The 115,343-nt window shown below is 44.5% G+C and carries 100 protein-coding genes, 3 tRNA genes and 1 pseudogene; 22 read left to right on the top strand and 82 right to left on the bottom strand.

Annotated features, from left to right (window positions below; genetic code table 11):
* Positions 1 to 13: 13 nt before the first annotated feature.
* The gene (locus T357_RS0101930) at positions 14 to 1,363 is read left to right on the top strand and encodes an ABC transporter substrate-binding protein (protein WP_049962211.1); all 1,350 of its coding nucleotides are present in this window, start codon (positions 14 to 16) and stop codon (positions 1,361 to 1,363) included.
* Positions 1,364 to 1,451: 88 nt separating this feature from the next.
* On the opposite strand, the gene T357_RS0101925 is transcribed toward T357_RS0101930, so the two are convergent.
* The 5 genes from T357_RS0101925 to T357_RS0101905 form a co-directional block, all read right to left on the bottom strand.
* Positions 1,452 to 2,114, bottom strand: a complete 663-nt coding sequence (locus T357_RS0101925; RefSeq protein ID WP_031548092.1) for an outer membrane protein assembly factor BamD — start codon at positions 2,112 to 2,114, stop codon at positions 1,452 to 1,454.
* Positions 2,115 to 2,371: 257 nt separating this feature from the next.
* Entirely contained in the window at positions 2,372 to 2,983 is a 612-nt protein-coding gene (locus tag T357_RS0101920) for a helix-turn-helix domain-containing protein (protein WP_031548091.1), read from the bottom strand.
* 185 nt (positions 2,984 to 3,168) lie between these two features.
* Entirely contained in the window at positions 3,169 to 3,525 is a 357-nt protein-coding gene (locus tag T357_RS0101915) for an iron-containing alcohol dehydrogenase (RefSeq protein WP_031548089.1), read from the bottom strand.
* Positions 3,526 to 3,589: 64 nt separating this feature from the next.
* Positions 3,590 to 4,075 (bottom strand): flavodoxin, encoded by a 486-nt coding sequence (locus T357_RS0101910; RefSeq protein ID WP_049962210.1) that lies wholly within the window; start codon positions 4,073 to 4,075, stop codon positions 3,590 to 3,592.
* A 30-nt stretch (positions 4,076 to 4,105) separates the two neighbouring features.
* On the bottom strand, positions 4,106 to 4,966 hold the full coding sequence (locus tag T357_RS0101905; RefSeq protein WP_031548084.1) for an aldo/keto reductase: 861 nt from the start codon (positions 4,964 to 4,966) through the stop codon (positions 4,106 to 4,108).
* Positions 4,967 to 5,137: 171 nt separating this feature from the next.
* On the opposite strand from T357_RS0101905, the gene T357_RS0101900 reads away from it, so the two are divergent.
* Complete coding sequence (locus tag T357_RS0101900) at positions 5,138 to 6,010, top strand: LysR family transcriptional regulator (RefSeq protein ID WP_049962209.1); 873 nt, start codon at positions 5,138 to 5,140, stop codon at positions 6,008 to 6,010.
* A gap of 184 nt (positions 6,011 to 6,194) precedes the next feature.
* Here T357_RS0101900 and T357_RS0101890 read toward each other — a convergent pair whose 3' ends face one another.
* Together T357_RS0101890 and T357_RS0101885 are read right to left on the bottom strand one after the other, a co-directional pair.
* Positions 6,195 to 6,548 carry a relaxase family protein gene (locus T357_RS0101890; protein ID WP_031548080.1) on the bottom strand — a complete coding sequence of 118 codons (354 nt, stop codon included), beginning with the start codon at positions 6,546 to 6,548 and terminating at the stop codon, positions 6,195 to 6,197.
* Between the two features lie 40 nt (positions 6,549 to 6,588).
* Entirely contained in the window at positions 6,589 to 6,744 is a 156-nt protein-coding gene (locus T357_RS0101885; RefSeq protein WP_155991191.1) for a hypothetical protein, read from the bottom strand.
* Between the two features lie 364 nt (positions 6,745 to 7,108).
* Here T357_RS0101885 and T357_RS0101880 point away from each other — a divergent pair, with 364 nt between their 5' ends.
* Complete coding sequence (locus T357_RS0101880; RefSeq protein WP_031548077.1) at positions 7,109 to 7,780, top strand: bZIP transcription factor; 672 nt, start codon at positions 7,109 to 7,111, stop codon at positions 7,778 to 7,780.
* Between the two features lie 201 nt (positions 7,781 to 7,981).
* Here T357_RS0101880 and T357_RS0101875 read toward each other — a convergent pair whose 3' ends face one another.
* The 12 genes and pseudogenes from T357_RS0101875 to T357_RS0101820 form a co-directional block, all read right to left on the bottom strand.
* The gene (locus T357_RS0101875) at positions 7,982 to 8,275 is read right to left on the bottom strand and encodes a hypothetical protein (protein ID WP_031548075.1); all 294 of its coding nucleotides are present in this window, start codon (positions 8,273 to 8,275) and stop codon (positions 7,982 to 7,984) included.
* A 182-nt stretch (positions 8,276 to 8,457) separates the two neighbouring features.
* Positions 8,458 to 8,964, bottom strand: coding sequence for a GNAT family N-acetyltransferase (locus T357_RS0101870; protein ID WP_330373073.1), 507 nt, complete (start codon positions 8,962 to 8,964; stop codon positions 8,458 to 8,460).
* A gap of 2 nt (positions 8,965 to 8,966) precedes the next feature.
* The gene (locus T357_RS0101865) at positions 8,967 to 9,473 is read right to left on the bottom strand and encodes a cysteine hydrolase family protein (protein WP_031548071.1); all 507 of its coding nucleotides are present in this window, start codon (positions 9,471 to 9,473) and stop codon (positions 8,967 to 8,969) included.
* A pseudogene (locus T357_RS20750) lies at positions 9,470 to 9,628 on the bottom strand (DNA-binding transcriptional regulator); the annotation flags it as partial. The pseudogene T357_RS20750 and the gene T357_RS0101865, both read right to left, overlap by 4 nt.
* A gap of 152 nt (positions 9,629 to 9,780) precedes the next feature.
* Positions 9,781 to 10,539 carry an N-acetyltransferase gene (locus T357_RS0101855; protein WP_031548069.1) on the bottom strand — a complete coding sequence of 253 codons (759 nt, stop codon included), beginning with the start codon at positions 10,537 to 10,539 and terminating at the stop codon, positions 9,781 to 9,783.
* A 12-nt stretch (positions 10,540 to 10,551) separates the two neighbouring features.
* Positions 10,552 to 10,965, bottom strand: a complete 414-nt coding sequence (locus T357_RS0101850) for a TIGR04076 family protein (protein ID WP_044915874.1) — start codon at positions 10,963 to 10,965, stop codon at positions 10,552 to 10,554.
* A gap of 254 nt (positions 10,966 to 11,219) precedes the next feature.
* A complete protein-coding gene (locus tag T357_RS19855; protein WP_049962208.1) occupies positions 11,220 to 11,459 on the bottom strand; it encodes a CDP-alcohol phosphatidyltransferase family protein in 240 nt (79 codons plus the stop codon).
* Positions 11,456 to 12,127, bottom strand: a complete 672-nt coding sequence (locus tag T357_RS0101840) for a CatA-like O-acetyltransferase, family 3 (RefSeq protein WP_031548065.1) — start codon at positions 12,125 to 12,127, stop codon at positions 11,456 to 11,458. The genes T357_RS19855 and T357_RS0101840 overlap by 4 nt, the downstream gene beginning before the upstream one ends.
* Positions 12,128 to 12,131: 4 nt before the next feature.
* Positions 12,132 to 12,365, bottom strand: a complete 234-nt coding sequence (locus tag T357_RS22295) for a GNAT family N-acetyltransferase (RefSeq protein ID WP_442944857.1) — start codon at positions 12,363 to 12,365, stop codon at positions 12,132 to 12,134.
* Positions 12,366 to 12,384: 19 nt separating this feature from the next.
* Positions 12,385 to 12,951 (bottom strand): TetR/AcrR family transcriptional regulator, encoded by a 567-nt coding sequence (locus T357_RS0101830; RefSeq protein ID WP_031548061.1) that lies wholly within the window; start codon positions 12,949 to 12,951, stop codon positions 12,385 to 12,387.
* 353 nt (positions 12,952 to 13,304) lie between these two features.
* Positions 13,305 to 13,667 (bottom strand): hypothetical protein, encoded by a 363-nt coding sequence (locus T357_RS0101825; protein ID WP_049962205.1) that lies wholly within the window; start codon positions 13,665 to 13,667, stop codon positions 13,305 to 13,307.
* A 276-nt stretch (positions 13,668 to 13,943) separates the two neighbouring features.
* Positions 13,944 to 14,675, bottom strand: coding sequence for a GntR family transcriptional regulator (locus T357_RS0101820; protein ID WP_031548057.1), 732 nt, complete (start codon positions 14,673 to 14,675; stop codon positions 13,944 to 13,946).
* 327 nt (positions 14,676 to 15,002) lie between these two features.
* Here T357_RS0101820 and T357_RS0101815 point away from each other — a divergent pair, with 327 nt between their 5' ends.
* The 5 genes from T357_RS0101815 to T357_RS0101795 are packed head-to-tail and all read left to right on the top strand — an operon-like array spanning position 15,003 to position 18,796.
* Positions 15,003 to 15,470 (top strand): PTS sugar transporter subunit IIA, encoded by a 468-nt coding sequence (locus T357_RS0101815; protein WP_031548055.1) that lies wholly within the window; start codon positions 15,003 to 15,005, stop codon positions 15,468 to 15,470.
* Between the two features lie 56 nt (positions 15,471 to 15,526).
* Positions 15,527 to 16,015, top strand: coding sequence for a PTS sugar transporter subunit IIB (locus T357_RS0101810; protein WP_031548053.1), 489 nt, complete (start codon positions 15,527 to 15,529; stop codon positions 16,013 to 16,015).
* Between the two features lie 24 nt (positions 16,016 to 16,039).
* Positions 16,040 to 16,840 carry a PTS mannose/fructose/sorbose/N-acetylgalactosamine transporter subunit IIC gene (locus T357_RS0101805; RefSeq protein ID WP_031548051.1) on the top strand — a complete coding sequence of 267 codons (801 nt, stop codon included), beginning with the start codon at positions 16,040 to 16,042 and terminating at the stop codon, positions 16,838 to 16,840.
* Position 16,841: 1 nt separating this feature from the next.
* Positions 16,842 to 17,678: a PTS system mannose/fructose/sorbose family transporter subunit IID gene (locus T357_RS0101800; protein ID WP_081828006.1), complete on the top strand. Its 837-nt coding sequence runs from the start codon at positions 16,842 to 16,844 to the stop codon at positions 17,676 to 17,678.
* Positions 17,678 to 18,796, top strand: coding sequence for an SIS domain-containing protein (locus tag T357_RS0101795; RefSeq protein ID WP_242840046.1), 1,119 nt, complete (start codon positions 17,678 to 17,680; stop codon positions 18,794 to 18,796). Before T357_RS0101800 ends, T357_RS0101795 begins: the two co-directional genes overlap by 1 nt.
* A 409-nt stretch (positions 18,797 to 19,205) precedes the next feature.
* Here the strand turns inward: T357_RS0101795 and rlmD are convergent, their stop codons facing one another.
* The 4 genes from rlmD to T357_RS0101775 form a co-directional block, all read right to left on the bottom strand.
* Entirely contained in the window at positions 19,206 to 20,585 is a 1,380-nt protein-coding gene (gene rlmD / locus T357_RS0101790; protein WP_031548045.1) for a 23S rRNA (uracil(1939)-C(5))-methyltransferase RlmD, read from the bottom strand.
* Between the two features lie 74 nt (positions 20,586 to 20,659).
* A complete protein-coding gene (locus tag T357_RS0101785; protein ID WP_031548043.1) occupies positions 20,660 to 22,309 on the bottom strand; it encodes a GGDEF domain-containing protein in 1,650 nt (549 codons plus the stop codon).
* Positions 22,310 to 22,553: 244 nt separating this feature from the next.
* Positions 22,554 to 23,522, bottom strand: coding sequence for a 3'-5' exoribonuclease YhaM family protein (locus T357_RS0101780; protein WP_031548040.1), 969 nt, complete (start codon positions 23,520 to 23,522; stop codon positions 22,554 to 22,556).
* 183 nt (positions 23,523 to 23,705) lie between these two features.
* Entirely contained in the window at positions 23,706 to 25,064 is a 1,359-nt protein-coding gene (locus T357_RS0101775) for a S1C family serine protease (protein ID WP_197027291.1), read from the bottom strand.
* A gap of 290 nt (positions 25,065 to 25,354) precedes the next feature.
* Here T357_RS0101775 and T357_RS0101770 point away from each other — a divergent pair, with 290 nt between their 5' ends.
* Positions 25,355 to 27,847, top strand: a complete 2,493-nt coding sequence (locus tag T357_RS0101770) for an endonuclease MutS2 (protein ID WP_242840045.1) — start codon at positions 25,355 to 25,357, stop codon at positions 27,845 to 27,847.
* A 9-nt stretch (positions 27,848 to 27,856) separates the two neighbouring features.
* The gene (locus T357_RS0101765; RefSeq protein ID WP_031548034.1) at positions 27,857 to 28,609 is read left to right on the top strand and encodes a response regulator transcription factor; all 753 of its coding nucleotides are present in this window, start codon (positions 27,857 to 27,859) and stop codon (positions 28,607 to 28,609) included.
* A 290-nt stretch (positions 28,610 to 28,899) separates the two neighbouring features.
* On the opposite strand, the gene T357_RS0101760 is transcribed toward T357_RS0101765, so the two are convergent.
* From T357_RS0101760 to T357_RS0101730, 7 genes are all read right to left on the bottom strand, one after another.
* On the bottom strand, positions 28,900 to 30,303 hold the full coding sequence (locus T357_RS0101760; RefSeq protein ID WP_031548033.1) for a HAMP domain-containing sensor histidine kinase: 1,404 nt from the start codon (positions 30,301 to 30,303) through the stop codon (positions 28,900 to 28,902).
* Between the two features lie 176 nt (positions 30,304 to 30,479).
* A complete protein-coding gene (locus T357_RS0101755; RefSeq protein WP_031548031.1) occupies positions 30,480 to 31,433 on the bottom strand; it encodes an ROK family glucokinase in 954 nt (317 codons plus the stop codon).
* 146 nt (positions 31,434 to 31,579) lie between these two features.
* Positions 31,580 to 32,857, bottom strand: a complete 1,278-nt coding sequence (locus T357_RS0101750) for a DUF5711 family protein (RefSeq protein WP_031548029.1) — start codon at positions 32,855 to 32,857, stop codon at positions 31,580 to 31,582.
* A 112-nt stretch (positions 32,858 to 32,969) separates the two neighbouring features.
* Positions 32,970 to 33,890: a nucleotidyltransferase family protein gene (locus T357_RS0101745; RefSeq protein ID WP_031548027.1), complete on the bottom strand. Its 921-nt coding sequence runs from the start codon at positions 33,888 to 33,890 to the stop codon at positions 32,970 to 32,972.
* Between the two features lie 27 nt (positions 33,891 to 33,917).
* Complete coding sequence (locus T357_RS0101740) at positions 33,918 to 35,072, bottom strand: hypothetical protein (protein ID WP_031548026.1); 1,155 nt, start codon at positions 35,070 to 35,072, stop codon at positions 33,918 to 33,920.
* 144 nt (positions 35,073 to 35,216) lie between these two features.
* Positions 35,217 to 36,467 carry a GH25 family lysozyme gene (locus tag T357_RS19850; RefSeq protein WP_049962204.1) on the bottom strand — a complete coding sequence of 417 codons (1,251 nt, stop codon included), beginning with the start codon at positions 36,465 to 36,467 and terminating at the stop codon, positions 35,217 to 35,219.
* 421 nt (positions 36,468 to 36,888) lie between these two features.
* Positions 36,889 to 38,262 carry a sodium-dependent transporter gene (locus tag T357_RS0101730; protein ID WP_031548022.1) on the bottom strand — a complete coding sequence of 458 codons (1,374 nt, stop codon included), beginning with the start codon at positions 38,260 to 38,262 and terminating at the stop codon, positions 36,889 to 36,891.
* A gap of 485 nt (positions 38,263 to 38,747) precedes the next feature.
* Here T357_RS0101730 and T357_RS0101725 point away from each other — a divergent pair, with 485 nt between their 5' ends.
* The gene (locus T357_RS0101725) at positions 38,748 to 39,047 is read left to right on the top strand and encodes an ArsR/SmtB family transcription factor (RefSeq protein ID WP_031548020.1); all 300 of its coding nucleotides are present in this window, start codon (positions 38,748 to 38,750) and stop codon (positions 39,045 to 39,047) included.
* A gap of 251 nt (positions 39,048 to 39,298) precedes the next feature.
* Here the strand turns inward: T357_RS0101725 and T357_RS20745 are convergent, their stop codons facing one another.
* From T357_RS20745 to T357_RS0101710, 3 genes are all read right to left on the bottom strand, one after another.
* Positions 39,299 to 40,096, bottom strand: a complete 798-nt coding sequence (locus T357_RS20745; protein ID WP_242840044.1) for a C40 family peptidase — start codon at positions 40,094 to 40,096, stop codon at positions 39,299 to 39,301.
* A gap of 203 nt (positions 40,097 to 40,299) precedes the next feature.
* Entirely contained in the window at positions 40,300 to 41,340 is a 1,041-nt protein-coding gene (locus T357_RS0101715) for a L,D-transpeptidase (protein ID WP_197027290.1), read from the bottom strand.
* An 81-nt stretch (positions 41,341 to 41,421) separates the two neighbouring features.
* A complete protein-coding gene (locus tag T357_RS0101710; RefSeq protein ID WP_031548014.1) occupies positions 41,422 to 41,628 on the bottom strand; it encodes a hypothetical protein in 207 nt (68 codons plus the stop codon).
* Between the two features lie 203 nt (positions 41,629 to 41,831).
* Between T357_RS0101710 and T357_RS0101705 the strand changes: the two genes are divergently transcribed.
* From T357_RS0101705 to T357_RS21655, 3 genes are all read left to right on the top strand, one after another.
* A complete protein-coding gene (locus T357_RS0101705) occupies positions 41,832 to 42,434 on the top strand; it encodes a hypothetical protein (RefSeq protein ID WP_031548012.1) in 603 nt (200 codons plus the stop codon).
* Positions 42,435 to 42,659: 225 nt separating this feature from the next.
* Complete coding sequence (locus T357_RS0101700; protein ID WP_031548010.1) at positions 42,660 to 43,436, top strand: energy-coupling factor transporter transmembrane component T family protein; 777 nt, start codon at positions 42,660 to 42,662, stop codon at positions 43,434 to 43,436.
* A gap of 141 nt (positions 43,437 to 43,577) precedes the next feature.
* Positions 43,578 to 45,392, top strand: a complete 1,815-nt coding sequence (locus tag T357_RS21655) for an ABC transporter ATP-binding protein (RefSeq protein ID WP_031548008.1) — start codon at positions 43,578 to 43,580, stop codon at positions 45,390 to 45,392.
* Between the two features lie 26 nt (positions 45,393 to 45,418).
* Here the strand turns inward: T357_RS21655 and T357_RS0101690 are convergent, their stop codons facing one another.
* From T357_RS0101690 to T357_RS0101615, 15 genes are all read right to left on the bottom strand, one after another.
* Complete coding sequence (locus T357_RS0101690) at positions 45,419 to 46,033, bottom strand: cytidylate kinase family protein (RefSeq protein ID WP_031548006.1); 615 nt, start codon at positions 46,031 to 46,033, stop codon at positions 45,419 to 45,421.
* Positions 46,034 to 46,126: 93 nt separating this feature from the next.
* A complete protein-coding gene (locus T357_RS0101685; protein ID WP_031548004.1) occupies positions 46,127 to 46,768 on the bottom strand; it encodes a trimeric intracellular cation channel family protein in 642 nt (213 codons plus the stop codon).
* A 103-nt stretch (positions 46,769 to 46,871) separates the two neighbouring features.
* Positions 46,872 to 48,434, bottom strand: coding sequence for an ATP-binding protein (locus tag T357_RS0101680; protein WP_031548003.1), 1,563 nt, complete (start codon positions 48,432 to 48,434; stop codon positions 46,872 to 46,874).
* A 170-nt stretch (positions 48,435 to 48,604) separates the two neighbouring features.
* The gene (locus tag T357_RS0101675) at positions 48,605 to 50,242 is read right to left on the bottom strand and encodes a vWA domain-containing protein (RefSeq protein WP_031548001.1); all 1,638 of its coding nucleotides are present in this window, start codon (positions 50,240 to 50,242) and stop codon (positions 48,605 to 48,607) included.
* A 187-nt stretch (positions 50,243 to 50,429) separates the two neighbouring features.
* Positions 50,430 to 51,512, bottom strand: a complete 1,083-nt coding sequence (locus T357_RS0101670) for a leucine-rich repeat protein (protein WP_031547999.1) — start codon at positions 51,510 to 51,512, stop codon at positions 50,430 to 50,432.
* A gap of 110 nt (positions 51,513 to 51,622) precedes the next feature.
* Positions 51,623 to 52,180 (bottom strand): helix-turn-helix domain-containing protein, encoded by a 558-nt coding sequence (locus T357_RS0101665; RefSeq protein WP_242840043.1) that lies wholly within the window; start codon positions 52,178 to 52,180, stop codon positions 51,623 to 51,625.
* A gap of 165 nt (positions 52,181 to 52,345) precedes the next feature.
* Complete coding sequence (locus T357_RS0101660) at positions 52,346 to 53,161, bottom strand: hypothetical protein (protein WP_031547995.1); 816 nt, start codon at positions 53,159 to 53,161, stop codon at positions 52,346 to 52,348.
* Between the two features lie 265 nt (positions 53,162 to 53,426).
* Positions 53,427 to 54,287, bottom strand: coding sequence for a GDSL-type esterase/lipase family protein (locus T357_RS0101655; protein WP_031547993.1), 861 nt, complete (start codon positions 54,285 to 54,287; stop codon positions 53,427 to 53,429).
* 235 nt (positions 54,288 to 54,522) lie between these two features.
* Positions 54,523 to 56,847, bottom strand: a complete 2,325-nt coding sequence (gene lon / locus T357_RS0101650) for an endopeptidase La (protein WP_031547991.1) — start codon at positions 56,845 to 56,847, stop codon at positions 54,523 to 54,525.
* 167 nt (positions 56,848 to 57,014) lie between these two features.
* Complete coding sequence (locus tag T357_RS0101645; RefSeq protein ID WP_031547989.1) at positions 57,015 to 58,070, bottom strand: NAD(P)H-dependent flavin oxidoreductase; 1,056 nt, start codon at positions 58,068 to 58,070, stop codon at positions 57,015 to 57,017.
* Positions 58,071 to 58,217: 147 nt separating this feature from the next.
* Entirely contained in the window at positions 58,218 to 59,291 is a 1,074-nt protein-coding gene (locus T357_RS0101640) for a hypothetical protein (protein WP_031547987.1), read from the bottom strand.
* Positions 59,292 to 59,617: 326 nt separating this feature from the next.
* Positions 59,618 to 60,571, bottom strand: a complete 954-nt coding sequence (locus tag T357_RS0101630) for a ketopantoate reductase family protein (protein WP_031547985.1) — start codon at positions 60,569 to 60,571, stop codon at positions 59,618 to 59,620.
* A 154-nt stretch (positions 60,572 to 60,725) separates the two neighbouring features.
* Positions 60,726 to 61,571 carry an SDR family oxidoreductase gene (locus T357_RS0101625; protein WP_031547983.1) on the bottom strand — a complete coding sequence of 282 codons (846 nt, stop codon included), beginning with the start codon at positions 61,569 to 61,571 and terminating at the stop codon, positions 60,726 to 60,728.
* A gap of 98 nt (positions 61,572 to 61,669) precedes the next feature.
* The gene (locus tag T357_RS0101620) at positions 61,670 to 62,854 is read right to left on the bottom strand and encodes an SPL family radical SAM protein (protein ID WP_242840042.1); all 1,185 of its coding nucleotides are present in this window, start codon (positions 62,852 to 62,854) and stop codon (positions 61,670 to 61,672) included.
* Positions 62,855 to 62,923: 69 nt separating this feature from the next.
* Positions 62,924 to 63,883, bottom strand: coding sequence for a hypothetical protein (locus tag T357_RS0101615; protein WP_031547980.1), 960 nt, complete (start codon positions 63,881 to 63,883; stop codon positions 62,924 to 62,926).
* A 283-nt stretch (positions 63,884 to 64,166) separates the two neighbouring features.
* Here T357_RS0101615 and T357_RS0101610 point away from each other — a divergent pair, with 283 nt between their 5' ends.
* Entirely contained in the window at positions 64,167 to 65,564 is a 1,398-nt protein-coding gene (locus tag T357_RS0101610) for an MATE family efflux transporter (protein ID WP_031547978.1), read from the top strand.
* A 905-nt stretch (positions 65,565 to 66,469) separates the two neighbouring features.
* Here the strand turns inward: T357_RS0101610 and T357_RS0101605 are convergent.
* The gene (locus tag T357_RS0101605; protein WP_031547976.1) at positions 66,470 to 67,060 is read right to left on the bottom strand and encodes a hypothetical protein; all 591 of its coding nucleotides are present in this window, start codon (positions 67,058 to 67,060) and stop codon (positions 66,470 to 66,472) included.
* Positions 67,061 to 67,638: 578 nt separating this feature from the next.
* On the bottom strand, positions 67,639 to 69,090 hold the full coding sequence (locus T357_RS19840) for an SH3 domain-containing protein (RefSeq protein ID WP_197027289.1): 1,452 nt from the start codon (positions 69,088 to 69,090) through the stop codon (positions 67,639 to 67,641).
* Between the two features lie 243 nt (positions 69,091 to 69,333).
* Here T357_RS19840 and T357_RS0101595 point away from each other — a divergent pair, with 243 nt between their 5' ends.
* Complete coding sequence (locus T357_RS0101595; protein ID WP_031547972.1) at positions 69,334 to 70,569, top strand: 6-phosphofructokinase; 1,236 nt, start codon at positions 69,334 to 69,336, stop codon at positions 70,567 to 70,569.
* 167 nt (positions 70,570 to 70,736) lie between these two features.
* On the opposite strand, the gene T357_RS0101590 is transcribed toward T357_RS0101595, so the two are convergent.
* From T357_RS0101590 to T357_RS0101500, 17 genes are all read right to left on the bottom strand, one after another.
* Positions 70,737 to 71,267 (bottom strand): hypothetical protein, encoded by a 531-nt coding sequence (locus tag T357_RS0101590; RefSeq protein WP_090816138.1) that lies wholly within the window; start codon positions 71,265 to 71,267, stop codon positions 70,737 to 70,739.
* Positions 71,268 to 71,524: 257 nt separating this feature from the next.
* Entirely contained in the window at positions 71,525 to 74,242 is a 2,718-nt protein-coding gene (locus T357_RS18900; RefSeq protein WP_044915865.1) for a clostripain-related cysteine peptidase, read from the bottom strand.
* 230 nt (positions 74,243 to 74,472) lie between these two features.
* Positions 74,473 to 74,829, bottom strand: coding sequence for a nucleotidyltransferase domain-containing protein (locus tag T357_RS0101575; RefSeq protein WP_242840041.1), 357 nt, complete (start codon positions 74,827 to 74,829; stop codon positions 74,473 to 74,475).
* Positions 74,830 to 74,963: 134 nt separating this feature from the next.
* A tRNA-Gly gene (locus T357_RS0101570) sits at positions 74,964 to 75,035 on the bottom strand.
* A 16-nt stretch (positions 75,036 to 75,051) separates the two neighbouring features.
* A tRNA-Phe gene (locus tag T357_RS0101565) sits at positions 75,052 to 75,124 on the bottom strand.
* Positions 75,125 to 75,129: 5 nt separating this feature from the next.
* Positions 75,130 to 75,200: transfer RNA gene (locus T357_RS0101560), tRNA-Gly, on the bottom strand.
* A gap of 120 nt (positions 75,201 to 75,320) precedes the next feature.
* A complete protein-coding gene (locus tag T357_RS0101555; RefSeq protein WP_031547964.1) occupies positions 75,321 to 77,405 on the bottom strand; it encodes a glycoside hydrolase family 13 protein in 2,085 nt (694 codons plus the stop codon).
* 79 nt (positions 77,406 to 77,484) lie between these two features.
* Positions 77,485 to 78,012 (bottom strand): hypoxanthine phosphoribosyltransferase, encoded by a 528-nt coding sequence (gene hpt, locus T357_RS0101550; protein WP_031547962.1) that lies wholly within the window; start codon positions 78,010 to 78,012, stop codon positions 77,485 to 77,487.
* Positions 78,005 to 79,345 (bottom strand): tRNA lysidine(34) synthetase, encoded by a 1,341-nt coding sequence (locus tag T357_RS18895; protein WP_197027288.1) that lies wholly within the window; start codon positions 79,343 to 79,345, stop codon positions 78,005 to 78,007. Before T357_RS18895 ends, hpt begins: the two co-directional genes overlap by 8 nt.
* Before the next feature lie 845 nt (positions 79,346 to 80,190).
* A complete protein-coding gene (locus tag T357_RS0101540; RefSeq protein WP_031547958.1) occupies positions 80,191 to 80,499 on the bottom strand; it encodes a septum formation initiator family protein in 309 nt (102 codons plus the stop codon).
* A gap of 61 nt (positions 80,500 to 80,560) precedes the next feature.
* Positions 80,561 to 80,800 (bottom strand): RNA-binding S4 domain-containing protein, encoded by a 240-nt coding sequence (locus T357_RS0101535; protein WP_031547956.1) that lies wholly within the window; start codon positions 80,798 to 80,800, stop codon positions 80,561 to 80,563.
* Positions 80,801 to 80,970: 170 nt separating this feature from the next.
* A complete protein-coding gene (locus T357_RS0101525) occupies positions 80,971 to 81,261 on the bottom strand; it encodes an HU family DNA-binding protein (RefSeq protein ID WP_255342790.1) in 291 nt (96 codons plus the stop codon).
* A 145-nt stretch (positions 81,262 to 81,406) separates the two neighbouring features.
* The gene (gene mfd, locus T357_RS0101520; RefSeq protein WP_044915861.1) at positions 81,407 to 84,988 is read right to left on the bottom strand and encodes a transcription-repair coupling factor; all 3,582 of its coding nucleotides are present in this window, start codon (positions 84,986 to 84,988) and stop codon (positions 81,407 to 81,409) included.
* A gap of 132 nt (positions 84,989 to 85,120) precedes the next feature.
* The gene (pth, locus tag T357_RS0101515; RefSeq protein WP_031547950.1) at positions 85,121 to 85,705 is read right to left on the bottom strand and encodes an aminoacyl-tRNA hydrolase; all 585 of its coding nucleotides are present in this window, start codon (positions 85,703 to 85,705) and stop codon (positions 85,121 to 85,123) included.
* A 186-nt stretch (positions 85,706 to 85,891) separates the two neighbouring features.
* Positions 85,892 to 86,167, bottom strand: coding sequence for a septation regulator SpoVG (spoVG, locus tag T357_RS0101510; protein ID WP_029201741.1), 276 nt, complete (start codon positions 86,165 to 86,167; stop codon positions 85,892 to 85,894).
* 34 nt (positions 86,168 to 86,201) lie between these two features.
* Positions 86,202 to 87,323, bottom strand: a complete 1,122-nt coding sequence (gene glgD, locus T357_RS0101505) for a glucose-1-phosphate adenylyltransferase subunit GlgD (RefSeq protein ID WP_031547946.1) — start codon at positions 87,321 to 87,323, stop codon at positions 86,202 to 86,204.
* Positions 87,320 to 88,594: a glucose-1-phosphate adenylyltransferase gene (locus tag T357_RS0101500; protein WP_031547944.1), complete on the bottom strand. Its 1,275-nt coding sequence runs from the start codon at positions 88,592 to 88,594 to the stop codon at positions 87,320 to 87,322. Before T357_RS0101500 ends, glgD begins: the two co-directional genes overlap by 4 nt.
* Positions 88,595 to 88,998: 404 nt before the next feature.
* On the opposite strand from T357_RS0101500, the gene asnS reads away from it, so the two are divergent.
* The 3 genes from asnS (at position 88,999) to T357_RS0101480 (ending at position 93,686) form a co-directional block, all read left to right on the top strand.
* The gene (asnS, locus tag T357_RS0101490) at positions 88,999 to 90,387 is read left to right on the top strand and encodes an asparagine--tRNA ligase (RefSeq protein ID WP_031547940.1); all 1,389 of its coding nucleotides are present in this window, start codon (positions 88,999 to 89,001) and stop codon (positions 90,385 to 90,387) included.
* Positions 90,388 to 90,660: 273 nt separating this feature from the next.
* Positions 90,661 to 91,740: a metallophosphoesterase family protein gene (locus T357_RS0101485; RefSeq protein ID WP_031547937.1), complete on the top strand. Its 1,080-nt coding sequence runs from the start codon at positions 90,661 to 90,663 to the stop codon at positions 91,738 to 91,740.
* A 2-nt stretch (positions 91,741 to 91,742) separates the two neighbouring features.
* Positions 91,743 to 93,686, top strand: a complete 1,944-nt coding sequence (locus T357_RS0101480) for an ATP-binding protein (RefSeq protein ID WP_031547936.1) — start codon at positions 91,743 to 91,745, stop codon at positions 93,684 to 93,686.
* A gap of 46 nt (positions 93,687 to 93,732) precedes the next feature.
* On the opposite strand, the gene T357_RS0101475 is transcribed toward T357_RS0101480, so the two are convergent.
* Positions 93,733 to 95,415 carry a sensor domain-containing phosphodiesterase gene (locus tag T357_RS0101475; protein WP_031547934.1) on the bottom strand — a complete coding sequence of 561 codons (1,683 nt, stop codon included), beginning with the start codon at positions 95,413 to 95,415 and terminating at the stop codon, positions 93,733 to 93,735.
* Between the two features lie 269 nt (positions 95,416 to 95,684).
* Positions 95,685 to 96,779, bottom strand: a complete 1,095-nt coding sequence (locus T357_RS0101470; protein ID WP_031547932.1) for a hypothetical protein — start codon at positions 96,777 to 96,779, stop codon at positions 95,685 to 95,687.
* 218 nt (positions 96,780 to 96,997) lie between these two features.
* On the opposite strand from T357_RS0101470, the gene T357_RS0101465 reads away from it, so the two are divergent.
* Positions 96,998 to 97,264 (top strand): hypothetical protein, encoded by a 267-nt coding sequence (locus tag T357_RS0101465; RefSeq protein WP_031547930.1) that lies wholly within the window; start codon positions 96,998 to 97,000, stop codon positions 97,262 to 97,264.
* A gap of 3 nt (positions 97,265 to 97,267) precedes the next feature.
* Here T357_RS0101465 and T357_RS0101460 read toward each other — a convergent pair whose 3' ends face one another.
* The 3 genes from T357_RS0101460 to T357_RS0101450 form a co-directional block, all read right to left on the bottom strand.
* A complete protein-coding gene (locus T357_RS0101460; protein ID WP_031547928.1) occupies positions 97,268 to 97,960 on the bottom strand; it encodes a 5'-methylthioadenosine/adenosylhomocysteine nucleosidase in 693 nt (230 codons plus the stop codon).
* A gap of 144 nt (positions 97,961 to 98,104) precedes the next feature.
* Complete coding sequence (locus T357_RS0101455) at positions 98,105 to 99,196, bottom strand: undecaprenyldiphospho-muramoylpentapeptide beta-N-acetylglucosaminyltransferase (RefSeq protein ID WP_031547926.1); 1,092 nt, start codon at positions 99,194 to 99,196, stop codon at positions 98,105 to 98,107.
* A gap of 140 nt (positions 99,197 to 99,336) precedes the next feature.
* Positions 99,337 to 99,753 carry an HIT family protein gene (locus T357_RS0101450; protein ID WP_031547924.1) on the bottom strand — a complete coding sequence of 139 codons (417 nt, stop codon included), beginning with the start codon at positions 99,751 to 99,753 and terminating at the stop codon, positions 99,337 to 99,339.
* A gap of 292 nt (positions 99,754 to 100,045) precedes the next feature.
* Here T357_RS0101450 and T357_RS0101445 point away from each other — a divergent pair, with 292 nt between their 5' ends.
* Positions 100,046 to 100,222: a DUF4250 domain-containing protein gene (locus T357_RS0101445; RefSeq protein ID WP_031547922.1), complete on the top strand. Its 177-nt coding sequence runs from the start codon at positions 100,046 to 100,048 to the stop codon at positions 100,220 to 100,222.
* Between the two features lie 122 nt (positions 100,223 to 100,344).
* On the opposite strand, the gene dtd is transcribed toward T357_RS0101445, so the two are convergent.
* From dtd to T357_RS21365, 5 genes are all read right to left on the bottom strand, one after another.
* A complete protein-coding gene (dtd, locus tag T357_RS0101440) occupies positions 100,345 to 100,797 on the bottom strand; it encodes a D-aminoacyl-tRNA deacylase (RefSeq protein ID WP_031547920.1) in 453 nt (150 codons plus the stop codon).
* 33 nt (positions 100,798 to 100,830) lie between these two features.
* Positions 100,831 to 104,466 carry an SNF2-related protein gene (locus tag T357_RS0101435; protein WP_049962202.1) on the bottom strand — a complete coding sequence of 1,212 codons (3,636 nt, stop codon included), beginning with the start codon at positions 104,464 to 104,466 and terminating at the stop codon, positions 100,831 to 100,833.
* 260 nt (positions 104,467 to 104,726) lie between these two features.
* A complete protein-coding gene (locus tag T357_RS0101430; RefSeq protein WP_031547916.1) occupies positions 104,727 to 106,397 on the bottom strand; it encodes an AAA family ATPase in 1,671 nt (556 codons plus the stop codon).
* 97 nt (positions 106,398 to 106,494) lie between these two features.
* Positions 106,495 to 106,716 (bottom strand): hypothetical protein, encoded by a 222-nt coding sequence (locus tag T357_RS0101425; RefSeq protein ID WP_031547914.1) that lies wholly within the window; start codon positions 106,714 to 106,716, stop codon positions 106,495 to 106,497.
* 362 nt (positions 106,717 to 107,078) lie between these two features.
* Entirely contained in the window at positions 107,079 to 107,306 is a 228-nt protein-coding gene (locus tag T357_RS21365; RefSeq protein ID WP_255342789.1) for a DUF5640 domain-containing protein, read from the bottom strand.
* A gap of 142 nt (positions 107,307 to 107,448) precedes the next feature.
* Between T357_RS21365 and T357_RS0101415 the strand changes: the two genes are divergently transcribed.
* The gene (locus T357_RS0101415; RefSeq protein WP_031547913.1) at positions 107,449 to 108,576 is read left to right on the top strand and encodes a cation diffusion facilitator family transporter; all 1,128 of its coding nucleotides are present in this window, start codon (positions 107,449 to 107,451) and stop codon (positions 108,574 to 108,576) included.
* A gap of 84 nt (positions 108,577 to 108,660) precedes the next feature.
* Here the strand turns inward: T357_RS0101415 and T357_RS0101410 are convergent, their stop codons facing one another.
* The 5 genes from T357_RS0101410 to T357_RS0101390 form a co-directional block, all read right to left on the bottom strand.
* Positions 108,661 to 109,557: a hypothetical protein gene (locus T357_RS0101410; protein ID WP_049962201.1), complete on the bottom strand. Its 897-nt coding sequence runs from the start codon at positions 109,555 to 109,557 to the stop codon at positions 108,661 to 108,663.
* Positions 109,558 to 109,794: 237 nt separating this feature from the next.
* Complete coding sequence (locus T357_RS0101405) at positions 109,795 to 111,075, bottom strand: replication-associated recombination protein A (RefSeq protein ID WP_044915858.1); 1,281 nt, start codon at positions 111,073 to 111,075, stop codon at positions 109,795 to 109,797.
* A gap of 189 nt (positions 111,076 to 111,264) precedes the next feature.
* Positions 111,265 to 112,566, bottom strand: coding sequence for an alginate O-acetyltransferase AlgX-related protein (locus T357_RS0101400; protein WP_031547907.1), 1,302 nt, complete (start codon positions 112,564 to 112,566; stop codon positions 111,265 to 111,267).
* A gap of 91 nt (positions 112,567 to 112,657) precedes the next feature.
* Positions 112,658 to 114,466 (bottom strand): MBOAT family O-acyltransferase, encoded by a 1,809-nt coding sequence (locus T357_RS21360; protein ID WP_044915856.1) that lies wholly within the window; start codon positions 114,464 to 114,466, stop codon positions 112,658 to 112,660.
* 172 nt (positions 114,467 to 114,638) lie between these two features.
* The gene (locus tag T357_RS0101390; protein ID WP_031547903.1) at positions 114,639 to 115,034 is read right to left on the bottom strand and encodes an FMN-binding protein; all 396 of its coding nucleotides are present in this window, start codon (positions 115,032 to 115,034) and stop codon (positions 114,639 to 114,641) included.
* Between the last annotated feature and the right edge of the window lie 309 nt (positions 115,035 to 115,343).

Below are 115,343 nucleotides of genomic sequence, written 5' to 3'. Positions count from 1 at the left end.
AAAGGAGAAAGCTATGATGAAGAAACTTGTGGCAGGCTTTGCTGCAGCATCTATGATAATCACGATGTATGCAGGCTTTGGGTATAGTTCAGATAAAGGATCAATGGCAGCTGAGCCGGTAGTTATGAAAAAGTCAGCATTAGGTACGCTGCTGCCAAAGGATGCAAAAAAGAATAGTGATACCGTTACGGAACTGGATGTGATCATATGCGAGTACGGGCAGGATACAAAGGACTGGTTCCTGGGCTCCGGTATGAAGGGTTCGAATTTTGTGAAGAAATTCGAAGAGGAAAATCCGAACATCAAATTGAACCTGGAGGTGGTCTCATGGAGTGATGTCTATGATGAAGTGGACAAGCGCATCAAAAACGGTAATGCTCCGGATATTCTGAATATTGATGTCTATAGCGATTATGCTGAGGATGGACTGCTACTTCCGGTAAAGGATTATTGTCCGACGAAGCTTTACAATGATTTCTTCAGTCCATTCCTTGATGAGTCTTCTATTGACGGTAAGGTTTGGGCGCTTCCGGACCTTGCTTCCTCCCGTGCGCTATACTGTAATGTGGATATCTTTGAGGAAGTGGGGATAGACTACCCGACTACCTGGGATGAACTTGAAGATGCCTGTGAGAAAATAAAGAAACACTACAAAGGGAAAGTTTATCCCTGGGGAATCGATATGACAACCGACGAAGGTCAGGCCGCATTCTCCTATTATACCTGGGGAAACGGCGGCGGATTTGTGGATGATAAAGGAAAGTGGGCAGTTAACTCTTCCGAAAATGTTGAGGCCCTTGAGTTCGCCATCGGACTTGTAGATAAGGGCTACACCAATCCCAAGCCTGCCACACAAACCCGTTATGATCTTCAGGACATGTTTGCGGAAGGTAAGGTTGCAATGCTGATCGGACCCAACCAGCTTCCGGCTTATGTTAAGAAAAAGGGCGGAAACATTAACATGGTTCCTGTTGCTATACCGGCCGCAAAGGGTAAGACCTCATCCTCCATCGGTGTTATGGACAGAATCCTGGTGTTTAAGGATGACAATGCTTCCGATCAGGATGCAAGAAATGAAGCTATCGGAGAATTCATGACATTCTTCTTTGCGCCCGAGAACTATACAGGATGGGTTGAAACGGAGGGTTTCCTTCCAGTAGTAAAATCCGGTGTGAAGCAAATGGCAAAGAATGATACTTCCTTTGAAGCATGGCTCGATATCCTAGATAACTGCAAGTTCTACCCCACCGAAAAAGCTGAGTGGGCGCAGGCTAAAAAGGACATAATCGCCGCAGAACAGAATGCCCTGAACGGAAACGATGTGAAAAAGGAACTGGATAAGGTTCAGAAGAAACTGAACTAAGGATTACATAACAAATAATGCACCGGGGATAGTTCTCGCTAGAGAGAACCATCCCCGGTGCATTTGTTATAAGTAAGATCTTAAATAATCATTCATTCCAGCTATCCCAATCGGTTACTTCTGATTCTACTTCCTTTCCTCCGGAATCTGAACTGTTAATAGTAATCTCACATTGATACCCTTCTTCAAATAAGGAGAGAAAGCGGTCATCCTCGATTTCGTTAAAAACCATAGTCCTGTAAGATCCTTCGGCTCCAAAGAGTTCTTTATCCCCATACCATTTTGTTCCCGTTGCCTCCTTGACATAGTAGTAACCTTCCGGCAACCAGGTTTCGACAGTGTTCTCACCGGCCACAAACAGAGATGCAACCGGTTTTTTATTCTGGTCATATACTTCGTAGTATCTGTAAGTATCAGGATTTTCTTCATTCACAACAATTATCAGATTCGTCTCTTCGCTTTTCTTTTTCTTATCATGCCATAACTCACCGGTTTCAGGGACAGGCTGAACACACTCCTTGGCACGCTTTGCCCAATCCCCGTATTTGCATTCTATAAAAGCCTGCTCAGCACTGTAATATTTGCCTTCATCAAAGAGTTTCACGGCTTTATCATATTCAACCTTGGCAGGAGATTCTTTTGCGGTTTTTTTATCTGATTTCTGGCCTGCAAAGCACACCAGATTTTCAACGACTCCCATCAGTACCAGTATTGAAAGAACCATAACCTTGAACTGTAATTTATTCATCATATAACATCCTCCTATATCTTACTTCGACTCGTAAACGGTTCTTCATAATGTTCGCACTGTAACACTTATATATAATTTTAAAATTCCTCACCATAAGGACTATGAACGTATCCTTATGGTGAGGATTTTATACATCAGCTGACCGTAATAACTGCTTCCGCTCACGCTGTCCAAACTCCGAAGCCCCGCATGACGGCTTTATCGAGCAAAAGACCGCCGACAGATTTAAGAATTCCATCAGCGGTCTCTTATAATTGCTAACGCTTATCCGAATATATGTCCCGGGAGTTTTTGATTGAGAAAAGACCATCGCGATTGCAGTAAAAGAAGATTCTACTGACTCCCCTGAGCTTAAACCGTACCTCTGCATTTCCCTCCGGATATAGCTTCACCATCTGCATATCATCGGATGAGGCTACCGCCACAAAAGAAATATAATGGTCCTTTGTCATGCTGTGGTCGATCCGCACATAATACTCATCCTCAACACGCTCGATGAATATCATATGATGCTCATCTGTCTGTTCCGCCTCTAAAGGCATAAGCTGGATGCCGTGACAATGAATCGACGCTTCGCCCATGCTGTGTATTACATTCCCACAGACCGGGCAGACATAAAACTTTGACCGCAGCATATTTGCCGATACGTTCGCATTATGAATGGTATTGCCTGATATCAGCTCCGACACCGATATGCTGAATGCCTCCGCAATAGACTCCAGCAGGGTAATATCTGGAAGCCCTCTCGAAGTTTCCCATTTTGAAACACTTTTATCGCTTACTCCCAGCTTTTCCGCCAGCTGAAGCTGTGTCATCCTGTTCTTTTCCCGCAGTTCTTTAATCACTGCGCCTGTAACATATTGGTTCATATTCGCTTTCACCTCTTTCCATAGGTATCGCCCCCTCACATTCGTTCGGCGGCACATCGGTCGGTGCATTAAAATCATGCTTCGCATGATGGCACCTCCCTCATGCACAGATTGTAAATCAGTTTTTCTGATAACGGCACCTACGAAAAGTAGAGTCAAACGGAATGTCTTTCGGTTTTTGCTTATCAGATATCTTTGTCCAGCTTTGCCTGAGCGGAGACGATCTTGCAGCAGTCGATAACGGAGCCTCCGCCCACTGCCAGAATGAAGTCGATGTTCTTTTCCTTTGCCAGGGCAGCACCTTCCTGCACCGTGGCATAGGTGGGGTTGGACATGATCCCGGTAAACTCAGTAACGCTTTTCCCGGCTTTTTTCAGGATGTCCAGCAGCTCGTCATAGACACCATTCTTCTTGATAGAGCCGCCACCGTAGGCCAGCAGGACATTCGACCCGACCTTGGCAAGTTCCGCAGGGAGACTACTTGCAGCCGCCTTTTCTCCGAAGTAAACCTTAACAGGATAACTATAGGTAAATATGTTCATAAACCAAAACCTCCTATGCCAATATCCGCCGGAAGATCTGACCTTCGGGCGGATATGTTATTCGCTATACTTGTAAATTTTTCAGCCATCTCTCAACAGCTTTTGCAGGACCGTTTTCCGCATCCCGCATTTCAACAGGAAGCCCAGCAACGACTGTTGCATTCGGTTCCAACTCACGGATCGTATCATAGGTACCGCCGTCCCCGGAACCCATATGCGTATTGAAAGGGATGATGGTCTTCCCGGAAAAATCATACTTATCGAAAAAGGTGTAGATGATCATCGGGAAGGTGTACCACCACATGGGGTAACCGACATAGATCCTGTCATAGCCTTCGATGTCGATCTCGTTCTTGATTGCAGGCCGCTGATCCTCGTCATGTTCTTTCTTTGCGAGTCTTGCCAGCGCGTTGTAGTGATCCCGGTTGCTGTCATAGGGTACGACAGGCTCGATCTCTGCGTTATCCGCGCCGGTCTGTTTTGCGATCTCTTCGGCTACGATCTTTGCCGTGCCATAGACGGAGAAATAAACTACCAGTTCTTTTGCCATATTCTGCTCCTTATTCTCAGTGTACGGTCATCAGGCCTTGTAGCTGAGCAGCCACTTGACAAGCTGGGGATCAAAATGGTTGATGATCTCGCTATGGCCAAGGTCTTTTTCCTTGATCTGCTCCATCTCTTCATTCGTAAGAGAGAAATCCCAGATATCCAGGTTCTGCTCCATGCGCTCCACATGGACGGACTTCGGAAGGATTGAAACACCGCGCTGGGTATTCCAGCGGAGGACGACCTGTGCCGCTGTCTTGCCATACTTAGCACCAATCTCTGTAAGCAGCGGATCCTTGAAGATCCCGTGCTTTCCTTCGGCGAGAGGGCCCCATGCCTGCGGCGCAATGCCGTACTCCTTCATGACAGCCAGCGCATCTTCCTGCTGGAAGAAGGGATGCAGCTCCACCTGATTGACGGCGGGGATAACTTCCACGTTGGCACACAGGTTCACCAGTACGAAAGGATAGAAATTTGAGACACCGATTGCCTTCGTGAGACCTTCCTTATATGCTTTTGTAATGCCTCTGTAAGCTGCGAAGTAATCGCCCATTGCCTGATGAAGCAGGACCAGATCCACGTACGGCATGTCCAGCTTCCGAAGAGAAGTCTTTACTGCCTCATAAGCCGAATCTTCGGTCTTCATGTCGGTGATCCAGACCTTGGTGGTGATGAAAAGCTCTTCCCGGGTCACCAGGCCATCAGCGATGGCATGCTTCACGCCTTTTCCAAGCGCCTCTTCATTGCCATAGGAAGCGGCAGTGTCCAGCAGTCTGTATCCTGTTTTGATTGCATCGTAAACAACCTGTTCGCATTCGGCGGCATCCGGGATCTGGAAAACTCCGAAACCCTCCAGTGGCATCTTTGCTCCGGTATTCAGTGTGACATATTCCATGGTCTTTATCTCCTTTCGATTCTATCGTTGTTCGACAGCTATATGTCGTTTTTCTCTTGATGATGCTATTTTATCGATATATCCCTTGCAAGTACACTGCTTTATATCTATAATTGTATACGTATCACGTATATATTGAGAGGTAAAAGAGACTAGAGAGGAAATGATATCATGCTGATCGAATCCTACCTGCTGGAGCAGTTTGAAGCCGTTGCCCGCTGCAGCACGCTTTTAAAAGCATCTGAAGAACTGCATATATCGCAACCGTCCTTGAGCCGTTCCATGAAGAAGCTGGAGGATGTACTTGGAGTATCCTTGTTTATCAGGGAAAACAGCAAGATCTCGCTGAATGAAACAGGAAAACTGGCGGCAGACTATGCCAGAAGAGCTCTGGAAGCAAATCAGGAGATGATCGAAAGGGTCACGGCGTTTGACCGGAGCCTCCGGACTGTCAGCATCGGTTCCTGTTCACCGTTCCCGATCAATGACCTGATGCCGATCCTGCAGGAACAGCTTCCCGGGAAAACGCTGTCCACTGAGCTTGTGAGCAACGATGATAAGCTGCTTGCCGGTCTTCGAAGCCATCTTTACCAGATGGTCGTTCTGCATCACTGTCCGAAGGATAAGGACCTGTTTTGCCAGAGATATCTGGATGAACAGTTATATATCTCCATTGCAAAGGATCATCCGCTGGCAAAGCAGGAAAGTGTCACTTTTGAAGAATTAAAAGGGCTCCACATCCTGATGACAGCCCATGTGGGATTCTGGATGGACGTCACTCTGGAAAAGCTGAATGCCTCAGATCTGCTGATCCAGAACAGCATGGACGCCCTGGGAGAACTGATTGACGCCTCCAATCTTCCTTTCTTTAATTCGAACCAGATGCTGAAAGCCGGCTATCTGCCGCCGGACAGGGTTGCACTGCCCATCACCGACCCGGAAGCCCATGCCACCTACTGGATCGCCTGTCTGGCTTCTGAACAGCAGAAATATCGTTCTGTTTTCAGTGCAGTCCGTGGGAATCTGTTGAGAAATCAATCCTAAGTCAGATCAAAATAAACGAGGGAGAAGAACAACCTGTCATGCAGGTGATGATCTTCTCCCTCTTTTCTGTTCCATATATTTGCTGACTTGTCCCTCATAATTTTCCCTGCATTTTCTCGTCCCGTTCTTCCTGCTGATGACGCAAAATCACATCCGCATTCTGCTTCAGGTTGAAGCCCTTCGCTCAGCGCTCATAGCCTGCTCCTTTGCCTAAAGCACGGTTCTGGATGTCGATCAGCAGATCAATGCATGGCTGCTGTGTCTGGCGGTAAGAATCCCGTACATTCGCGCGGGATATTTTTTCTTTCAGGGCATCCTCGGTATAATCCTCACCCAAGGATTTGAGACGGACAAATCTTTGCTGTGCACGGCCTTTAATTGCGATATTCTTTCCGCGTCTGATCTCATATCCCTCTTCTGAAAGCAGCCGCAGGAAGTCTTCCCAGTCCTTTGGCTTTCTCCGGATCAGTTTAATTTCTACGAGTTCGACTTTTGTAGCAACACTATAGTCTCGACTGTTGTTTACTTGAGCAACCAAATATCATAATGACATAGAGTGGCTACCTCAGCAATATTCTTTATTCTATTAGAGCATCTTTTGTAACTGTTTTTGAATAAGCAAAATCCATGTCACCATCTATAAGTACTATATCTCTGTACATATTAGTGTTAAGGAGTTTTATCACTTCAGCCTGTGAGATATAAAAACTAATCCCCGGCGCATTGCAACTCATAAGATTTACACCCGCGTCTTCAACATCTTTATGTGTAATTAAATACAAAATATTCTTTCTTCTTTTAATTTCTATTTTTCCCTTGACTTTAAACTATAGCGGCACTATAATATATTTTTACAGAAGCGCCGAAAAGGATGAAAAAATGCTGGGTTTTTCAGCAGAATTGTGTATAATATAGATAGAGGAACATGAGGTCTCTCAACTGAAATGTTCTTTTGCACTTGCAAAAGTGTTTTTTGGCCGACGAGGCCGTATAAGAAAGGATAATTTGACCGACGAGGTCACTCTGGTTAGCCAGAGTAGGGTATGGTTAGCGCCGTACCCTTATTTTTTTCCTATAACACTAAGGAGAATTCCTATATTGAAAGAGTATCTTAAGGCACAAAGCAAAACAAATGAGATTATCGTCGGGAATACGATCAATTCCGATGAGCTTGATCGCTTTTCGAAGTCAGACTTCCGTTGGGCTGACAACAGAAAGAAATCCTTCCGGCAAAGGTCTATAAAAAAGGGAGAAATCTACCAGTTTGAGTTTGGCAAGAATTATATCCCGGAGATGTCATATGAACATCGCGGGCTTGTGATTGGTGTCAAACAAAAACTTCTCTATGTGCTTCCTATCTTTTCCTATGATCCGGCAAAGCATACAGATGTTTATCATCCGGTCGACTTCCCTGCATCCAAAAGCGATATGTTTCTTTTGAAAAGCAGTGAGTTTTCTTTCATTTCACATGATTCAGTGCTGAAACTTAACGATATCAGAACCGTAAGTGTCAATAGAATTCTCTATCAACAAAGCGGAAGGATTGATCCTTCTTCAACTACATACAAAGAAATCGAAACGCTGGTCCTGCGTAAGTACTTTCCAAGTTTCCTGCGCGATTATGAGCAGAAAAATAAAACCATAGAATCTCAAAATGAGCAGATCAATACACTCACAGAAGAAAAAACGGCTTTAGAGACTGAAAATAATCAGCTCAAAGCAGAAATCGAATCCTTACGGAATCAACTTAATGCAAATGCAAATAACTGAAATCAAGGGTACTTCCAATCGCGGGAGTACCCTTTTTTAAATCTTTTTTTCGACCATAATTCAATAAAAGATAATCTGAGTCTAGCACTTATCAGTGTGACCTTTTTCCAGATAATGCAAGAGAGTATGGAAAAACCGCAGCCATCTGACTCAACAGACAACTACGGTTTTATATTATCAGGTTTAATAAACGTATTCTTATTATATCATCTGATCCGCCCTAAGCGCCTCCACAATAGCCTTTTCCTTCTTAGGCGGACACTGTGGTTGCTTTGCATTCTCAGACTTATGTGACCAAACATTCTCTCTAATCTCAATCCCACATTTCTTTTTTACCTGTGTAATATAAAGAGTTGAAACGTGCATTCCATCGTTATGGTCTGCCACATATTTCCTAATCTCCGCATATGTAGCCTTGGTCTCAGCACTTGTCGCATCCAACTCATCCAGATCAATCTCAACCTCCAGATAATCATCCGGTTTCTTTTGGGACAAAAGAACAACCGTCTCGACGTCGTTTCCTGTGGGTAAAAATCTCGTTATTGAATCAGTCAAACATTTTTGATTAAGAATACGGGATGTGAATGAATTATGCAAGTTATCGCAACATTTTTTTAGTTTTTTAAATCATTTGTACTGTTAACCTTCAAATTGCTCTTCTTATGCAATGAGTTTTCCTACCTGTAAAATACCGACACGTGCGTTGTTCCATTCGCTTCATCGGGGTACTCACGTTCAAATCTCATCCCTATCGATTCGGCGGTTCTGATGGACGCTTCATTTGTATACTTACAGTAAGAATACAATGCCGGATAATCCGTATTCACAAGCGCCCAGTCCATCACGCCTTTCGCTGCTTCCTTTGCATAGCCCTTATGCTGACAATCGCGGCGAATATGATATCCTATCTCCGGAAGTATTTCGCCGTCTATATTCTGTAATGTAAGTCCGCAGTCGCCTATCATTTCCCCGGTCTTCTTAAGGCAGACAGCCCACATTCCAAAACCGGTCTCATTATACCGGTTCATGTTTCGTTCTATCCATTCCCTGACTTTCTTTTCATCAAAGATGTATGGATAATGCTTCATGATTTCCGTATCTGCAAGGACCAGATACAAGGCGTCAAAATCATCCTCATTCATCTGACGCAAAAACAATCTGTCAGTCTCAACAATCACTTTCATATTTATAGTTCCTTACTGTCCCCGATGCACTTTTCAAGCGGCTGCACCTCACAGCCCTTATCCGCATAGTACTTAAACATCTCGTCCATCTTTTTCAGATCATAACTCGTTACACAATCGGATATCACACATACCTTATATCCGGCTTTTGCCAGATTATAGCTTGTTGATTTAACACAGCCTGTTGCATCGGCTCCGGTAATATAAAACTCTTCTATCCCGTTTTCCTCAATAAATCCGGCAAACGCTTCACTCGTAAGAGCACTGGCCTTGGACTTTTCAAATATATTCTCTGATACGACCTTAAGTTCAGGAACCAATTCAGAGCCTTTGGTATCCGGCTTGAAGGTTCTTGTTTTTTCGGACAAATTGTAGTGCCTGATATAGATAACATGCATATCGCCCGTCACTGCCCAATCGATTGCCTTGTTTACCTGCCCTATGATCTTTTTGTAATTCTTCGTAATGTCATTCTGAAGGTCTATCACGACCAACGCTTTATTTTTCATTCCCGTTCTCCTTCATATCTTTTGGCTATTTCAGAGGTGATCTGATAGAGCTTTTCCCTGATCCGCTCCGGTTCCAGGACAGTCACCTTATCCCTGCATGAAAGCATCCATGAAAGCAATCCCTCATCATCTGCATATTCATGTTCAAACAATAGGCTTCCGTCATCTTGTCACCAATTCAACTTCATCTTTTGTCAATTGAAACATAAAATCATCCGGGGATTGGGGGTTGTTCCCAACGAGCTGCACAGGCTTTGTCTGGACACAGACATTGCTTGCGCGAAAGAACAAACTCTCTCTACTGTCATTAGTTGCAACAAGAATTGTTTACCAACTTTAAGAACTTCTTATCATTCATCTGCTCGTTCGTGATATACTCCCCATCACAGAATAGCGAATACGTCGTGATCGGAGTCGGTGCATTCTGAGCATCTTCTCTGCTTTCAATTTTTACAGCACTTAATGATATACCGTTCTTCTCAGCGGTTTCTTCCAGAACCGGTACATACTTTGCATTAAATGGGCACTGATTCGTATAGTAAAGAACATAACCGCTCTCATCTATGTGGGGATGTCTGGCACATTCCTTGAACACTGGTTTCTCGGTTCCTTTTTCAAACGGCAAATACCATAACTGTATCCCATTATCAGCTTCATCACCGACTTCAAAGCCTTTATATTTCAGGAATTTCGGATCAGCCAGAAACGGCTTTTTCTTTGCTGCAGCAAGAATGCAAAGTCCTTTCTTTCCCTTCTCCTTGCTGTCTTTGATGCATTCGGAAAGCAGGTCGCTTGAATATCCATGACCTTTGAAAGAACCGGAAACCCATAGGCAGTCTATATACATATACCCAGGTGCTTCGATTGGATTCCATGCATGCTCTGCAGGAATATATTCTATGAAGCATTTCCCGCGCTCCACACTTTTTAAGAATACAAGCCCCTCATCAAATCTGTCCGCAAGCCACGCCTTCTTTGAAGATACCTGTACATCTTTATTGTTGGATATGGCACAGCAGATATGCTCCTCTTCCAGATTCTCTTTTGTAACCCTGATATACTCCATAGCCCTCTCCTCCTACTCTCTCCGTTCCACTTCGGTCGGCGCAGAGCAATCGTCCCCCGGACGATTTGCGCCCTCCGGATCTTTCCAATATCCTCCCTTATGGAAGTTCTCATTCCCTAGAGGTTTTGCTGTCAATCGGAACATAACGCAGCCATCCGGGCAAACTACAGTTTTCGTGTACTTGCTGTCTCCACCAAGGTTTTCAAGATCTCCGCCACTTCGAACAGCCTCCATCAACGGATACAGCAGCATCATGGTTTTGGAACAGATTCCGTATCCATCTTTGTTTACCGGGCATCCGTATGTGCAGGTGTATGTATCGCCTATCTCTTCTCCGTTTCGGCAGTACCGCTCTGTGTGATCTCCCCTGAGAAAGCCTGTCACTTCAACCGTAAACTCATACTCTTCATCAAACCACTTCTTCATCGTCAGCTCTCCTGTCTACACTCCGTTTCTGTCCGCGCTAAACGGATGTCACCCGGACATCCAGCGCCCTTGTATGATCAGTATACCTGTTTAGGAAGTTAATATCCTGTCATTTTATGTCCGGATCTGTCCTGATAAAGTGCCCTTCCTGAACTGCCGCAAAAGTCGCAACCGCACATACCGGAATCGCCAAATACTTTAGTGGGACTATGGGAAATGTCAAAGGCAGTATAAAAAGCAATACCCCTGTCACCTTATTCATCACTGAATGAACCGCCACCAACTTTCTTTGTACCAATGTGTCCCGAAATGATGTTTATTATCTTTATCAGCGCAATTATTACGATCCATATACACAACCATGCCGGCATACTTATCACCGGGAGCAGCTTTATCAAGCATACTACTACGAATACAAAATCCGCAGCAGTATCAAATCTCGTTCCAAACTCGGTGACAGTATTCATTTTTCGGGCAATAGTTCCGTCTATCATATCTGTTCATCCTTCACTTTACCATTGCAAAACGCAGCCATCTCTTTTTCAAGCAGGCGGAATACATTCGCAATCAGATACCCATCCGCTATCGCATGATTCATACGAACCGACACCGGCATCAAAAGTCTCCCGTTTTCCTCACGGTATTTCCCCCAGTTGATGATCGGCAGAAAATAGAGGAATCCATCTGGCAGTTCAATATTCAGGGAATCATAGGACAGCCATGAAATGTAGGAAGCATCAAACCAGTTCGGATGCTTTTCCATATCAAGGCCATACTCCCTCGTTTGTTTTGCCTTCTCTATGTCAGAGACAGCATTTTTGTAGAATGCGGCATAATCCGGATCATAACTTGTATATACCGGCGTACAGGTCTCGGTATCCTCATGAAAAATATACTGCGTAGGGTTAATCCTGTCATAACAGATCAGTTCCTCAGTCTGCCAGAGATACCCCATTTTGTAATCATCCCGGGAATTCAATACCATGGAAAGGATATATAGGAAATTGACATAGAACTTCGTGTTACTCTCCTTCGAGCACTTAACAAGCTCCGTCACATCAACCCTTGCCGTCATAGAAGTCGAGCACTTGCAATCCTCCGTAAAATGCCGGAATACCCCCTTCCTGTAATAGGTTTCTTTATCAATAACTCTATAGTTCATATCTTTACCCTCTTCTTTTCATCATCAGATAGCAGTTTATCCCCTTTTTATAAAAATCAGGTAGTTCTCCGACACACTTATACCCCAGATTTTCATATAATTTCCTCGCTCCCGGGTTAAAATCATCTACAGTTAAAAAATATTTTGCCGAAGAAGAATCGGAAGCATTATCCTCAAAAAACTTCATCAGCTGTTTACCGATACCACAACTTCTGTATTCTTCCTTTACTGCAACAATATGGAGATAACAACAATAGTCATCTCCTATACTGCTCCATACCAGATATCAGTACATTCATAGATATCTCGAAGCTTTCATCAATAGAAATCGGATTGCCAAAAGAATTATGGATCTGTAGCATGATAAATCCTTCAAGAAAAGCTCTGTAAGTTCTAAGCAAATGATTTGCCACCTCTCTATCTATACCAAGACTATCTGTTTGTTCAAAGAAGAATGAATACAAGCCCTCTGTAGCTTCAAGTAAAGTTTCATCAGAGTATTTGTTATACCAAAGCATCGCCTCAAATACACCCGGATTCTCCATAGAAAATCTGTAAAATGCTATGCCATAATTTTTGAGTTTTTCTTTTGGACTGGTTGAATCAATTCCTGCAACTATCTCATCCGAAACCTTCTTCCAACCATAGATCATAAGCCTATAGTGTAAGTCATCTATTGATTTTACATGATTATATAAAGAAGGTTTTCTGATTCCTAAATATTCAGAAAGAGTTGTAACGCTCAAATATGACAACCCCTTTTCATTTGCTAATGTAGCAGCTTTTTCTATTATTTCTTCCTTAGATAATCCTGTTCTTGGCATATTTACTCCCATTCCTTATAAACTAACACTGTTAGTCTTATTATACTAACACTGTTAGTTTTGTCAATGATATTTCTATACGAACCACTTTACCAAGCATTTTTTAATAATAGAAAAAGGACAGGTTTTTTATTCCCTGTCCTCAAACTTATATCATCTTAAAAAACTTTAGTGCCTCAGTAATAGCATTCTCCTTTTCTGGTGTTGTTCCCGGCTGCCTGCATGGCCGTAGATACGCGAGTATAAATATAGCATTTAGTCTTCTTCATAATATTCCTTTCAATTTTTCTTGACTGATCAGAAAAATCCCTTTATTATCGTTAATAAGGAAATGGGTTTTCACCGGGTAGGGCTTATGCCTGACAGGACTTGCTCGTTTCTTTTTTTATTTCTAAAACATCATATAGGTATTTCTTCCCACTTGAAGCATGTCTTATAAGCAAACGACCTTTAAATATATTGTATCGAACCACTTCCCCATCCTCATTAAATATCGGAACAGCAAATCTAGTCTCATATCGGTACCAACCATTCTTTGCATCTCTGCCGTGCTTAGCCTTTCGGTTATTCTCAAAAATACCGTTTGTAGCAATCTCAATCATCTCCGGCAAAACCTGAGCGGCATTAGCCTTAGCTTTTGCAACTGCTCCTTTTAGCTTCTTTGTGTAAACAGATCCAGCATATTCCCCGGGTAACTCTGTCCCTATATAAATCATTTCCTTGTCTTCTGCGATACTGTAGAAGTCTCCTACGTATTGCTTAAGGTATTTTTCGACCGCCTCCTGTAACTTTTTCAGTGTCCAAAGTTCCTGAGAATAACCAAGATCCGCAGGTCTTTGGCAGGCAACATCGATGATCCATGCAACTGCATCATCGGTAATCTCAACAGGACGACCTTTACGTTGATCATCAAAAAGAGCGCCAGATCAGGATTTACTGAAACCGAATCATCAATAAAGAGACATATACTTTGTATTTCATAATCAATGTGTTCAGTTTTTATTCTCAAGATTGAAATGATATGTATAACGGCTGCCAACGTAATAAGTCTCGGTATATTCAAACCGTTTTCCCGGTTCTGCCCCACTGACATGACATGAAACCAGAAGTGCACACGGTTCAATCTCCAGTAATTCCTGCTGATGTTTGTCAGACATCACTGCACGGAAAGTGTAATCCGCAGCGACCGGATGGATGCCATATTGTTGATCCAGATATTGATATAGGGAATGCTCCAGACAATTGACATCCAGTGCCGGCAGAAACTTTATCGGAATATAGGTTCTGCTCAATGCAGTCCGGACTCCGTCTATGGTTCGAATCCTGCAGATGAAATGTATCAGCTCCTCATCCCGGAGTCCAAGTTTTTTCTGAGCATCCGCTGCATCTGCAGCCCGTATCACACGATAATCAACCAGAATTGCCCCAGGCTTCTTATGTATACCCTCAATATCGCTGGAAAAACTTGATCGGCCCAGATTCGTCACCTCTTTTAATACATTTGCCTCAGGATCTTCTACAAAAGAACCTTTTCCCGGAATCCTTCGAATATAATGCTGATGAACCAGTTCTCCCAGGGCCTTGTTGACCGTCATCCGGCTCACCCCAAAACGTTCGCAGAGCTGCATTTCCGTGGGAAGCTGATCTCCGGGCAGAAGAGTTCCCGTAGCAATCTGTTCAGAAATATACTCAAAGATCCTTTGGTATTGTGTCTTCTGTTTCATTTGTTGACCCTTCATCCAGTTTTTTCTTTGTTCAAAAGAATATGCGAACATCATATTTGTCTATACATCCACTCAAATAATACTATTTTGCCATTCGAAAGTCAAATAACTTTGTATATACAAAATAGCATGTTAATGTATTGACATTTCAATCGTGTCATCTTATATTATATTCAAATGTATATACATTTAATTGCAATTAAATCAATTTTCGAAAGCAGGTTCCAGAAAATACGCAGTCCTGTTTTCAATTATTCCGCAGTATATTACGGAAACTCAGAAATTTCTGAAACAAGCCCTGTACACACGGCGAAAAAAGGAGGCACTATGAAAAACATCATCATTCTGACACACGGAGAATTCTCCAAGGGCATCACGCAGTCCTGTCGTATGATCATCGGTGAAGCTGCAATTCCCCTCGCACTGAGCATTCAACCGGATTCATCCGCCGACATGGTTAATTCCATGCTTGAAAATGCTCTCTGTCACTATCCAAAGGACGAAACGATAGTTCTCCTCACCGATATCCCCGGCGGAAGCACTACCAGATCGGCTCTTTCCATGCTGAATACGCATACGAATCTTATCATAGTCTCGGGCCTGAATCTTGGGCTTCTCCTCGAAATCGCCGTACTGGAAAGTACCGGTGATCTTATGGAAGATCGCAGTCTGATTGAAGAAATTATCGCGGATTCAAGAACAACAATTCAGATCGTCGGCGATTCCACCATATCATCATCCGATTATTCCACAGGTTCAGACAGTCTTGCTTTTGCTGACAGCGATGAACTGTAAAAAGCATTTTCTGTACTGTCGCATTTCACTCAAACAAACAGAAAGGAACACACACAATGATAACGGTACTTCGAGTTGATGACCGTCTTCTTCATGGCCAGGTTGCCGTTTCCTGGATCAGTTTTCTGAAAGCAGACGTGATTCTGATTGCTAATGACGATGTTATTCGCGATACAACAATGCAAACGGCATTTCGATTGGCTTGTCCTCCCGGTGTCACACTATCCATGAAATCTCTGGACGGTGCTGTCAATGTGATCAATAACCCCAAGCATGCATCACGTCGTATTCTTATACTAACAAAAACCATGAATGACGCGGAATATGTCATTTCAAAGACAGAAAATGCTGTTAAAACCGTTTTGATGGGCGGCCTTAGAAGCGGAGAAGGAAAGAAGCAGATTGACATGAACTCCTACATGAATTCAGATGACATCCGAATTATGAATCAATTGGAATCCCAAGGGTTGGAACTATACATGCAGGCGGTACCGTCATCAAAAAAACTCTCTTCGGAGGAAATACGAAACATTTACAATCGATAAACACAGAAAAGGAAAGGTGAAATTATGAGCTTTATTCAGGCGGCTTTATTGGGCCTTCTCGCCGGCATCGGCATTTGGGATAGCCGTGTTTTCGGAATCATGATGATTGACCGTCCGCTTGTTCTCGGACCGCTGGTTGGACTGATTCTCGGTGATTTTACAACCGGCATAGTAATAGGTGCATCTTTGGAACTTGTCATGATGGGTGTTGCGGGAATCGGATCCGCTACACCACCGGATACCATATCCGGAACAATTCTCGCAACAGCATTTGCCATTATTTCCGGCTTGGACATCAGTGCTGCAGTTGCGCTGGCACTGCCTATAGCAACTCTCGGTCAGCTTGTCGGTATTCTCGACCGTACTCTGAATGCAGCCTTTGTACGTCAGGCTGATAAAGCAGCTGACAGAGGTGATTATAAAGGCGTTGACCGTGCTCTCTGGTGCGGTGCAGGACTGTTTTTTATCAGTTATTTTGTTCTTGTTTTTGCCGGATCGCTTCTCGGATCTTCCGTAATAGGTGCTTTTGTAGACCGGATTCCGCAGAGCGTCATCAAAGGTCTGAGCATCGCCAGCGGTATGCTTCCTGCACTCGGAATTGCCATTCTCATGCAGCTTCTCTTCGATAAAAAGAACGCAGCATTTTTCTTTATAGGCTGGGCCATCACTGCACTGATGGGTGTCAATACCGTCGGAGCCGCTGTCATCGGAACAGCAATCGCATATACCATCTACCACTATACTATGGCTGCAAAGGCAACCACACCGATTGTGTCCTATGCAGAACCATCTGAAATGTCGGATGATTTGGGAGGAGAATTGTAATATGGAAAATCAAACCACGAACAATGAATCGGTTATGACCAAAGATGTCTTCAGAAAAACCTTTTGGAGATCTTTTCCTCTTCAGGGTTCTTTCTGTTACGATCGTATGCAGAACCTGGGTTTTGCCTTCGGTATCGCTCCTGCTCTGAAAAAACTGTATCCGGAAGGAGAAGAAGCCAGAGCTGCACTAAAACGTCATCTTGCAATCTTCAACACCACCCCTGCAGTAGTAACTTTTATCACCGGCGCCGCAATCGCCATGGAAGAACAGTTTAAATCCGCCAAAGAGCGCGGCGAAACACCGGATGAAGAATCCATCAATGCAGTGAAGACAGCGTTGATGGGTCCACTCGCAGGAATCGGTGATTCCTTCTTCTGGGGAACACTCCGCATTATCGGTGCGGGCATAGGATGTTCTATCGCAGCCAAAGGCAGTATTCTCGGCGCGATCCTGTTTCTCCTGATTTACAATATTCCAAATTTTTTCGTTCGATACAAAGGTCTTGAAATCGGTTATAAGAGCGGCATCAGCTTCCTTGAAAGCATGACAAAAGGAGGTGCTGTGGCAGTTCTGACAGAAACAGCAAAAATTCTCGGTCTTACGGTTGTCGGCTCCATGTGTGCTTCCATGATTTCTCTATCCACACCGCTTGTCATCACTGTTGGAGGCGCAGAAGTTGTTCTTCAGGACATTTTCGACGGAATCATCACCGGTTTTCTCCCTCTAAGCCTGACCTTTATCATCTACAAACTTTTACAGAAAGGATTCAAGACGACCACACTTCTCTGGGGTATCATCCTTGTAGGAGTGCTGGGCTCCGTTGTTGGTATATTATAATGAGCACATCAAAAATGTATGATTATATCTGTGAAACACCGGCTGTGCTTCACCGTATTATCGACACCAGAAAAGAAATTGTACGGGAATTTGTGGAATTCTACAAAGATAAAACTATCGATCAAATATATCTTCTCGGCTCAGGAACCAGTTATCACGCTGGTGTGAATGCCAAAAGATACCTTGAAGAAGTCCTGCAAAAAAAGGTATTTCCCATGTATCCCACACAGTTTAACCGGAATGAGATAGTATTCGATAAAAACACACTTGTGATCGGAATCTCTCAGGGAGGGCAGAGTCTTTCTACGGTTGAGGGACTGGATTCAGCTAAGAATCAGGGGCTTTTCACCGCAGCGGTATCCGAAAACCCCAGCGCTCTGATCTTCCGTCATGCAGATACAAAGACAAGAATCTGTGTGGATAATGAGAAGTGCGGAGCAAAAACAAAAGGCTTTGCCGGTTCCACACTTACGATTGAGATCATGCTGACTGAACTTGCCCTTGCAAAAGGAGAGATTTCCGAAACGACCGCACAGACATACTATCAGAGGATGATCCGAGTTATCGATAATCTCGGAAATATTATCCTTGCGGCGGACAAGTGGTATGAATGCATCCGTGAAGATTTCCTTCCTGCAAGGCGTATCATTGTTGTCGGATATGATAACAATTACGGATCGGTTTTGGAAGGTGCCTTGAAAATTCTGGAGACTGTCCGTCAGGGAGTTACCGGATACGATATTGAAGAGTTTTTCCACGGAATCTATAATTCCATTACCGAAGATTCCTACCTTTTCTACCTTGCATCCAAAGGCGATTACAAGGAGCGGACCGAGAAACTGATCGAAATCCTCGGGGAATGGACACCACACAACTACCTCATCGGTTCTCCCGACGGAATCCGGTGTATCTCAGATAGATACTGCCTTGTGGATTTTACTGAGGATCCGCTTTTCTCCTGCTGGGAATACATCATTCCACTTCAGATTGTCTCATGTCGGGCAGCCGCTGATCTCGGCCGGAATCCGGATATTCCGAAGGACCCGAATTTCCACGCAAGGATCGGAAGCAAGGATCTGGACGGTATCAGAGATCACTACGAAGCTGATCCCAGCTGATTTTTTTTCATAAAACTGTTCAAAAATGCTGCTGTCAAATCTCACCGACAGCAGCATTTCTTTCATATCTTACCTGATTAAATCCCTCAATCGATGCCGCAAAATGAATGCAATCATAAATACCTTATACAAAATGACGTTTCATCTCCACGCAGAAAATATCATCTGCCGGCTCAGAAACAGTTATTCCCGATTCTTGTACAGCATAAATTAAGTTTCTGATGCATCCTTGTTGTCATGCAAGGCTAGTATTTCTGCGATAAGGCAATACTTAATGTGTCAGATACTTATTATTCGATGTACTAGTGCCGAAATAATATCATTATCTCTGCGTTGAAGTTCACCAAGTGCATAGGCTGCTTCTCAAACGTGAAATGCTCGAAAAAGTGCGTAAATTCAAGGACTTCGACTACTTCACCTTTTGCAGTCCCACGACAGTCTCCACATGAACCGTTTGCGAAAAATTATCCACCGGTCTTACTCTCCTAAGCTCATACCCATGATTCCTCAGATACTTTACATCCCGGGCTAATGTTGCCGGGTCGCAGCTTACATACACAAGCTTCTCCGGTGACATCTCTACTATGGTTGCCAATGCTCTCTCATCGCAGCCTTTCCGGGGCGGATCTACACACACCACGTCTATGCGCTCTTCCGGATGCTGTTTGTACCACTCGGGAAGCACCTCCTCTGCGGCTCCCACATAGAACTCAGCATTGGCAATGCCGTTAAGCTCCGCGTTCTGCTTTGCATCTCTGATGGCCTCAGGGATTATCTCAACACCGTAAACCTTTTTCGCCTTCTGAGACATGAAAAGAGAAATGGTGCCGATTCCGCAGTAAAGATCCCAGACGTTTTCTGTCCCTTTCAGGTCTGCAAACTCAAGTGCTGCACCGTACATCTGCTCTGTCTGCATAGGATTTACCTGATAGAAACTGAGCGGAGATATGCGGAACTTTATATTTCCGATGGAATCCTCGATGTATCCCGGACCGTAGATATCATCAATCTTGGTGCCCATGATGACGTTGGTTCTTTCAGTGTTGACACTGAAGCTTAGGGAATCAACTCTCGCATCCCCTCCACACAGCACCTCCACAAGCTCTTCCCTGTACGGCAGCGCCCTTCCGTTTATCACCAGGCACACCATCAGTTCCCCTGACTTAAAGCCCTTTCTGATAAGCACATGCCGAACCAGCCCCTTACCTGAAACTTCATCATAAGGGTCAATGTCATAGCGCTCCATCCATGCGATGATCTTATCAAGTATGATCTTGTTTTCCTTTACTCCCAGGAGACAGTCCTCACACTCGATAACGCTGTGGGTCCGGCCGGCATAAAAACCTGCGATGATCTTCCCTTCTTTGTTCCTTGCTATAGGGAACTGGGCTTTGTTACGGTATCTGAAAGGATCAGCCATACCAACTACAGGTTCAAATGTCTCGTCCAGAACCTCCTTCTCCACCTCACCGATGCGAAGCAGATCATTATAAACCTTATCCTGCTTAAACTTCAGCTGAGCCTCATAACTCATCTGCTGCAGCTGGCATCCTCCGCACTTCCCGGCAATGGGGCATGGCGGTTCTGCACGGAATTCACTTTTTTCCAAAACCTTTATAAGTCTTGCGAATCCATAATTCTTTTTTACCTTGGTGGCTGCTGCCAGCACCGTATCCCCGATGACAGTATCCTTTATAAACCACACAAACCCGGCATCGGTTTTACCGATGCCGAGTCCTTCACTTGAAAAATCTTCTATTGTAACTGTAAACTGTTCATTCTTTTTCATCTGAAAATCTCCGGTGGAAGCATTAGCCTCCAGGTCTATCTCCGGATGAAGCCAACCTCTGAACAACTATCCCGTTACCTGCGCTCGATAAATACCTTTCCGGCAACATTAAGGGTGACACTTTTAGCGGTGTTCAGTTCTATGTTGTCATGAACCAGAACCGCCTGGCCTGTACCGGTCAGTCTGGCCTTATCCAGAGCAAGATTTGCGCAGGAGGTATAGTCCCATATCCTGTTGTAATTTTCCGGTTTGTGAATGCATATTCCCTGGGACAGTGTAAACTCCGGGAGCTGCTGCACACGTATAGCCTTCAGGATATCATCATTTATGCTTCTCAGACGGTCTATAACTTCATCATCACTATAGTCTTCAAAAAGTAATACAAACTCCGAGCCATCGTATCTTGCAGCATAAAGATGTTCTGATACATATCTCTTAAGGACATTGGAAAACTCCACCAGGCAACGATCACCGGTTCCATAACCATACATATCGTTTATACGTTTCACATTGTCGATATCAAGCATGGCGATTCCGAAAGTCATATGCTTAGCCGAGCATCTTTCAAAGAACCTGTCTGCCATATCATTAAAAGATTTACGGTTTGGAAGCCCTGTCAGGTCATCTTCTACTGTACGTTTCTCTAAAGCCGCTCTGAAATCATAATCCAAAAAGTCCATAACATCAACTTCAATCAGTAAACTCATGGCACGATTCTGAGCATGCAAAGCCGCATTGGAATACTCGCGGAACTTCTCAAGTTCCTCGAACTTCCTGCTGTTATTCTGGCTGTTCTCATAGAAATTGAGCTTTATATTGCAAAGCTCCTGCTTGAATCCGTAAAGATCCGTATAATTCAGGAAATTCTCCATTTTTATGGAAAGATTCTTGAAATAATCCACATAACTTTCATTTTCCGCCAGAATGTTCAGTATAAAGAAATACTCCGAAACGTAATCCCCCTTAAAATTCTTTGAGGAAAAATAGCTGTTAATCTTACCGATATAAGCATCATCCCACTTATGGTCCCCTGTAAATTCATTCCACACAATATGGGCAACGGAAATATAAGGTTCAAAGGAAATACTCTTATTCTCCTGAACATAATTATCCATTTGTGTGATAATGTCTCCGGCGTTTGTGGTATCACCCAAAAGCACATAACATCTCACCAGAGAGCAAAGATGACGCACATAGTAAAGCGGGTAAAAATTTTCCCTGTTTATCAGGTAGAAAAACCTCTCCGTGGCAAGTTGAAACTTGATACCCTCATTATAGTTGCCTATGTTATAGCAAATATCGGAAAGATCCAGATAAGAACGGATCAGTATATGTGCAAACTCCTTGTGTTTTTCAATGTTTTCTTCGGAAATCCTTATGGCAGTGGACAGACACTGCATTGCATTGGACTTATTGCCCTGTCTTGTGAATGCACTGGCCAAAAGTGTTATGGCACGGCACAGCTCGAGCTTGGAATCAGACTCAGTAGCATCTTTGATGGTTTTTTTCAGATATCTCACACACTCACTGCAGTTGCCCCTATTATAGTAGTATCTTGCAATATAATAATTACACAGACTTGAAAGCGACTTATCGCCTCTTCTTCTGGAAACCTGCAGAAGTTCATTGCACACCCGTAAGGTTGACTCCAACGCCTCTTTCTTGTTCTCTTCCAGGGAATCTACCTTTTTGATTATATCCTGACTGTATCTTGAAAAATCCATACTACCCTCTTTATATAAAATCCCACTATACACGAATCCTTGCGGATTCTTCTGAACCGCTCTAAGCCGCGTGGCTCCCACGATTAAAAAGCAAATCGTGGGCTCTCAATAACCCTATAGGAAACATCGGCACGAAAGGATATATATATTAAGAAATTACATGAAAATAAATATTACAAAAATAGAATAGAATTCTTACACGATTAAAGAATAAATCATAAGGTATAAAAAAACGAGTCCTTTTTCAGGACTCGTTGCTTGTTCTTCTCATATTTGAATCGATAAGACGGTTAAATCCTATCCATCCGTCTCCTTCGGAAGCCTTTCCGTTTTTATCCGCCGCATCAAGAGCCTCTCTCATGGTCTCAAGCTTGGCATCAACATTGTCCGCAAAAGACAGTGCCATAGCCTCCATAAGTGCCGGCTTCTTTGGTGAACCAAACTCAAGCTCCCCATGATGAGCCAGGATACAGTGTCCAAGCTCCGCAGCAAGAGTTGGGGGGAACCCTTCGATACTGCCTGCGACTTCTGTTATCCTCTGGTATCCGATAACTATATGTCCGATAAGCTGACCTTCATCACTGTAATCATTTCTCGGAAATGCTGTAAGTTCCCTTACCTTACCGATATCATGGCAGAGAGCCGCAGTCACTAAAAGGTCTCTGTGAAGATCAGGATAGCGCTTGGCAAAATCATCGCATATACCGGCCACAGATAATGTATGCTCCGCAAGTCCTCCCACGTAACCGTGATGAACCGACTTTGCCGCACTGTGAAGCATAAATTTCTTATGAAAATCTGCATCCTCCATAAATATGATATTTAAAAGCTTATTGAGGTACGGATTCTTAACGGATTTTATAAACTGACTAAGGGATGCTTCCATCTCCGCAGCCGGTCTTGAAGACACCGGAAGGTAGTTCTTCGGATCAAATGATCCTTCCTTTGCAACTCTCAGTCTCTGAATACTTAACTGGTTGCTGCCGTTGTAAACAGTAACATTACCCTCTACATAAACATAATCCAGCACATCAAAATCACTGATTCCGGGAGAATTGGGCTCCCAGACCTTGGCATCTACCTGACCTGTTCTGTCCTGCAGGATCACATTGAGGTACTCTTTACCGTTTTTTGTAAGAGCTGCATTCTTTGTCTTTACGAGATATACGTCCGAAACCCTTGCTCCGTCATAAAAATTCTCGATAAATCTCATCCCCGGCGCACCGGCGGAATCTCCGTTCATTTCTTTAAAAAACTCGTTTATTTCCATACAATCTGTCTTTCTAATAAGTTAGGGTTTTGTTTATGAGTAGTTACCGCACTGAAAACCGATTCATTTTCGGGCGGGTATGCCGCTTACCGAAGCCGTGGCACGCTGCTCATACTATCATGTTTTTTATCTTCCCGCAACGGTCACCGAGAAATCAGCCTCCTGGTACCCCGATCCGTTTTGCCTTATGATAGTGATCACGGCCTGCTCTTCACCGGTCAGCTTCCTGAGTGCAGTTTCATAGTCAGAGATACTTTTGATCTCTTCATCATTTAACTTCACAAGAACGTCCCCATTCTGAATACCTGCATTATAGGCAGGAGAGTTTTTGACGCAGGACTGGATATACAGCCCCTCCTTCGGAAAATCCGCCTCAGTGATTTCATCGGTAATATCGGACGTGAGCTCCTGGGCTCTGATACCGAGATACGGATATCTCGTACCATTGGAGATGGTTTCAATCTCATCGATATAATCCGAAATACCCTTTATTCTGTGATAACCCTCTGCATCACTTTCATCCGAATCAAGCCATCCCACCAGCTCTCCGGCAGTATTTATAACAAAGCTGCCATACTTCGGGTCAATGTCTACATCTGCGATCATATCCTTAAAATAGCCGTCTACCTGGATCTCATCGTAGGAAACTGAAGCTACAGACCCCACGGTGGATGAACCGTAGGCTCCCGCAGGGGCTCCCACCGCAAGGATCATATCTCCCCTCTGAAGCATTGAAGAATCACCGATCTCTATGTTTTTGATAACCTGACTGTCCCTGAATGTAATGGTTGATAAAGGAACTGTGACTACCGCTATTCCATCCGTTTCATCAACAGCCTTAACTGAAGCGCTGTAGGTTCTGCCTCCATAGAATACCACCTCAATATCACCTGCATCCTTTAGAACCGAATCTGTTGTAAGGATAAGTATCTCCCCGGAGGTTCTGGCTATAATCACACCTGAGGCACTGCTTCCTGATTTTACATGCTCTCCAAAAAGGTCCGTATCTGTAACACGACTCCTGACCTCTGTGAGAGCATAATCCGCGCTGAGAGCCACCTTTTTCAATGTGTTGTTCAGGCGTTTGTAATCTTCGATATTGTACTCATAGTTACGTACTTCGTCCCTTACCACTTCTTCTATAGGTACAGTCTCAACGGCAGTATCCGTTTCCGGAGCTTCAGTAACCTCCTCTGTGGTTTCCGGCTCAGGGGATTCAGTAACCTCCTCTGTGGTTTCTGCCTCAGAAGGCTCGGTAACCTCCTCTGTGGTTTCTGACCCGATTTCAGTTTCCGGTTCAGTCTCCTCCGGCATTGATCCTGTCTCAAATTTAACCGTTTCCTGCTCTTCATTATGGAAAAAATCGGAAAACAACGGCCTTGTAGCCGCAAATGTTCCGGCGCTGAGTACACCAAATAAAAGTGCCGAAAAAGCAATCCTGATATAGTGCCTGGTCGTCTTTTTCCAGCCCTCTTTTCGTCCCACAATATTCTCTTTTATAAAGTCGTTTTCTCCCATAGCACTTATTATATACAACCTGTAGGATACACGCAAGAAAGTGCAAACGGAATTCCACCGGGTTATCCATCGGGAAAGGTTCTCGCCGGCGAGAACCTTCCCCGGTGGATAACCCGGCAGCACGAAAACCGACAGCTTTTAGTAAGTGGCAAAAGCCTTCCTCATTTGCTATACTGAATTGCATGAATGATAAAGCTTTAAACACATTGGAATTTAATAAAATAAAGGAACGCCTCGAGGGATATGCAAACTCTCCCATGGGTAAACATCTGGTCAAAGAGCTTTTGCCCTCTGTAGACATTAACGAAATCGAGCAGAATCTTCTGGAAACAGATGCTGCCCTGCTTCGTCTGGGGCTCCATGGCAATATCTCCTTCTCGGGAGTCAGAGATGTAAATGACAGTCTCAAACGACTTGATATCGCTGCATCTCTTTCCATACCGGAGCTCCTTCAGATAAGCGGAGTACTCACTGCCGCAGGCCGTGCAAAGGCCTATGCAAGAGACTCCGAGAAGGCACCTGAGGAAAAGAAACCTGTGCCGAGAGCTGTCCGGCTTAATGCTCACTACACGAAAAACCAGCCGGATCCTGAGAAGCTCAAGGACACTGTAGGCAAAGAAAGAATCCTTACGGATTCTTCTGAACCGCTCAAAGCCGCGCGGCTCCCACAATTAAAAATTGTGGGCAGTGATGACAGCCTTTCAGGCTACTTCAGAGACATTGAACCCCTCTCACCGGTTAATAAAGAAATCACCCGCTGTATCCTTTCCGAGGACACCGTTGCTGACGATGCCAGCGCCGGTCTTTTTTCCGTGCGTAAAAAGAAGCACGTATACGAGGAGCGCATACACACTTCTCTCAACAGCATTCTCAACAGCTCGAGATCAATGCTTCAGGACGCAGTCATCACCATGCGTGACGGACGTTACTGTCTTCCGGTAAAGGCAGAGTATAAATCAAGCTTTCAGGGCATGGTTCACGACCAGAGCTCAACGGGGTCAACATTATTCATAGAGCCCATGAGCATCGTGAAGCTCAACAATGACATTAAGGAACTGGAGGCAGAAGAAAAGAAGGAAATCGAGAAGGTTCTGGAGACCTTATCCGGATCCCTCATGCCTCATACAGAAACCATAAGAAATGATATCGCAATTCTGGCACATCTGGATTTTGTTTTTGCAAAGGCAAAATTTGCAGAGTCCATGCATGCCACCATGCCGAAGCTTAACGATAAGTACTACATTTCCATCCTTAACGGACGGCACCCGCTTATCGATCCAAAGAAGGTTGTACCAACCACCGTTTATCTCGGTAAGGAATTCGACATGCTGGTTATCACGGGTCCCAACACCGGCGGTAAAACCGTTTGCCTCAAGACCATAGGTCTTTTTCAGCTCATGGGACAGTCCGGACTTTTCATCCCGGCTTCCGAGGGCTCCGAGCTTTCAGTTTTTGAAGAAATTTTCGCAGATATCGGTGACGAACAGTCTATCGAACAGAGCCTGTCCACCTTCTCTGCGCACATGACGAATACAGTTAAGATACTTGAAAAAGCAGACAGTCACAGCCTTTGTCTCTTCGACGAGCTTGGTGCCGGAACCGACCCTACGGAAGGTGCCGCCCTTGCCATGGCAATACTTAATTTCCTTCACAACATGAAGACCAGGACTGTTGCCACCACCCATTATGCGGAAATAAAGGTTTACGCTCTCTCAACTCCCGGTGTTGAAAATGCTTCCTGCGAGTTCGATGTGACAACATTGAGCCCCACTTATCGACTGCTCATAGGTATCCCGGGCAAGTCCAATGCCTTCGCCATATCACAGAAGCTGGGACTTCCGGCTTACATCATCGATGATGCAAAGAGCCGCCTCGAGAAAGAGGACGTTAAGTTTGAAGATGTCATCGCGAGTCTTGAAGAAAGCCGCGTAACCATAGAGCGTGAAAAACAGGAGATCGAACGCTATAAGGCCGAGATTGAAGAATACAAGAGACGTGCAAGAGAGAACTCCAAGGGTGTCGAAAAAGGACGTGACAAGATACTCCAGAAGGCCCGTGAGGAAGCCTCCCAGATTCTTCAGGACGCAAAGGAAACCGCAGACAGCATAGTCAAGGAACTGAGACGTCAGGAGCAGAACGGTGCCGCCACCCTTGAAGCTGAGAAGACACGTTCTGCCCTGAACAAAAAGCTGAAGGATACCCAGGCAAGCATGTCAGTATCCCAGAAGATCAAGGGGCCGTCAAAGCCTGTTTCCGCAAAGAGCCTTCGCATCGGCGATACCGTTCATGTTGCATCCATGGATATCAATGCTACAGTATCCACGCTTCCGGATCATAAAGGAGAGCTTTATGTAACCGCCGGAATCATTCGCACCAAGGTATCCGTAAGGGATATAGAACTTGTGGACACCGGCAAGGTAACCGGTCCCGGACTTGAAAATATGGGCAGGAAAAAGAAAGGCAGCACATCCGGCGGAGATATCCGCATGCAGAAGACCATGGGCATATCTCCGGAGATCAATCTCATCGGCATGACCACAGCCGAAGCCATTCCCGAGCTCCAGAAATATCTGGATGATGCTTATCTTTCTCATATTCCGCAGGCCCGTGTGGTCCACGGACGCGGAACCGGCGCCCTCAGGAAGGCAGTTCACCAGCAGCTTAAAAAGCTGAAGTACGTTGAGTCTTTCCGTCTCGGAGAGTTCGGCGAAGGTCAGGATGGTGTTACCATAGTGGTGTTTAAGAAGTGAGGTGGGGAAATGGCTGAAAAACAAAGAATTATGATTGTAGATGATGACTCTAATATTTCAGAGCTCATCTCCTTATATCTCGAAAAGGAAATGTTCGACACCATGTGTGCCGAAGACGGCGAAGAGGCTCTCAGGCTCTTTCCTGAATATAAACCGAATCTTGTGATCCTTGATCTCATGCTTCCCGGCATCGACGGCTATGAAGTGTGCAGAAGACTTCGCGCCGCAAGTCAGGTTCCGGTGATCATGCTTTCCGCAAAGGGCGAAACCTTTGACAAGGTACTTGGACTTGAGCTTGGGGCTGATGATTACATGATAAAGCCCTTTGAATCCAAAGAGCTTGTAGCTCGTGTAAAGGCTGTTCTCAGAAGATATCAGCACGAACAGGAGCTTACTACTTTGACAGCAGCAGATTCATCACGCAGCCATGCCGTCAGCGAAGGTGAAGAAGCACTTCGCAGCGGAAACTACATAGAGTATACGGATCTCATCATCAATAAAACAAATTATTCCGTATTCTATAAAGGACATGCCGTAGAGATGCCGCCAAAAGAACTGGAGCTTCTGTTCTTCCTTGCTTCATCTCCGAATCAGGTTTTCACCCGTGAACAGCTGCTTGACCACATATGGGGCTACGAGTTCGCCGGTGACAGCCGCACCGTGGACGTTCACATAAAGCGCCTCCGCGAAAAGATCTCCGGCAACATGGAATGGGAGATCTCCACTGTCTGGGGCATCGGGTACAAGTTCCGGGTGGGGTGAAACCGGATAGTAGTGAAATGGTACAGAAAATGCAAGGGACGTGTGACGGCCCACGAGATAGCAATGAGAAAATGCCATTAGAATGCGCTACGCGCAGGCATTTTCGTTTGATTTCGGCTTATGCCGAAACAGCCTCGCCGGCTGGGGCATCAGCATTTCTTACGAAACGCTGATAAATACTCGCAAGCCTTGCCACCCATCCCTTGCATTTTCTTCACATTTTCTCTAAATATACTGAAATCCACCGGAGGATAGTTCTCGAAGATGAGAACCGTCTCGGTGGATTATTCTTATTCCGGATAGTAAGCGACAGGCAATGTGAAAACAAATTCCGTACCAACACCCTCGGTGGAGATGCAATCGATGTTTTCGCCATGGGCGTTTATAATTGATTTTACTATGCTGAGGCCCAGACCGGTGCCGTGTTTATCCTTGCCTCTTGACTGGTCAGCTTTATAGAATCTGTCCCAGATTTTCTGTACGTCTTTTTTGGGGATACCGATACCGGTATCTTTTACCGAAATAAATACTTTGCTGCCTCTGGATCCCGTAGTGATCTTTATGGAGGACTTCGGATTGCTGAATTTCAGGGCATTATCGATAAGGTTATAAAGAACCTGCTGGATCTTCGGGTAATCCCCATAGACCATTTCCTTCTTTTCCGCAAAAGTCAGCTCAAAGACTATTTCTTTTTGCTGACAGGTCATTTCAAAGCTGGCACAGACATCTCTTATAACTCTGTTAATGTCAAAGTTTGTCCTACTGAGGAACCCCTTTTTATCAAGAGTACCAAGATTAAGCATTGACCTGGTAAGCTTTGTCAGCCTCTCTGTTTCGGAAATAAGTCTCCTGAGATACTTTTCCTCAAGCTCCTTTGGAACAGTTCCGTCAAGTATAGCCTCAAGATATCCCTTTATGGATGTCAGAGGAGATCTGAAATCGTGGCTGACATTAGCGATAAACTGCTTCTGATAGTCATCAGCTTTTGATATCTCATCCGACATGAAATTAAGAGTCTCCGCAAGATAACCCATTTCATCTCTTGACTTCGTTTCTATCTTATAGCTGTAATCTCCGGCCGCATATTTAGTCGCTCCAATGGTTATCTTATTAAGTGGTCTGTAAACAATGATATAGAACACCACCAGAATGAACAGCGACAAAATAAATATAATGAGTGCAGTTATGTAAACGATATTCAAAATTTCATACTGGGACGAAAGGATATTGTCTATGGAATTATGAATGATCACATAGCCGCTGGTCACATATGCCCTGGTCACGGGTGCCATAACAGTAAGAACTTCCGACTGAAACATGTTATGATAGGTTCCAACCTCATACCTTGCTCCGGTACGGGTAGTATCAAAGGCCTCTATCTGCTGTCCCTTGTATCCTTCCTTGCCCGCATCACTGAGGATCACACCATTACGATCCACAATCCAGATATCTGCATCCAGGAAGGTGGAGACTGCGTTCATCTGTTCGGTAACCACCGCTTCACTGAGACTCGTATCCTTTGTTTCAGAGTAAGTTGTGGCAATGAGGGTTGCCTCACTGTAGAGACTGTTGGCCCTCTCCTGAACCAGATACCGATAAGTAAGCCTGGAGGACAGAATGGCCACAACAGAGAAGCCCAGCACACCAAATATGATATATGCCGCTATGAATTTTAAAAATAACGATTTCTTCACTGTTTCTTCACCTTATATATTCTCTGTCTTCTCCTGCAAACAATGAACCACCCGGGAAGGTTCTCAACCGTGAGAATCCCCCCTCGGTGAAGTTTAAACTAATAACAGGGAAACACTGATGAGATCAGCATTTCCCTGAACATAAACATTCCGTCCCAGTTGAATTACCCGGTGAATTATTCATTACCAAGTACAAGTCTTGCACTTCCGTAAATTCCCGCATCGTTTCCGAGAGTTGCCAAAGTGATATCTGCCTTTTTGTTTAAGAGCGGTGTTAATTCTTCATAATACTTCCTGGTCACATCAACAAGATACTGACCTGCCTTTGAAACTCCTCCGCCTATTACGAAAAGCTCAGGATCGGTTATCATTGATACCTGTGCCATTACAAGAGCAAGGTACTTAAGACTTGTTCCGAGGCTCTTAACTGCGAGAGGATCTCCTGCCTTTGCACAGTCACAAACATCCTTGGCTGTAAGTCCGTCTCCGAAATCTCTCATTGTAGAAGGCTCCTCTGAAGCCGCAAGAGTACGTTTTGCCTCGCGAACGATACCTGTTGCACTTGCAACCTGCTCGAGGCATCCGTGACCACCGCAGTTGCACTGCTCAGGTTCTCCGTCTCTTACATGGATATGACCGATCTCAGCTCCTGCTCCATGAACCCCCGGAATGATGTGTCCGTCAATGATGAGACCGCCGCCTACACCGGTTCCCAAAGTCACCATAAGTAGATTGCTGTGACCTTTTCCGCCGCCCTGCCACATTTCGCCAAGGGCCGCAACATTGGCATCATTTCCTGCCGCACATCTGATATTTCCGCCCATAAGCTCTCTCATTTCCTTTGCAGGATAATGTCCATGCCAGCCAAGGTTCACGCATACATGAACGTAACCATCGGGCTGCACAGGGCCCGGAACTCCGATTCCGATTCCCTCGATATCATCAAGCTCAAGCTTCTTTTCAGCCATATGAGCCTTTATTGAATCCGCTACATCAGGAAGAATATATTTTCCTTCCTCTTCTTTCCTTGTTGGTACTTCCCAATTATCGATAAGTACACCATTGATAGCAAAAATGCCGCACTTAACTGTAGTACCTCCAACATCTACACCAACAACATACTGATTCATACTATCTCCTCCATTTTGAAACACCGATCCATTTTGATTGATTTTCTAATGGACCGGCTAAATCTTTCAACACCCATGCCCCCTTACCGGCATTTTTATGTGTATAAGTACTATACACTAAGACGGTATAGTACTGTAAGACTTATTTATTTTATTTTTACAGATTCCACCAGACTCGAGCTCCCCACAAGAACATCCATTCCTAAAGGGGTTGTGAGTTTTCCGGTTCCTCTGACCTTGGAAACCGTAATATCCAGATTCTCATCGAACTTGATATTTCCACTCATATCGTAGATTCTCAAACTCTTGTCATTGTATAAGAATACTTTATCTCCGTCTATATCAAATCCTGACATATTGAATGAAAAAGCTGTACTGAACACAGTCTGTCCGTTTGATCTGTAAACCGTCAGTTTGTAAGCTTCCTGAACATTTTCGTCTGAGTTCAATGTCACAACGCCGACATAGTCTCTGGAATAGGCTATGGCACGCATGGTCTCGGGTATTGCAACATTATTCACAAGCTCAGGACTTGTGAGCACCTTTGTGCTGAAAAATGCTATACCACCGTCATAAAATGCCTGTGCATAAGTATCATCGGAGAAGTGAACTCTTCCTGTAAGATGTCCCGTAAAATCTTCTGTGAATCCACCTACAACACGATTATTTCCTGCATTCTGACCTATCTCATCGAAATTATAAAAAATAATCTTGTTCTGAATTGTGCCTCCTTCAAGTGAAACAAACGAGACCATAAGCTCTGTTCCATCCGGCGAAACACTTATGTCTACAGGATATCCATCACCCGACAGGATTGATTTGATGCTAATGTCAAGGGCCGCACCATCTCTGGTAAATACAGTTATGTGGCTTGCTGCCGAATCTTCTATAAGTGCATATACAACTCCGGTACCTGAAACCGAAAGCTTGCTTATGGGAAGGTGCGTCTCTGCCTGCCCTGTAGTACCGGAAGAATTCATTATAAAGAGGGTGGTCTTACCCTGATCTCCGATAGCACAGTAGTCACCGTTCACAGTGGCATAGGGATGACTCATTTCATAAGCCTGATTCCACATTGTCTTTCCGGCAGAATTGATATAGGAAGCTCCGTCTCGTGTTACCTTCAGTAAACCATCTGCATAAATGTAATATTCCTCATAATCCGAGTCAATGGCGCCTTCCTGTGCCGTAAAGTCAACTGTCCAGTTCACGCTGAAATCCCGGAATTGCCGGTGAGCAAGGTAAAATCCTCCTGCAGCTATCACCATGACAGTTATCATAATAAGCAAAAACACCAAGAAACGACGGGGCCTTCTGCCCTGTCGCTCTTCGTGTTTCTTATATTCACGCTCCCGGAGAGTCTCTGTATCAACGACTCTCCTCCTGAGCTCATTCTTTCTGTTTTCTCTATATGAATCAGCCATTAAAACCTATGTTCCGTTTCACTTTTTTTAGTGCCTCTGCCGGCACTATATTTAAGACAACAACATTGGTTCAATGTTTCCTGATAACAGAAACACTGATCAATGGGTCTTCTCAGAAAAGACTGGCAGGATAAACTCCCTTGTCCACAAGATCCTTAAGGGATTTCTGAACGGCTTCCTTATCTTCTGCATAAGTAACACCAAACCACTTGTCGCGATCCTTAAGAACTCTTACTGTTGCCTTTCCTTCCTGCATAAGACCGCTTATCTCCTGAGGAAGCAGATACTCTGACTTCATCTCTTTTCCATTCTTATCAAGCCATGCAGGGAAGTTTTCAATGAGTGTATCCAGGAACTTCTCCGGAAGACCGAACATGTTCATGGAAACAATGGCATCACCGTCAACTCTTACTTCATTTCCGTTTGCATCACTTCCTACAAGGCTTCCGTCAGCACGCTTCTCGATATCATAGGTTTCGTTGATCTCCTTAAGATAATCATTCTCACCCATTCTGCATACACCACGGTTAACGGTACCGTTGTCTGAAAGCGTATTTCCAACGATGTAGCCTGCCATACAGATATCAAAGGCAGAAGCATTATCATCCATCTGATTTACAAGATAATCATGGATGAGCTTAAAGCCTTCCTTGCCATAAAAATCGTCGGCATTGATAACCGCAAACGGGCAATCGATGAGATCACGAACCTGGATAAGAGCATGAGCTGTTCCCCAGGGCTTTGTGCGTCCCTCCGGAACCGAATATCCCTCAGGAAGCTTGTCTATCTCCTGGAAAGCATACTCGCACTTTGCCACCTTTTCGATACGGTTTCCGATTATCTCTCTGAAATCCTTCTCGATATCTTTTCTTATAATGAAAACTATCTTATCAAATCCTGCTTCGATGGCATCATGAATCGAATAATCCATGATGATCTCTCCGCTTGGTCCCAGTTTTGCAAGCTGTTTGATCCCGCCGCCAAAACGTGAACCAAGTCCTGCCGCCATAATTACAAGTGCTGTTTTCTTCATTACCTATCCTCACTTACGTTATTAAAATTAGAATCCAAGCCAGGCTCCGTCAGAACCCACATGTTTTCCATCCGGTGTAGTAGTATCTGTCAGCATAGCGCCATAATCATCACCAAACTGATCATTGAAATAATACCACTTATCATTTATCTTCCACCAGCCAACGAGCATTGCGCCCTTTGTTGAACCCTCTTCGGTATTCAGAAGATACCATTTTCCATCTGCTCTCTGCAACCCCGTAAGCATCGCTCCGTTTGGTCCGAGGAGATATCTGTTAACGCCATCCGGGCATATCCATCCGGTAAGGAACACTCCGTCCTTACAATAGTACCAGTCATTCATATACTGCATCCAGGTGCCTTCTGACGAGTTGGTGGTTCCCGGACCATTCTGAAGATTGAATCCCGGTCCGAATACATTCTCCGCACTGTTCTTAACCGTTGCGGTAGAAGATGATGTAGTCAGTGAATTGGATCTTGCCACAGGAATATTAAAAATATACTCCGATTCACTCTTGTCGTCATCTATTCCGCCATCACTTCTTACATATTGAGAACTTGCGATAAATTTTCCACCGTCTCCGCTGGCCTGTGCCTGTACCGAAATATAATTAAGGGAACGGTCATTGGAATTATAACTCGAAATGCTCACTTTATGTTTGGTATTGGTAACCGACGTGTGAGTTTCGTGGTCATCGCCATTGCTGTCTTCCCAGTAAATATAGACGGAATATTTATCTGCATAGTCAACCTTATCCCAGGTTATCTCATTCCCGCTTTCCGAAAAATTAGTCGGATTTTTCAGTACGTAGAAGGGGAATGTTGTCGCCTTGACACGTATACTCTGGCTGTTTCTTGAAAGAATGCTTACAGAGGTCGCAGCACTCACTTCCACAGCACAATTGTCAGAGAAGGTAAACCCCTCTGCAGGATGGATGTCCATGGTATAAGTATAGGCCATTTTCGGTTTGTTGCTGGTTCCGGATATACTGTAATCATAGATAAAATATGTGCTGTCGTATGTACCGGGCTCCTCGCCGCTGGACATCTCACCGGCGCTCATGGTACTTTCATTGTCCGGTGACAGATTCAGTCGTACAGTACTTACCTCACCTGCCAGTGATGATAATGCAAATGCAGTCACAAAAGCCGTTGTGGTTAATAAAATACTACGTAGCTTCATCTATGTTTGCTCCTTTCAAAAAGCATCTTATATTTTAACATATTTTTTCTGTTCTTCAATTTATATCGACCATATAACCGTAGTCATAATGTCAAAAATCACAAAAAGCCCTACGGATTTCTTAATCCATAGAGCTTTTTAATCTTAGCCTTGTGCTGTTTCGACAGCCTCAACTATCTGTAGTGCATAATTTTCATTTGCAACAGGGGTTTCGGTGGAGCCCATCACATTGTTCTCAACTGCTTCTGTACCCCTCACAGGACCGTCAGCGGTTATCTCGGTGCCGTTGAATCCCGTCGTAGTGTCCGTTGCAGATGCAGCTGTTGTCTCACCTGTCGTCGATGTTATTCCACCTGCTGCAGTTGTCATTCCACCTGCTGCAGTTGTCTCACCTGTCGTAGACGCTATTCCACCTGCTGCCAATGTTTCTCCCGTCGACGCTGTCGCTCCTCCTGTCGGCGGTATTGTAACCGAGACACTTGCACCGGTGGATTCGCCTACAACCGGAACCTGAGGTCCCGTTGTCGTACCGGCAGCTTCGGTAACTTCAGGAGTTCCTGCTGCTGTTGCTGAAGTTTCAAAGATATTACCATGAGCCACGCCATTGGAACCTCCGTAAGGTTTTACGGAAAACTCTGTGGTAACGTAACCCTTGATTCCATTGACCGTTCCCTTTTCGCTGGACTGCCAGATTGTGGTAGCGGCACCGTAAACAGGTCTGTAAACCTTATCTGAAGGATAGGAAGCATACCACACATCATAAGGAATCTGTGACAGATTCATATGCTTTGTAAGCCAGGTCTTGTTGGCATAAACGATAGGTATGTATCCCGCCTGAGTCATAGCCTGACAATAATAGTTGATCATGGCTGTCATGTCATCTGCCGTGGCGCCACCCTCAAGCATCTTATTTACCTCTACGTCATAAGCCACAGGATACTGTAAAGTGATTCCCTGAAGCATCTGAAGCGTCAGCTCAGTCTCCGCCTTTGTATCCTCAAGATTCTGCGCGGTTGAACAAAGATAAACTCCCACCTTGATGCCGGCAGCCTGAGCGCCCTGAATATTAACATAAGCATACGGATCCATAGTTGTACCGTAAGCAATACGAATCATAACAAAATCCAGCCCATCGGCTTTGGCCGCCTGCCAGTCAATGTCTCCATCCATATTCTGGAACTTGGAAACCTCGGTACCCTTCTCAATATATGTAAATGTTGAACCGTCTTCATTAACAAAGCCATGCCACCAGTCGGTACTTGTATCCCCCGTAACAGAAGCCGTGACCGTTGTCTCCACCGCAAGCGCGCTAATGCTTCCGCCGAAAGCCCCCATGGCCACCATCGCCGCCGTAAGCGCCGCCGCCACTGTTTTTCTATATCTATATAAACTCATATAACTTCTCCGATCTTTTATGAAGTCCCACTTTTCCATGACAACAGTAAAGCTTCCACCACCTATCGTCGTAGACCTAGGATACCAACAGACTGCAATCTATTCAATAGATGTGAAAGAAGCTTAAATAAATGACAGAATTTTGAAAGCAACCCTTCAACCGTATATAGAAAGGCCGGAGCCGGTGGGCATCCATCTAAAGCCGTGAAGCTGAGTCGTGAAAAATCAAAATCGGACCCCTTAGAACCACTTGGTTCCTTTTTCCTTAGACCCCTCGCCAAGTCAGATGTTGTCATAAAGAGAACTCTGACATTGGCGAGGGCCTAGTGGTTCTTAGGGGTCCGATTTTAGATTTTTCCGACGAAGCGCCTCGGCTTTAGATGGATGCCCACCGGCTCCGGCCGCCCTTCCGGGATAAAACTTACATGCTTATAAGTCCAAATACACTCGCCACTGACGAGAACAGAATGATCACTACAAAGAATGGGCACAGATACTTTATCATAAAGTCAAACACCGGCTTACGACGGAATCTCTGCCCGTTAAGCATTACCTCTTCAGCGATTTTATCAATACCAACAACCCTCACGATAAGGAGGCAGGTACACATAGCCGCGATCGGCATCATTACAGAGTTTGTAAGGAAATCAAAGAAATCCAGGAACTGCATACCTATAACCGTAACCGCAGCAAGCGGTCCATAGCCAAGAGCTGACAATGTACCCAGCACCACCATGATGACACCTGTGAATACTGTTGCTCTTCTGCGGCTCCAGTGAAGCTCATCCTCAAAAGTTGAAACCGCTGACTCGCTGAGTGCGATAGCAGAAGTAAGTGCAGCAAAAAGAACCAGCACGAAGAAAAGAATTCCCATCGGTGTACCGAAGCCCATGCTTGCAAAAATCTTCGGCATGGTGATAAACATAAGTGATGGACCTGCTTTAAGATTCTCTGCTGCAGAGTCACCTGAGAAAGCAAATACTGCAGGAATGATCATTAAACCTGCCATGATCGCAATGCCTGTATCGAATATCTCCACCTGCTCGGTAGCTTCTTCGATAGAAACATCCTTCTTCATATAAGAACCGAAGGTCACAAGAATTCCCATTGCTATTGAAAGAGAATAGAACATCTGTCCCATGGCTGAAACCACTGTCATCCAGGAGAAGTTGTCCGGATTAGGTACCAGGAAATACAGAATACCGCTTACGGCACCGGGTCTGGTCATTGAATAACCTGCAATGATGACTGCAAGCACCACAAGTACGGGCATCATGAACTTCGAAACTCTCTCTATACCGTTCTCAACTCCAAAATAGATAACAAGGAGCGTCATAACAGAGAAGACAATAAAACATATCTCAACCTGCGGTCCGTTTGTGATAAAGTCTGTGAAAAAACCATCCTCCGCAAGCTTTACTGTTCCTCCCGGCATTAAATATTCAACCAGATAGCGGATTACCCAGCCACCGATAACACTGTAATAAGGAACGATAAGAATCGGTATGACAGCATTGATCCAGCCGCTCAGACTGAACTGCCAGCCATGGCCGAATTTGTTAAATGCTCCCACCGGGGATTTTTTCGTCATTCTGCCAAGGGCGGTTTCCGCCATGATCATGGTATAGCCAAAGGTCACCGCCAGAATGATATAAACCAGAAGAAAAATTCCTCCGCCGTATTTTGCTGCCAGATACGGAAATCTCCAGATATTTCCAAGTCCGACCGATGCACCGGCCGCCGAAAGTACATATCCAAGCTTACCGGTAAAACTGCCTCTTTTCTTTTTTTCCATTTTGAACCTCCCATGCCCGTCCCCTTTAACGTAAAGAACCCGGGAGCATTGACTCCCGGGAAACTGATCTTTTGATTCAATACGCAACTACAGGACAACACACTTCAACACTTTAAATTACACAATTAAAAAATATAGACATTTAATCCCTCAGTTGCAATTTCCTATTTTTTATATCTGGAGGGGAGAAATATAATCCACAGTAATATCCACTATTCCCCTTAAAATAATTATAAAATCACTTAAATTTGTCCACAAAATATGGATAAGTCTGTGTATAAGTATAAAATTTTTTAAATATTGCATAAATCATGTTGATAACTTTTTTGAATTCCACAAAATCGGGTAGAAATTTTTTCTCAGCCGACTTTCGCATTGTTGACACATGATATGGGTCAACCTTATGGCGAAATATATTTTTTTGACATTTTATAATGTCAATTTATAATTGAACCATGGGTAAAAAAAGAGATAACACGTTAATAATGCTTAAGGCACTGGCCAACGAAACCCGGCTTGATATTCTGAAATGGCTTACGGATCCGGATAAGTATTTTCCTGACCGCAAAGAACAAAATTTAGAAGACATTGACTTTACAGGAGGGGTCTCAGTCACTGACATTCAGAAAAAGACCGGCAAGGCCCAGTCCACCACATCACATGACCTTGACCTTCTGGTCAAGGCCGGTTTCCTTGAAGTCAAATACGAAGGCAGATACAGCTACTTCCGCCGTAATGATAAAACGCTGAAAAAGCTGGCAAAATATCTAAAAAATGAGGTATGACGTTAAATATGTAGGTCAGAGCCGGAGGGCAGCCCTTTATAAACGTTGAGCGAGGACGAGAAAAATCAACAAAGCCCCCCTTAGAACCACTTGATTCCTTTTTCCTTAGCCCCCTCGCCAAGTCAGATTTTTCATAAAGAAAATATCTGACATTGGCGAGGGTCTAGTGGTTCTTAGGGGGGCTTTGTTAGATTTTTCCGCCGCAAGCGACCCGTTTATAAAGGGCTGCCCTCCGGCTCTGACCTGTCTCATTACACCAGTCGTCTTATAGCCAATATTCTTTTGTATGTTGCGCTGTTAATAGTAATTCCATATCTGCTTCCGAGAGCCGATAAAAGTCTGCCCTCTCCCAGATATATTCCAACGTGTCCTGAATAACAAATGATATCACCGGGCTGAGCCTCATAGAGACTTCCTACCGCCACACCCACAGATCTCATCGCTGATGAGGAGTGAGGAAGGGAAATACCAAAGTTAGCGTAAACACTCATTACAAATCCCGAACAATCAGTTCCTGATGTAAGGCTGCATCCGCCATACCTGTAAGGATTACCTATAAACTGGCTTGCATACTGTGCCACCTTATCTCCAAGCGAATCCTTTTCTGTCACGGATGCCAATGCCTCTGCAGCTACAGATTCAGCATCAGGAATGCTGAGAGCAGCATCATCTGTTTCACCTGTGTTTGCTTCTGTTGATGAAACACCTTCTGCTATGGTTGATGTTTTTTCATTTAATGTACTGTTGCTGCTTGAATCCGTGCTTTCCGAAGAAACTGCTGCTTCCTGGATGGATGAAGCCGCTTCCTCTGTTGCCTTAAGTTTCTTTTCGTACTCTGCGTTTACAGTCTCCTCAAGTGCGGTATTGTCTCTGGTACGGTTTTCCGCAAAAGCCGGCACTGTAAACATTGTCAAAATCGTCATAACTGCGATAGTAGAGATCATGAGCTTTTTTGTATCCATGAAGTTGGATACAGAGATGCTTTCAACCATATTCATCTCTTTAGTCTTTGCTTCGCTACTACCAAATAATCTGTCTTTTAAATTCAAAAATAACCTCCGTTTTCACACAACGGAGGCTATTCTAAATATCAAATATGAACTCAAGGTGAAGATCTAATAAACAATGCTTACTATTTTCGAGCAAATTCTTATGAACGTAGTTACTAAATCATAAAAATTTTATAAAATGTTTCATTTTTGATATCACATTTTCTGTTTTAACAAAAATCATTTTCAGATTAATGGTTTTCTTAATCGCACACAACCACTACGGTTCCCTTACCGATGAGACCGTACAGAGCCTGCGCCCTGTCCCTCGGAAGATTGATACAGCCATGGCTTCCGTTTGAAAGGTAAATGTTTCCGCCGAAGGAGGATCTCCAGCTTGCATCATGAAGTCCGATGCCTCCATTGAAAGGCATCCAGTAATCTACATGTGACTCATAAGTAGGCTTTCCTGTACTGGAACTTATAGGTCCCTTCAAAACTCTGTTCGTTTCCTTGGAATAAACCGAAAATACACCCTTGGGTGTGGCTCTATCAGGATTTGTCTGAGTACCTGAAACTATAGGACTTTCCCAAACACAGTTGCCGCCCTGATAGTAGTAAGCATGCTGGGAGGCAATAGAAACCTCCACAAAGGTATCTCCCCACTGAGGCATCTGTCCACGGGCTGCTACAGAGGAATAAACCGGCTGTCTGACCACGGACTGAAGTGCCTGGATATTGGCAGTAAGGGCTGCCGTCTCTCCTGCAAGGTCAATATAATAACCGTAGCTTGTAGCAAGGGACTTCTGGGTTCCGTCCGCACTAAGCCAGGTCTGTACACCCTTTGTATCATAGGTATCCTTCAGGCCCTGAACATAAGCCGCAACCTGATTCTGATCAACATAAATGGATGAACCGTCATTTCCCGTAACCCAGGATGCAATGGTAAGTCCGTCAAGCACAACGGTTTCTCCCGTTGCCATCTGATATGTAACTGACATGCCATTTACTGAAGCAAGCTTCTGCCCTGTAACCATAGCTTCAAAAGGTGATGAAGCCGAAGCATTGATTGCAGCCATATTTATAGGTGAATTTACACCATTTACGGCATCAACTGCCTGCTGCGACTGAGCCGCCTTCATGGCATTGAGCTCTGCCTCAGAATACATTGGCGAATTGGGTGCCTCCACGCCCGCAGGTACATTCGCAGTAACGAAATTATCATTATCCGCAAAAGCAGAAACACTGAGTAAAGCGCTCAACGAAAGCGCCAGAATCGCAGAACGAAAAATCTGTTTAATCATAACCTTCTCTACCCCTCTGAAATCACGCCGTAATATAGGATAGCGCAACACCACAAGCATACCTCTTTTCTAAATATTTTGCTACGGAGAAATAGTAATATTTTTCATATTTTTAACAGCTCCACCGCTACATATTGTATGCAGGAGCAGGAGGGCATCCATTATAGGTACTCCTCCGTGAACCATAGCCCTGTCAGCCGCCCTCCCCACATTCTCACAGGCCCAGGGATTCCCCTTCATGTAGACCTTCTGCATATCTATAACCAGTACAAGATCTTCCTTTTTCATAATTTGTCTCCCATATTAAACTGTTTATTTCTATGATAATTGATTTTTCTCCAAAATATCTTCTTTTCAGAAAAAAAGGTGTATAATGATGTCAATTTTCAGATTTTCATCCCTATCTGACAGTATTGTCCTGTCAGGATGAGACATCTGCCCTGAGGGCTGAACATTGGCTCTCAAAATCAAAATAAAAGGGGCGTAATACTTTGGGAAAATTATTTAAAACATCTTTTTCAACACCGGTGATCGTTTTGATCCCTGCCTGCATTGGCATCAATTATATCGGAAGACTTTTTGCCCAGGTCCTGAAGCTTCCACTGTGGCTTGATTCCATCGGAACCTGTATCGGAGCCATCATCGGAGGCCCCATCATCGGAGCCATCTGCGGAGCTGCAAACAATCTGATCTATGGTTTCACAACCGGCGACAACATCACCCTTATCTATGCTCTCGCATCAGTGGGCATCGGAATCGCTGTGGGCATCATGGCAAGACTTGGCTTCATGACAACATTTACAAAGGCAATGATGACAGCCTGCGTGGGCGGTATTGCTGCAGTTATAGTTTCAACTCCGCTTAACATCGCATTCTGGGGCGGCACCACCGGTAATGTCTGGGGCGATGCGGTTTTTGCAGCAACTCAGTCTCAGGGCATCCCGGTATTTATCGGTTCACTCCTCGACGAAATTGTTGTTGATATTCCTGACAAACTCATCACCGGACTCATCGTATACCTCATCATAAGCAGGCTTCCGAAAAAGCTCACTGCTCTTTTCGACGAGAACGAAATGCTGGAGTCACTTGATTGATCATCATTTTTTGCTAAAATTAAACAGGACTTTGGAAACTGAGGCGGTCATGGGATTCATGACCGCCTTTCATTGCATAATGCCGCTTCTGTCCACAATTTTTTTTAAGCGGATGACACGTGACATTGAACTACTCTAAAAGAATCAATGATTCTTTCAACATAAAAACTTTTACGAAACCAGGATTTTTCCTTCTCGTGACGCTGTATTTCCTGAGAGGCAAACATGAAATCAATTTCTTTATATACAGACAATCGCTCATGGATGACAAAGCTTCACCCTTTCACCAAGCTGTTTTACCTTGTTTCAGCAGTACTCATACCTGTCATTTCCGGTCATCTTATGGTATATATCATGGCCGCCGCATTAAGCATTATCCTGCTGATGAGTACCCGGGTGTTTCGGAAAGCACTGCCGCTCATAGCATTTTCCTTCAGTATCCTGCTGACTATTTTCATCATTCAGGGACTTTTCTATAAGGATAATGCTTCCGTCCTTTTCACCCTCGGTCCCCTGACGTTTTACAAGGAAGGACTGCTGTACTCTTCCCGCATAGGACTGAATATCCTCAATATGCTACTTAGCTTTTCCATACTTGTCCTCACTACAAAGCCTTCGGAGCTTGTGGAAGAGCTTGAGAAAAAAGGGTTCAGCCCGAAGCTTGGATACGTCATCAATTCAGTATTCCAGATTGTGCCGGAAATGATGGGCACCATGGAAACCATATCCGATGCCCAAAGAAGCCGCGGCATGGAAACAGAAGGAAATCTTCTTACGAGAACAAAGGCATTTCTGCCCCTCATTTCTCCGGTAGTTATGTCTGCCCTCACTTCCACAAGAGAGCGTGCCATAGCACTGGAAGTAAGAGGCTTTGGCAGAGCATCAAAAAAGACATTTCTTTACAGTCACCCCTACAGAACACCGGATCACATCATAAAATGGGCTAGTATACTGAGTCTTGTGGGAGTTATCATCTGGAAGATCATTACTATTTTTAATTGAACCGACCGGACAGGCATCTGTATGACCGATACAAAAAACACAAAATAATCATTTTCAAAGAAATCCACCTGTGACGGTTCCCGCCGGGGAGAACCGTCACAGGTGGATAAATAGAATTATCATTTAATAAAAGAAGCTGACATGTCATATATCGAAATCAAAAATCTGAAATATCGCTATCCGGGAGCAACAGAGCTTGCTCTTAATGATGTAAGTTTAAATATCGAAAAAGGAGAATTCATCGGTATCGCCGGTGAAAACGGTGCCGGAAAGAGCACCCTGTCCCAGGCTCTTCCCGGACTTATACCCCAATTCTATAAAGGTGCATACGGAGGTCAGGTTCTTATCGATGGGCTGAATGCAAAAACAATACCCACAAGTGAACTTTGTCAGAAGGCAGGACTTGTTTTCCAAAATCCCTTCAATCAGCTAAGCGGCGCCAAAGATACAGTTTATGATGAGGTGGGCTTCGGACTTCAGAATCTGGGCATAGATTCGGACCTGATCCGCTCACGCATTGAAAACGTGCTCCGGCGTTTTGGAATATGGGAATTCAGAGACAGAAATCCTTTTGACCTTTCAGGAGGCCAGCTTCAGCGCGTGGCCATCGCTTCAGTACTTGCCATGGAACCGGAGGTACTGATCCTTGACGAGCCCACCTCCCAGCTGGATCCCGCAGGTTCCGAAGAAGTATTCAGAACCGTTGACGAACTGACAAAATCCGGCATTACCATCATCATGATCGAGCAGAAGCTTGAAAAGCTTGCGGAATACTGTGACAGGATCGTCCTTCTTCATGAAGGAAAACTTGTGGCTTTTGATACCCCGGGCAGGATCTTTTCAAGAGAGGATCTTCAAGACTATGGAATGTGTGCTCCCGCCTTTACTGAATTTGCCAGAAAGAATGATCTGAGAAATGCTGACGGAACTTATCCGGTGACAAAGGCGGAGACCCTGGCACTTATAAAGGAAGGTCAACTTGATACAGAGGAGCTTCTGATGTCACTCAGGGAAATGAGCTACGGCAATCCAGGTAATACCACATCATCAAAATCTTCAGCAATAAACAATCAGGAGCTAAACGATCCTGCATCCTCAAATTCCCCGGCAATAAACAATCCGGAACCAAGCGATACTTCTCCGGATGTCAAAAAAGGAAAAGCTGCTTCAGAAGGGCAATCCCTGACCGGAAGAAGTCAGGAAACCTTTACCGTTTCTGACCTTCACTTCTCTTATGTCGCAGGAACTGAAGTTTTTAAAGGCCTGAATCTCGATTTTGACATGAGATCCACTGCCATCATCGGCCAGAACGGCGCAGGAAAGACAACCCTTGTGCGCATACTGAAGGGACTCCTGAAACCCGACAGCGGATCCCTCACCTTCCGGGGACAGAACCTGGGCAGCAAAACAGTAGCAAAACTTGCAAAGCAGGTGGGCTATGTTTTCCAGAATCCCGATGACCAGATCTTCAAGTACACCGTAATTGAAGAGGTAATGTTTGGACCGCTTAACATAGGAATGACAAAGGAAGAAGCCGAGGCTCATGCTCACGACGCTTTAAAAATCGTAGGACTTGATGACTTTTGCCAAAAGAACCCCTACGACCTTGAGCTGTCCGACAGAAAACTGGTTGCCATCGCTTCAGTCCTTGCCATGAACCCGGACGTCCTGATCCTGGATGAACCCACCATCGCCCAGGACCACAGAGGCAAAGAAAAAATAAAAGAAATCATCCGGTCCGAAACCTCAAAAGGCAAACTCGTCATCGCCATCCTCCACGACATGGACTTCGTAGCAGACACCTTCGACCGAGTCATCGCCATGGCCCACGGCGAAGTCCTCCTTGACGGCACCCCCGAAGAAATCTTCACCCGTGGTGATATTCTTGAAAAGGCCTCCCTCGCGCCACCACACCTCATTTCACTGATGAACGAACTATCCTCAAGAAATCAATAAATATTAAGCCGGGGCATATGCCCCGGCTAATCCTTCGAGTACATGATCCTAAGGTCGCACCTCGCCTCTACGCCCATGCGCTCGATGTAGATATCCGTCTTCGGAATCCACTTGTCGATGTAGTCATCAAGCTCGGAAGTGCCCTCCCGGTCGATAACATTCTCAATCTGCTGCTGATGCTCCACATCCATGAAAATCTTCAAGTCATATGGATCTCCAAAGTATGGATTCATACAATACGTACCCTCAACGATATTGACCCTCTTCGGCACCATATCCCTCGCGTACTTTGCGTCAAAATCCATCGTATGATAATTAAAAGGCCTGTAGTGCACCACATCGCGCCTCTCAATCACATCAAGCACCTCACGCTTGAAACGCTCGTAGTCAACATTACCCCCGACCTCCAGCAAACGCTCCTTTGTCCTCTGATGACTCTGGAGATAGAAATCATCCATGTGAAAAAGATTCCCGCCAAACTTTCCGTGAAGGTATTTGGCAATTGTGGTTTTTCCGGCTCCGGTGCGCCCATCTATGGCAATAATGAGACAATCATCTCCACTCCTGATAAGCTTCTCTATCGCAAGAACCGCAGGAAGGAATCTCTCCCTGTCCTTTGTCTGCTTCTGTTTACTATTCATCACATTACCGTCTGTTCGATCTTAAAAATTCTTCCAATCCACTTCCCTGAAGGATCAATGTCGCAGCATTAATATAATACCTCGATACAGATCCTAATGATTAACCCGGGGAAGATTCCACTTAAAAATGATAGCCGCAGATCTGAGTACTACAATAGAGATAAATCCCAGCACCATGGATATACGTATATCACCTGTTACATGATATACCAGAATCAGAATAATGTCTCCTGCTATCGCCGCCAGTGCATATATATGCTTTATGAAAACATATGGCATATTTGCGCACATTATATCTCTAAGTACACCTCCTCCAACTCCGGTAACAAGTCCGAGAAATACCAGAAGAAAACTGTTGTCTCCGAATCCGGCATACATACCGACTCTCAGACCATCTACAGCGAATGCCGCCAACCCCAAAGTATCAAAACAAACCAGTGATATGTTATAAGCTCTTCGAACTTTTTCAGGTTTAGACTTATTCATGCAGGCATTCAGGAATATAACATTGGCAGTAACAATGGACACTATGACATAAAATGGATTCTTGAACATATTGGGAGGAGTATTTCCTATCACGATATCACGGAACAGTCCGCCTCCACAGGCTGTTGTCACTGCAAGAACATTAACACCGAAAATATCCATCTTCTTTTCTATTCCCACAACTGCACCGGAAATCGCAAATGCCACGGTTCCTATAAGGTCAAATATAGCAATAAGTGACAGTTCCATCACAATACCTCCAAAATCCGCGGGAACAATGCCCCGCGGATTCTTTCATTTTATAGTATTTTAAATACTATAACTCTTCATATTCTTTTTAACGATATACTCATCAGATTTCCATCACCTTCATGACTTCATCTCTGAGCTTCGCCCTCTGATCCTTTAAAAGCAGATACTGATTGTACTTGTAGTATGCATCATTTCCACACTCGGAGATGAACTTAAGGGAATAGAATCCTGCGTTGAGATCACTAAGGAAAATGACAAGCTCCTGTCCTTCCCCAAAGGTCTTATTTATAAATTCAAAGGCATTAGTCAGGTGATCCCCTGTGGTCCTGACAGCCCCGGTTCTGGCTGCTTCTCTCTCAGTAAACCACTGCTTTGCCACTGCGAAAAGCTCTGCATCGTCACCACCGGAAAGAGTCAGCTTCTCCTCAAGCTCCTCAAGAGCCGAAAGTACCTTTTTCTGAATCCTTTCCTGATAACGGCTGAGCATATGTGCCTTGATATTTCTTTCCATCTGAAGCTTCAGGAAGTCATGATCGGTTCTTAGGATGTCAAGAAGTCCCGCATTTCCTGATGATGCACCGGCTGCTGCAATACCATTTTCAGACGAACCTGTCGCCGTACTGCCTGCTGCAGCCTCCTTCAGCTTCTTCACCTCCGCGAACACCTCTCTCTGAATGTCGAGGTTCTCCGCATACTTCCGGAACTCACGGTTCAGGGTCTCAATCATAAGACCAAGGAGTGAAAGCTTCTCATCAAAAGGTGCCGTCACGATAGCACGCACATCCTTCGGGAATTCGCCTGCAAGGATCGACGGAACCTGATAGGTAACGCGGTACTTATTGTAAAGCTCATAGTAAGTTGCAAAATCCCTCGCGATCTCCGGGTCGCCAATGTACTCTGCCACCAGATCTCTCGTCACCGGCAGCTCCATATCCTCATAAACCTTGATGATACGGCTCAGATCTTCCCATCCTCTGGCTGTTACGAAATGCTTCCCTTCTACCCCGGCCTTCACCGAATAGAACTTGTCCTTCTTTATCTCAAGGTATGCAAGTATAGCACCGCACACATCCATCTTATAGGCATATTCCTTCCAGACCTTGAAGTCCTCCAGGATGTCGATCCGCTTCACACGGTCAAGGGTCACAATGTCGAAATCCCTCACGGACTTATTGTACTCCGGCGGATTTCCCGCAGTCACGATGACAAAACCCTCCGGCACACGATGGGAACCAAAGGTCTTGTACTGCAAGAACTGTAGCATGGTGGGTGCCAATGTCTCCGACACGCAGTTAATCTCATCCAGGAACAGTATTCCCTCCTTCACACCGGAACGCTCAATCTGGTCATAGATTGACGCAATGATCTCGGACATGGTGTACTCTGTAACCGAATACTCCTCCCCACCGTAATTCTTTTTACTTATATAAGGAAGTCCGATGGCAGACTGTCTGGTATGGTGTGTGATGGTATAGGACACCAGGTTAATGTTAAGCTCCTCCGCAATCTGCTCCATAATGGCAGTTTTTCCTATTCCGGGAGGCCCCATGAGGAGCACCGGTCTCTGCTTTTCCACCGGAATCCTGTAGGCTCCGGTCTCATCCTTCATAAGATAAGCTTTTACTGTATTTACAACTTCCTGTTTCGCTTCTTTGATGTTCATAACAACCTCTGTCAGATTTTTTTACACGCACCTGGTCTTCATTCGCTCTTCTGCGTGTCGTCATTTTCTAAAACAATCAGTTTAGACACGCAAACTACCTTATATCCTTTTTCTGCGTGTCATATACTAATTCCAACTCATTTGAAGACTAATACCAAAAACAAATGGCTTTATTCCTTCAAATAAAGCTTCATCGCCCAGTACGGAACGTCCTTATCATTGATGTCCGCCAACGGGTCAAATACAAATGCCGTATCATAGTCCGGTGCCTTTTCCGGAAACTCCCCGTAACCATCGGTAAAGTAGAGCATTCCTTTCATATCCGGAAGCTCTCTCTTTTTCCGAAGCTCCTCTACGTAATTAAAAGCCGGCCGGAAATCCGTGCCATATCCACCCCGGATCTGAAATCCCTCCGCATACTCCTCAATCTCCTCAGGCTTCTGTAGAGTCACATCCTTTTGAACCTGATCATCGCACTCTACTATATGGACTCTTATCTGCTTGAAAAAACTTGTCCTGTTCCTGAGGAGCGCCGCAGTTTCATTAAGAAATTTCTGGACCTGTTCCTGCTTAGTGGAGGCCGAAGTATCGATAACGATGACCAGATCTGATATCCTTCTGTCCTCGCAAAATTCGTTTTCCTCTATAAGCGGCATGTTTCCGTAGACCTCCATGCCGTAATTGTAATATCCGTAGTCAAAGCTCTCCGGATCGACTCTGGTTTCCTCCCTCACAACCGTGAGCTTTCTGAGGAACTCTCTGAAATCTGTTTCCTTTCGGTACTGCGCAGAAAGCACCCAGGCGAGACTTCCCGTCTCATCCCCTGCTTCGGCACCAAAGGTCTCGAGCTCAGTCTTCAGTCTCTCAGCGGTATCCTTCCAGTTCTCGTCCAGCTCCTCCATCGGAATCTGCTGAAGCGGCGCACCGCCACCGGAATTCTCCGGGCTTCGCTCTTCAATATCCTCTCCGAGAGGAGACCCATCCCCGGAGCCACCATTTCCATCGGGCCCCGAATCACCCGACTGTGACTGACCGCTTTTGTCATCCTGCTTCATCCCACTGCCTGCCTCAGCCTGATCTTCCCCGGAATTGTCATTACCCTCCGGTTTTTCCGAACCGGAGCCATCATCTGACTGATGTGAGCCATCTGCGTCCCCGTCGTCAGCATTATCACCGGCGGCACCTGTGGGCGGCTTCATATCTTCGGGAATCTCAGGAGGCTGCCCGGCCTCAGGGTCCTTGCTGTCATCCTCCAGCCTCTTCCAGAACTGATGGTCGCACCTGTAAAACTCCTGCTGAAGCTTCAGCTTTGTATCTATATCGAGATTGATGCTCTTAAGGTAATGATAAATCCTCTCCGCTGTCAGCACCTTGCACTCTGCCTTAAGCTTCTCGTACCACTCCTCCCGAAACGGATACGCCGGGCGGTTAATGATGTCATAATCCATGGAATCCAGCACCGACTCCACCTGTATATCCGACGCCAGATCCCAAAGCTCCTTGTCCTCATACTGATCCGACGTGAACATATGCCTGAAGATGCAGTGCAGCACGATGTGAAGATACAGCCTGCAAAGCTTCTGGGGGCTCTCTATAAAAAGATGGAACACGAAGCTCGGATTATAATGTATAGTCCTTGCATCCGTCCCCATCCTCTGGGTATTAAGGTCCAATGTATATCCCAGGCTATCCAGCGCCCTCCCCATAAATCTCATGGCGAGATACAGCTCGGTCCTTGATTCCGCAAGTATTCTGTTTCCAAAATCCCGAAGGTCCCGGTGGGACTTCATTAATTTCTGATCTGCCATAAATCCACCTTGAAATCTATTCGCTTGTTAATCTATGAGTTTAAATACACGAAAGCTCGAATACCATATCACAATTACACCAGTGCCCGGCCTATATCCGGCAAAATCAATTACATATCGCAGCCGTACCGGCCTCCGGCTTTTATCTTCCAACACTATCCTATATCATCTTCAGATTCCGGTATTTTTATAATTCAAAGGTCTCCGGTCCCGTCGCCGGCCCGCCTGCTGCACCGCTCCTGAAATGCCGTTTCTGATAATCCATTAGCTGAGCCGAGATGAGCACCGCTCCCTCCCGGGAAGCTGCCTCCAGAGCCGGAACGATTGCCTCCTCTGAGATCAGTTCCTCTTCCACCAGGAACCTGATCCTTTCATCTGTTCTCCTGCTATCCTGAGGTATCCAGATAAGCTCCCCTTCATGTCCGAAGCGGGGCGCCTTCTGCCCCTGAATCAGCCTCGGCAAAATCTCAGGGCTGTGACTCCTCAGATACTCACGATACTGCTCTCTATAATCATCGGAAAGTCTCCATGGATACATAAGTCTTCCGAAGGCAGCATTAACCGCACTGGCAGGCTCGTCATAGGTAAACCTCTGAAACTGCCTGTCATACCCGGAAAAATCAATCTCTGTTCTCGTCACCAGCTGCCTCGTGTTGTACCCGGAACCCTCGATATGCTCATGAAAAGCCCGGCTGAAGGTGTCCTCCTCGTAATTATCCGCATAGGACGGAAACGTAAGCGCCGCCGTTACCATGGTCCTTTTGCTAATGCTCCCGTCCGGATTCTCAATCTCCTCCCGCCTAAGCGTTCTCTTCGGCAGCCTATCCAGAACCTCATCTGCCCTCAGATGCTCCTCATCCACCGGAAAATGAATCAGCACCGGAATCATGGCATCACTGTCGCCAACGATTTCCTTCAAAAGCCTGAAGCTCCCCGTCTGATAAAAGGTAATGTCAATTTCCTGCAGCTCCTGGCACTGACGAAGAGCACCGTCATAATAATCCACCACGCTGTCCGAAAGCTTCACGTAATGAAGATGATGACAGTTGTGAAAAGCATAGGGCCGAAGCCTTTTCACTTTATCAGTGAGAGTCACGGTCTCAATATCATCCCTTGACGCAAAGGCTCTGTTGTTGATTTCTTCAACAGGAATCCCAGCATCGCCATCTATATATTCAGGCACAAAAAGCGCCCGTACAGATCCTTCATAACCTGTAACAGACGCAAAGCTCGTTCCCTTTTCTGTTTTTATCTCATATGTTAATGACATTTGGATTTCCTTCATGTACAGCCAAGGGTCATTACCCTTTCTGCAAAATACCATTTACATTTTCACTGTTTAATGTGATTTTATATATATTTTTTACATTATTTGGTGTCTTATCCATCTTTTCTTCTTATATCCAGCCAGAAAAAATCTTCTGCCATCCTACCCTGTGTCTTTTCAACTATCAGCATGGGATCATAAAACGGAAGATCCAATGCTTCCAACTGGATTTTCATTTTATCCCTGGTTCTTGGAAAACATCTTTCTTCCAAAAAGTCCTGATAGTCCTTATAGGTCGGTTCCGTGATAACTCCAAAAGCTCTGAACTGATTATTATCCGTATAATTTTTAATCTTAACAGTTTCTTCACGGTCGTCCACATCTATAACAGTACAAAGATCATTTTTGTACATATATAGAATACGTAAAGGTGTTGTCTGAGGTGGTACTTCGTATTGCTTCGGAATACCGGTGTCCTCCGTTACCAGCCTGAGCAGTACAACTATAGGACCGGTCACATTGACCTTCCCGCTCTCCCAGTGTTCAACCGTTTTTCGGGATACGTTGCAGAAATCCGCAAATTCCTGCTGAGTCATATTCACCATTTTTCTTACTGTCTTTATCTCATCTCCGGTCATTTCCGGTGCAAATGCATATTGAGTCGCAACCACAGTCAATCACCCTCCTCATCTATTAACGCTATTTTTGAGCCTTAATATCTGACACATAGATGTACATCTGCTTGGCTCTATAAACGCATATTTTTGTCATTTATATCTGACATACAGATGTATATCTAATTGGCTCCAATGTTATCCATCTAAAGCCCCTGAATTTTAGGACTTCTCAAACAGATACGCATATTTTCTCATCTGTTCATAAATAATAGTTTCGATACGCTTTTTTACCACGTCCGGATAAAAAGCTTCCTCTTCCAAAACATTTCTGACATCACTTTTACTGAATGAAAACTTTAGTTTGTCTCCCCAAAGGTTTGATACTGCCTCCATTTGCTCCTCAAAACTTTGAGAAATAGTTTTAGAATGAACGGAATCCATCATCTCATAAATGTCTCCGTCCATGGGATAATCAAGACTTGTATCTGACAGCAAAGCAGCCCCTTGATCAAAAAATGGACATACCCGATACTGTCTGTTTTTGTCCAGAACGACTGCTATGTTATGAAGATGCCGATCTTCATTCAGGAAAAAACCATCAATTGTTAAAAGCTTACAGAGATACTCACCAAATCCTGAAATTCCCGTAAGTTTCTCAACTGTATCCACCAGGAATTTCGCCCTGTCTTCAACTGAAGAAAGATGATATACCTCTTCGTAAAAACTTGATCCATATTGTTTCCTATATAATCGTTCTAGGGTTATCAGCTGTCCGGATTCTCCCAGAAAATCCCGGCTTTTACACCCAAGATAATCTTTGTTTTTGTAGTGTATTTGCTCAGTTTCATACAAAACAAACTCCTCGGTATGGAGATTACTGAGTGTCATCAGCCTGGATACTACATATTCAGAAATCCCCTCATAACCGGTATAATCCGCCTTGTACCAGATACCATCCTGTTTCCATTTCAGCTGATTACCCTTAGAGGATTGACGTTCTTGTATATAAAGATTTTTTGAAAGAAGTTCGATCATTCTACCCTCCTCTATAAACTCATATTTTTCGCCGTTTATTTCCAACACACAGATGCAGATCTAATTGGCTTCATTCCACAGCTTTGATATATCAAATATACCCTAAATTTTAGGGTGTTTCAAATACTTTGACATAACCTCATAAATCATTTATACAAACACGTCATTAGAAGCCTCCATTCTGCAAAGCAAAGATATCTTCTTTTAAACGGTAATGCACTATTGAAAAACGGGAGCGGACTTCTCCGCTCCCGTCTCTCTTTCTTTAATTATAAATTCCTGTGGTTTCGTAGTTCGGATGCTTTGCCAAAAGCTCATCGATATAAGGCTTATATTCTATATCCCTTTGCTCTTTCGCTGCCTTGGCAGTAGCGTAAAGTACGTTGTTTTCCTGCTGAACCTCTGAAGGTATGGTCTCTTCCGGCGCATAGATATATTCGGCACCTTCTATCATCTCACCGGTAACCTCTCCCTTTACAGCTGATGCCACAAGCTGTGCCAGCTTTTCATAGAAAGCTCCTGTCATATGAACCTTATCTTCCATATAGTACTCAGGATGACCAAGAGCAAGATTACAACTGTCGATGACAGTTGCCCCGAATCTTGCGGCAACCTTCTTCACAGGGTCCACAGAATCGCGCTGAATCCCGAAATAATAATCCCTTGTCTCAGGAGGAATGATAAAGAAGATCTTATGCTTCTTGTTGCTCATGAGATAAGTATTTACAACCTTTGCATACTGGTTTTCAAAGTACTTAGCTGTCCAGTCATAGGCACGGATGTCATTGGTGCCAAACATAAATATGAGAATGTCCCCATCATAAGCCACACTGTCACGATACATAGGTGTGTCAATATACTCCAAGGGCCCATCATCAATAACATAAGACGATGAATAACCGAAATTCTTAACCTCATAATCAAATCCTAACATTTTCTGGAGCTGTGAAGGATACGATTCTCCCGGGTTCTCAAGAAGATATCCCCTTGTAAGAGAATCTCCCATACACGCCACCTTCGTTGCGGCAAAAGACGTAACAGAACAGCCCATCACCATCACTGCCGCCAGTGCCAACGCAGGCACCATTACAGCCTTTTTGAGTCCTAAAGTTATATTATTAATCATATCTCTCTTTTAACCTTTCATCTATAAAACTCTGTTTTTTCAGCCGTAATATCTGACACAAATGCACATCTAACCGGCTATTTATCAATCTATAACTTCACCACTATTTTAATTAACCAATGCACTTAAAACAAGTCTGCATATTCTGAAACTGTATTACAAATAAATGAATTTATAAAAGAGATCTTAGTTTTTTTAAATAGGTTGGCAAAGTAAATTTTTCACGCGGTTAGCTTTATTCCATGATTCCCACAGCCCTGAGCACATCCTCAACATACTCCACAGGCACTATCTCCAGCTTGTCCTTTACTTCAGTTGCCACATCCCGGAGGTCTTCAACATTATCCTTAGGGATAAACACCTTTGTGACTCCGGCGCGTTCCGCTGCCATGAGCTTCTCCGGAAGACCGCCGATGGCATTGACTGTACCCTCAAGAGAAATCTCGCCGGTCATACCGATGTGCGGCGAAACCGGATGTCCTGTAACAAGGGATGCTAATGCTGTCGTCATGGTGATACCCGCAGAAGGTCCGTCCTTCGGAGTTGAGCCGTCCGGCACGTGAATGTGCAGGTCATTCTCCTTGAACTTAGAAGCAAGCTCCGGGAATCTCGCCTTAACCACCGACAATGCTATCTGAACCGACTCCTTCATTACATCGCCAAGCTGGCCTGTAACATTGAGCTTTCCTTCACCCTTTGTAAACAGAGTCTCGATATAAAGGATTTCTCCGCCCACCTGGGTCCATGCAAGACCGGTAACAACTCCCGGCTTCGCCTCATCCTTCACCTTGTTGTGAGTCAGGGCGTGCATGTCGAGATATTCTCTCAGCTCATCCTTTGTAACGATGATCTTGGGTTCAGTTTTTTCAGGCGTCTCTTCGTCCGAAACATTAGCCTCCGGAACCCCGTTCTCTCTCACGAACTTCACCGCAGCGATACGGCACAGGGTATCCAGTCTCTTCTTGAGGCCTCTGACACCACCCTCACGGGTATAATCGGAAATGATGGTCTCCATGGCTTCATCGGTAACCTTAACATCGCCGCTCTGAAGTCCCACTGAGCTAAGTGCCTTCGGAAGCAGATGCTTCTCCGCAATCTGGAACTTCTCAAGGGGTGTGTAGCCCTGGAACTGGATAACCTCCATGCGGTTAAGAAGCGGTGCCGGAATGGTGTCCAAAGTGTTGGCTGTACAAATGAAAAGTACATCACTGAGATCGTAAGGCACATTCATGTAGTGATCCGTGAAAGTATTGTTCTGCTCCGGATCAAGAACCTCCAGAAGGGCACTTGCAGGGTCGCCGTTGTAGGAGCTTGAAAGCTTATCGATCTCGTCAAGTACCATGACAGGATTGGAAACTCCCGCCTTGCTGATACCGTCCATGATACGTCCCGGCATGGCACCGATATAAGTACGTCTGTGACCTCTGATGTCAGCCTCATCCTTAACACCGCCGAGAGAAACTCTCACATACTTTCTGTGAAGAGCCTTTGCAATGGACTTACCTATGGAAGTCTTACCTGTACCCGGCGCACCCACAAATACGATGATGGAACCTGACTGCTTTCTCTTAAGGTTCATTACCGCGATCTGCTGAATGATTCTTTCCTTTACCTTCTTCATTCCGAAGTGTTCTTCACTAAGAACCTTCTCCGCTTCATCAAGGTCTATAAGCTCAGGCTGCTCCTTTTTCCATGAAAGTCCGGTAACAAAATCAAGATAATCATAAAGCATACCCGACTCAGAGGAATGTTCACCGTCATTCTTCAATCTGTTGAGCACTTTTGTAGCTTCACGTCTTGCTTCCTCGTTCATCTCGGATTCCTGTATCTTCAGTTCAAACTTACGAACCTCAGTCACCTGCTCCGGATGCATTTCATCCAGCTCCTTCTGGAGATAGTCGATCTGCTTCTTAAGGGCATTCTCCTTGTAAAGCTTCTGATAATCCTGCTGCTGGGCAGTGTGGGCATCCGTGGTAACCTTGGTCACCTCCGCATACTCATAGATGATCTTCTCCAGAGCCTCAAATCTTTCTTTTTCGGAATCCATTTCGAGAACGGCGTAACGCTCCTCATTTGTGATGGAAATCCAGGAACTGAGAACCGAAGCCGCTTCTTCTATAGAAGTATACTGATCGATATAGTTCTCCATGATGGAGCCCCAGCGGAATCTGGACAAAAGCTCCTTAAGATCCGTCTTTATCTCATAAAGCTTTTGTCTTGCTTCGTTAATGTTCAGATCCTTTATATCCTCACGAACCGAAGTTTCTACGAAAATCTCATGATTTTCATTGATGGCGATTTCGTTTACATTGATACGTCTTCCGGTTTTAATGATTACATATCCCTCTCCGCTGATCTCCTCGATCTTTCCCTCAACGCCGATGGGATAAAAGCTGTCCTCAGTTATCTCTTCCCGGGTCTGCTGTTCCTTCATGATAAGGAGTGTGACATCATCCCCCTGATAAACATTGTTGCCGGCAATGGCACGGAAAGCCTGAGTCTGAAAATAAATATTTGAATTCGGTAAAACCAGAACATTATAAAGTGGCAATACTTTCATAAATAACACCTTCCTTTGTTAGCAATCAATTAAATTGAGTGCTAATGATTTAGAAAAGAATAACACCGGCGTAAACCGGTGTCAATCCATCATGCCTTTGTTAACAAAAAGTTTAGAATTCAACCGGGGACGGTTCTCGCGGGCGGGACCTGTCCCAGGTGGATAACTTAGAAACCAAGTTCCTTTACAAGCTCCGGAACAGTGGTCATACCTGTCAACTTACCGACATTGGAACCTGTGAAGAAAAGGCCTTCCTCATAATTCCCCTTAACAGCCTCAATGAGTGCCTTGGTGATACAGTAAGGCACCTGTGCGGGATTACAGGTCTTGATACATCTTGAGCAGTGAGTGGGTGCAATCCTTCCGATGGACTCCAGGCGCTTAATAAGCGGAGTCGCAACTGCTCTTCCGGGCATTCCCACAGGACTGTGGATAATGTGAACCTCTTCGGGGTCAGCATTAATAAGAGTATCCTTATATGCCTGTGAAGCATCGCATTCCTCAGTAGCGATAAATCTTGTAGCCATCTGAACACCTGCTGCCCCAAGATCCTGAACTTCTTCTATATCAGACTTATCCCAAATGCCTCCTGCAGCAAAGATCGGAATCTTTCTGCCTATAGCTTCCTCATAAGGCTTCACTGCCTCAACAAGATTCCTGAGAATCTCCGTAACCGACTGGCAGGTTCCCTCCAAAAGCTCCTTTTCCTTAAATCCGAGATGACCTCCGGCTTTAGGTCCCTCAAGAACTACAAAGTCAGGGAATCTGTGGTAATTCCTTTCCCAGGACTTTGCTATAACCTTGAATGCTCTGTCACTTGAAACGATAGGAGCGATAAGAGCCTTTCCCTCAGGAACAAACTCAGGCAGATCCAAAGGAAGTCCTGCTCCCGAAATAACCGCATCGATGCCGCTCTCAACCGCTGTCTTTACAGCCTCAGCATACTGCTGTGTAGCCACCATGGCATTGATGGCAACCATTCCAATCCCCTGGGATATCTCTTTGGCTTTCTGAATCTCCTTCTTAAGAGCCCAAAGATTTGCCTCCTCAGGATTCTTCATGAAATCATCTTCCCTGTATCCGCAATCCGCAGTACTGATGCAGCCGATGCCTCCGCACTTTGCAACAGCCCCCGCCAGCTTCTCCAGCGAAACACCAACACCCATTCCTCCCTGAATAAGCGGAATCTTCAACTCTTTTCCATGTATAGATAACAATGCCATACCACTCCTTAAAGCCATTCTCTAAATATTTTTAGCTAAAATAATTTAATGATTATCACATAATATTAAATTCATTGCCGAAAGAAGTCAAATTAATTTTACACACAAAAAGCAGGGGAGCTCAGCTCCCCTGCTCATTCATCATTTTTACTTCACGAGATTAAGCCCGTACATCTTGAGCCTGTAATCATTATCTATAAGAAGATACTCATTCTTATCCGTAAGACTGCACAGAATCTCTGCCAGTCTTTCATCAATCATGATCTTCCAGTCCGCGCCAATAACCTCATCCTTTTCAGGATCATCGAGAGAAAAGCAGTCCAGGAGCATTTTGTCCCTTGTGTATTCTCTTCCAACCCAGTACTCACGGGAATCAGTATTTAAATTATCATAAGCCTCGATATAAAAATCCTGACCCATATCGTACTTAACATAATTATGGAAATCCGAAGCCTCCACAACTCTGGTCCTGCAGTAACCGCGAACATCAAGGCATCTCAGCACATCATATATGTAACTGCACACCTCTCTCCGGTCATTTCTTCTTACCTCTACTTCACTGTCTTCCAATGTTTCGCCATCAGATTCCATAATCGGAGTCCTCATCCTTGTCTCACCGGAAACCTTATCCCTTGAAGCCTGTCCAAATCCCGCATTGAAATCTCCTGATGCAGGCTTGTGATAACCACCGGAAAAGAACGAATCCTTACCACCGGAAAAGCCCTCGTTAAATTCCTTTGATTCACGGGAAACGAATGCCTCTTCCCTGTCCGGAGCATCTACATAAAATCTTTCATTATGTATCTTGTTTCCAACAACTCTGTATGTATCATCTTCCTGCTGCTGGAATATTGCGTAGAGCTGAATGCTTCTCTGCTGGAAAATCTGACCTATATCATAATAGTAGAAAACCTTACCGTTAGTTTCGTCATTAGATATATAAGAATAGGTATTGTTCTCTATATCATCATCACCTGTATAGGCGACGCTGACTGCTCCGTTAAAATCTATGAAGCAAACTGCAATTCTTTTGAAAGGATAAACAAACTTCCCGTGTCTTGACTTCCTGACAAGAACTCTGAGAACGTCCTCAATAAAATCAGCAGATGGCTTGCCATTCTTGCTGTGTATCTCGATACCTTCCGCAAATGCAGTCCTTCCACCCAAAACTCCACAATCCTCGAAAGTTATAGGGTGCACATGTAAATATATATCAATCATCCTTGATTTCTCCCATTCTCTGCTGCGATCCTTCGCAGCCAACATAATCATCCTTAATAAGTACCGCTCTTGTCCCTAAGAGCTTTGCAAAGATTACTACCGCCCACATCCCATAGGGCATCCGCAATTTTTCTTCGCTAAATATTGTATCGGCACAAAATCAAAAAACTTTATCTTTTTAACAACAAAACTTTTTTCGTACTTATAAAAAAACAATGAACACCCATCGGAAGACTGTTTCCGACGGGTGTTCTGAGTTTTATTTCCTATTATTTTTCTGATTTACACCGGTTTCAAATATTACCGGCAACCGTAGCTTTTCTCGTTTAAATATTTCCGCCATATGAATTTATGATTTCGGAAAGCTCTTTGTGATATCGTTTCGCATAAGGCACGTCGATGCCAAGTTTGTCTGCTTTTCTGATCACAGCTCCCAGGAAGGCATCGAGCTCTGTTGGTCTTTTGGCGTCCACGTCTCTTCTCATGGAGGAGGTGGCGTCGTATGGCTGTTTCTCCATGCAGTAATCATATTTGGAAGCAGCTGTTCCTTCGGGGATGTTTACACCTTCTGCCCGGCCAACCGCCTCGGCTTCCTTCATAAGCTCCGCAAGATCATTGCACCACTCTTCATTTTCACGAATCAATCCCGAGGTGGTCTGATATCTCGAGGTCATGACATTGAAACCGCAGTTAAGGATAAACTTCTGCCATACTTCCGACATGATATCGTCAGTATATCTTACGTCGAAGCCTACGCTTTTGAAAAGCTCATAAACCTTTTTGGAGGCCTCAACGTGACGCTCGTCTCTCAACTTTGAGCCGATAAAAATGTGAGTATACTTTCCGGACTGCTTTATGGAATAGTCAGGTTCCTTTGCGGTAATTGTATAGATAAGGGAGTCAATGCAGATGGCGTCCGGGAATTTCTCCCTGATCCTGTCTCCCGGTTCAACTCCGTTCATCACAGGCATGACAATGGTGTCAGGTCCGATGCAGGGGCGTACCTGCTCGCAGATCTGATCTATGGAATAGTTCTTGCAGCATATAAAAACGAAGTCCTGCACAGGAAGCTCATCTCCACGTTCCACCACTGCCGCCGGATGCATAATGCTGTCGCCATAAAACTCGCTCTTAAATATCAGGCCTTTTTCCCTGAGGGTCTCAGCATGCTTTCCTCTTGCGATCAATGTTATATTATCTTCATATTTTCTTCCCAGCATGGCTGCGATCTGTCCTCCCACAGCCCCGATACCTGCAACAGTAATCTTGCAATTCTCCATTTTAATGCCTTCCTTCTCACATTTTTCGTTCTCTCTGTATATTTACGAGCTTACACCACAAGGCTCTATATGAAAAGTAATAACCATCTCTTAAAGTATTGAATTTTCGGAATATCAGCTATCAGCTTTTTTGGATATATTCCTTCTCCGGATTTCATTTTTTCCTTTTTATCCTATGAAGTTGTGGTCTCAATACTATCTCCGGAACGCAGGTTCCCTCCCGGACAGAGAGTGCATATTCCACAGCATCTGCCACGTCCTCCGGCTCAAGATGCGCATCCGGCTGTTCATCCGTTCCGAAGTCTGCATTCCTGTAAAGTGCCGTATCCGTCATATCAGGAAGTATGGCAGTAACCCCGACACCGTATTTCCTGGCTTCGTCAAAAAGACTTCTGCTGAAGCTCATAAGCCCGGCCTTTGTGGCACCGTAAGCAACACCGTGGGGATTGCTGGAAATGGCTGTGACAGATGAGATATTGATGACATTACCCTTATTCTCTTTAAGTGCACGGAGGAGCTTCTGCGTCAGGATCATGGGAACCTCGAGATTGACCCTCACCATTTCGCTTATCTTCTCAGGATTCAGTTCCTCATGAAGTCCGTAATAGGCGACTCCGGCGTTGTTCACCAGGAGAGAAAGCTGCCCGTCAGTCTCCTTCATGATATTCCTGACGATCTCCAAAAGCTTGCCAGTTTCTCTTAGATCACACACTATAGGATGAAAACACCCGTAAACACATGATTCAGTGCCAATGTCTTCTCCGCAACATATCTCATCATGGGAATCCGCCCCGGCATCTCCCGTAATACCACACTCTCCAACCAGGTTAACACTGTCCGAAACGCAGTTCACCCCATGGTCTGCCGACACCTGCTCAAAGTTACGTCCGATGCCAAACACCTCATAGCCCATTTTTACAAGTCGCTCTGAAATGGCCTTTCCTATCCCTGAAGACGCACCGGTTACTATTGCTATTTTACTATTAGAAACACCGCTCATAATAAAACACCTTTTTACAATTCTGACTCCGATTCTGAAAGCTCAGAAAAAATGAGATCCAAATACACGTATAGTGCAAATCAAAGCCGGATTCAGACCTATTCATTCACGGAACTCCACCTGAATATCTTTTCCTCCGGAACTTTCTCACAGAGCTTCTCCACCATCCGGTTTTCCATTTCATCTGTAAGCTTCCGGCTGTAATGGTACACCCCATGATCATTCTCATAAGGGTACTGCACCACTGCACTGTCCGGCATGTTGCGCCTCATGTTCTTTAGATACTCCTCCGAAAGCCTGAAGCTCCCCACACTGAAATCATATATCTTTTCCACAGGAATTTCGGCAAACACCTTATCCATCATGCTCCCATATTCACTTCGCCAGTCCGGACAGCTTATCATGGGATCAAAGCAGAGCCTCACAGTAAAGCCAAGCTCCAACGCCTTTTTCACGCTCCTGATCCGCCCCTCCAGGCTCCCCGTCTTATGCTCATAATGCCTCACCACATATTCCGGCGAAAGGGTAAACGCAAATATATTCCGGGAACTCACAGGACTCTCCTGTTTACCATCATCCGATGCGTTAACATTAACCGAAGCTTCCTTAAGCCCATCACAAGATTCCGGCCTGCAGCATATGCCTTTTCCCGGCCCTTCGACCAGACTCTCAAAGTCAATGTTTCCGGCCTTCGTCCTCACTTCAATCGTAAGGTCAGGATGGCGGTTGGTAAAATCTATCCACTCCCTGACATAACCTGTAAGCTTTTCTATAGCCATCAGGTCAGAATCATAGGACACGCACAAATACACCGGATGCTCCTTCAGAAGCGCTTCCACCTCCGAAAAAATGTCCTTCAGGTTCAAAAAGATCACCATATTTCCGGATGGATACATACCCTTAAGATAACAATATTCGCAGTCAAAAAGACAGTTCATCATACATGAGGTGTAGTAAAAATGCTTATTCCCCATGCTCTGACACACCTTTGCTCCGGGATACACCAGTGTCCCCTGCTTCACCGCAAGGATCAGTGCCTGTGCATGATGCTGCTTTACATAATTCTGCTTATGCCGGTTAAACACATCCTTATAATGTCCTATCCGCACAACAACCGCCTCCGGAAAATGCGAAATGATCTCCTCCGCCTTTTTCCGGTATCCTTCATCCAGAAGCACCTTCTCCTCCACATAAATATGTGAAAAAGGCCCGTTCAGTTCCTGCCTCTCTTCACTTTTCCCATATGCCAATGTTTCCGTCACTACGCATTCTCCATCAATCATATTCTTATATCCGGAAAGCCGGTTCCATGCATTTACAAACAGCTGACATTTTTGCCGGAGAGCCAAAACTCATTTCAAAATACAGTTTTTTATCCTGTCCAGTGCCTTCTTACCACCACGCTTATCTATGGTTGGAAGCATCCCCTCATCGTAAATCCCTTGAACTGCTTTCTCCCAGTCAACGCCGCTAAGCACCGCATACTTCACATATTGCCTCAGCTGATCCTGCATCACTTTGGAGAAATGTCCATCCTCTATTATCTTATCCACAAGACCTTCGCTGCTTTTATCGGAAATTCCACCCCGGTACTTCTCTTTTTCAGACAAAGCCAGCAGCTTTTCCACATAATCCGAAATCTCCTCCACATGACTGTTGATAACAGCATTAACTCTTGCAGCTAAGTCAGATACAGCCTGCTCCCGATCTGCAGTCTCAACTCCTTCGTCAGACACAACTCTGATGAAACTCATCTGATGAGGGCCCAGATAAATATTACCCGCCTGATAAACCGCCGCAGACTCCATATCATAGAGGTCATAACCCTCCGCAGCAACCTTCATAAATGCTGCCGCCCTCTGTGACAAAACAGTACTTCCGGTAATCGCGGCAGCTTCCTTAAAATCGGTTTTTATCAGCATATCAGGATAAAAAGTTCTGTCCGAATTCTGATCCAGAAGCTTGTTCAAAAGGAAAATATCCGAAGCATCTCCTGCCGACCGCAGTTTTACCGATGAATGGTTTTCACCAGAAAACGATTCCATCCTTCCGGCTGCTCCGCCTTCACCGTGAAGAGCCGCTGCCGTCCCCACCGACAAAAGCTGATCCTCAGGCCCCGCATCATATTCAGTCAAAACCGCCGACACAGCTGCCGCTGCCGCAACCGGTCCCACACCCGTGATAGTCAGAACGATTCCCGATTCCTCCGAAACAAACTCCTGAAACCTGGTCCTGTCAGTCCTCTTCCTGAGCCCAAGTCTCTTTATCACCGGCTTCGCCTCCGGATACAACGCCATAAAAATAAAAACCATTCAAACCACCCGCATCTTATAATTTTTATCAACAATGGAAATAATTATCAAATGAGTCTTTAGCAATACCGCCTTTACGCATTATATCACAGACACAGGATTACCCGGTTCCGACCATTATATTTTTACAAAAAACACAATAAATCTATTGGAAATCCTTTCGATAGATATTATAATGCTCATTCGTTATTGAAAAAGATACCCGGCAGAATGGAGCCGGTTAGATTTACTTCTGTTTGTCAGGAATAAACGGCGAAAATATGCGTTTATAGAGGAGATTATTATGGAAGTCGATATGACTAAAGGAAATCCTTTTCCTATTATACTTAAATTTATGATCCCGCTTTTTATAGGTAATGTCTTCCAGCAGCTTTACAATATGGCAGACACCATCATCGTAGGTCGTTTCGTGGGTTCAGACGCCCTGGCTGCCGTGGGAGCAACCGGAAATATCATGTTTCTGGTTCTGGGCTTCTCTCAGGGACTGTGCACCGGTTTCACCGTTCTTACAGCCCAGGCCTTCGGTGCTCAGAATTACAGAAGAGTAAAACGAAGCGTGGCCAACGGAATATTACTTGCACTTATAGTCATCATTACAGTGACCCTCCTTTCGTTTTCGCTTATGAATCCGCTGCTGCACCTGATGAACACCCCGACAAACATTTTCCGGGATTCCCTGACCTATATAACCATCATTTGTCTCGGAACTGTGGCAAGCGTTTTTTATAATCTCTTTTCCGCATTTTTGAGAGCCATAGGAAACAGCCGTGTTCCCCTCTACTTCCTCATTTTCAGTGCATGCATCAATGTAGTCCTGGATCTGGTTTTTATCATAAAAGGAAAAATGGGAGTCGCCGGAGCCGCCTGGGCCACGAATATTTCCCAGGGTCTGTCAGCCATGTTGTGCCTCTTATACATTCGCTTTAAGGCCAATGTTCTCTGGCCGGAACTCAGAGACTGGCGCATAAACAGAACTGACACCCAGCATCAGATGGCTGTAGGCATTCCCATGGCACTTCAGTTCGCCATCACAGCCTCCGGAACCATGATAATGCAGTCGGCCATCAACCTTTTCGGTTCCACCGCAGTTGCGGCTTACACCGCAGCCAATAAGCTGCACAGCGTAATGACTCAGGAGATGATAGCCATGGGACAGGCTATGGCTACCTACAGCGGACAGAACTACGGTCACGGAGACAGCGACAGGATAAATAAAGGAATACGTGCCTCTGTTATCATTGAGATCACCTATTCCATAATTGGTGCCATCGGCTGCAATCTTTTGTTGAGACCGGTCATGACCTTGTTCTTTGCAAGCTCAGGTTCTGCTTCCGATATATCTCAGGGCGCAGCCGCTGCCCTTGACACCATAACCCTTATGATGCCATGGGCAACCACCTATATCCGCATAGTAACCATTTTCTACATCCCTCTCAGTTTCATTTTTATTTTCCGAAATGCAATGCAGGGCTGCGGACACGGTTTCCTTCCCATGATGGGTGGGGTAGTTGAGTTTTTCGCACGACTTGTGGTGGCTGTCATAGCCATGTACACCATGAGCTTTCCTCTTGCAGTATTCTGCGACCCGGCAGCCTGGATCACCGCCGGAGCCTTCACTGCTATCGCATATCTAAGCGTCATCAAGAAGGTTCGACGTGAATTGAATAATAAGAATATATAACTAAAAAAGCTGCCGCACCTGCGACAGCTTTTATTTTTATTTATTTTTTACTTGACCCTGGGACTCGGTATTACGTCCCCTTACTTAATTGTACTTCGGTCTGTACCTCGTTTCTTAGATTTCTATTTAAATTCTATAAATATCTTTTCGATAGTAATTTTTATATCTTATGGATATCATCTATAAATAGATTATTTCAATATTCAGTTTTGACTCTATATTCAATTATCAGATCGACTTTTTTATTACTTGAATTTATCTTTCGAATCTTTCTAAGTATTCTTCTTATCAGATTTTCCGGATTTTTATTTATCTGGTCTCCCTTTTAAGACCTTTATTAACTACTCAACTATTTTCTCTACATGAATCTTTCTTTACAGATCCCTGTATACTTCTTATGTCGATCTTCCCTTTGCAATAATATCGTCTGGACTTTAATTAAGAAATAATCCGAAAATTCATTTCTCTATTGGTTTGAACCATCTCCCGGATGTACGGTCCGTAGATCTTCTCACGTTTTTCTTCTTTTTAAGCGGTCCAGAGGATACTAGTGACTAACTGATCTGGTGTCATGTCTTTGTACCTCTTGCTTTCTTTAGTTTAGTTTCGCAGGTTCATCTCCTGCACTTTTGCCAACCGGCCCTTCACCCTTTCTCGTCAGGTGAACTTTTCTGTTGACTTTTCTTTTTCTGTTGTCCTTACTTTAACACCGAAAGTGTCTTTTGTAAAGTTTTATTTTGAGGAAATTATTTTTATTTTTGAACGCAATAAATTTCTTAAATAGAACCGTCCCTGAAAGCTCTGAAATCAGACACAAAAAAGGAGCATCCTGACGGACACTCCTTCATATTTCAAAAGATAAAGTGCGGTTAACGACCGGTTTTATCACCAAAACCATGATTTATTTATCCAACGAGTTTTGCAACCTCTTTTGCCAGAACCACCACAGCGCTTTCGTTCTGCTCGTAGCCGGCAGGGATAGTATCATAGGTTCTTACATATCCCTTGTTACTGTTTTCCTTCTCAAATGTAATAATCTCGGAATCCATCGGAAGAACCATTCCGAAAACCTCTGTTGCCTCACGATAGATAAGATCAGGATTAACGGCACTGTCAATTGATGCCTTTACTGCTTCATTTGCCAATTTCAGTTCGTTTAATTCATTGCGCTTACGATCAATGCTCTCCAGTCTTGTGGCAACTGATGTATCCACCTCTACGCATTGATAGCAGGTGCCAAAAATAAACAAAAGTGAAATGATGAGCGCTGCGTAACAAATCCTGTCAATGATAGCATCCGGAATGCATCTCAATGCGGGTTTGATTATGCTCTTGTCAATGTCATATTCCATCTTTATCTGACCGTTTCTCGTACGATACAGATGAAGTTGGTTTCTTCTTCCCCTCTGCTGGATAACTACAGTACTTCTTGAAGCTTCACGATCTTCTACTTCATAAGAGCGTACTGTGTTGCCCTTAACCACGTATTGTTTCACTTTTCTGCTCCCCTTGCATAATTCTGACTTCCGGAAATATTTTTTATATATCAGAATTATGCGATTCCCATTTCTTTTTCATCCCACGAATTAATTACAATGTAATTATTTAGTAGTAATTATACACAATTATCCATCATATATCATCTTATTTTGCAGAAAAGTGTAATAATTTTTATTTAGCGTTCTTCACAATAAATTAAATAATAAAACCCCTTGAAATTACGTAATTCTGCAAAACGAGAAAATTTCTTCTAAAACTCTTCGTTTTTTAAGGGTTTTTATACGTATTTATATGCTTAAAGTATAAAAATTTAATAAAATTATCTAAAAAAATGATTTTTTCGCCTGTATTTTACTGTCTATATTCTGCCTGTCTGCATAATAAATTTCAAAATTATTACTTTTTGCTATTTCAGGCATTACCCGCATCAAGTCAAAGAATTAAGCCGGGTTTTATCCACTGTGGACTGTTCTCGCCGGTGAGAACAGTCCACGGTGGATAAACCCGGCTGACAAAAAAAGTCCTGCAGCAACACCTTACAGTGCAGCCACAGGACCTTCTAAAGTTGATTCTTTTACATCATATACGGCACCTGAAGCTTATACAGGTTGCTTAGCCATGTAGTTCCGTTAGCTCTCCTGATATCCAGAGTATTTATCATTACAGATCTCGTTCTCATGACTCCCGGACCTGCATAGTAGGCTATGGAGCTTACAGAGCTGACAACATAATACTTGCCGTTTACCGTCCCGAGATACATCATCTCATGTCCCTTAAAGAACAGTACACTTCCTATCGGCATGTTATTCAGTAATTCCATCTTCTGTTCATCTGTGCATTCCGATACATCGTAGCTGAAACTGTTTGAAGCTGCCTGCCAGGTGGTGTTTCTCGGAAGCTTCAGTCCGAAGCAGCGGTAAATATCTCCTACATAACCGGAGCAGTCGTTGGAGGAAAGCATTCCTCCCCAGCCGTAAGCGTCCCCAAGCATCCGGAAGGCAACTGTCAGGATATTTCTTTTGGTGAGAGGAAGATACCCTTCGCTGACTTCTGCATTGCCGTTTATGAGAGCAAGCTCTTTTCTGTAGCTACCATCACCGTTTCTCACAGGAATGTAAACAACGTAGTTTCCGATGGGCGAACGGTTTGTTACTCTCGCGCCGTAGGATCCGGCCGGTGCCTCCTCCAGAACCGTACCCACCGTAAGAAGGAGATTTGAGCTTTCGGGATTGGTATTGGATTCAGCAAGTATTACTTTACTGCCGGTCACCACCAGAACCCTGTCATCCGGAATCACCCAGGCGCTTTCCCACTGAGCCTTGGAGCTGCAGATGGCCACGTCATAAGCATTAACCCAACCATAACAGTTAAGGGATTCCGCATAGTACCACTGCCCGTCGGCTGACACCGATTTGATAACCAGCGGCTCGTTCACTCGCACGCTTGAGAGCACATTGTAATCGAAATTCACGTCTCCAAGCTCGTCGGTGATGATGGTATCTGTCGGGAATGCATTCAGCTTGGTTCTCTTCACCACTATCGCATACATGGGTGCCTGAAGCTGTGAAGCCGACCTGTTCTGTGTGTTTTGGGCGATGCTTTCGATCAGAATGTCACTAAGCTTGTTTCCGTACTGGTCGTAATAGCCTTTATCCTTGTAGCTTTTCAGTTCTTCCCTTGCCTTTGTCAAATTATTTTCATCAAATTCAACCCCGTCGATGCTCTCGTTATAATGCTGAAGATCATTCATATTTGTTTTTTCATTCATGAGGTTGTTAATGTTTATCTGTTCTATCCTGCCTCTGTCCGCCTGAACCATGTCAGCATCATACGGGGAGAAAGAAAGCCAGAATTCCGGAGTATTCATCTCCTTTGTGACATCCGGCATGTAGATTACACCGGCGTAGGATTTTATTGCGGCCACATTCATTGCCGTGAAAATGCAAAGCGCAGCCGCTACGGCCAGAACGCTCTTCCGCCCGGCTTTAATAAGACTTTTATATTTTAGTGCCAATGCTTTCTTCATGAGATAATCCCTTCCATGTAAGTTTTTCTCAGCTTTTTCAGACACACAAAGCTGATCTGACCGACTCCTCAAAACAACTCTGATTGCGCCGTGAAAAAGGTTCCCGACGTTTATTCTCCACATCATTATACACTAGAATTTTTATCTAAATATATGAAAATTAACTGTAGACAAATAAAATGTAAGCGCTATCATAATAACAGAACGTAATACAATCTATGCATTTTTATCAAAAGGAGTAATATGAAGAACGCAATTGTCGGACAATCCGGAGGTCCTACCTCAGTAATCAATTCATCACTGGCAGGTGTTTTTGAGGCAGCAAAGAATCGCGGCGCAGAGCATGTTTATGGCATGTGCAATGGTATCCAGGGTTTCCTGGAAGGCAGATATATTGACATGACAGCAGTTTTCAAAAAGAAAATGGATATCGAGCTTTTGAAGCGCACACCCTCAAGCTATCTCGGAAGCTGCCGTTACAAGCTTCCGGAGCTGGATGCAGAAGGCGCAAAAGCCGTTTATGAAGATATATTCAAAAGACTTAACGACATGAACATTGGCTATTTCTTCTACATCGGCGGAAATGATTCCATGGACACCATAAACAAACTGGCGGCTTACGGTGAAAAGGTTGGAAGCGACATCAGATTTGTGGGTGTTCCAAAGACCATAGACAATGACCTCACCGTAACAGATCACACCCCGGGTTACGGTTCGGCAGCCAAGTATATAGGCGTTGTAATGAAGGAGATCATCCGTGATGCTACTGTTTACGGCACAAAATATGTAACTATCGTGGAAATCATGGGAAGAAATGCAGGCTGGCTCACTGCTGCAGCTGCTCTTGCAAAGGATAATGACTGCGAAGGCGTGGATATGATCTGTCTTCCCGAGGTTCCTTTCAATGTTGACCGTTTCATCGAGAAAGTCCGCAAAATGCAGGAGAAGAAAAGCAGCATCGTCATCGCTGTTTCCGAGGGTGTCAAGCTTGAGGACGGCCGTTATGTCTGTGAGCTTTCAGATGATGTGCACGCTGTGGATGCATTCGGCCACAAGGCACTGACCGGAACCGCCAGATTCCTTGCCAATACTGTTGCCAGAGCCATGGACACAAAGACCCGCTGTATCGAGCTTTCAACTCTCCAGCGCTGCGCAGGACACCTTACCAGCCGCACCGATATCACGGAGGCTTACCAGGTTGGCGGCGCTGCAGTTAAGGCTGCCTTTGAGGGACATACCGGTGAGATGGTCGCACTTAAGAGAATTTCCAATGCGCCATACCAGTGCACAACCGAGCTTCATCCTATCTCCGAGGTCGCAAACCTCGAAAAGAAGGTTCCTCTTGAGTGGGTCAATGAGGACCACACACAAATGAAGCAGGAATTCATCGACTATGCCCTTCCGCTCATCCAGGCCGAGCTTACTCCGATTTATGTAGGAGGACTTCCTCAGCATATCTACATCGGCGAAGAGGCATAATTTTGCACAAATACATTCCAATGCCATTCAGATAAAGGTCCCCCTGTCTGAAGTATTTTTACAATGTTTCGGACTCAAAAACACCCCGGAGTTTTTTCTCCTCCGGGGTGTTTGATTTCTTCACTATAAATACAATTCTTCTGCCATTTATCTCCAAAATACAGATTTTACTTCAGAAAATCCACGGCCTCCCAGTCCCCGTTTTTATCCAGGTCCACAAAGAATGTGATACGGTCTGCTGTGGTGCAGTTTGTACCGGTGCTGAAGCTGCCATCCTTATATGCTCCGATTTCAATATCTACAGCTTTACGGTTTTCACCTTCCCCTGCAATAATCTGAAATTCATGTGCCACATCATACCTTATAGGCATTTTCCCATGAGGAGGAAGTATTCCTGTCATAAAAAAATATCTCGCCTCCTGCTTTCCCTCCGGCAGTTCCAGATACTCCGAAAGATCCTTATCAAAATCAATGACTACACTTTCCCCATCTCCCGGGAAAGTCATGGTTCCGTGCTCCGAAGTAAAAACTCCCTCATGTGGATCCGGCGCCGGAGTGTCCGGCTCATAAGGCATGTTCTTGTCAACAAAGGGCTCTTCTTTCTCACCACAGCCCGCGATAAACACCAGTGTAATCAAAAGAATAAACACTGTTAAAACTCTCATTGATTTTGTCCATAATACTCTTGAGTTTTTCATTCGGACCTCCTTTGCAAATGAAAATCTATTCTCCCAAAATCCATTCACCAACCATATGAACTTCTTGTCATTCATATACTCATTCCTGATAATCCCACTATTAATTTTTTCGACTTTCTCCTGGTTTTTTATAATATATTGAACACACGAAAAAAGCCCGGAGGATAAACCTCCGAGCTTTTGTAAAGCACAAGACTCGAATCGAAAATGTTCGCTTAAATTGGTCAAATCATATCAGAAATCAATCTACGAGATGTTCAGTATGCTATCTCCAGCGAGTTCCCGATATAAAAGATCGCATTCATAAGTTCTTCGTCCGGATCTTCTTCGGCAAACACTTCCATGGAGAAGCCATACATGCCGCCCCGCATGCGGGTGCTTCCGGCAAGCTGTCCGCAGTACCATCGGCCTTCTCTGTCATGATAAAGGTAACGCCGTCCCAACATGCCATTCGCCAGATTGTAGCTTTCCAGACTGAAATCATGTGGCGCCGAAATTCCGTACTCTCCGGTTTCGTCTTTTACAATAAAGTATTCCACATCATTCTGCTGTGAAGCCCAATGCGTAAAATTCTCTTCTGCAGTCTCGTAATCCTCAGGTCTGTCAAATGTCTCCAGATATATGCTCACTTTGCCATCCCGGCTGATGAGATCCGGATCACCCCACTCCCAATTCTCCTTTTCCTCAAAAAGAGCCGAAGGATAGCGGAGCGTCACGTCATAATCCCGGGATAGTTTAAAGCGTTCCGTTGCACCGTCCCATGCATCCGGCCCGGGTCCGTAACCGGGACTGTTAACCTCTGCCTTTGGCAGCTCCTCCTGCCAGTCATAGTTGATATCCACGCCTTCGCAAAGATAAGTATTGTTGAAAATATCCCTGAGGGCGATCTTCTGGAACATGGAATCGAAACGTCCACCCGCAAAGGTTTCCACCGGCCTTTCATCTCTAACGATGAGCCCTTCATTTTCATGGTAAATGATGGGAAGATCAAAAGGATAGACTTTGCTTCCATTCTCATCATAGGCATAGAGGCGGATCTCATCGCCATCCTTAAACGAATGGACACCCTTGTCCGGAGGCATGAGTCCGGCCGAAATGTCGATCACTGAGCTGCGACGCGCAAAAGACATGACCGGCTCCCTTCGGTATCCGATAACTTCAGGGGCATATACCCCCCTGTCTACACCAACGACGCTGAACCATACAACTATGCTTATGTCTCTGCCCTCAAGCTCCGCCGGAATGAAGCCATAACTATAGGATTCCTCATCCTCGTTCAATGTATAAAACGCCTCATAGTACGGAACTATCAGGTTCTCCAGTGACATCCATTTCCCGTCAAAGCCATAGTATGGATCTCCGTTGATGAAATGCTCCAGGTTGCGGCACCCAAGCTCCAGCCTTCCGTAGCTTTCCGTATCCACATAGATCACATTTTCCACCTGATCGATCAACTTCCACTGCTCATCTTTTAAGTCAATGCCCATGGTGCTGTCGACATGGTCGATACTACCGTCAGGATTCAGGTTATTCATGGATTGCAGTTCCTTAACCACCAATGTGGATGGATCAATATAAGTGTCTTCCTTCAGCTTTGTCTCCTCGGGATGATACCAGGGAGCGGTTTTTACACCGGGCGCCACAGGCTGTATATCCGCTCTTTCCTGTTCCGCCACCACATAACTTAAAAACCCATCAAAGAAATCAAAGTAGCTTTTATCATATCCCACATCCTGCATTATCCCGGCCACTGACTCATAACGGTCCGGCAGCAAATACGGGAAATACAGAGCCATACCACCTGAACGGTCATCCACGCTTTTGGTATAGACGATCATATCTGATAGTGCAGCCTTCAGCGCATCTGCAGCAGTCAGAATTCCGGAAAGGTCCCGGGAATTATCTCCTCCTAATCCCGGGTCGGTGAGACACCGGGGAAGCTCTGCCAGCAGATCCATGAGATCCACCTGCTCATACATGCCGCCGCCGAAACTGCGGACCCGGCTTCTGCAAAGAGACAACAGATCATAACTTTCCGGAAGGTATTCCCGAACCGTCTCCAAAAATACCTGCACGGCACCGCGCACAGCGGAAACTTTCGACAAATCCAGAACTGCCAGGGTATTGTTATCGTACTTTGTCGACGTAGGATCATTCACGAAATCATCAACGATACGTGGAGCAAGCTCATTCATATCGATACCGGGACGGGCAGCCAGCTGTGACAGAAATGGTGTATAGGCCCACCCTCCGGAAGGCTCCGTTTCCTCGGAAGCCACCAGATAATCAGCGCACTCTTCCAAAGCAGCAGCAACCTCCACAGTACTCATCAGACAAGCATCAAAGCCTATAAAATAAAAATGCTTACCGCTGTCGGAAATCGCCTGCTTAAGTTCTCCGATCTCCAGCATAACATCCTCGAAGTTCTCGTCCATGCCATATCCCATGAGGGTGCCTGCGCCATGATCCCACAAGATCAGACCACAGCGGTCCGCAGGATACTTCTCTGCAGCAAAGTTGATAAAGTCCGTGAGCGAAGCGGGCTCGGACATATTTACGATCCCGAGATCCTCCAGAAGCTCCGTCTTTTCTCCTTTAACCACAAATCGCCTGCAGGCATTGTCCGTACCTGTCAGTTCGCTCTCCCAGGCAGTTGCACCACCTGTCTGCAGGACGATATTGAGGTTCTCGGACTTCTGTGCCGCGAGCATCTCCTTAATATCAGCGGTAGCGGACCCTCCCTGGGATTCAAGATCTGAGCCGATCATATAGACCATCAGGGTAAAGCTAGATTTGTCTTCCGAATCAGTTTCAAACACAACAGTCGCTGTACCTGCAACATTACCATTCTTTTCATTCCCGGAGGATTTTCCTTTGCAGGCCGACAGCAGGCACAACAAAAACAGAAGGCACAAAAATCTGCCTTTACTGACTATACTTATCCCCATAAGTTTTCTTGTAATATAGTTTTTCATTTGCCTCCTCCGAATGTCGTAAGTTATTACACCTTCTTCTATCTTACCATTAGACCATGTGACAATTAACAGTATTATTTCTAATAGTGCTTCTATACCAAAGCACCCCAAAGGATATATCTCCTTTGAGGTGCTGTTACTACTTTATTTTTCTTTCTTTATAAAGCTCAATTCCTTGTTTAGCCATTAGGACATCCGCCCTAATCAGCCCCATGCTCAAATCCATAATGTCACCCTCTTGAGTATAATACCTCACCCTTCTGAATATCGCTCATTATTCCTCCGGAATATGTCTTCCTGTCATCAAAGTATAGGATATCATAATCTTGAGCTCCACCGTAGGAAACCACAGCCTGAATAAAAGCCTTATACCCTTTCGATGCATACATTCTGGATTTTGTTTGACTGCCAAAAACGGCTATATCTATGTCAGATTGTTCTGTACATCTATCTTCAGCAGCTGATCCAAACAAAATAATCCTATTTATTTGGTCACACAAATCAGCACTACTGATAATATTGTCGATATAGTCTTCCTTAATATCAGCAATGTGTATATTACGATTTTTAATTCTCTTGGTAATCAATTTGCACATATCTAAATACATAATAACCGTGAATCTATTACACTAAATTATTATGCGTCTCCTTATATCCATATTACCATTTTCAACCTAAATATGCAAAAAACCCGAAGGCTTAACCTTCGGGTTTTTTAGAGAGCGCGAGACGGGGATCGAACCCGCGATCTTCGCCTTGGCAAGGCGACGTAGTACCACTCTACTACTCGCGCATATATTGTTTCCAAATGCCCAGAACCGGAATCGAACCAGTGACACGAGGATTTTCAGTCCTCTGCTCTACCAACTGAGCTATCTGGGCAGGGAAGCGGGTGATGGGAATCGAACCCACATGTTCAGCTTGGAAGGCTGACATTCTACCATTGAACTACACCCGCAAAGGTGTTTCGCTCGTTTCAAGCGACTCGTATAATATACCCATTAAACGAATTAAAGTCAAGCACTTTCTGAAATAAATTTAAATACAAAAACCGGCGGGATGCCCGCCGGCTCTTGCGTCACTTCCTCCTAGAGGACAAATTGCAATAGTAAATCTTTCCGGTGTAAGCACTACACTCACACTCAAACATGCCATCCTCAGCAAACCTGCTTAACTGTCCGGCATTATACCTGTCTTCCTGAGTCAGAAGTACTCTGTCAATTCGGTTGTAGTCCTTGATTCCCGTGCGCCATGCAGGAATCTGCAGCGTAAATTCATCTTCACCGCAGTAGATAACCACGATAACAACCTCATGCTTATAAACTCTCGCATATACCACATAATTATGTCCGGCCATGAGCTTCATCAGTGCTCCGTACTTGAACACCTGATATCTTTTATGAACACCCGCCAGATAATGATGGTATTCTATAAGCTCAAAATCCTCATGCCCCCATGGATAAGGACGTCTGGAATCCGGCTCCGTCCAGCCTGTCATACCGGCTTCATCGCCATAATATAATGTGGGAGCACCGGGCCAGGTCATTTGCATCATAGCCGCAAGTCTGTATAATGCACAATTTACACCCGTATCAGCTTCTGCGGAGCCCCTGGTGCCTATACGGCCCACCTCCATTTTTGTCCTGGTCATGAACCTGCTGTGATCATGATTTGAAAGCTGATTCATGGAGCAAAGAATCGAAGACTCCGGCATCCTCGACATATGATAAGACATGGCTGCAAAAAACTGCTTTCCATCACCTCTAAGCCGATCTTCCTTAGAGTCTGAATGCTTCTCCATTCCGGTGAGGAACCAGGTTATAGGCTCCATAAATGCATCATAATTCATGATGGTGTCCCATTCATCTCCCTGAAGCCACCAGAAAGGATCTCCGTAATGCTCCGCAAGGATAACGGCATCAGGATTTGCCTCCTTAACCACCATTCTGAATTTCTTCCAGAACAGATGGTTGTAATCACCGGTATGTCCAAGGTCGGCCGCAACATCCAGTCTCCAGCCATCCACCTTATAAGGCGCGCTTACCCACTTTCTGCCAACCTGAAGTATCTTCTCTTCAAGCTCCCGGGAACCCTCATAATTAAGTTTCGGCAATGTGTCATTGCCCCACCACTTCTCATAAGTATTGTTCTTGGGCCAGGCCTCATCACTGTTATCATCAAACGCAAAATAGTTGTGGAATGGACTGTCCTTCAGCTGATATGCACCCGCCCGGTAGTCATTGGACTTATCCTTGTAATTGTAGAAATTGGATTTATTCATCCACTTGTTATAGGAACCGCAATGATTAAATACTCCGTCAATGATTACGCGCATGCCCCTCTCATGACATGCATTGACAAATTTCAGGAACAACGCATCGCTGGCTCTCAGGTTTTCAATGTTGGTGGTACGTACAGAATACTTTGTGGCACGGGCATTATCAGTCTCCCAGTCCTCGATCACCGATCCGCCGTCTCTTACTATCTTTCCGATATGTGGATCAATATGATCATAATCCTGTATGTCATATTTATGATTGGACGGTGATACAAACAAAGGATTAAAATAAATAACCTGAACTCCCAGATACTGGATATAATCCAGCTTTTCCAGTACACCCTGGATATCCCCTCCGTAAAATCTGTGTACATCAAAGGGTTCCACAGGAGTTTCCCAGTTCTTAATGCCTTTTACGGCTCTTCCCAGATAGAGGTACTCATTATCGACTACATTGTTGGATTTGTCTCCGTCATAGAACCTGTCGATAAATATCTGGTACATGACGGCGCCCTTCACCCAGTCCGGAACCTTAAATCCGGGCATAAGATGAAAAGCCATCTGAGGATTCATATCCTCACACACTCCCATCCGATTGTAGTGCAGCTTTTCCTCTTCTTTCTGAATGAAGAAACTGTAGCTCATTGTAATATTTCCAACAACGATCTGATACTCATAATAATCGAAATACTCGTCACTGAATATAAGATGCATCTTATACTCGGTATCAATCTCGTGGAAATATATATATACCGCATCCACATCACTATGTTTAGTTCTAAACCGTATTTTTACGGTATCACCGGGTCCCTGCTCTGCCGGAGATCGATAGTCCTCAGATCCCGCCGTATAGAGCGCATCCCAGTTGATCTTACTCATAGCCATGAAGTTTTCTATACTCTTCCCTTTATACTAAAACTTAGTGGATTCTAATGTCTCAGCCCACCATGCCGGTTCTACCTTATCAATCGAACTCTACCACACCGATATATGGAAGATTACGATATTTCTGATCATAATCAAGTCCGTAACCTACCACAAACTCATCCGGAATCTCAAAGCAGGAATACTTAACCGGAACTTCCTTCTCACGACGTGATGGCTTGTTGAGCAGTGTGCAGATCTCAATTGACTGTGGCCCACGGCTCATAAGGAGCTTGCTTAAATGATTAAGTGTATGTCCTGTATCGATAATGTCCTCCACAATAAGAACATTCTTGCCCTCCAGAGGCTCATCCAGATCCTTAACGATCTTTACGATACCGCTTGTAGTGGTTCCGGATCCATAGCTTGATACAGACATAAAGTCAAAGGAAATGTTTACATCATGAATCCTCTTTGCAAGCTCGCACATAAACATTGCGCCACCCTTAAGTATGCAGATAAGGTGCAGTGATTGTCCCTTATAAGCCTCTGAGATCTTATCTGCTACCTCAATGATCTTATTCTGGATCTCATCCTCCGGAATCAGAACTCTTACGTGTTCAGCCATTATTCTTTCTCCTTTTAATACTCAAAATCTCCTGATTGATCCTTAGGATCAAATGTTTTTTTCTATAATCTGCGCTCATCCTGTATGGCAGATCCAGGTGAGCCCCACCTTTTCCGTGGATCAGTTTATCCATATCCCTGAAATGAACTGTACTCCAGTCCTTAAGCGGAGTGCCTGTGCGTCTCACAAGCTCCATCATGACATACTGTCTCACAAGCTCAGGATAGGTTTTAAGCTCCTCCACAGGAATGGAAATCTCCCGGATGCCATCGCCGAAATCGGATGTGGTTTCCTGAAACCTGTCCACATCTCCGGAATCTGATGTGGTTTCCTGAACCTGGTCAACATCTCCGGACTCTGGTGTAATTTTCTGAAACCTGTCGGCAGCTCCGGAATCTGATGTGATTTCCTGAAACCGGTCAACATAATCCGAAGCCATTTTCCTGAAGAAATCATCAGCTTCCCTCAGTATATCGGCAGTTTTTGCAATGTGAGAAGCCGCTTCCGGATTTATTTCCTTCAGCTCCGGAAGAACTGAAGTCCTTATACGGTTTCTGGTATACTGCGTTTCAAGATTCGTGGAATCCATCACATATGGAATTCCTTCATCCTGAAGCTTCCTCAGTATATATTCCCTTTTTACGGAAAGCAGCGGGCGAATGATAACGCCTCTCCTTGCCTCCATACCGGAAAGTCCCTTTATACCGGAACCTCTGACAAGATTGTGAAGAACCGTTTCTGCCTGATCATCCATATGATGCGCCACTGCGATCCTGCAGCTTCCGGCTCCACATCCAGAACCATCTTCAAGGTTTTTTCTCACGGCTCCACATCCAGAACCATCTCCAAGGTTCTTTCTCTCAGCTTTACTTCCGTAACCATCTTCAAGGTTCTTTCTTCCGGCTCCACATCCAGAACCATCTTCAGGGTTCTTTCTCTCAGCTTTACTTCCGTAACCATCTTCAAGGTTTTTTCTCTCAGCTTCAAAAGCCTCATATCTGAGAATCCGGGCAGCCTCTTCAAGACTCAGTCCCTTTTCCTTTGCATACTTTGGTGCATCCACATGTACCACTTTGAAAGGGATATCTCTTTCCCTGCAAAGCTCCTGTGAGAATCTCTCATCCCTGTCGGCTTCCTCTCCCCTTATACCATGATGCACATGAACAGCGAAGAGTCTGAAATCCATAGACTTACGGAACCCGTTCAAAACCTCCAGAAGGAAAACCGAATCCGGTCCCCCCGAAAGCCCCACCAGAACGCAGTCGCCCTTTTCAATCAGCCGGTTCCTCAGAATATAATTCTTAATCTCCAAAGTAATTTTATCATTTTTCATTGCCACATACACCATTTATTATAACAATAAACCGCCTTTTAATTAAATATTTTTTCATATTTTTGCAACAAATCAGCCGCAGATAAGTCCAGGACCGGAGCGGTCGGGCATCCGTACAAAAACCACCAGGTATCGGTTCCTGCAGGCAAGAAACGCCCCCGATGGATTACTCTCCTTGATCTATAATTCATTTTCAGAAATATGAGTCATTTAGAATAGTATTCTTCCTTGACTCATATTTTCGTTTTCGAGAATATGAGTCACCTACAACAGCAGCGTTCTTTGACTCATATTTCGTTTTCGAGAATATGAGTCATTTACAACAGCAGCGTTCTTTGACTCATATTTTCGTTTTCGAGAATATGAGTCATTTACAACAGCAGCGTTCCTTGACTCATATTTTTGTTTTCGAGAATATGAGTCATTTACATCAGTAGCGTTCTTTGACTCATATTTTGTTTTCGAGAATATGAGTCATTTACATCAGTAGCGTTCTTTGACTCATATTTCGTTTTCGAGAATATGAGTCATTTACAACAGCAGCGTTCTTTGACTCATATTTTCGTTTTCGAGAATATGAGTCATTTACAACAGCAGCGTTCCTTGACTCATATTTTTGTTTTCGAGAATATGAGTCATTTACAACAGCAGCGTTCTTTGACTCATATTTTTGTTTTCGAGAATATGAGTCATTCAGAATCAGATATTTCTTAACATCCATTATCGCTGTTTATTAATCCTAGATATTCTTCACATAGTTGCAGGTCTAATTGGCTATTTTTCGAGCAGAATAATAGGGGACGGCATCGGCCGACCCCTATCAAAAAACAATCGTATAACTAATCTTAATTGCTGTCCGGCTTGATGATTATCTCATCCGGCATTTTCAGCCCGAAAATCTCCCTGGCCTTCTCCATGGTAAACTCTTTTGTCTTCACGTATATCTTTTTCTGCTCAAGCTCCTCTGAAAGCTGTTTCTGGGCATCTATGTCTGCCTGCAGGCTCTCCTCCTGAAGCTGATACTCTCTGTCCTGCTCCTTCAGGGTGACACTCCTGACATGCATGGCAAACGCGATAAACAGCACAACTATAGTGATTCCTATAATTGCCAGACGATTTGAAAATGAATTTTTACTCTTATGTCTGTTTTTCATATTGCATATCCCTCTGCCAACATTATAATAACAAACCCTTTAAATATCAATCTGAGACACCTTACAGATATTCATACATATCCTTTGAATCTTCCTTATGGACAGTTTCCTGGATCGTAGTCACCTTTACCTTTACGGATTTTGTTCCGAAGGAGATCTCGATCACATCCCCCACCTTTACTTCCGTGCCGGCCTTTGCCACCTTGTCATTAATGCTTACACGTCCGGCATCACAGGCCTCATTGGCAACCGTACGTCTCTTAATAAGTCTCGAAACCTTAAGATACTTGTCTAATCTCATAACTTTCCTGTTTTTTAATGCTTAAAAGAAATCCACCGGGGGACGGTTCCGGCGAGAACCGTCCCCGGTGGATAGAATTCAGTAAGAGGATGGCTGCAAGACAGCCATCCTCTCTCATACTTAAGTTTCTTATTAATCTTTATCCCAAAGAACTTACACGCTTTGAGTGATTAGTTAATCTTGTCCTTAAGAGCCTTACCAGCCTTAAATCTAGGTGCCTTTGAAGCCTCGATCTTCATTGTCTCACCTGTTCTGGGATTTCTTCCCTCGCGAGCAGCTCTCTCAGCAACATCGAATGTACCGAAGCCGATAAGCTGTACCTTGTCTCCATCAGCAAGTGCGTCTGCGATTGCATCAAATACGCTCTTTACTGCAGCCTCTGCATCCTTCTTTGAAAGATCAGCCTTCTTAGCAACTTCTGCTACTAATTCAACTCTATTCATGTTCTTTTCCTCCGTAATCCCATTCGGTTTGTTTTCCTGTCCTGACAGGCCCAAATGGATCTTATACTTTGTTTTACCTTAGAAATTATACTTTTATAAAGCACCCGTGTCAACCAACAACCGCTTTATTACGCGGTTTTTAGGCATTTTTGCTATTTTTGTTCTAAGTATTCTTTTTTAAACGAATAAGTGTTTTTTCCAAGTGATCCATGGTCTCATTAATTGTCCAGGTTTTCTCTCTCGTGCTCTGCCGGAATACAAAGCCCGGAGCAGCTCCTCCGGAAAATCTGAGCTGTCCGTGATTTTCCTGAATCACCTGAGGAATGGCGTCAACATTGACATCTGCCTTCGCATCCAGAAGGATCTTAAACATTCCCTTCCTGATATCGATCTCGGTGGCATAGCACTGGTGACCGAGGGCTCTCAGCTTGGCAATCTCCAGAAGATTCTCACACTCCTTTGGAAGCTCACCGAAACGGTCCATAAGCTCGTCCTGGATATCACTGTGATCTTCTTCATTCATTATTGAAGAAATCCTCTTATAGGCATCCAGCTTCTGAGCCTCATTGGAAATGTAGGAATCCGGGATAAATGCATCGATCTCGCAGTTTATCTGAGTATCAAATTCCGCTGTCTCAGTTACTTCTCCCTTTTCCGCCTTTACCGCAGTGTTCAGAAGCTTACAGTAAAGATCGTAACCCACAGCCTCCATATGACCGTGCTGCTCTGCGCCCAAAACATTACCTGCTCCACGTATTTCCAGGTCTCTCATGGCTATACGTATGCCGGAACCGAGCTGAGTGAACTCCTTAATGGCTTTGAGTCTCTTCTCCGACTCCTCTGTAAGCATTTTGCCGCGCCGGTACATAAGAAATGCATATGCCGTGCGGCTGGATCTTCCCACGCGCCCTCTCAGCTGGTATAGCTGTGAAAGGCCCATGCGCTCTGCATCCTGAATTATCAGGGTATTTGCATTGGGGATATCAAGGCCCGTTTCGATAATGGTGGTGGAAACCAGAACATCCACTTCCCCGTTTATAAACTGCAGCATAATGTCTTCAAGCTGGTTTTCAGTCATCTGACCGTGGGCATATGCCACCTTCGCGTCAGGACAAAGTTTCTGAACATGAGTGGCAATGTCGGCAATATTGTTTACCCTGTTATAGACATAGTAAACCTGACCGTTTCTCGCGAGCTCACGGTTTATGGCCTCACGGATCAGCTCATCATTGTACTCCATAACATAAGTCTGGATAGGTCGGCGATCCATAGGCGGTTCCTCCAGAACCGACATATCTCTGATGCCCGCAAGAGACATATGGAGAGTTCTGGGGATAGGAGTTGCTGTAAGTGTAAGTACATCCACCTCCTGTTTCAGATTCTTGATCTTCTCTTTATGAGTAACCCCGAATCTCTGCTCCTCATCGATGATAAGGAGACCCAGATCCTTGAACTTTACGTCTTTGCTCAAAAGCCTGTGGGTCCCCACCACGATGTCCACACGGCCGGCCTTCACATCCTCTATGGATTTTTTGATCTGCTGTGGTGTTCGGAATCTGCAAAGCAGGGCAATGTTTACCGGGAAGCCCTTCATTCTCTCCACAAAGGTGTTGTAGATCTGCTGTGCAAGGATAGTGGTTGGCACGAGATACGCCACCTGCTTTGAATCCTGCACCGCCTTAAAAGCTGCCCTCAGGGCTATCTCTGTCTTTCCGTAACCCACGTCGCCGCAGATGAGTCTGTCCATGATCTTATGGCTTTCCATATCCTGCTTTGTGGCATCGATGGCAAGCTCCTGGTCCACAGTCTCAACATAAGGAAACATTTCCTCAAATTCCTTCTGCCAGACCGTATCACTTCCGAACTTGTAACCTGCCGTGTTCTGCCTTGCAGCATAAAGCTTCACAAGATCCTTTGCGATCTCCTTTACAGCATGCTGGACTCTTTTTCTTGTTTTCTGCCAGTCTGTGCTGTTCAGCTTATTAAGCTTCGGAGCTTTCCCCACATCCTGACTCGCATACTTCTGTATACCCTCAAGCTTTGTTGCCGGGAGATAAAGATTTCCCCCATCCCCGTACTCAACCTTTATATAGTCCTTGGTAATGCCTTCGGATTTTATACGCTCGATGCCCCGGTAGATACCTATTCCGTGAGACTCATGAACCACATAATCCCCAACGGACAGTTCGCTGAGCTTTGAAATCTTCTGACCGTCAAACTTTTTCTGTTTACGTTTTTTGCGCGCCATCTCGGCATTACCGAACATGTCACCTTCCGTAAGCAGTACAAACTTCTCCGCAGGGAACTGATAGCCGCTGTTGAGAACTCCGAACTTTACCTGTATGGCTCCGCGGGTTTCTTCATTTCTCGCAGTTGTAAGTGAACCTGCTGTGCCTTCAGAATTATGCTTTCTGCCACTTCTCGCTGCGTCCGAAGCATTCGCTCCTTCATCATTTATGTTACCTGATCCGTTTACGGAAGAAGATCTTCCTCCGGAAACACTATCCACAGAAACATCCGGACAGTAAGCCCTGAGCTCGTAGTCCCTTAAATCCTGGGCAAGTCTCGATGCTCTGGTTCTTGAAGGACTGAGGAGAACTATCTCATACTTTTCCTTCTGCCAGCGCTTAAGATCCTTTATCAGAAGATCAAAACCTGATTTATACGGTGTGACTTCACTGGTTTCAAACCGGAATTCCTCTACAGTCTTAAATTCTGTAAGATTGTTTCCCAGAGTACTGAAGGCCACTGTTCCGGGCCCGGAAAGCCTCTCCATGATTTCGTTTATTCCATAGATCAGCTTGTCGGGATCCCTTTCATCCTGAAGCCCCATGCCGTTTTCTTCAAGGACTGCCGCAAGCTTCGCATGGCTCTCGATCTCCCTGAGTCTCGCTTCAAAGCTTTCCCTGAACTCAGTTTCCACCATCTGTCCCCGTTCTTTAAGGCGATCCGGTTCATCCACGAAGATCAGGGTATCTTTGTCAAAATAATCAAGAAGGCTGACTTCCCTCTCTTTTTTGTTCTTTCCTCCGGAGGCCCTATCGGAAGCCGGATATATCTCCACCTCCTGAAGATTCTCTATAGACCTCTGACTTTCCGCATCAAAGGAACGGATATTGTCAACTTCGGTATCCCAGAACTCGATTCGTACAGGATTCTCCGCTGTAAAAGGATATATATCGACTATACCGCCCCGCACGGAAAACTCTCCCATGGACTCAACTTCAGCCATTCTTTCATAACCGAGCTCAGTGAGCTTTTGGGATAATGCCTCCATCTCCACGATCATACCGGGCCGGATGCCGAGAACCGATTCTGTGAATTCTTCTCTTTTCAGCACCTTATCCATCAGTGCGTCAATTGACGAAACAACAACACCGGATTCATCCTCCATAAGATGCTTAAGCACCTCTACACGCTGTCTCGTTATAAGATTTCCCTGAGTATCCGCCTGATAAAACAAAAAGTCCTTTGCGGGATAATACCAGGCATCCCCGGAAAAAGCATGTATATCCTTAACAAACTGCTTGCCCTTCTGCTCGTCCCTGACAACCAGAAGCTTCCAGCTTTTGCGGGGTTTTCCGTCTTCACTTTTTTCAGCATTACCCACAGTGCCCTTAAGTGAAACAAGAATCTGCGCCTTAACAGTATCCACGGTTCCGGTTACTGCAAGAGGCCCTCTGCCATCCTTGACAGCCTTCTCCAGTTCACTATAGGTTTTTGTTCTTAAAAATGGGTTCGGCATACATCTACCCTTTCCAAAGTCTGATCCATGAATCCCTGATTCAGAGTTTTCCTGTCAAAACACATTTCTTTTTTTGCACCCCATGTCATTTTTCAAAATCCATGATGAAATGCTTATGAGATCTAAATCATCCTAAAGCTTCATGGGGTTATATTTATTCATTGCATGTTCTGTTCCGTTATCGATTATATCGAGAGCCGCATTTGCAGCCTCTTCATACATCTCCTTCATGATCTTCTCATCAGTCTGGCCGAATCTCGAAAGAACATGGGCTGCAAGATCCATATTGTCCGGCTTCATTCCCACTCCCACACGGACTCTTGCGAATTTTTCGGATCCAAGGGACGAAATGATGGATTTCAGTCCGTTATGACCTCCGGCTGAGCCTGACGGTCTTATGCGCATACGGCCCACATCAAGGTTGATATCATCGGAAAACACAATTATGTGTTCCGGCTCTATCTTATAAAAATTAGCGAGTGGTGCTATGCAGTTTCCCGAAAGATTCATATAGGTAAGGGGCTTCACGATGATGATCTGCTCCATTCCATTTGCACTGTTATATCTTACTTTTGTATATGCACCATTGAATTTGGTTTCATTGAGTTTTTCTCCGCCAAGCTTATCAAGCAGCGCGTCCACTGCCTCGAAGCCAACATTATGTCTGGTTCCTTCGTACTTTCTCTCAGGATTTCCGAGACCGGCAATTAGATACATTTGTTTTCCTCCAATGCTGTTTTTACGTAGCAGCTCAGTCGGTGGACCGGGGGGACGGGGTTAGTGGTCCACACACCACCGCCCCCCGGTCCACCGACTGAACTGCTGCAAATCAAGGAAAAGGAGTCGCCGCCCTAAGGCAACGACTCCGATTTTACCTTCTCTCTTTAACCGTGTCAGTTAAGATCAAAAACCTTCTGCCTCGCTGATCATCTCCGCCTGATACTTGTCTAAGATGATACTCTGAACGGCATCTCTGGTGGATGACTTAATAGGATGAGCGATATCTCTATACTCTCCATCAGCAGTCTTTCTTGACGGCATCGCAATGAAGAGCCCCTTTTCACCCTCTATCACTTTAATGTCATGGATCACGAATTCGTTATCAAAGGTTATGGAAACGATGGCTTTCATCTTTCCTTCTTTATCCACCTTACGGATTCGCACGTCTGTTACCTGCATACCTGCTCCCTTCTGTTGTCATAAAAAGCGCTTATTACATTTGATATCTTACATTCTTTTCAACAACGATCTTTATGTCATCAGGGCTTCCGATATAGGTGGTGTTGGCACGGATAGTATCTCTGCTCTCAACGATACAGTTCTCAATGACTGTATTGTCTCCGATATAAACATCATTAAGAATGATTGAATTCTTGATCACACAATTGTTTCCTACATATACCTTACGGAAAAGAACAGAATTCTCAACTGTACCGTTTACGATACATCCGCTGGCAAGGATAGAATGTCTTACATTACAATCCGGATTGTACTTTGCAGGCGGGTTATCCTCAAGCTTTGTATAAACTCCCGGTAATGTACGGAAGAAATAATCACGTACATCTCTCTTAAGGAAATCCATGTTTGTCTGGTAGTAGGACTCTACAGAAGAGATATTGGACCAGTAAGTCTCTATCTTGTAGCCGTAGATCCTCTTTACATTCTTATAACGAACAAGGATGTCATTAACAAAATCTGTACGATCCTCTTCATGAGCCTTCTCAAGGAAATCTATAAGCTGACGTCTGCGCACTACATAGATACCGCAGGAAATTGTATTGGCATCTGTAGCGATAGGCTTCTCTTCGAAATCAACTACGCGGCCGTCATCATTGAGCTTAACGCATCCGAATCTGGACACATCGGTATTGGGCTCCATGGTCTTAACAACCACTGTGATATCAGCCTTCTTCTCGATGTGATACTCAAGCACCCTGTTGTAATCAAGCTTGTAAATACCGTCACCTGCTGCAACGATAACATATGGCTCATGTGATGACTTAAGGAACTCGAGGTTCTGGTAAAGCGCATCAGCAGTTCCTCTGAACCAGTCACTGTGCTCTGCCGTAATGGTCGGTGTATATACATAAAGTCCACCCTGCTTACGTCCGAAATCCCACCATTTGGAGGATGACAGATGCTGATTAAGTGATCTTGAATTGTACTGTGTTAATACCGCAACCTTCTGAACATGTGAGTTGGACATGTTGGAAAGTGCAAAATCGATGGCTCTGAATGAACCTGCCACAGGCATGGCTGAGATGGCTCTCTTGTTGGAAAGCTCTCTCATACGTTTATTGTTTCCACCTGCTAAAATAATACCTATCGCTCTCATATCTCGCCGTCCTCCTTAATGATTGCTCCGCCGCTTGCGAGTAATCCGTCAGGATAATCCTCCGCTGTTGTCACGCCATAGATAGCGGTGTTTCTGCCGACCTTAACATTGTCAGGAATCACAGAACCTTCTCCTACAGTTACAAGTTCAGCATCATATACTCTACTGTCATAAACACTTGGTGCATACTCACCGACACCGAGCTCGCAATTCTTTCCGATCTTTACATCCTGGGCAATGATGGCCTTGTCAATCTTTGTGCCAGCCTCGATAACAGCATTGGACATAATAACAGAATCGGTAACAACAGCACCGGATTCGATGATAACACCTTCACCGATAACCGAATTATGAACCTCTCCGTGGATCTCGCAGCCCTCTGCAATGAGACATCTCTCTATCTGTGAATTCTGAGAAATGAACTGAGGTGCAGGATTCTTGGTATCTGTATAGATCTTCCAGTACTCCTCGTAAAGGTTGAACTCAGGAATGATGGCAACCAGCTCCATGTTGGACTGCCAGTAGGACTGAAGTGTTCCTACATCCTTCCAGTAACCATTGAATTCATAAGCGAATATACGCTTTCCGCCCTGGAAAAGATAAGGAATGATATGCTTTCCGAAATCCTCACCCGGAACGTCCTTGTTTGTGATAAGAGCTTCTCTAAGGATAGGCCATGAGAAAATATAGATACCCATGGAAGCAAGGTTTGACTTAGGCTCCTTTGGCTTCTCCTGGAAATCAATGATCCTGTTGTTTTCATCTGTTACTGTGATACCGAAACGGCTTGCCTCTTCCATAGGAACCGGCATGGAAGCGATGGTACAGTCAGCATTCATCGCTTTGTGGTACTCCAGCATAACTTCATAATCCATCTTGTAGATATGATCTCCGGACAGGATCAGAACATAATCCGGTGAATAATTATCGATATATTCGATATTCTGATAGATAGCGTTGGCTGTACCTGAGAACCAGTCTGCTCCGGTCTGGGACTCGTAAGGCTGGAGAATGGTTACACCACCTCTGTTACGGTCAAGATCCCATGGAATACCGATTCCGATGTGGGCATTAAGACGTAATGGTTTGTACTGTGTCAGTACACCAACAGTGTCAACGCCGGAATTAATGCAGTTAGAAAGCGGGAAGTCAATAATAGAATACTTACCACCGAAAGAAACTGCAGGCTTTGCGACATTCTTTGTAAGTACGCCAAGGCGTGAACCCTGGCCGCCAGCAAGCAGCATGGCGATCATTTCTTTTTTAATCACGTCATCACTTCATAGTGTTAGTTAAGTGTTAATTGTATTCAAGCTCTTTTTATTATAGCACCTGATTTATACTCTGTTAACACAAAAATGGTGATTTTTACTATAGCCAATGTATATTCATTTACGCTTTTGGCAAATAATGATAATGATTCCGATATTTTGCTTTTTTATTTGTTTTCCGGAGAAAATTGTTTTTATTTTTGTGCAATTTTTCGCCAGACAATGGATACGGGTTGGCGATTCATTTTGTAACAGGAATCCCACCGGGGGACGGTTCTCGCCGGCAAGAACCGCCCCGGTGGGATTCCCAAAATCCACATCGTGAACCATTGAAAACCCAAAGTCTTTAAAGTATAATGTTTAATTATTTATTTTACCAAAGAAAGAACAGAGGAACATTCACTATGGAAGTTACTGCTTTAAGAGAAATATTCAAAAACAAAGAGTCCTTCTACGACAAGGAAGTCACCGTAGGCGGCTGGGTCAGATCAAACCGTGACTCAAAACAGTTCGGTTTCCTTGTTATCTCAGACGGAACCTTCTTCTCACCGCTTCAGGTGGTTTATCATGATGACATGGACAATTTCCAGGAGATCGCAAAGCTCGGCGTTGGCGCTGCAGCTATCGTAAAGGGAAAGATCGTTGCAACTCCGGAGGCTAAGCAGCCTTTCGAGCTCCAGGCCACAGAGGTTACGGTTGAAGGTGCTACAACTCCTGACTATCCTCTTCAGAAAAAGAGACATACACTTGAGTACCTTCGTACCATGACACATCTCCGTCCGAGAACCAACACCTTCCAGGCAGTGTTCCGTGTACGTTCACTCATTGCTTATGCCATTCACGTATTTTTCCAGGAGAGGGGCTTCGTATATGTTCACACACCTCTCATTACATCTTCTGACGCCGAGGGTGCAGGCGAGATGTTCCAGGTAACCACTCTTCCCATCAACGGCGCACCTGAAATCGATGGTCAGATCGACTACTCACAGGATTTCTTCGGAAAGAAGACTTCACTTACAGTTTCAGGACAGCTGAACGGTGAGACCTATGCACAGGCCTTCAGAAATATCTATACCTTCGGTCCTACATTCCGTGCGGAGAACTCCAACACTCAGCGCCATGCCGCAGAGTTCTGGATGATCGAACCGGAGATGGCATTTGCAGATCTTGATGACGTTATCGCCTGTGAAGAGGACATGATCAAGTTCATCATCAAGTATGTTCTTGAGAATGCTCCCGAAGAGATGGCATTCTTCAACCAATTTCTGGATAAGGGCCTTATCGAGCGTCTTACACACGTTATGAACTCTGATTTCGCCCGCATCACTTACACAGATGCAGTAAAGCTCCTTGAAGAGCACAATGACGAGTTCGAGTACAAGGTATCATGGGGCGTTGATCTCCAGACCGAGCATGAGCGTTTCCTTACAGAAAAACACTTTAAGAAGCCTGTATTCGTAACAGATTATCCAAAGGATATCAAGGCCTTCTACATGAAGCAGAATCCTGATGGAAAGACTGTAGCTGCAGTTGACTGTCTTGTTCCCGGAATCGGCGAGATCATGGGCGGTTCACAGCGTGAGGAAGACTACGACAAGCTGGTTAAGCGTATGGAAGAGATGGGTATGGAGATGGATCAGTACAAGTTCTATCTTGACCTTCGTAAGTACGGTACAACACGCCACGGCGGATTCGGCCTTGGCTTCGAGAGAGCAGTTATGTACATCACCGGTGTCCAGAACATCCGTGACGTACTTCCATTCCCAAGAACAGTAGGAAACTGCGACATCTGATAAATAGCCGGAGGGCATCTGTTTAAATACGGGGCGCTTCAGCGGTAAAATATAAAATCGGATCCCTGAGAACCACCGGGGGGTCCGATTTTAATTTTTCACGCCGAAGCTTAACGCATCAAAACAGATGCCTTCCGGCTATTTCTATAGTTTTTCATTTTATTTAAAACTCTTTTTTATTTAATATTTTTAAGTTAAAATAGTACTATATATCGATTTTAGGGGAATATTGATGTTTGCCCGGGGGCAGGCACCAATAGGTAGGAGCATCAAATGCGTTTTATACACACATCGGATATTAACTGGGGGATGACGCCGGACCCGGATCGTTCCTGGGGCAAGGATCGTGCCAATGACATTAAATCCACTTTCAGGGGAATAATCGAAAAATGTCGTGACTTCAGCGTTGACTGTCTTTTCATCTCCGGCAATCTGTTTCATCGCCAGCCCATGAACAAGGATCTTCAGGAACTCAACTATCTTTTCGGTTCCATACCATCCACACATGTCGTAATCATTTCAGGCGAAAATGACCGTATAAGCTCAAACTCTGCTCTGTTAAGTTTCAACTGGAGCGCGAATGTACACTGGATCCTGAGCGAAAAACCGGATTCGGTCTATTTTGATGACATCAACACCAGGGTCTATGGTTTTTCCTATCACTCAAGGGAACTTAAAGAAACGGTCATAGATACCATCGAACCTGAAAATGACGGTCACATCCATATACTTCTTGCGCATGGAGGCGATCATGATCATATGCCGGTGGATGTGGAAACTCTCGAGAAACTTCCCTTTGACTACATTGCTCTCGGATACCTTCATAAACCTGTTGAGGTAATTGAAAGAAGAGTTGTCTATTCCGGTTCTCCCGAACCTCTGGACATGTCAGAAACCGGTCCTCACGGTTTTTACTTTGGAGACATTAACCCCATAACCCATAAGGTACAGAAGCTGGAGTTCATGGAAACCGCACAGATCTCATACATTCCTCTTGAGTTTTCGGTTAATGATAAGACAACCAACGATTCTCTTGTGGGCAGAATTCTAAACAAGATAAAAGCCGGCGGAGTACACAACATTTACATGCTCCGCATCACCGGAAAGCATGCCCCTGAAGTCCGCTTCGACCTGTCTTCTCTTACACACGATTACAGGATCGTAAACATTCAGGATGATTCAGAGCCACAGTATGATTTTGCCGCTCTTTACAAAGAACATCCCTCCGATCTGATCGGTTTCTATATACGAAAGCTTCTTCGGGACGATCCCGATGACATGAGCTATGTAGAAAAGAAGGCTCTGTACTACGGTATAGACGCTTTACTCAAATCTCAGAAGGGTGGTAAGTGATCATGCGTTTTGTTGACATCCACATCGATGGATTTGGTAAATTCCATAACTTTGACATGCATCTTGAAGATGGTATGAATATAATTTACGGTCATAATGAGGCCGGCAAATCAACCCTGCACTCTTTTCTCCAGGCCATGCTCTACGGTCTGGGAAGGCGTTCCGGAAAGCCACTTTCCAAAAAATACCAGTCCTGGGATTATCCTGAGGACTACAGCGGACAGCTCAGGATCGAGTACGAGGGAAAGAAATATCTGATATCCAGAGACTTTAACCAGGATCTCCTGTCTATCTATAACGAAACCGACGGTGAAGATATTGAATATCCGGAGCTCTGGCTGAACACAATGCTGAAAGGCATTTCGGAAACCGCTTTTGAAAATACGGTTTCCATAGGTCAGCTCCGAAGTGCCACAAGCCGCGGAATGATAAATGAGCTGAAATCCTGTATCAGGAACTTAAATGCCACAGGCGATATCTCACTGGACAGTGAGGGTGCCCTGTCTATCCTTGATGAACAAAGGACAAGGCTTGAATCCAAGCTTGTTCCGGATGCTGCAAAAACCTATGCCCAGCTCATAGGTGAGGTCAGAAACATTGAGCGGGATATCCAGCAGCCCGAGTACGAAAACCAGCTCAGAAAATACCAGAACCTCCGCACAGAGGCCCGCACAGATCAGGTAGACCTCCAGACAAAGAAGGAAGTGCTGATTCAAAAGGTAGCCGGCCAGGAAGCCGTCCTCCAGCAGGCAGGACTTAAAAACGAAGACGAAATCCAGTATACCCTTAACCGGGGAATAAGATTGTATAACACCTATGTGGCAGAGCAGGAAAGAGACGAGGATCCGAAAAAGTATATCATCCCCGGTGTTTGTTTTGCGGTCGCTGTAATCAGTCTTATACTGGATATACTGTTTGCCTGCGCAGGCTCGGATAATGTTGCCGCCCTCTTCAGGCTCACTCCGGAGAAGATTCCGGCATTCAAAGCTTTTGTTGACAATGCTTTACTCGGAGCAACAGTCCCGGTAGCCATATTCACTTTCCTCTTTGTTCTTACTTTGATACTCGGAATAGTATTTGTGAATAACAACAGGAACGGCAAAAAGAATCTCAACAATTCCAATCTGGAGCTGGCAAGAATACTTTCAAAGTTTCTCGGAAGCCCAGAAATAAGCGATAGAGCCATGGACAGTTTTGAAAAACACATGGATGAGCTTTTAAAGGTAAGCGGTGAACTCAACGAAAACAGAGCATCCCTTGAAGCACTCACTCAGGAGATCCAGGGACTAAATGACAATGAGCGTAAATATGATGTGGAGCTCCAGCGGCAGAACGAAAAGCAAACGGAACTGGAAGGAAAGTTACAGCATCTCGTTAATGTCAAAAACCGCGTTGAGATGCTGAAGCACACCATCAGCGAAAACGATGCCATAACAGAAGAAATCGATGCGGTAAATCTCGCATACGAAACCATGACAGAGCTTGAAGGATCCATAAGATCCAGCTTCGGACATCATCTCAATAAGGAAGCCGGAGACCTTATCTCAGGCATAACCGGTGGAGTTTATGACTCCATGTGGATAGACCAGAATCTGGATATCTTTATGAACACTCCTACAAAGCTTGTTCCTATAGAGGATGTTTCCAGCGGAACCATGGATCAGATCTACCTTGCACTGAGACTCGCAGCATCCCGTCTCATGCAAAAAAAAGATGTTGATGAAGATTTTCCTGTTTTGCCGGTTTCTCAGACGGATTCGGAAAAAAGCAGGCTTCCTCTCATCTTTGATGATTCCTTCGCAATGTATGACGAGAAGCGTCTGAACTCCGCCCTCCACTTCATCATGGACATCCACAAAGGCCAGATCCTTCTCTTCACCTGCCACACCCGCGAGCGCAGGATGCTGAAAGAAGCAAAAGATAAATTCAATGTGATTGAACTGTGAATCGCGAATTAAACAAGGCTGGAGCCCGAGGGCTCCAGCCTTGTTTTTACATCCACTTATGCATATTATCCAGGAAATCTTCCAGCATTATAGGCTTTGAGTAGTAGTAGCCCTGCATACTTGTGATATCAAAGTTATCACATACGTAGTCTACCATCTCCCTGGTCTCGAGCCCCTCAACGCACACATGTGCTCCAAGGATTCTTGCACAGTCAACTATAGCCTTAAGCATTACCTTCTTTGGCTCTTCCTTGTCGATATCCTGAATGAAGCTTCTGTCGATCTTTATCTGGTTAACAGGAAGATCAAAAAGGAGATTTATGGAAGAATAGCCTGTTCCGAAATCATCCAATGAAGTCTGCATTCCCATATCCTGTATGAACTTGAGCTTTTGTCTGAGAAGATTGACATCCAGAAGCTTACATCTCTCCGTAAGCTCCAGTCTTATATTCCTGGGAGGAACTCCTGACTCTTCAACTATCTTCTTAAGTTCCAGTTCAAAATCATCCCTTCCGAGCTGAGGATATGCAAGGTTTATGTTGACCTTGAAATCAGGTATCACCTTTATGATTTTCTTTGCATCCTCCAGAGACTTTCTGATGATCCAGGATCCAAGATCAAAGAATATAGGATCCTTCTCCAGCCATTCTATAAATGTTCCCGGGAATATCTGGCCATACTCATCTCCGTACCATCTGAGGAGAGCTTCCATGGCAACAAGCTTTCCCGAGCCTCTGCCGATAATAGGCTGGTAAACCATAAAGAAGCCCTGGCATTCGTCCATGATGGATTCTCTTATGGCATTGTAAAGCGAAAGCCTCTGTGAATCTCTCACCAGCAAGGTCTGGTTGAAAACATTAAGAGTTGTGGCACTGGTATTGTCCTTTGCTTTTGCAAGTGCGAAGAGAACACTGGTGTAAACTGTATCCGGCATGATAGAAGCGTCATCTGTATAAACACCGCCTCCGAATATATCAACGACTACATTTCTGCCTTTTATTTCTATACCTTTAAGAAGCCTGTTACGGATATTCTCAAATTCCTTTGAACCAAAGGTCTTTAGTTCCTCATCTCCCTCCTCAAAGGCCCTCAGCATGGCAAATTTGGTTCCTTCAAGCTTATAGACATCAGCACCGTTTCTGTTAAGCATCATGATATCGGCTATCACACGGAGTGCACGGTTTCCTTCCATGTAGCCGTAATTATTATTGATGGATGCAAAATCCCTGATACTCAGGAGCATGATGAAATACGGCTTGGCATTGGCATTGTACTCATTCATCTTCTCCATCATCATGGTGGTGGTATAGAGTCCTGTGGTGGCATCAACGAGATTACTCTTTTCGTAATTCACAACGATACCTGCATAAAACACAGGTTCACCATCTTCTCTCAGCATTTTTGAATAAGTGGATACTGTTACATATTTTCCATCCTTATTCATGATCCTGTAGGGAAGGTTAAGCTTATCTATCTCTCCGGCCTTCATCCGGATGGATTCCGATATAAATTGTTCCCTGTCATCAGGATGGATCAGACTGATGTACTCACTCAGCGCTTCTGCTTCATCCATCACCTGATCAGTCAGTCCCAGATACTCTACGATTTCTTCGCACCACCATACTTTTCCTGTGGTGTAATCCGAATAAAACGCGTACCATCCTTCTTTTTGATTGGTAAAGACCTTGAACAATTCGTCGAAGTATTTTACTTTCAGATTGCTTTCCATATATTCACCGGCAAACGCACGTACCTGACATCCGTTCCTTTCAATTCTAAATCGGGACTTCTACTATTCGAACCCGACATACCTATACGTCTATTTCGGCAAAAAAACAAAAAAATTAAGTTTTTCGCAAAAAATCTTTTTCGCCGAAATACGGAAGAATCTGAATCCATCGGGGCAGTTCTCGCCTGCGGGAACCGCCCCGATGGATAACTCCCAAAATAAAAAAGCCTGATATGCTGCTCTTTCGAGTCATATCAGGCTTTTAATAATTATTCTTCCTTTTCAGGATGGTCAAGTTTAGTCACGGCATCAATGATTGAGGTTGTTCCTCCGGTTTCAAGAATCTCCTTGATCTTATCTATATCCTCAGCATTCATATGATTCTTTCCGAGATACTGCTCATAGTTTTTTGAAAGATTAAGGGCAAGTTCACGTTCCTGCGACTCAAGACTTGTTTTAAGATTCGTGGCATCCGTAAATGCCTGCTGGAGCTCATCCATCTTCGGCTTGTTGGCTGTCTCTATCTCATCTATTATGATATTTCTGGTAACCGTATCAAAGTTGTTCTGTGCACTCTGTTTCTGGCTAATGATATCACTTCTCTGCTGCTGAAGATTAGCGATGTCATCATCGAAGGACTTAAGATTATAAACTGCCTCATCGGAATCATTTCGGATACTGTGCTCAAGCTTCTTTATGATCTTCCTGTTTGTCTTGATACGGTTTAAAATGTCTCTGCCCTGACGGACTGTGTCCGCATATCTGCCGGAAACATTCATGATGGCAACATAGACACCTCCGAAAATAATGATATCCAGGAGATAGATCCCCACCAGATAAATCCACCGTCTTTTCGGTATCAGGAAAAATGCCCCCCATGGCAAAAATGCAAAAATGAGTATAAACACTGTCAAAAAGCAGATAAACTCCGCTATTCCTGATGGGTGAAATAATGTATAAAAGACAGGCCACTTCATATAGAAGGGAGCATTATCCTTTTTAACTATAGCCGCAAGCTGACGCTTAAGCTCAGTGATCTCAATGCGTCTCGGCTCAGTCTCGTTCTTTATACGGCCCTTAACGCCTTCCTGCCTGGCCTTTTCCCTTTCAGTCTGTTTCTTCTTGAGACTTGCCTCCACCTGACTTATCTGTTTGTCATGAGTTTCGGTCAGCTCCTCTCCTCTTTGCTTCAGGGTCTTGTCTATCTTATCCTGAATGCTTTTCCGGAAATCATCAAGTGCAGCAGCTGACTGTTTTTCCACATCTATCTGACTTGTGAGCTGATTACAGATATTCTGATATTCTGTTATCGCATTTTTTGCATCATCCAAAAATGCCTGGGGATTATCTATTTCCATTCCCATTATGTTTGCCTCCCGATCGTCACGTTATGAACTGGTAATATCATAGAATATTTTTGTGAATTAAATATTAACAACTGTATTTTTTTCGTTTTTGCAGCATTGCAAAGCCTGGTTTTATAGACTATAGTGAAAACCAAATTCTATTCATCTGTTGACAAGTTTTAAAGCCATGATATCTGAAAAATATAAATCAGACTGGCTGCCCTAAGGAGGATCTCATGTTCAGAATGAGCGGCTCAATATACAGAAATGGTCAGATCATAAGGGAATGCGTATCCAGGCAGGAGGATAACTCTGTGTCCAGAACGGACCGTGTCCTCACTGCACTTAAAGAAATCTGTGAGTATATGGATCTTGCCGTACCCATCTGGCTTCAGTCAAACATAAACGAATTCAAGCGAAAATCCATCACTGCCTTCAGATCTGATTCTTTTGTTGAGCCCATAGGCTTTGACTACCTGAGGATTGAAGTCATAGAGGAATAATGTTTACAGTCTTTCAACAAGAGCCTCAGTAAGTCTCACGCAATGCTCAATTGCCTTTTTCTCAAAGGTCGGATAATCCACCTGTGCGGAATTGTCTGCCTTATCAGAAATGGCTCTTATGATAAGGAACGGCACCTTGTTCTGCCATGCAATCTGGGCAATGGCAGCGCCCTCCATCTCGCAGCATTTTCCCTGGAAATGCTTAACTATCCACTCCTTTGTGTCATTATCAGAAACGAACTTATCGCCGCTACACACACGACCTATGAATGTATGAATGTCGGGATTCACCTTACGGTTCTCCTCTTCAGCCAATGCTATAAGCTTGTTATCTGCCTTAAAGGAAAGTGTTCCCACTCTGGGAATCTCACCAAGCTGATAACCGAAAGCTACAGCATCCATGTCATACTGGGCAGCATCCTCCGAAAGCACGATATCACCGATGTCAATGTGCGCATCGAGAGATCCGGCGATACCTGTGTTGATAACATGATCCACCATGTAACGGTCTATGAGCACGGCTGTGCAGGCGCCGGCATTAACCTTGCCTATACCTGAACGGACAACCGTAACATACTTGCCCTTGAGCTTTCCCGTTACAAATGTGAGTCCGTTATGTTCTTCCGTTACAGCATCGGTTATATCCGCCTTCAGCTTCTCAACTTCCTCATCCATTGCGCCAATTATTCCAATCATGATAGCAATTCACCTTTCTCCTCTAAAAATGTGTGGTTTCCTGTTTATATCTGTCACAGAGATGCCAATCTGACCGGCTCTGTAAATACATATTTTTCGCTGCTGAAACCTGACATTAGACTGCAGATCTTAAGTCGTCTCTTATTAAGAATTCTTTTCCTGATTTTCCTTAACCACATCCCTGAGAACCTGAAGCACGTGATCAACACCGTTGCCCTGATCCGAGTTCTGCATGGCTATGATGTAGCCCGACTTCTTGAGGTGCACCTCATGTACCGCATTGTACAGGAGGTCAATGTCTTTCTCCATCTCATGCTGGTCAAGCACGAAGCTGAAACCCTGCTTTTCGAAGGATTCGGCATTCAGAATCTGGTCGCCTCTGCTTGCATCAAGAGGCAGCGGGATAAGAATGTTAGGCTTCTTCAGTGCCACAAGCTCGCAGATAACATTGGCACCGGCTCTTGAGATAACAACATCAGCAAGAGCATACAGGTTCCTGAGTCCATTAGTCAGGAACTCATACTGCTTATAGCCCTTTGTATCGTTAAGGCTGTTGTCTAAATTGTTCTTGCCGCATACATGAACAACATCAAAATCCTCAAGAAATCTTGGTAGCAGTTTTCGTACCGCATTGTTGATGGCAACCGAACCGAGGGAGCCTCCGATGATCATGAGCACGGGCTTCTTTCCGTCAAATCCGGTCATTTCAAGCCCTTCCTCACGGGTACCCATGAGAAGCTTCTCTCTGATGGGAGAGCCTGTAAGAACTGCTTTACCTTCAGGAAGTTTCTTAAGAGTTTCCGGGAAATTGCAGCAGATCTTGTCACAGGCCCTGGCACATAAGCGGTTTGCAAGTCCGGGGGTCATGTCTGACTCATGAGACACAACAGGGATATGGAGACTGCGGGCCGCCCAAACTACGGGAACCGCAACAAAACCGCCCTTACTGAATACTATATCGGGCTTGATCTTCTCCAGAGCCTTTCGGGCTTCATTGTAGCCTTTAAGAACCCTTATGGGATCGGAAAAATTCTTAACATCAAAGTATCGACGAAGTTTTCCTGTGGATATACCGGTGTAGGGAATGCCTTCGGCCTCTACCATTTTCTTTTCAATTCCGTCATAGGAGCCAATGTAATAGACCTCATAACCATCCTTCTTCATCCGGGGGATAAGGGCTATATTGGCAGTGACGTGACCGGCTGTTCCGCCACCGGTCAGTACTACTTTACCGATCATTTTGTTCTCCTTTATTAATGCTGCTTTTGGGAGCCCTGATATCTGATATACAGATTCAGATCTGATCAGCTCCTTTATAAGCGCTTTTCATGCCGTTTACGTCCGGCCAGATAGACTGGGATTTAACGACTCAGGAATCAAAGTGCCTTTACGAGCTTATCGCAGATTTCAGCCATCTTTTCCGGAGCTGTCTTTCCGGGCTTCCAGAGAACCATCTCATCAGCATTGCCGTAGCGTGGGATGATGTGGGTATGGAAGTGGTTTACGGTCTGGCCTGCTGCTTCTCCGTTATTCTGGACAACATTAAAGCCCTTAGCGCCGATAGCCTTTTTCATGGCTGTTCCGATCTTTCCGGCAAGAGGCATTACCCCTGAGGCTATATTGTCAGGAAGCTCTGTAAGGTCCTGATAGTGCTCCTTTGGGATGATGAGCACGTGTCCGTCTGATGCCGGGTTTGCATCAAAGATCACTCTGAATGTATCGTCCTGATACAGGGTTGTTGTGGGTATATCTCCATTTGCCAGTTTACAAAAAATGCAATTATCGTCTTTCATGTCGAACCTCCTGAAATTCCAGTCAACGGGTCAGACTCTGCAGTACATATACCCTGTCTGAACCGTTACAAAACTAAAAATATTATATAATTTTGATAAGCCTTAGACAAGGAAATTGACTGAACAACCTTAACGATATATAATCGTCCGAAAAGTTCAGGGGGCTACGACCGGTTTGAGGGTTGGCTACGACCGGTTTGGGGGTTGGCTACGGCCAGAAAATGATTAACTAAACAGTAACCGATATAACCTGAAGGTTGCTGATAAATAATTATGAAAGAAGGTTTTTAAAATGGCAATTCCAAAAGATCCTGTTATGCTTTTGAGCTTTATCAATACTCAGCTCCGTGATAATTATGATTCGCTCGAGAGTCTTTGTAAGGCTTTTGATGTCGATCAGGACAGCATAGTGAAGTCCCTTGCGGTGATTGATTATCACTATAACAGCGAGATAAACCAGTTTAAATGAAAACAGTCCAAGCCTGGACATAAGCCGGAGGGCATCCATCTAAAACCGGGTCGTTCAGACGGTTTTAGATGGATGCCCTCCGGCTCATATATAGCTAGCTTTAGACGTTCTGTTACCATTTTTTATTTGAACAATTGGTCTGAATCAAGCATCAGAGTGAAGGGACCGTCATTCAGGAGTTCTACCTTCATGTCGGCACCGAATTCACCGTGTTCTACCTTTGGGACGTAATCCTTGCAGCGTTCCGTAAAATACTGATAAAGGGCATCCGCCTTGTCGGGGGCTCCGGCCTCGATAAAGCTTGGGCGGTTACCTTTTTTGCAGTTGGCATACAGTGTAAACTGGCTGACCACAAGTACGGAACCTCCTACATCCGAAAGAGAGCAGTTTGTCTTTCCGTTTTCATCCGGGAATATCCGGAGGCTGCAGATCTTCTTCACCATTTTATCCGCCATTTCTTCGGTATCTGTATCCGAAGCCCCCAGGAATATCAGAAATCCCCGTCCGATCTTACCAATTGTTTCATTATCTACTGTGACAGCTGCATGCTGCACAACCTGAACTACACATCTCATTTTTATCCTCTTTTCTACTGCTATACGAAATACTCATCCCAGGAGTTCCATCAGCTGTTCCCTGCTCATATTCATCAGTGACTCATTCTCTCCACTCAGTATCGCATCAGCCAGATCCTTTTTGGCATTCTGCATCTCAACTATCTTCTCTTCTATAGTGCCTTTAACGATCAGTTTAAATACAGAAACCTTTCTGGTCTGACCTATCCTGTGGGCACGGTCTGTTGCCTGATTCTGAGCAGCAAGATTCCACCATGGATCATAGTGGATGACAACGTCGGCACCGGTCAGATTGAGTCCTGTGCCGCCTGCCTTTAGAGAAATGAGAAACAGCGGGACTTCATTATCATTAAATGCATGAACCAGCTTGATTCTCTCTTCTTTCCTGGTTTCTCCTGTGATCTTATAAAACTCTATGCCGCGTTCCCTGAGATCACGCTCCAAAAGTCCAAACATGGAAGTGAACTGCGAAAAGAGCAGGATCTTGTGTCCTCCGTCTATGGCACTTTCGATCAGTTCAAGGCAGGATTCTCTCTTGGCAGATTCGCCTGTGTAGCCGGTTGTGATAAGCTCCGGATCGCAGCATATCTGTCTGATCTTTGTGAGTTCCGCCAGTACTTTGAGTTTATCCTTACCGGATTTAAAGTCTTCGCTTTCCAGAAGCTTCTTCATATGAGTGACCTGAGCATCATAGAGTTTTCTCTGGGCAGCATCAAACTTTGTAAAACGAATCTCCTCCATCTTATCCGGAAGATCCTTCAGCACATTTTCCTTTAGTCTCCTAAGGATAAACGGTCCTACCATGTTTTTCAGCTGTTTTGTGATTTCCTCATCCTTATACTTTGTTATAGCATTTTCAAAATCACTTCTGAAGCGGTCATAGGTATAGAGGAAACCCGGCATGAGATAGTCAAAGATGCTCCAAAGTTCACTTAATCTGTTTTCGATAGGTGTACCTGTCAGTGCAAATCTATGCTCTGCATTTATAACCTTCACCGACTTTGATACAGCAGCTTTAGGATTTTTTATAAACTGTGCCTCATCGATGATCTCATGATCAAACTTCTTTCCTTCATAGGCTCCGATATCCCGTTTCAAAAGGTCATAGGATGTGACCAGCACCTCAGGCAGAACCTCCTGAGACAGTATAGCCTTTCTCTCAGCCAATGTACCCGCAACGGCCCTTACCTCCACAGAAGGTGCAAATCGCCTGAACTCTTCCTCCCAGTTATAAACCAGTGATGCGGGACATACGATGAGGGAAGTTAACCTCTTGCCTTCCTTCTCCAGCAGGTTTTTTCTGCTTTGCAGAAGAGCTATAACCTGTATCGTTTTACCGAGACCCATATCGTCGGCAAGAATACCCCCGAAGCCAAGCTCAGACAGCATACTCAGCCACTTAAATCCATATATCTGATACCCCCGGAGAACCTTGGCGAGATTTTCCGGAACCTCGATGTCACTTTCCTTAACCGTGTTGAAATTTCTGATGAGTGACTTGAAGTTCTTGTCTCTGTCCGCCGCAATTTCATCATGCTCTTCCAGCAGGTTGTTGACAAATATGGCACGATACATGGGCAAATGCAGTTTACCTTTGGTGAAATCTCTCGCATCTACTCCCATGGCCTGCATGGTAGCCATTAGCTCTTCTATGGTGTCATCCTGCTCAAGTCTGATGAAATCGCCATTTTTCAGCTTGAAAAACTTTTTCTTTTTTCTGTAACTCTCAAGCAGCTCCAGAAGCTCCTCTTCCGACATATCATCGGTAGATATCTCCAGATTCAGAATTCCGCTTTCTACAGATACTCCGACTCTCGTTACCGGCGCTTTACGGATTTTCAGTTTCTCAAAATCCTTGCTGGCATGAATCTCGCCTATGGCCATCATGTCCTTCATACCTTCGTTCAAAAGGTCAAAGGTATTCTCCCCTGTTTTTTCGCAGGCAAATGTCTCGTTGTCAGAGCTTACGTCAGGGAGATACTTCATTAAAGTATTTACAGCATTCTGTTCATACTCCATATCTCTGGTTTCCGGAAATGGAAAGTCTGCATCCGTGAGCTTATGAAGATGGATTGCTTCATCGCCATACCTGGCCTGCACTTTTCCTATGATGAAATCCTCATTGGCATCCATATAGAAAACTATCTCGCACTCAGGCGGAAGATATTTTTGGAGCGGCGTCTTGCCATTTTCCACCACCTCTATCTCCGGACACTCGAGAAGCTTCGGCAGAAATCTGTAATAGAACTCCGAAAGCTTTTTCTTTCCTATAGTAAAGGACATGTCAGGAGTATCCTTCACACTTTCTATAAGCATGTTTACCATAGGTGAAAGTTCGTCAACTTTATAGAATACAGCATTTTCCTCATCCAGGATGTAGCTGTTGTTCGTGCCTTTCATTATATATGGGATATCCACCCATACTGACAGTCCGGCAAATTTTTTGTCTTTACCTTTTAATTGTTCTATCTCAACTGTTACCTTTAACTTACCCTCTGTTACCTTTATACTCTTTATAATAGGACTTCCGTCGATATCGATAGTTTTACCTTTTGTTGACTCATAAAACATATCGAGGATTTCAGGAGTTAAATCAACCTTATCCTTTAATGTTATATTATCGCCATAGTAGTATCTCAGATTGTTGATCTTCTGTGAGATATAATCTACTTCACTTTTGGCCTTCTCTATGATTTCATAGTACTTTTTTGATTCCTCATCGAAATCATAGTCCATGAAGGATATCATGTTCTTGGTTCCAAGTTTTAGAGTTCCATTTTGTTCTCTTGTTTCAACAAGATTGGTTATGCTCTTTAATTTATAGAGTTTTTCAATGCCTATCTTGAAGGAAAGTGACAGGTCACTGTCAGCATCTCTTCCAAAAGACAGCTTTGGCTCGATCTTTACAATATTTTTCTTCTGAGTTTTTTCCTCGATGATCTGATTACTCAGCATCTTACGATAGGCCCTCAGGACATTGTCACCATGGAGATCCGTGCTGTCGCCGGGATTGTACTTGGCGATATAGTCATCAGCAAAAATCAGGAGCGCCAAAACATGTGCACACACACTACGGTGAGAATAATAGCTGTAATACGCGCTTCCATCACGGGCACAATCGTCAAGAAGTAACTTATCTTTTGTGAACACCACCCTCACATCGAAAGAACCAAAACGTCCTGATGTGCACTCTCCTATGACATCTATAGCAAACCGGGTTTCTCCTGATGTTGACCGAAGGTACATAGTATCGACTTTGATGATTTTAATTTCACCTTTATTGATCATCATACGGGCTTCTTTAATGTCATCCTCTTTAACGCTATAGCCTTCAAGAACTTTTTCTACATTAAAATATGTGTTACCCTTGTTTGATTTCAGTGACTTGCTCCACTGTGAACTTACTGTTCTGGATTGCTCGAAATAATACAGAACTGCCGCCTCATGTTTACAGAAATTTCCGTCTTTCGCATAAGGGCAGTCACAACTCATCTTCATATTAACAGTATCCGGATACATGATCCTGACATTATACATCTTCGTTCCGATAACTCTTGCTATACAACTGTTACCTGAAGCTGCAAATCCCTTTACATGACCTTTTTTATAATAACTCCAGCCTCTTTCAAGCACATCCTCATCAAACAATACCTCCCACTTATATTCCATGTCCCGACCCGGTCCTCCTCTATAAACGTAAGTTTTTTACCGTTTATCTCTGACATACAGATGCAGATCTATCCGGTTCCTTTTTCCTACTGCTCCAATGCGCATCAATTTTTCTGATTGTACAAAAAACAACATGTTAATTGCAATATAAAACGCATAATTCACTACCTCCCTCATTTTCTTACTCACTTCAAAAAACGGTTATACCCACTGCAGTTTTTGCAGATTAGGCATAACCGTTTTTTATAGCTTTTATATCTTTAATCCCTTTTTATGAGAACTTCCTTTCCCTCAAAGGCAAAGGCAAGCTTTATTATCTTTTCCTTTTCATATCCTGCGGACAGCAGCTCTGCCTCATACTTTTTATCTTCGATCTGTTTTAATGCCATATCGCAGAGCTCATCAAGTGTCTTGCCCTTTTCACTTCTGCGTTTTGACTTAAACTCGATGATCACAGCATTATCCTTTTTATCTTTCGGGCGGAGCATCACATCATAACGTCCGAGACCACTCTCACGGTTTGACTTTATCTCATATCTGTCACGGAGTTCCACAAGAAGCCCGATCACAAGGCCATGATAGAAGTTTTCAGGGGCTGCCTTGCCGCTTCCGTCAAAAGTACTGATCATACTTTCACAGATTTCCGACATGGTATCCATCATGTCATCGATACTGCCTTCCAGAAGGGCCTTTACGAAATAACTGTAGTTTTCTCCTTCATTTTCAAACCATCTCTCTACAAGCAGACTAAAGCTGTCCTTTACTTCGTGGTTTGTGAGTTTCAGGCTATATACTGCCATATTTCCTTCGCCTTCAATCGTAACAGGCTTTAGGTATCCTGCTGAAAATAAAAGGCTCCATATGGCATTCTTATTTCCGGTCATCTCACCATAGACAAGCTGTTCATCAATTTTCGTTTGTATAACTCCATCATTAAGCAGCTCTTCAAAAGCCTTCTTTATTTCAACACTTCCTTCTCTAACAAGCTTTGATACAAGTGAGTTTGAACTTGTATTGGCCCAGTACGGCTCATATTTTCCTTTTTTTAAAAATGAAATAATAGACCATGGATTATAGATATCCTCAGTGTTTCCAAACTTAAACCCGTCATACCATGCTTTTACCTTTTCCTTTTCGGAACTGTATCCGTAACTGTCCAAAGATTCAAATACTTCCTTTTCTGTAAATCCAAAACAGTCTGCATACATATCTGATGAAATAGTTACTATCTGTAGATTATTTAAATCTGAAAACAAAGACTCTCTGCTTACTCTCGTGATACCGGTCAGAAGCGCTTTCCCGAGATAAGGATTTGTTTTAAGTGTAGAGTTGAACATGTTCCGCATAAATCCAACCAGCTCGTCCCAATATCCGTTTACATACGCTTCCTGCATTGGGGTATCGTATTCATCGATCAGGATCATGACTTTTTTACCATAGTAATCTGAAAGCCATCGGCAAAAAGTATTAAGACATTGACCGGCTGTTTTCTCATCCATGTCGTAACTTACTTTTTTGTAAAAATCCTGGTCTTTATCACTCATTTTATCCTTGAGCCAGTTATTTCGTGCGATCCATTCAGTAAAAAGCCAGTTAAACTGTTGTAAAGCACCTTGATATGTCTCTGCTTTAACCCCGGCAAATGAAACAAAGAGTACCGGCCACTTGCCACACTCCTCCATCATTTCTGTATCTTTGGAAATATTTAATCCCCTAAAGAGTTCCTCATTGTTTCCCTGTCTAATCGAGAAGAACTTCTCCACTGTGCTCAGCATCAATGTCTTTCCGAAACGGCGCGGACGGGTGATCAAAGTTATATCATCGTTGCTTCTCCACCACTCAGATATAAACTTTGTTTTGTCAATATAGAAATTGTTTTGTTCTATGACCTTCTCATAATCCTGAATGCCAAGTCCGACAGTCTTTAACATTTACTGCACCTCTTCTCACTACATACATATATTCTTATGTGCTTATACTATCATAATTCCCATACAAAAAAATGGATGATCATGCGAGAATTATGTATCATTTAACTGACATCATACTATTCTGTACTTCCTCTATAAGCTTCATGGGATACTTGCAGAAAGATGCTATCTCTTCCGGTGTTTTGCCATCCTGTAGCATTTCTGCAATTTGCTCACGCTTATGTTCTTCTCTTCCTATCCGCTGCTCATTTAGCCTTTTCTTTTCATCGAGTATCAGCTGACTGTCCAACAGTCCTTTATTCATTTTTTCGTTTTTCATTTATGATCCTTCACATAGTTTTAGTATAGCATCAAAATCAAAAGCATTTATTAAAAGTTCGTTTAATAAACTCCTGATCAAAAAATAAAATAGGGATATCTTTAAAGATATAAATATAGATAATTGAAACTAAGATAGTTCAAATCTTTTCGCCCATAGATATGGGGCTTTTGAATATTCGTGTGAAATCATACATGTTATATTAATTTCTGTCAATACCACGCAAAAATTCATAATAGCTTTAAGTGATTCAGAAACCCAAAGGCTTATGAATCTGCAACTGCAAAAAACAACCATATACTCTGTGTAGTCACAGAATAACATGGTTGTCTTTTTAGGCTCTTTTATAACTTATTCACTTTTCAGTCTTCTGCCTTGTGGAGTTCGTACTCGTTTTCGAAATACTCATCCAGACACTGAAGGTTCATGACTCCGTCCACGATAGATACCTCGAAGGTTGAGTCCCTGAGGCTGCTCTTCTCGAAATCCACCTTGAGAGTATCTTCTTCTAGCTCGTAGTCGAAGCTGTAGCTGTGCTCCGGAAGTACCAGAGCCCCTGATCCGCTCTTTGTGAAGCGGTAGGCTTTCAGTTTAACTATTTACAAAACATTTCCGATTAGGTTAACATATCTTGAGATAATAAATAAAAGGATATAGGAATCCGGATATATCTGTATCGGTATGTCAGACATAAACGGAGATAACTATACCTTTATGGGGAGGATCAGATTAATGTCACAGGAAAATACAGAGCAAAGCAGAGACAGCGTCATCGTTAGAACCAGTATCATAGGTATAGTTGCCAATGTTTTCCTCGCCACCTTTAAAGCGGTAGTCGGTGTGCTGTCAAACTCCATCGCCATCGTGCTTGATGCGGTCAACAACTTATCCGATGCCATGTCATCGGTCATAACCATAGTAGGAACAAAACTTGCCGGAAGAAAACCCGACAGAAAACATCCTTTGGGATACGGAAGACTTGAGTACCTTAGTGCAACCATCATCTCTGTCATCGTTCTCTATGCCGGCGTCACATCTTTTGTGGAATCGGTAAAGAAGATCCTTTCTCCTGAGAAAGCCGATTACAGTACGGTCACACTTGTTATAGTTGCCGCCGCTGTGGTAGTTAAGATCATTCTGGGAAGATATGTAAAGAGTGTTGGTAAGAAAGTAAACTCCGATGCACTCATAGCCTCGGGAACGGATGCAACCCTTGATTCCATCATCTCTGCATCGACACTGGTTGCTGCCGCCATATATATGACTTCAGGCATTTCCCTGGAAGCCTGGCTCGGCGCCATTATTTCCATCGTGATCATAAAATCAGGTATAGAGATGCTCAAGGATACGGTATCCCAGATACTCGGAGAAAGAGCAGATGCCTCTTTTACAAAGGCCATCAAAGCGACCATCGCTAGCTTTCCTGAAGTAAACGGAGCCTATGATCTGGTGCTTCATGCCTACGGTCCCGATACCTACGTAGGTTCAGTACACATTGAAATACCTGATACCATGACTGCCGGAGAGATAGACAGACTCACCAGAAATATCCGTCGAGAGGTTTATAAGAAACATAAGGTGATGCTTGAGGGTGTCAGCGTTTATTCCATTAACACGAAGGATGATAATGCTCACGCCATGATGGAAACCTGCAGAAACATCGTACTGTCACATGAATATGTGCTTCAGATGCATGGCTTCTATGTTGACGAAGAACTGAAAAACATAACCTTCGATATGGTTATAAGCTTTAAGGCAAACAATAAGGAAGAAATCCTGAAAGAAATATCAGACAAGATCCGGGAAGTATATCCGAACTACAAACTATACATCGCGCTAGACGCAGATTTCAGTGATTAGTAGCGAGGCACCTGTATTTTTTGATAGTACTTTTGTAAAGCCGGAGGGCATCCATTTAAAAATGGATGCCCTCCGGCTTTTTTATTACTTCACAAACTTAATTCCGTCACAAGTAGAAACTCTCATTCTGATAGAATCGGTGTAACTGATCTTAACCTTTTTGTCGATAGAATCAGCGGCAACCTTTGCCAGTTTCTCATCACCATCTATAGTGAAACAGAAAACCTCACCCTCATCAGTCTTAAGGTAGATGATACCGTCTTTGAACTGAGCAAGAGTTCCCTTGATCTCAAAAACCTCTGATTCATCACCTTCAAGCTTGTCTTCTGTACAGATGCGGTATGCTTTGGCATCATCGGATGAAAGCTTTCCGAGATAAAGAACCTGCGCATAAGTTCCAACCTTGGCTTTTCCTATGGTTGTGGCATATGAAGGAATCTTGAAAGTATACTCAACTCCATCCTGAGGACCGTCATCAGTGTTTATACCCTCATCCTCTCTTATTGTGATGGAATCATCCGAAAGCTTTGTTATCTCGCCGTAAACCTGAGGCTCTGCTGAAAAATCATCAGAAACATACTCATAAGGAACCGACATAACAACCTCAGCCACCTTTGCGCCATCAGCCGGGATATCGGAGCCCTCGTCTCCATTATAGAAGATTTCGACTTCATCACCGGGCATAAGCTCCCATGCAGGATTTACAAATGCATCAGTTGTATCCAGTGTTAAACTTGTACCATCAACATACTCAACTGTAAGATTCTTACCATCCAGTTTCTGCACTGTAGCCTGGAAACTCTGCATATTTGATATGTCAACAGGTCCTGCTACACTTGAATCCCCGTCAACTCCTATTCCTGAATTATCTTCAGTAGCTGCTTGAGCAGTAGTCTCTGCTGCCTCTTTTTTTCCACCCTGACAGGCAGCAAGAGAAAGAACTGCCAGAACTGTCATTGCTGTATAAACAAACTTTTTCATAATGTTTCTCCATTCCGTGTGTCACAATCCCCGATGCATTAAGCCCCAAAGGTCATAACCACACTTTTATTCTCCTCTTTTTCTTATTTCCGGGTCCCGGGAAACTAATCCCACAGACCAGGTGATAATAAAAATAGCACTAAAGAAGTTTCACTTCTACCCGAAACCTCTTAACACTTTATTAAAAAAAGTGAAAATCCGGCTTTGAGCGCTTCAAAAGAATCCGCAAGGATTCTCTCATCTTTTATGTTTATGAGGATAATGATAAAATTCCGCATCCTTTATGGCGTCCGGCAGATACTGCTGCTCCACCCAGTTTCCGGGAAAATCATGAGGATATTTGTATCCGATTCCCCTGCCGAGTTTGCTGCTTGCAGGATAATGGGCATCCTGAAGATAGGGCGGTATGGGAAGATTTCCGCTTCTGTCCACCTCGGACATTGCCTCGGATATCGCCACGCAGCAGGCATTGCTCTTTGGAGCCGACGCCACATAGGTACAGGCCTGGGAAAGAATGATCTGGGCTTCCGGCATCCCCACACGTTCAATAGCCAGAAATGCATTGGTCGCCACTACCAGTGCCTGTGGGTCAGCATTACCCACATCCTCAGAAGCACAGATAACGATACGTCTCGCAATGAATTTAATGTCTTCTCCGGCCTTCAGCATGCGGGCAAGATAATAAACCGCCGCATCGGGATCAGAGCCCCGCATGGACTTGATAAAGGCCGAAATGGTGTCGTAATGGTTGTCGCTGTCCTTATCATATCTGACAGCCCGTTTCTGTATGCATTCTGCTGCAACAGGAAGAGTTATATGGATACGTCCGTCGGGTTCCCTGTCAGTGGTGAGAACCGCAAGCTCGATGGCATTAAGGGCAGCTCTCGCATCTCCGTTTGCCGTGTCGGAAAGAAATGCTCTCGCATCATCGTCAATGTATGCATGAAAAGACCCGACTCCCTTTACGGAATCTGAAAGAGCCCTGTCTATAAGGGTCGCAACATTTTCCTGAGACAAAGGTTTAAGTTCAAAGATTCTTGACCTGGAAATGAGAGCGCTGTTTACCTCGAAGTAAGGATTTTCTGTTGTGGCACCAATGAGCGTGACCGTGCCGTCCTCAACATAGGGAAGGAGGAAATCCTGCTGGGCTTTGTTGAAACGATGTATCTCGTCTACAAACAGTATGGTTTTTCTGCCATAGCCACCCTGATTCTGCTTAGCCTTCGTCACCACTTCTTCAAGGTCCTTTTTGCCGGCCACAGTTGCATTGACAGATTCAAAATCCGCGCTTGTGGTATGGGCGATGACCTTTGCCAATGTTGTCTTTCCGGTTCCCGGCGGTCCGTAAAAGATAATGGAGCCCAGCTTATCCGCCTTTATGGCACGATAGAGCAGCTTTCCCGGGCCGACGATATGTTCCTGCCCCACCACTTCATCAAGAGTCTGAGGTCTCATACGTGAAGCAAGAGGAGCTTCATCCTCTTTATTCTTCTCCGCCATATATTCAAAAAGATCCATTATTTCTATATCCTTTCGCTTTTTACTGACAATTCAGTTGACCCTAACATTTTACGAGTTTTCATAAACTATAGCAATATGCACACTGTGCTAAAGAAATCCACAGGGGACGATTCTCTCCGGCGAGAGCCGTTCCCGGTGGATAACTCCCAAATAAAAAGACCATCGCTTCGGCGACAGTCTTTCGTTCTAAGCTGAAATTTCCGACGCCATCCTGACTATCATCGGAAAGCGGTAGCTGCAGCGTTCGGCATTTTCATTGATCACTATGGCAGGCTTGTAAAGCTCGATAAACTCCATGAATCTGTCAGAGTAATCTCCCCAGACAAATATGGTTTTTCCGAAGCTTTCCGCAATGTCATCCAGGATGTAATTCTCCACGTAGGAGTCTCCGATGATGAGAACCACTTCGTCATTTCCGGCATTTTCACAGGTGAATATCCTGTGGCCGGTGCCCTCAAGAGGAGTTATCTGAAGATCATCCTCCACAGCTCCCGGATTTTTTATAACGTAACCTGGCTGCTCGTCAATCTCATGGATTCCGCCGTAAAGAGTCGTTCCCTGATCCTTCAGTTCAATGTCATAGTCCTCCGGTTCCAACACTTTATACTTTGTCGCCGGCTCTACAACATTATCCTTGACCTGCTTTGAGACCTCAGAAACTGAACCGGTATTTAAATGCGAAACGTCCCCGGAAACATCAAACAATATTCCGGAATTACCCGTACTTTCATTATTGTATGAAAGTGCCTCACCGACTCCACGGTTCAGTTCTTCCATCAGCTCCCGGTAAGCGAGGTATGCTCCAAACTCTGTCCAGTGGGAAGGGTCTGTGTATCGCCCGAAGGTCTCACCCTCTGTTTTACCTTCTTTCAGAACCTCTGTAGTGTCGATCACATCCACTGTAGTATTTGCCTTAAGGCTCTTCATGACCTGGTCAACCAGAGATTCATCCCCGTATTGATTCACGGAGGTCATGAACTGTTCGGGGTAAATGCTGTGCTTATCGCGGCACTGCATGTAATAGTATCTTATGCCCCTTGCCTCCAAAGTATCCTTTATCTTTTGGTAAGCCGCCGCGGTCTCATCCAGCTGCTCCTGTGAGTAAAGATTCTTGTGCTGATAATCCAGAAGCATTTCCTTTTCTGCATAGTTGAACTCTCCCTTCGGCCCCAGATAAAAATCGGAGCTGCCGGTTCCCGCAGAAGAAAGATTCCCGAACACCCTGTACTGGAGCCCTGCATTGAGCCTGACCAGCACGGATCTGAGCCCGATGTTGTCATTGATCCAGTTCTCAAAGTCTGAGGCAAATGCTTCGTTCAGGCTTCCGTCATCCTTCACAAGGGCTGCTCTCTTCGCCAGATACCGGTTCTCATCCCGGGACAGACCGCCATTCTCCCTGTTCACCGTAACAAGAGGTATAAACAGCACCAAAAGGAAGGCTGCCGCAAAAACTATATTCTGTTTTTTCAGATGTTTTTTATTCTCCACCGGAAAACCTTTCCTTTTCTATAATGCCTTTAGGCTACTGATGAAACAGGCATCATGCATCGAAACTATCCCTGAACGCTATCCTGAATTATCAGAACTGGAAATAAATAAACGGGTTATAGGTTCCGGAAACTATACGCATAACTGATAACAATAACAGCAAAATCAGAGCGATGTCTCTCGCAAAAGTACATACAGCCGGATTGCCCTCAGACTTAACCTCGGACTCAACCTCAGACTCAACCTCAGACTCAACCTCAGACTCAACCTCGGACTTAACCTCGGACTTAACCTCGGACTTAACCTCTGTCTTGCCCTGCACTTCTCTTTCCTCACATTTCTTCACTTTTATATTCAGTATGCGGTCAGTTTCAAACCCTGTCTTCCTAAGCAAAAATCCCGGAATATTCAGGGATAAAGCAATGCCTGCCACCAGAATAAATGCCGTCCAGCCATCCAGATACCACATCACACTATATCCCGGAGTCTGCCCCAGGGCACGACCCAGCATAGTCTTCAGATACCACAAACCTTCGGATAGTGATCCGGCTCTGAAAAATACCCAGCCTATGAGCACTACAAGCAGTGTGTATACGTGGCGGATCAATACTTTTATGTTTTCAAAAACATCGTTTTCTTTTGACATCTGTGATACCTCTGGTCCACTTCTGCCCCGTGATCCGGTGTCAATGACTGATACATTTACATGTCCTGCAGTACTTCCACCCGGCTTCCTGAATGCCCTCTCAACAAGCATGAACATCCCATGCCAGAGCCCCCAGAAGATATAGTTCCAGGCAGCCCCGTGCCAGATGCCGGTAAGGAGGAAGACGATAAAAAGATTTCTGTAGGTATTCAGCGTTCCTTTACGATTTCCCCCGAGAGGAATGTACACATAATCCCTGAACCAGCTGGACAACGAAATGTGCCAGCGCCTCCAGAACTCAGTTATGGATCTTGAAATGTAAGGAAGATCAAAGTTCTCAAGAAAATGGAATCCAAACATCCTTCCGAGACCTATGGCCATATCCGAATAACCTGAAAAATCAAAATATATCTGCAGCCCATAGGCTATGGCACCAAGCCAGGCGATGGCAACTGTATTGTTCTCTATGCCCTGTCCCCAAATGCTGTCCACGGTAACCGCCATGGTATTGGCTATCAGGGCTTTCTTCGAAAGTCCTATGATGAACCTTCTTGCGCCGTCAGAAAAATCATCGATACTGACACTTCGCTCATCGATCTCCGCCTCCACATCCGTGTAGCGCACGATGGGACCCGCAATGAGCTGAGGGAACAGCATTACATAAAGAGCAAGCTTAAAAGGGTTCTTCTGAACTCCCGCCTTGTTCCGATACACATCGATGGTGTAGGACATTGCCTGAAAGGTGAAAAAACTTATACCTATAGGAAGAACTATATTTCTGAGCGAAAAACCTGTCTTAAAGATCTGATTGACAGTGGCAATGGTAAAATCGAAATATTTAAAATAAAAGAGCAGCAGAAGATTTGCCGCAACCGTAAGGAAAAGAAACAGCTTCTCCGGCCTCTTGTTCACCTTAAGGCCTTTACGTTGATTTCGTACCTGTACTGCGGAATCCTCTGCCGTAAGGCCGATAGGATTTCGTACCTGTACTGCGGAATCAGGCAGCGAATTCTTTTCCCTGCCTGAATAAATGAGCAAGGCACCTGTGTAATTTATAAGTATGCTTGCAGCTATGATCCAAACGTAGCCGATCTGCGACCACGCAAAGAAAATAAGGCTCATAAAAAGCAGCCAGTAATTACCGAAGATCTTACGGTCCTTAAATATCTTTTTATCTAAAAACAGACACAAATAGTAACCTGCCAGTGTCAGTGGCAGGAAACCGAATAAAAACAATGTAGAACTAAAAACCATGAGGAATGACTCTCCATTCAGACGCTATACGATCATAACTCTGTAATAGCGTTTCTAGCCGTGCGACGATAAAAACTTCTCAAAGTATTTCAAGTTATCTCCGTAAAAACGTTATTTTGCCGTGCGATTGGCTTCTCAAATTCTGATCGAAGAAGATGACAGCTTTGACTTATCAGCCCTTAGTGGTTTCCTTTGGCTCCTCTGCATCAAAGAGTCCCAATGCATCCTTTGCGGCATTCATAACACCCTCCGAAGTATAGGTAGCTCCGGAAACTCCGTCGATCTCATAGCCGTCCTTTTCAACCAGCTGCTTCTCAAGCTCGGGAAGGGCTGCGCCGCCAACCTCCGGGGTTTCATCATTACCCTCTATGGAAGCCTTAACGATGTCGTCTCCCTTCATGGTGAGTGTCACGGTAATGGTTCCGCCAAAACCTTCCGCGCTTCCCACCAGCTCTCTTTCCTGAGCCTCGGTTGTTTCTTCCTTTGTAGCCTCCGGAACCTTATTTGCGTTGCAGGCTGCAAGAGAAAGTAAAAGAACTCCCGACATTATCATTAATGTTTTTTTCATATAACTCCCCATTCCGCGGGTGCCGTTTCCGGCTAATGCTTAGACCCCCCGCTTCTCACTTAAATATATATTTTATCCCGCCGCCGGGGCAGGAAGCATTTACAACAACTATGATGCCAAACTTCACCGAATATCACAAGAGGTTTTATCGGATATCACTCACGTTATGCTACATATGATGACAGTTCAGCCGGTATACCTTATTTTCGCAGTGAACAAGGCATTACATTGACCCATATTCCGGTTACCAGCATTTGAGTCATCCTGATTGGCAGGTTACATTGACTCAATTTCAGGTAATCAGCATTT

Source organism: Oribacterium sp. FC2011, from assembly GCF_000701645.1.
Taxonomy (GTDB): Bacteria; Bacillota; Clostridia; order Lachnospirales; family Lachnospiraceae; genus Oribacterium.
Note: the sequence above shows the minus strand (reverse complement) of the source record. Positions and strands in the feature narration are given on the sequence as shown.

Coding starts and splice junctions, on each gene's coding strand:
- T357_RS0101850 (WP_044915874.1), bottom strand. CDS start 10,965: ATGAAGAAGTGGTTTGATGAAGAGTATGAGTTTACGGTTGAAGTGACA.
- T357_RS0101690 (WP_031548006.1), bottom strand. CDS start 46,033: ATGAATAGTAAACAGAAGCAGACAAAGGACAGGGAGAGATTCCTTCCT.
- T357_RS0101905 (WP_031548084.1), bottom strand. CDS start 4,966: ATGGAATATGTCACACTGAATACCGGAGCAAAGATGCCACTGGAGGGT.
- T357_RS21360 (WP_044915856.1), bottom strand. CDS start 114,466: ATGGTTTTTAGTTCTACATTGTTTTTATTCGGTTTCCTGCCACTGACA.
- T357_RS0101885 (WP_155991191.1), bottom strand. CDS start 6,744: ATGAGTTGCAATGCGCCGGGGATTAGTTTTTATATCTCACAGGCTGAA.
- T357_RS0101595 (WP_031547972.1), top strand. CDS start 69,334: ATGAAGAACGCAATTGTCGGACAATCCGGAGGTCCTACCTCAGTAATC.
- T357_RS0101920 (WP_031548091.1), bottom strand. CDS start 2,983: ATGAACCAATATGTTACAGGCGCAGTGATTAAAGAACTGCGGGAAAAG.
- T357_RS0101390 (WP_031547903.1), bottom strand. CDS start 115,034: ATGAAAAAAACATTAATGATAATGTCGGGAGTTCTTTTACTTTCTCTT.
- T357_RS0101700 (WP_031548010.1), top strand. CDS start 42,660: ATGAAATCAATTTCTTTATATACAGACAATCGCTCATGGATGACAAAG.
- T357_RS0101780 (WP_031548040.1), bottom strand. CDS start 23,522: ATGAGATTTATCGAGAATTTTTATGACGGAGCAAGGGTTTCGGACGTA.
- T357_RS0101460 (WP_031547928.1), bottom strand. CDS start 97,960: ATGATTGGAATAATTGGCGCAATGGATGAGGAAGTTGAGAAGCTGAAG.
- T357_RS0101640 (WP_031547987.1), bottom strand. CDS start 59,291: ATGATTGATATATATTTACATGTGCACCCTATAACTTTCGAGGATTGT.
- T357_RS0101910 (WP_049962210.1), bottom strand. CDS start 4,075: ATGGCAAAAGAACTGGTAGTTTATTTCTCCGTCTATGGCACGGCAAAG.
- T357_RS18895 (WP_197027288.1), bottom strand. CDS start 79,345: ATGAAAAATGATAAAATTACTTTGGAGATTAAGAATTATATTCTGAGG.
- T357_RS0101660 (WP_031547995.1), bottom strand. CDS start 53,161: ATGATCGAACTTCTTTCAAAAAATCTTTATATACAAGAACGTCAATCC.
- T357_RS18900 (WP_044915865.1), bottom strand. CDS start 74,242: ATGAAAAACTATATTACAAGAAAACTTATGGGGATAAGTATAGTCAGT.
- T357_RS19840 (WP_197027289.1), bottom strand. CDS start 69,090: ATGAAGAAAGCATTGGCACTAAAATATAAAAGTCTTATTAAAGCCGGG.
- mfd (WP_044915861.1), bottom strand. CDS start 84,988: ATGCCGAACCCATTTTTAAGAACAAAAACCTATAGTGAACTGGAGAAG.
- T357_RS0101425 (WP_031547914.1), bottom strand. CDS start 106,716: ATGAAAAACGAAAAAATGAATAAAGGACTGTTGGACAGTCAGCTGATA.
- rlmD (WP_031548045.1), bottom strand. CDS start 20,585: ATGAAAAAGAATGAACAGTTTACAGTTACAATAGAAGATTTTTCAAGT.
- T357_RS0101555 (WP_031547964.1), bottom strand. CDS start 77,405: ATGGCTATGAGTAAGATCAACTGGGATGCGCTCTATACGGCGGGATCT.
- T357_RS0101865 (WP_031548071.1), bottom strand. CDS start 9,473: ATGAAAAATAAAGCGTTGGTCGTGATAGACCTTCAGAATGACATTACG.
- T357_RS0101805 (WP_031548051.1), top strand. CDS start 16,040: ATGAGCTTTATTCAGGCGGCTTTATTGGGCCTTCTCGCCGGCATCGGC.
- T357_RS21655 (WP_031548008.1), top strand. CDS start 43,578: ATGTCATATATCGAAATCAAAAATCTGAAATATCGCTATCCGGGAGCA.
- T357_RS0101730 (WP_031548022.1), bottom strand. CDS start 38,262: ATGGAAAAAAAGAAAAGAGGCAGTTTTACCGGTAAGCTTGGATATGTA.
- T357_RS0101800 (WP_081828006.1), top strand. CDS start 16,842: ATGGAAAATCAAACCACGAACAATGAATCGGTTATGACCAAAGATGTC.
- T357_RS0101810 (WP_031548053.1), top strand. CDS start 15,527: ATGATAACGGTACTTCGAGTTGATGACCGTCTTCTTCATGGCCAGGTT.
- T357_RS0101815 (WP_031548055.1), top strand. CDS start 15,003: ATGAAAAACATCATCATTCTGACACACGGAGAATTCTCCAAGGGCATC.
- pth (WP_031547950.1), bottom strand. CDS start 85,705: ATGTATCTAATTGCCGGTCTCGGAAATCCTGAGAGAAAGTACGAAGGA.
- T357_RS0101820 (WP_031548057.1), bottom strand. CDS start 14,675: ATGAAACAGAAGACACAATACCAAAGGATCTTTGAGTATATTTCTGAA.
- glgD (WP_031547946.1), bottom strand. CDS start 87,323: ATGAGAGCGATAGGTATTATTTTAGCAGGTGGAAACAATAAACGTATG.
- T357_RS0101645 (WP_031547989.1), bottom strand. CDS start 58,070: ATGGCATTGTTATCTATACATGGAAAAGAGTTGAAGATTCCGCTTATT.
- T357_RS0101715 (WP_197027290.1), bottom strand. CDS start 41,340: ATGATTAAACAGATTTTTCGTTCTGCGATTCTGGCGCTTTCGTTGAGC.
- T357_RS0101870 (WP_330373073.1), bottom strand. CDS start 8,964: ATGAAAGTGATTGTTGAGACTGACAGATTGTTTTTGCGTCAGATGAAT.
- T357_RS0101410 (WP_049962201.1), bottom strand. CDS start 109,557: ATGAAAAAGTTTGTTTATACAGCAATGACAGTTCTGGCAGTTCTTTCT.
- T357_RS0101670 (WP_031547999.1), bottom strand. CDS start 51,512: ATGTCATTAACATATGAGATAAAAACAGAAAAGGGAACGAGCTTTGCG.
- T357_RS0101480 (WP_031547936.1), top strand. CDS start 91,743: ATGCGTTTTGTTGACATCCACATCGATGGATTTGGTAAATTCCATAAC.
- T357_RS0101675 (WP_031548001.1), bottom strand. CDS start 50,242: ATGGCAGATCAGAAATTAATGAAGTCCCACCGGGACCTTCGGGATTTT.
- T357_RS0101900 (WP_049962209.1), top strand. CDS start 5,138: ATGCTGATCGAATCCTACCTGCTGGAGCAGTTTGAAGCCGTTGCCCGC.
- T357_RS0101765 (WP_031548034.1), top strand. CDS start 27,857: ATGGCTGAAAAACAAAGAATTATGATTGTAGATGATGACTCTAATATT.
- T357_RS0101680 (WP_031548003.1), bottom strand. CDS start 48,434: ATGAACATCAAAGAAGCGAAACAGGAAGTTGTAAATACAGTAAAAGCT.
- T357_RS0101430 (WP_031547916.1), bottom strand. CDS start 106,397: ATGTTAAAGACTGTCGGACTTGGCATTCAGGATTATGAGAAGGTCATA.
- T357_RS0101830 (WP_031548061.1), bottom strand. CDS start 12,951: ATGCCAAGAACAGGATTATCTAAGGAAGAAATAATAGAAAAAGCTGCT.
- dtd (WP_031547920.1), bottom strand. CDS start 100,797: ATGAGATGTGTAGTTCAGGTTGTGCAGCATGCAGCTGTCACAGTAGAT.
- T357_RS0101725 (WP_031548020.1), top strand. CDS start 38,748: ATGCTTAAGGCACTGGCCAACGAAACCCGGCTTGATATTCTGAAATGG.
- T357_RS0101470 (WP_031547932.1), bottom strand. CDS start 96,779: ATGGGAATGGAAATAGATAATCCCCAGGCATTTTTGGATGATGCAAAA.
- lon (WP_031547991.1), bottom strand. CDS start 56,847: ATGAAAGTATTGCCACTTTATAATGTTCTGGTTTTACCGAATTCAAAT.
- T357_RS0101770 (WP_242840045.1), top strand. CDS start 25,355: ATGGGTAAACATCTGGTCAAAGAGCTTTTGCCCTCTGTAGACATTAAC.
- hpt (WP_031547962.1), bottom strand. CDS start 78,012: ATGGCTGAACACGTAAGAGTTCTGATTCCGGAGGATGAGATCCAGAAT.
- T357_RS0101450 (WP_031547924.1), bottom strand. CDS start 99,753: ATGAAAGACGATAATTGCATTTTTTGTAAACTGGCAAATGGAGATATA.
- T357_RS0101930 (WP_049962211.1), top strand. CDS start 14: ATGATGAAGAAACTTGTGGCAGGCTTTGCTGCAGCATCTATGATAATC.
- T357_RS0101785 (WP_031548043.1), bottom strand. CDS start 22,309: ATGGATTTTTCAAGATACAGTCAGGATATAATCAAAAAGGTAGATTCC.
- T357_RS0101740 (WP_031548026.1), bottom strand. CDS start 35,072: ATGAAGCTACGTAGTATTTTATTAACCACAACGGCTTTTGTGACTGCA.
- T357_RS0101825 (WP_049962205.1), bottom strand. CDS start 13,667: ATGATTTATATAGGGACAGAGTTACCCGGGGAATATGCTGGATCTGTT.
- T357_RS0101750 (WP_031548029.1), bottom strand. CDS start 32,857: ATGGCTGATTCATATAGAGAAAACAGAAAGAATGAGCTCAGGAGGAGA.
- T357_RS0101415 (WP_031547913.1), top strand. CDS start 107,449: ATGTCACAGGAAAATACAGAGCAAAGCAGAGACAGCGTCATCGTTAGA.
- T357_RS0101915 (WP_031548089.1), bottom strand. CDS start 3,525: ATGAACATATTTACCTATAGTTATCCTGTTAAGGTTTACTTCGGAGAA.
- T357_RS0101630 (WP_031547985.1), bottom strand. CDS start 60,571: ATGGAGAATTGCAAGATTACTGTTGCAGGTATCGGGGCTGTGGGAGGA.
- T357_RS0101445 (WP_031547922.1), top strand. CDS start 100,046: ATGGCAATTCCAAAAGATCCTGTTATGCTTTTGAGCTTTATCAATACT.
- T357_RS0101855 (WP_031548069.1), bottom strand. CDS start 10,539: ATGGAGTATATCAGGGTTACAAAAGAGAATCTGGAAGAGGAGCATATC.
- T357_RS19855 (WP_049962208.1), bottom strand. CDS start 11,459: ATGATAGACGGAACTATTGCCCGAAAAATGAATACTGTCACCGAGTTT.
- T357_RS0101535 (WP_031547956.1), bottom strand. CDS start 80,800: ATGAGATTAGACAAGTATCTTAAGGTTTCGAGACTTATTAAGAGACGT.
- T357_RS0101610 (WP_031547978.1), top strand. CDS start 64,167: ATGGAAGTCGATATGACTAAAGGAAATCCTTTTCCTATTATACTTAAA.
- T357_RS0101485 (WP_031547937.1), top strand. CDS start 90,661: ATGCGTTTTATACACACATCGGATATTAACTGGGGGATGACGCCGGAC.
- T357_RS0101685 (WP_031548004.1), bottom strand. CDS start 46,768: ATGGAACTGTCACTTATTGCTATATTTGACCTTATAGGAACCGTGGCA.
- T357_RS0101540 (WP_031547958.1), bottom strand. CDS start 80,499: ATGAAAAACAGACATAAGAGTAAAAATTCATTTTCAAATCGTCTGGCA.
- T357_RS0101590 (WP_090816138.1), bottom strand. CDS start 71,267: ATGAAAAACTCAAGAGTATTATGGACAAAATCAATGAGAGTTTTAACA.
- T357_RS0101475 (WP_031547934.1), bottom strand. CDS start 95,415: ATGGAAAGCAATCTGAAAGTAAAATACTTCGACGAATTGTTCAAGGTC.
- spoVG (WP_029201741.1), bottom strand. CDS start 86,167: ATGCAGGTAACAGACGTGCGAATCCGTAAGGTGGATAAAGAAGGAAAG.
- T357_RS0101840 (WP_031548065.1), bottom strand. CDS start 12,127: ATGAACTATAGAGTTATTGATAAAGAAACCTATTACAGGAAGGGGGTA.
- T357_RS0101465 (WP_031547930.1), top strand. CDS start 96,998: ATGTTCAGAATGAGCGGCTCAATATACAGAAATGGTCAGATCATAAGG.
- T357_RS19850 (WP_049962204.1), bottom strand. CDS start 36,467: ATGAGTTTATATAGATATAGAAAAACAGTGGCGGCGGCGCTTACGGCG.
- T357_RS0101795 (WP_242840046.1), top strand. CDS start 17,678: ATGAGCACATCAAAAATGTATGATTATATCTGTGAAACACCGGCTGTG.
- T357_RS0101615 (WP_031547980.1), bottom strand. CDS start 63,883: ATGGTTTTTATTTTTATGGCGTTGTATCCGGAGGCGAAGCCGGTGATA.
- T357_RS0101745 (WP_031548027.1), bottom strand. CDS start 33,890: ATGAAGAAAACAGCACTTGTAATTATGGCGGCAGGACTTGGTTCACGT.
- T357_RS0101655 (WP_031547993.1), bottom strand. CDS start 54,287: ATGATTAATAATATAACTTTAGGACTCAAAAAGGCTGTAATGGTGCCT.
- T357_RS0101625 (WP_031547983.1), bottom strand. CDS start 61,571: ATGAGCGGTGTTTCTAATAGTAAAATAGCAATAGTAACCGGTGCGTCT.
- T357_RS0101435 (WP_049962202.1), bottom strand. CDS start 104,466: ATGGAATATAAGTGGGAGGTATTGTTTGATGAGGATGTGCTTGAAAGA.
- T357_RS0101405 (WP_044915858.1), bottom strand. CDS start 111,075: ATGGATCTTTTTGAATATATGGCGGAGAAGAATAAAGAGGATGAAGCT.
- asnS (WP_031547940.1), top strand. CDS start 88,999: ATGGAAGTTACTGCTTTAAGAGAAATATTCAAAAACAAAGAGTCCTTC.
- T357_RS0101710 (WP_031548014.1), bottom strand. CDS start 41,628: ATGAAAAAGGAAGATCTTGTACTGGTTATAGATATGCAGAAGGTCTAC.
- T357_RS0101755 (WP_031548031.1), bottom strand. CDS start 31,433: ATGAATCAGTATGTTGTTGGTGTAGATGTTGGAGGTACTACAGTTAAG.
- T357_RS0101925 (WP_031548092.1), bottom strand. CDS start 2,114: ATGATGAATAAATTACAGTTCAAGGTTATGGTTCTTTCAATACTGGTA.
- T357_RS0101620 (WP_242840042.1), bottom strand. CDS start 62,854: ATGATTGATGGAGAATGCGTAGTGACGGAAACATTGGCATATGGGAAA.